Annotated in this window: 125 protein-coding genes (2 of these 125 cut by a window edge); 63 read left to right on the plus strand and 62 right to left on the minus strand. The window is 68.3% G+C overall.

From position 1 onward, the window contains the following. From flgK to IB242_RS06470, 11 genes are all read right to left on the minus strand, one after another. Positions 1 to 1,479 carry the 5' portion of a flagellar hook-associated protein FlgK gene (flgK, locus tag IB242_RS06420; protein WP_192277135.1) on the minus strand. 405 nt of this gene lie to the left of the window's left edge, so the window shows 1,479 of its 1,884 coding nt (coding positions 1-1,479); it begins with the start codon at positions 1,477 to 1,479; its stop codon lies beyond the left edge, outside the window. 6 nt (positions 1,480 to 1,485) lie between these two features. Beyond that, entirely contained in the window at positions 1,486 to 2,592 is a 1,107-nt protein-coding gene (gene flgJ / locus IB242_RS06425) for a flagellar assembly peptidoglycan hydrolase FlgJ (protein WP_192277137.1), read from the minus strand. Continuing rightward, on the minus strand, positions 2,592 to 3,749 hold the full coding sequence (locus tag IB242_RS06430) for a flagellar basal body P-ring protein FlgI (RefSeq protein ID WP_192277140.1): 1,158 nt from the start codon (positions 3,747 to 3,749) through the stop codon (positions 2,592 to 2,594). The genes flgJ and IB242_RS06430 overlap by 1 nt, the downstream gene beginning before the upstream one ends. Positions 3,750 to 3,757: 8 nt before the next feature. Then, positions 3,758 to 4,444: a flagellar basal body L-ring protein FlgH gene (gene flgH / locus IB242_RS06435; RefSeq protein WP_192277143.1), complete on the minus strand. Its 687-nt coding sequence runs from the start codon at positions 4,442 to 4,444 to the stop codon at positions 3,758 to 3,760. Positions 4,445 to 4,472: 28 nt separating this feature from the next. After that, positions 4,473 to 5,258, minus strand: coding sequence for a flagellar basal-body rod protein FlgG (gene flgG / locus IB242_RS06440; RefSeq protein ID WP_192277146.1), 786 nt, complete (start codon positions 5,256 to 5,258; stop codon positions 4,473 to 4,475). A gap of 248 nt (positions 5,259 to 5,506) precedes the next feature. Next, positions 5,507 to 6,256 carry a flagellar basal body rod protein FlgF gene (locus IB242_RS06445; protein WP_192277149.1) on the minus strand — a complete coding sequence of 250 codons (750 nt, stop codon included), beginning with the start codon at positions 6,254 to 6,256 and terminating at the stop codon, positions 5,507 to 5,509. Positions 6,257 to 6,321: 65 nt separating this feature from the next. Continuing rightward, positions 6,322 to 7,545 carry a flagellar hook protein FlgE gene (gene flgE, locus IB242_RS06450; protein WP_192277152.1) on the minus strand — a complete coding sequence of 408 codons (1,224 nt, stop codon included), beginning with the start codon at positions 7,543 to 7,545 and terminating at the stop codon, positions 6,322 to 6,324. Positions 7,546 to 7,582: 37 nt separating this feature from the next. Continuing rightward, positions 7,583 to 8,251, minus strand: coding sequence for a flagellar hook capping FlgD N-terminal domain-containing protein (locus IB242_RS06455; RefSeq protein WP_192277156.1), 669 nt, complete (start codon positions 8,249 to 8,251; stop codon positions 7,583 to 7,585). Positions 8,252 to 8,262: 11 nt separating this feature from the next. Further along, entirely contained in the window at positions 8,263 to 8,670 is a 408-nt protein-coding gene (gene flgC / locus IB242_RS06460; protein WP_192277159.1) for a flagellar basal body rod protein FlgC, read from the minus strand. A 3-nt stretch (positions 8,671 to 8,673) separates the two neighbouring features. Next, a complete protein-coding gene (gene flgB, locus IB242_RS06465; RefSeq protein ID WP_192277162.1) occupies positions 8,674 to 9,069 on the minus strand; it encodes a flagellar basal body rod protein FlgB in 396 nt (131 codons plus the stop codon). A 79-nt stretch (positions 9,070 to 9,148) separates the two neighbouring features. Beyond that, positions 9,149 to 10,102 (minus strand): chemotaxis protein, encoded by a 954-nt coding sequence (locus IB242_RS06470; RefSeq protein ID WP_192277166.1) that lies wholly within the window; start codon positions 10,100 to 10,102, stop codon positions 9,149 to 9,151. A 112-nt stretch (positions 10,103 to 10,214) separates the two neighbouring features. Here IB242_RS06470 and flgA point away from each other — a divergent pair, with 112 nt between their 5' ends. The 4 genes from flgA (at position 10,215) to IB242_RS06490 (ending at position 12,869) form a co-directional block, all read left to right on the plus strand. Continuing rightward, positions 10,215 to 10,838, plus strand: a complete 624-nt coding sequence (gene flgA, locus IB242_RS06475) for a flagellar basal body P-ring formation chaperone FlgA (RefSeq protein WP_255523455.1) — start codon at positions 10,215 to 10,217, stop codon at positions 10,836 to 10,838. A 93-nt stretch (positions 10,839 to 10,931) separates the two neighbouring features. Continuing rightward, entirely contained in the window at positions 10,932 to 11,240 is a 309-nt protein-coding gene (gene flgM / locus IB242_RS06480) for a flagellar biosynthesis anti-sigma factor FlgM (RefSeq protein WP_192277170.1), read from the plus strand. 2 nt (positions 11,241 to 11,242) lie between these two features. Continuing rightward, the gene (locus tag IB242_RS06485) at positions 11,243 to 11,587 is read left to right on the plus strand and encodes a flagellar protein FlgN (protein ID WP_192277172.1); all 345 of its coding nucleotides are present in this window, start codon (positions 11,243 to 11,245) and stop codon (positions 11,585 to 11,587) included. 100 nt (positions 11,588 to 11,687) lie between these two features. Continuing rightward, on the plus strand, positions 11,688 to 12,869 hold the full coding sequence (locus IB242_RS06490; RefSeq protein WP_343237106.1) for an ATP-binding protein: 1,182 nt from the start codon (positions 11,688 to 11,690) through the stop codon (positions 12,867 to 12,869). Positions 12,870 to 12,968: 99 nt separating this feature from the next. On the opposite strand, the gene IB242_RS06495 is transcribed toward IB242_RS06490, so the two are convergent. Both IB242_RS06495 and IB242_RS06500 read right to left on the minus strand, forming a co-directional pair. Then, positions 12,969 to 14,681 (minus strand): EAL domain-containing protein, encoded by a 1,713-nt coding sequence (locus IB242_RS06495; RefSeq protein WP_192277174.1) that lies wholly within the window; start codon positions 14,679 to 14,681, stop codon positions 12,969 to 12,971. Then, positions 14,678 to 16,774: a PAS domain S-box protein gene (locus tag IB242_RS06500; RefSeq protein WP_192277176.1), complete on the minus strand. Its 2,097-nt coding sequence runs from the start codon at positions 16,772 to 16,774 to the stop codon at positions 14,678 to 14,680. Before IB242_RS06500 ends, IB242_RS06495 begins: the two co-directional genes overlap by 4 nt. 121 nt (positions 16,775 to 16,895) lie before the next feature. Here IB242_RS06500 and IB242_RS06505 point away from each other — a divergent pair, with 121 nt between their 5' ends. After that, on the plus strand, positions 16,896 to 19,682 hold the full coding sequence (locus IB242_RS06505) for an EAL domain-containing protein (RefSeq protein ID WP_192277178.1): 2,787 nt from the start codon (positions 16,896 to 16,898) through the stop codon (positions 19,680 to 19,682). Between the two features lie 787 nt (positions 19,683 to 20,469). On the opposite strand, the gene IB242_RS06510 is transcribed toward IB242_RS06505, so the two are convergent. The 6 genes from IB242_RS06510 to IB242_RS06535 all read right to left on the minus strand — a co-directional run bounded on the left by IB242_RS06510 (position 20,470) and on the right by IB242_RS06535 (position 24,790). Next, positions 20,470 to 20,787, minus strand: a complete 318-nt coding sequence (locus tag IB242_RS06510; protein ID WP_192277180.1) for a hypothetical protein — start codon at positions 20,785 to 20,787, stop codon at positions 20,470 to 20,472. Positions 20,788 to 20,815: 28 nt separating this feature from the next. Continuing rightward, positions 20,816 to 22,006, minus strand: coding sequence for a methyl-accepting chemotaxis protein (locus IB242_RS06515; protein ID WP_192277182.1), 1,191 nt, complete (start codon positions 22,004 to 22,006; stop codon positions 20,816 to 20,818). An 85-nt stretch (positions 22,007 to 22,091) separates the two neighbouring features. Further along, positions 22,092 to 22,700 (minus strand): high frequency lysogenization protein HflD, encoded by a 609-nt coding sequence (gene hflD, locus IB242_RS06520; protein WP_192277184.1) that lies wholly within the window; start codon positions 22,698 to 22,700, stop codon positions 22,092 to 22,094. 50 nt (positions 22,701 to 22,750) lie between these two features. After that, complete coding sequence (gene mnmA / locus IB242_RS06525; RefSeq protein ID WP_192277186.1) at positions 22,751 to 23,851, minus strand: tRNA 2-thiouridine(34) synthase MnmA; 1,101 nt, start codon at positions 23,849 to 23,851, stop codon at positions 22,751 to 22,753. Continuing rightward, entirely contained in the window at positions 23,848 to 24,312 is a 465-nt protein-coding gene (locus tag IB242_RS06530; protein WP_192277188.1) for an NUDIX hydrolase, read from the minus strand. Before IB242_RS06530 ends, mnmA begins: the two co-directional genes overlap by 4 nt. A gap of 4 nt (positions 24,313 to 24,316) precedes the next feature. Continuing rightward, entirely contained in the window at positions 24,317 to 24,790 is a 474-nt protein-coding gene (locus IB242_RS06535; protein ID WP_192277191.1) for a YbjN domain-containing protein, read from the minus strand. A gap of 79 nt (positions 24,791 to 24,869) precedes the next feature. On the opposite strand from IB242_RS06535, the gene clpS reads away from it, so the two are divergent. The 3 genes from clpS (at position 24,870) to IB242_RS06550 (ending at position 28,183) form a co-directional block, all read left to right on the plus strand. Then, a complete protein-coding gene (gene clpS / locus IB242_RS06540; RefSeq protein ID WP_192277193.1) occupies positions 24,870 to 25,190 on the plus strand; it encodes an ATP-dependent Clp protease adapter ClpS in 321 nt (106 codons plus the stop codon). 120 nt (positions 25,191 to 25,310) lie between these two features. Beyond that, on the plus strand, positions 25,311 to 27,599 hold the full coding sequence (clpA, locus tag IB242_RS06545; protein ID WP_192277195.1) for an ATP-dependent Clp protease ATP-binding subunit ClpA: 2,289 nt from the start codon (positions 25,311 to 25,313) through the stop codon (positions 27,597 to 27,599). 215 nt (positions 27,600 to 27,814) lie between these two features. Then, complete coding sequence (locus tag IB242_RS06550) at positions 27,815 to 28,183, plus strand: hypothetical protein (RefSeq protein WP_192277197.1); 369 nt, start codon at positions 27,815 to 27,817, stop codon at positions 28,181 to 28,183. A gap of 102 nt (positions 28,184 to 28,285) precedes the next feature. On the opposite strand, the gene infA is transcribed toward IB242_RS06550, so the two are convergent. The 4 genes from infA to trxB all read right to left on the minus strand — a co-directional run bounded on the left by infA (position 28,286) and on the right by trxB (position 31,523). Further along, positions 28,286 to 28,504 carry a translation initiation factor IF-1 gene (infA, locus tag IB242_RS06555; RefSeq protein WP_192277199.1) on the minus strand — a complete coding sequence of 73 codons (219 nt, stop codon included), beginning with the start codon at positions 28,502 to 28,504 and terminating at the stop codon, positions 28,286 to 28,288. 75 nt (positions 28,505 to 28,579) lie between these two features. Continuing rightward, positions 28,580 to 29,317 (minus strand): leucyl/phenylalanyl-tRNA--protein transferase, encoded by a 738-nt coding sequence (gene aat, locus IB242_RS06560; RefSeq protein WP_192277201.1) that lies wholly within the window; start codon positions 29,315 to 29,317, stop codon positions 28,580 to 28,582. Then, entirely contained in the window at positions 29,314 to 30,459 is a 1,146-nt protein-coding gene (locus IB242_RS06565; protein ID WP_192277203.1) for a GNAT family N-acetyltransferase, read from the minus strand. The genes aat and IB242_RS06565 overlap by 4 nt, the downstream gene beginning before the upstream one ends. A 107-nt stretch (positions 30,460 to 30,566) precedes the next feature. Continuing rightward, positions 30,567 to 31,523: a thioredoxin-disulfide reductase gene (gene trxB / locus IB242_RS06570; protein ID WP_192277205.1), complete on the minus strand. Its 957-nt coding sequence runs from the start codon at positions 31,521 to 31,523 to the stop codon at positions 30,567 to 30,569. A gap of 222 nt (positions 31,524 to 31,745) precedes the next feature. Here trxB and IB242_RS06575 point away from each other — a divergent pair, with 222 nt between their 5' ends. The 7 genes from IB242_RS06575 (at position 31,746) to mqo (ending at position 41,029) form a co-directional block, all read left to right on the plus strand. Further along, positions 31,746 to 34,094 (plus strand): DNA translocase FtsK, encoded by a 2,349-nt coding sequence (locus IB242_RS06575; RefSeq protein WP_225540266.1) that lies wholly within the window; start codon positions 31,746 to 31,748, stop codon positions 34,092 to 34,094. A gap of 492 nt (positions 34,095 to 34,586) precedes the next feature. Beyond that, positions 34,587 to 35,219, plus strand: coding sequence for an outer membrane lipoprotein chaperone LolA (gene lolA, locus IB242_RS06580; RefSeq protein WP_192277209.1), 633 nt, complete (start codon positions 34,587 to 34,589; stop codon positions 35,217 to 35,219). Positions 35,220 to 35,336: 117 nt separating this feature from the next. After that, on the plus strand, positions 35,337 to 36,632 hold the full coding sequence (locus IB242_RS06585; RefSeq protein WP_192277780.1) for a replication-associated recombination protein A: 1,296 nt from the start codon (positions 35,337 to 35,339) through the stop codon (positions 36,630 to 36,632). A gap of 10 nt (positions 36,633 to 36,642) precedes the next feature. Beyond that, positions 36,643 to 37,041: a fluoride efflux transporter CrcB gene (crcB, locus tag IB242_RS06590; protein ID WP_192277211.1), complete on the plus strand. Its 399-nt coding sequence runs from the start codon at positions 36,643 to 36,645 to the stop codon at positions 37,039 to 37,041. A gap of 90 nt (positions 37,042 to 37,131) precedes the next feature. After that, a complete protein-coding gene (locus tag IB242_RS06595) occupies positions 37,132 to 37,947 on the plus strand; it encodes an AraC family transcriptional regulator (RefSeq protein WP_192277213.1) in 816 nt (271 codons plus the stop codon). An 18-nt stretch (positions 37,948 to 37,965) separates the two neighbouring features. After that, entirely contained in the window at positions 37,966 to 39,069 is a 1,104-nt protein-coding gene (locus tag IB242_RS06600) for a hypothetical protein (RefSeq protein ID WP_225540060.1), read from the plus strand. A gap of 241 nt (positions 39,070 to 39,310) precedes the next feature. Then, positions 39,311 to 41,029, plus strand: coding sequence for a malate dehydrogenase (quinone) (mqo, locus tag IB242_RS06605; RefSeq protein ID WP_192277215.1), 1,719 nt, complete (start codon positions 39,311 to 39,313; stop codon positions 41,027 to 41,029). 117 nt (positions 41,030 to 41,146) lie between these two features. Here mqo and IB242_RS06610 read toward each other — a convergent pair whose 3' ends face one another. Then, the gene (locus IB242_RS06610; protein WP_192277217.1) at positions 41,147 to 41,509 is read right to left on the minus strand and encodes a DUF3693 domain-containing protein; all 363 of its coding nucleotides are present in this window, start codon (positions 41,507 to 41,509) and stop codon (positions 41,147 to 41,149) included. A 157-nt stretch (positions 41,510 to 41,666) separates the two neighbouring features. On the opposite strand from IB242_RS06610, the gene IB242_RS20630 reads away from it, so the two are divergent. From IB242_RS20630 to IB242_RS06665, 13 genes are all read left to right on the plus strand, one after another. After that, complete coding sequence (locus IB242_RS20630; RefSeq protein WP_255523445.1) at positions 41,667 to 41,789, plus strand: hypothetical protein; 123 nt, start codon at positions 41,667 to 41,669, stop codon at positions 41,787 to 41,789. Then, complete coding sequence (locus IB242_RS06615; RefSeq protein ID WP_192277219.1) at positions 41,786 to 41,995, plus strand: hypothetical protein; 210 nt, start codon at positions 41,786 to 41,788, stop codon at positions 41,993 to 41,995. Before IB242_RS20630 ends, IB242_RS06615 begins: the two co-directional genes overlap by 4 nt. Beyond that, on the plus strand, positions 41,992 to 42,123 hold the full coding sequence (locus tag IB242_RS20635) for a hypothetical protein (RefSeq protein WP_255523446.1): 132 nt from the start codon (positions 41,992 to 41,994) through the stop codon (positions 42,121 to 42,123). Before IB242_RS06615 ends, IB242_RS20635 begins: the two co-directional genes overlap by 4 nt. A gap of 142 nt (positions 42,124 to 42,265) precedes the next feature. Beyond that, positions 42,266 to 42,478, plus strand: coding sequence for a hypothetical protein (locus tag IB242_RS06620; protein WP_192277221.1), 213 nt, complete (start codon positions 42,266 to 42,268; stop codon positions 42,476 to 42,478). Beyond that, complete coding sequence (locus IB242_RS06625) at positions 42,447 to 43,268, plus strand: hypothetical protein (RefSeq protein WP_192277223.1); 822 nt, start codon at positions 42,447 to 42,449, stop codon at positions 43,266 to 43,268. The genes IB242_RS06620 and IB242_RS06625 overlap by 32 nt, the downstream gene beginning before the upstream one ends. Next, positions 43,259 to 43,561, plus strand: coding sequence for a hypothetical protein (locus IB242_RS06630; RefSeq protein ID WP_192277225.1), 303 nt, complete (start codon positions 43,259 to 43,261; stop codon positions 43,559 to 43,561). The genes IB242_RS06625 and IB242_RS06630 overlap by 10 nt, the downstream gene beginning before the upstream one ends. Positions 43,562 to 43,564: 3 nt before the next feature. Further along, a complete protein-coding gene (locus IB242_RS06635; RefSeq protein ID WP_192277227.1) occupies positions 43,565 to 43,768 on the plus strand; it encodes a hypothetical protein in 204 nt (67 codons plus the stop codon). Then, entirely contained in the window at positions 43,765 to 44,004 is a 240-nt protein-coding gene (locus IB242_RS06640; protein ID WP_192277229.1) for a hypothetical protein, read from the plus strand. Before IB242_RS06635 ends, IB242_RS06640 begins: the two co-directional genes overlap by 4 nt. Before the next feature lie 113 nt (positions 44,005 to 44,117). Next, on the plus strand, positions 44,118 to 45,578 hold the full coding sequence (locus IB242_RS06645) for an A coat protein (protein WP_192277231.1): 1,461 nt from the start codon (positions 44,118 to 44,120) through the stop codon (positions 45,576 to 45,578). Beyond that, positions 45,578 to 45,895, plus strand: a complete 318-nt coding sequence (locus tag IB242_RS06650; RefSeq protein WP_192277233.1) for a DUF2523 family protein — start codon at positions 45,578 to 45,580, stop codon at positions 45,893 to 45,895. Before IB242_RS06645 ends, IB242_RS06650 begins: the two co-directional genes overlap by 1 nt. After that, entirely contained in the window at positions 45,892 to 47,043 is a 1,152-nt protein-coding gene (locus IB242_RS06655; protein ID WP_192277235.1) for a zonular occludens toxin domain-containing protein, read from the plus strand. The genes IB242_RS06650 and IB242_RS06655 overlap by 4 nt, the downstream gene beginning before the upstream one ends. 30 nt (positions 47,044 to 47,073) lie before the next feature. Further along, positions 47,074 to 47,481 (plus strand): DUF4124 domain-containing protein, encoded by a 408-nt coding sequence (locus tag IB242_RS06660; RefSeq protein WP_192277237.1) that lies wholly within the window; start codon positions 47,074 to 47,076, stop codon positions 47,479 to 47,481. Positions 47,482 to 47,525: 44 nt separating this feature from the next. Then, the gene (locus IB242_RS06665; protein WP_192277239.1) at positions 47,526 to 47,984 is read left to right on the plus strand and encodes a hypothetical protein; all 459 of its coding nucleotides are present in this window, start codon (positions 47,526 to 47,528) and stop codon (positions 47,982 to 47,984) included. 209 nt (positions 47,985 to 48,193) lie between these two features. Here the strand turns inward: IB242_RS06665 and IB242_RS06670 are convergent, their stop codons facing one another. Genes IB242_RS06670 through IB242_RS06675 form a run of 3 tightly spaced genes read right to left on the minus strand, consistent with a single transcriptional unit; the run spans position 48,194 to position 48,968 of the window. Further along, the gene (locus IB242_RS06670; protein WP_192277241.1) at positions 48,194 to 48,472 is read right to left on the minus strand and encodes a DUF3653 domain-containing protein; all 279 of its coding nucleotides are present in this window, start codon (positions 48,470 to 48,472) and stop codon (positions 48,194 to 48,196) included. Continuing rightward, entirely contained in the window at positions 48,457 to 48,585 is a 129-nt protein-coding gene (locus IB242_RS20640) for a hypothetical protein (protein ID WP_255523447.1), read from the minus strand. Before IB242_RS20640 ends, IB242_RS06670 begins: the two co-directional genes overlap by 16 nt. After that, entirely contained in the window at positions 48,576 to 48,968 is a 393-nt protein-coding gene (locus tag IB242_RS06675; RefSeq protein WP_192277243.1) for a hypothetical protein, read from the minus strand. The genes IB242_RS20640 and IB242_RS06675 overlap by 10 nt, the downstream gene beginning before the upstream one ends. A gap of 132 nt (positions 48,969 to 49,100) precedes the next feature. Here IB242_RS06675 and IB242_RS06680 point away from each other — a divergent pair, with 132 nt between their 5' ends. The 10 genes from IB242_RS06680 (at position 49,101) to IB242_RS06725 (ending at position 54,841) form a co-directional block, all read left to right on the plus strand. Next, the gene (locus IB242_RS06680) at positions 49,101 to 49,298 is read left to right on the plus strand and encodes a hypothetical protein (protein ID WP_192277245.1); all 198 of its coding nucleotides are present in this window, start codon (positions 49,101 to 49,103) and stop codon (positions 49,296 to 49,298) included. Beyond that, positions 49,295 to 49,483: a hypothetical protein gene (locus IB242_RS06685; protein WP_192277247.1), complete on the plus strand. Its 189-nt coding sequence runs from the start codon at positions 49,295 to 49,297 to the stop codon at positions 49,481 to 49,483. The genes IB242_RS06680 and IB242_RS06685 overlap by 4 nt, the downstream gene beginning before the upstream one ends. Beyond that, positions 49,480 to 50,616, plus strand: a complete 1,137-nt coding sequence (locus tag IB242_RS06690) for a replication initiation factor domain-containing protein (RefSeq protein ID WP_192277250.1) — start codon at positions 49,480 to 49,482, stop codon at positions 50,614 to 50,616. Before IB242_RS06685 ends, IB242_RS06690 begins: the two co-directional genes overlap by 4 nt. Then, complete coding sequence (locus tag IB242_RS06695) at positions 50,604 to 50,930, plus strand: single-stranded DNA-binding protein (RefSeq protein ID WP_192277252.1); 327 nt, start codon at positions 50,604 to 50,606, stop codon at positions 50,928 to 50,930. The genes IB242_RS06690 and IB242_RS06695 overlap by 13 nt, the downstream gene beginning before the upstream one ends. Positions 50,931 to 50,933: 3 nt before the next feature. Then, positions 50,934 to 51,191: a hypothetical protein gene (locus tag IB242_RS06700; RefSeq protein WP_192277254.1), complete on the plus strand. Its 258-nt coding sequence runs from the start codon at positions 50,934 to 50,936 to the stop codon at positions 51,189 to 51,191. A gap of 45 nt (positions 51,192 to 51,236) precedes the next feature. Next, positions 51,237 to 51,371 carry a capsid protein gene (locus IB242_RS06705; RefSeq protein ID WP_192277257.1) on the plus strand — a complete coding sequence of 45 codons (135 nt, stop codon included), beginning with the start codon at positions 51,237 to 51,239 and terminating at the stop codon, positions 51,369 to 51,371. A 140-nt stretch (positions 51,372 to 51,511) separates the two neighbouring features. Next, the gene (locus tag IB242_RS06710) at positions 51,512 to 52,756 is read left to right on the plus strand and encodes a hypothetical protein (RefSeq protein ID WP_192277259.1); all 1,245 of its coding nucleotides are present in this window, start codon (positions 51,512 to 51,514) and stop codon (positions 52,754 to 52,756) included. Between the two features lie 9 nt (positions 52,757 to 52,765). Then, positions 52,766 to 53,080, plus strand: coding sequence for a phage coat protein (locus IB242_RS06715; protein ID WP_192277261.1), 315 nt, complete (start codon positions 52,766 to 52,768; stop codon positions 53,078 to 53,080). 4 nt (positions 53,081 to 53,084) lie between these two features. Next, complete coding sequence (locus IB242_RS06720; protein WP_192277263.1) at positions 53,085 to 54,383, plus strand: zonular occludens toxin domain-containing protein; 1,299 nt, start codon at positions 53,085 to 53,087, stop codon at positions 54,381 to 54,383. A gap of 62 nt (positions 54,384 to 54,445) precedes the next feature. Further along, positions 54,446 to 54,841, plus strand: a complete 396-nt coding sequence (locus tag IB242_RS06725; RefSeq protein ID WP_192277265.1) for a DUF4124 domain-containing protein — start codon at positions 54,446 to 54,448, stop codon at positions 54,839 to 54,841. Positions 54,842 to 54,989: 148 nt separating this feature from the next. On the opposite strand, the gene IB242_RS06730 is transcribed toward IB242_RS06725, so the two are convergent. Then, positions 54,990 to 55,268: a DUF3653 domain-containing protein gene (locus tag IB242_RS06730; protein WP_192277267.1), complete on the minus strand. Its 279-nt coding sequence runs from the start codon at positions 55,266 to 55,268 to the stop codon at positions 54,990 to 54,992. Positions 55,269 to 55,497: 229 nt separating this feature from the next. Between IB242_RS06730 and IB242_RS06735 the strand changes: the two genes are divergently transcribed. Together IB242_RS06735 and IB242_RS06740 are read left to right on the plus strand one after the other, a co-directional pair. After that, positions 55,498 to 55,842, plus strand: a complete 345-nt coding sequence (locus IB242_RS06735) for a DUF3653 domain-containing protein (RefSeq protein ID WP_192277269.1) — start codon at positions 55,498 to 55,500, stop codon at positions 55,840 to 55,842. A 163-nt stretch (positions 55,843 to 56,005) separates the two neighbouring features. Then, positions 56,006 to 56,413: a hypothetical protein gene (locus IB242_RS06740; RefSeq protein WP_192277271.1), complete on the plus strand. Its 408-nt coding sequence runs from the start codon at positions 56,006 to 56,008 to the stop codon at positions 56,411 to 56,413. Here the strand turns inward: IB242_RS06740 and IB242_RS06745 are convergent, their stop codons facing one another. From IB242_RS06745 to IB242_RS06775, 7 genes are all read right to left on the minus strand, one after another. Then, a complete protein-coding gene (locus tag IB242_RS06745; protein WP_192277273.1) occupies positions 56,414 to 57,559 on the minus strand; it encodes a zonular occludens toxin domain-containing protein in 1,146 nt (381 codons plus the stop codon). A 2-nt stretch (positions 57,560 to 57,561) separates the two neighbouring features. Next, positions 57,562 to 57,852 carry a DUF2523 family protein gene (locus tag IB242_RS06750; RefSeq protein ID WP_192277276.1) on the minus strand — a complete coding sequence of 97 codons (291 nt, stop codon included), beginning with the start codon at positions 57,850 to 57,852 and terminating at the stop codon, positions 57,562 to 57,564. Between the two features lie 11 nt (positions 57,853 to 57,863). After that, the gene (locus IB242_RS06755) at positions 57,864 to 59,294 is read right to left on the minus strand and encodes a hypothetical protein (RefSeq protein WP_192277278.1); all 1,431 of its coding nucleotides are present in this window, start codon (positions 59,292 to 59,294) and stop codon (positions 57,864 to 57,866) included. A gap of 151 nt (positions 59,295 to 59,445) precedes the next feature. Continuing rightward, positions 59,446 to 59,694 (minus strand): hypothetical protein, encoded by a 249-nt coding sequence (locus tag IB242_RS06760; RefSeq protein WP_192277280.1) that lies wholly within the window; start codon positions 59,692 to 59,694, stop codon positions 59,446 to 59,448. A gap of 10 nt (positions 59,695 to 59,704) precedes the next feature. Then, positions 59,705 to 59,896: a hypothetical protein gene (locus tag IB242_RS06765; protein WP_192277282.1), complete on the minus strand. Its 192-nt coding sequence runs from the start codon at positions 59,894 to 59,896 to the stop codon at positions 59,705 to 59,707. Positions 59,897 to 60,022: 126 nt separating this feature from the next. Beyond that, on the minus strand, positions 60,023 to 60,328 hold the full coding sequence (locus IB242_RS06770) for a single-stranded DNA-binding protein (protein WP_192277284.1): 306 nt from the start codon (positions 60,326 to 60,328) through the stop codon (positions 60,023 to 60,025). A gap of 4 nt (positions 60,329 to 60,332) precedes the next feature. Beyond that, positions 60,333 to 61,361 carry a replication initiation factor domain-containing protein gene (locus tag IB242_RS06775; protein WP_192277286.1) on the minus strand — a complete coding sequence of 343 codons (1,029 nt, stop codon included), beginning with the start codon at positions 61,359 to 61,361 and terminating at the stop codon, positions 60,333 to 60,335. A gap of 117 nt (positions 61,362 to 61,478) precedes the next feature. Here IB242_RS06775 and IB242_RS06780 point away from each other — a divergent pair, with 117 nt between their 5' ends. After that, positions 61,479 to 61,754 (plus strand): hypothetical protein, encoded by a 276-nt coding sequence (locus IB242_RS06780; RefSeq protein WP_192277288.1) that lies wholly within the window; start codon positions 61,479 to 61,481, stop codon positions 61,752 to 61,754. An 8-nt stretch (positions 61,755 to 61,762) separates the two neighbouring features. Here the strand turns inward: IB242_RS06780 and IB242_RS06785 are convergent, their stop codons facing one another. The 5 genes from IB242_RS06785 to IB242_RS06805 are packed head-to-tail and all read right to left on the minus strand — an operon-like array spanning position 61,763 to position 62,832. After that, the gene (locus tag IB242_RS06785; RefSeq protein WP_192277290.1) at positions 61,763 to 62,077 is read right to left on the minus strand and encodes a hypothetical protein; all 315 of its coding nucleotides are present in this window, start codon (positions 62,075 to 62,077) and stop codon (positions 61,763 to 61,765) included. Continuing rightward, positions 62,074 to 62,253, minus strand: coding sequence for a hypothetical protein (locus IB242_RS06790; RefSeq protein WP_192277292.1), 180 nt, complete (start codon positions 62,251 to 62,253; stop codon positions 62,074 to 62,076). The genes IB242_RS06785 and IB242_RS06790 overlap by 4 nt, the downstream gene beginning before the upstream one ends. Next, the gene (locus IB242_RS06795) at positions 62,250 to 62,486 is read right to left on the minus strand and encodes a hypothetical protein (protein ID WP_192277294.1); all 237 of its coding nucleotides are present in this window, start codon (positions 62,484 to 62,486) and stop codon (positions 62,250 to 62,252) included. The genes IB242_RS06790 and IB242_RS06795 overlap by 4 nt, the downstream gene beginning before the upstream one ends. Continuing rightward, positions 62,483 to 62,662: a hypothetical protein gene (locus IB242_RS06800; protein WP_192277295.1), complete on the minus strand. Its 180-nt coding sequence runs from the start codon at positions 62,660 to 62,662 to the stop codon at positions 62,483 to 62,485. The genes IB242_RS06795 and IB242_RS06800 overlap by 4 nt, the downstream gene beginning before the upstream one ends. Continuing rightward, positions 62,659 to 62,832 carry a hypothetical protein gene (locus IB242_RS06805; RefSeq protein WP_192277298.1) on the minus strand — a complete coding sequence of 58 codons (174 nt, stop codon included), beginning with the start codon at positions 62,830 to 62,832 and terminating at the stop codon, positions 62,659 to 62,661. The genes IB242_RS06800 and IB242_RS06805 overlap by 4 nt, the downstream gene beginning before the upstream one ends. Before the next feature lie 153 nt (positions 62,833 to 62,985). Here IB242_RS06805 and IB242_RS06810 point away from each other — a divergent pair, with 153 nt between their 5' ends. Continuing rightward, positions 62,986 to 63,351 (plus strand): helix-turn-helix domain-containing protein, encoded by a 366-nt coding sequence (locus tag IB242_RS06810; protein ID WP_192277299.1) that lies wholly within the window; start codon positions 62,986 to 62,988, stop codon positions 63,349 to 63,351. A 125-nt stretch (positions 63,352 to 63,476) separates the two neighbouring features. Then, positions 63,477 to 63,788, plus strand: a complete 312-nt coding sequence (locus IB242_RS06815) for a DUF3653 domain-containing protein (RefSeq protein ID WP_192277301.1) — start codon at positions 63,477 to 63,479, stop codon at positions 63,786 to 63,788. Between the two features lie 181 nt (positions 63,789 to 63,969). Here IB242_RS06815 and arsH read toward each other — a convergent pair whose 3' ends face one another. Next, positions 63,970 to 64,701: an arsenical resistance protein ArsH gene (arsH, locus tag IB242_RS06820; RefSeq protein ID WP_192277304.1), complete on the minus strand. Its 732-nt coding sequence runs from the start codon at positions 64,699 to 64,701 to the stop codon at positions 63,970 to 63,972. A 17-nt stretch (positions 64,702 to 64,718) separates the two neighbouring features. Between arsH and IB242_RS06825 the strand changes: the two genes are divergently transcribed. Genes IB242_RS06825 through arsB form a run of 3 tightly spaced genes read left to right on the plus strand, consistent with a single transcriptional unit; the run spans position 64,719 to position 66,662 of the window. Continuing rightward, positions 64,719 to 65,051, plus strand: coding sequence for a metalloregulator ArsR/SmtB family transcription factor (locus IB242_RS06825; RefSeq protein WP_192277306.1), 333 nt, complete (start codon positions 64,719 to 64,721; stop codon positions 65,049 to 65,051). Positions 65,052 to 65,098: 47 nt separating this feature from the next. Continuing rightward, positions 65,099 to 65,611 (plus strand): arsenate reductase ArsC, encoded by a 513-nt coding sequence (locus IB242_RS06830; protein ID WP_192277784.1) that lies wholly within the window; start codon positions 65,099 to 65,101, stop codon positions 65,609 to 65,611. Between the two features lie 13 nt (positions 65,612 to 65,624). Then, a complete protein-coding gene (gene arsB / locus IB242_RS06835) occupies positions 65,625 to 66,662 on the plus strand; it encodes an ACR3 family arsenite efflux transporter (RefSeq protein WP_192277309.1) in 1,038 nt (345 codons plus the stop codon). Here arsB and IB242_RS06840 read toward each other — a convergent pair. Then, on the minus strand, positions 66,644 to 67,657 hold the full coding sequence (locus IB242_RS06840; RefSeq protein WP_225540062.1) for a hypothetical protein: 1,014 nt from the start codon (positions 67,655 to 67,657) through the stop codon (positions 66,644 to 66,646). The genes arsB and IB242_RS06840 overlap by 19 nt on opposite strands. A gap of 145 nt (positions 67,658 to 67,802) precedes the next feature. Here IB242_RS06840 and IB242_RS06845 point away from each other — a divergent pair, with 145 nt between their 5' ends. The 6 genes from IB242_RS06845 to IB242_RS06870 all read left to right on the plus strand — a co-directional run bounded on the left by IB242_RS06845 (position 67,803) and on the right by IB242_RS06870 (position 73,287). Continuing rightward, positions 67,803 to 68,087 (plus strand): hypothetical protein, encoded by a 285-nt coding sequence (locus IB242_RS06845; protein WP_192277311.1) that lies wholly within the window; start codon positions 67,803 to 67,805, stop codon positions 68,085 to 68,087. A 261-nt stretch (positions 68,088 to 68,348) separates the two neighbouring features. Then, the gene (istA, locus tag IB242_RS06850) at positions 68,349 to 69,884 is read left to right on the plus strand and encodes an IS21 family transposase (protein ID WP_192277318.1); all 1,536 of its coding nucleotides are present in this window, start codon (positions 68,349 to 68,351) and stop codon (positions 69,882 to 69,884) included. A gap of 11 nt (positions 69,885 to 69,895) precedes the next feature. Continuing rightward, entirely contained in the window at positions 69,896 to 70,633 is a 738-nt protein-coding gene (gene istB / locus IB242_RS06855) for an IS21-like element helper ATPase IstB (RefSeq protein WP_192277319.1), read from the plus strand. A 199-nt stretch (positions 70,634 to 70,832) separates the two neighbouring features. Continuing rightward, positions 70,833 to 71,222: a hypothetical protein gene (locus IB242_RS06860; RefSeq protein WP_192277320.1), complete on the plus strand. Its 390-nt coding sequence runs from the start codon at positions 70,833 to 70,835 to the stop codon at positions 71,220 to 71,222. A 237-nt stretch (positions 71,223 to 71,459) separates the two neighbouring features. Then, on the plus strand, positions 71,460 to 72,017 hold the full coding sequence (locus tag IB242_RS06865) for a TetR/AcrR family transcriptional regulator (RefSeq protein ID WP_192277321.1): 558 nt from the start codon (positions 71,460 to 71,462) through the stop codon (positions 72,015 to 72,017). Between the two features lie 25 nt (positions 72,018 to 72,042). Continuing rightward, complete coding sequence (locus IB242_RS06870; RefSeq protein ID WP_192277322.1) at positions 72,043 to 73,287, plus strand: DUF418 domain-containing protein; 1,245 nt, start codon at positions 72,043 to 72,045, stop codon at positions 73,285 to 73,287. Positions 73,288 to 73,584: 297 nt separating this feature from the next. Here IB242_RS06870 and IB242_RS06875 read toward each other — a convergent pair whose 3' ends face one another. The 7 genes from IB242_RS06875 to IB242_RS20645 all read right to left on the minus strand — a co-directional run bounded on the left by IB242_RS06875 (position 73,585) and on the right by IB242_RS20645 (position 82,144). After that, positions 73,585 to 74,007 carry a hypothetical protein gene (locus tag IB242_RS06875; protein WP_192277323.1) on the minus strand — a complete coding sequence of 141 codons (423 nt, stop codon included), beginning with the start codon at positions 74,005 to 74,007 and terminating at the stop codon, positions 73,585 to 73,587. 166 nt (positions 74,008 to 74,173) lie between these two features. Next, positions 74,174 to 74,899, minus strand: a complete 726-nt coding sequence (locus IB242_RS06880) for a response regulator transcription factor (protein WP_192277324.1) — start codon at positions 74,897 to 74,899, stop codon at positions 74,174 to 74,176. Between the two features lie 13 nt (positions 74,900 to 74,912). Continuing rightward, on the minus strand, positions 74,913 to 77,546 hold the full coding sequence (locus IB242_RS06885) for a sensor histidine kinase KdpD (RefSeq protein ID WP_192277325.1): 2,634 nt from the start codon (positions 77,544 to 77,546) through the stop codon (positions 74,913 to 74,915). 9 nt (positions 77,547 to 77,555) lie between these two features. Continuing rightward, on the minus strand, positions 77,556 to 78,209 hold the full coding sequence (gene kdpC / locus IB242_RS06890; RefSeq protein WP_192277326.1) for a potassium-transporting ATPase subunit KdpC: 654 nt from the start codon (positions 78,207 to 78,209) through the stop codon (positions 77,556 to 77,558). A 10-nt stretch (positions 78,210 to 78,219) separates the two neighbouring features. Further along, a complete protein-coding gene (gene kdpB / locus IB242_RS06895) occupies positions 78,220 to 80,295 on the minus strand; it encodes a potassium-transporting ATPase subunit KdpB (protein WP_192277328.1) in 2,076 nt (691 codons plus the stop codon). A gap of 9 nt (positions 80,296 to 80,304) precedes the next feature. Next, positions 80,305 to 82,017, minus strand: coding sequence for a potassium-transporting ATPase subunit KdpA (gene kdpA / locus IB242_RS06900; protein ID WP_192277330.1), 1,713 nt, complete (start codon positions 82,015 to 82,017; stop codon positions 80,305 to 80,307). Next, positions 82,010 to 82,144, minus strand: coding sequence for a hypothetical protein (locus IB242_RS20645; protein ID WP_255523448.1), 135 nt, complete (start codon positions 82,142 to 82,144; stop codon positions 82,010 to 82,012). The genes kdpA and IB242_RS20645 overlap by 8 nt, the downstream gene beginning before the upstream one ends. A gap of 487 nt (positions 82,145 to 82,631) precedes the next feature. Between IB242_RS20645 and IB242_RS06905 the strand changes: the two genes are divergently transcribed. The 3 genes from IB242_RS06905 (at position 82,632) to IB242_RS06915 (ending at position 85,760) form a co-directional block, all read left to right on the plus strand. Then, positions 82,632 to 83,675 carry a helix-turn-helix domain-containing protein gene (locus tag IB242_RS06905; protein ID WP_192277332.1) on the plus strand — a complete coding sequence of 348 codons (1,044 nt, stop codon included), beginning with the start codon at positions 82,632 to 82,634 and terminating at the stop codon, positions 83,673 to 83,675. 133 nt (positions 83,676 to 83,808) lie between these two features. Then, the gene (locus tag IB242_RS06910) at positions 83,809 to 84,981 is read left to right on the plus strand and encodes a nuclear transport factor 2 family protein (RefSeq protein ID WP_192277334.1); all 1,173 of its coding nucleotides are present in this window, start codon (positions 83,809 to 83,811) and stop codon (positions 84,979 to 84,981) included. A gap of 335 nt (positions 84,982 to 85,316) precedes the next feature. Then, a complete protein-coding gene (locus tag IB242_RS06915; RefSeq protein ID WP_192277336.1) occupies positions 85,317 to 85,760 on the plus strand; it encodes a Rid family hydrolase in 444 nt (147 codons plus the stop codon). A 325-nt stretch (positions 85,761 to 86,085) separates the two neighbouring features. Here the strand turns inward: IB242_RS06915 and glgX are convergent, their stop codons facing one another. The 8 genes from glgX to IB242_RS06955 form a co-directional block, all read right to left on the minus strand. Then, a complete protein-coding gene (glgX, locus tag IB242_RS06920) occupies positions 86,086 to 88,194 on the minus strand; it encodes a glycogen debranching protein GlgX (RefSeq protein WP_192277338.1) in 2,109 nt (702 codons plus the stop codon). Continuing rightward, positions 88,181 to 88,375, minus strand: coding sequence for a DUF2934 domain-containing protein (locus tag IB242_RS06925; protein WP_192277340.1), 195 nt, complete (start codon positions 88,373 to 88,375; stop codon positions 88,181 to 88,183). The genes glgX and IB242_RS06925 overlap by 14 nt, the downstream gene beginning before the upstream one ends. Positions 88,376 to 88,385: 10 nt before the next feature. Next, positions 88,386 to 90,983: a malto-oligosyltrehalose synthase gene (gene treY, locus IB242_RS06930; protein WP_192277342.1), complete on the minus strand. Its 2,598-nt coding sequence runs from the start codon at positions 90,981 to 90,983 to the stop codon at positions 88,386 to 88,388. After that, entirely contained in the window at positions 90,980 to 92,893 is a 1,914-nt protein-coding gene (locus IB242_RS06935) for a 4-alpha-glucanotransferase (RefSeq protein ID WP_192277344.1), read from the minus strand. The genes treY and IB242_RS06935 overlap by 4 nt, the downstream gene beginning before the upstream one ends. Continuing rightward, positions 92,890 to 94,656, minus strand: coding sequence for a malto-oligosyltrehalose trehalohydrolase (treZ, locus tag IB242_RS06940; RefSeq protein WP_192277346.1), 1,767 nt, complete (start codon positions 94,654 to 94,656; stop codon positions 92,890 to 92,892). Before treZ ends, IB242_RS06935 begins: the two co-directional genes overlap by 4 nt. Further along, positions 94,653 to 96,893, minus strand: coding sequence for a 1,4-alpha-glucan branching protein GlgB (gene glgB, locus IB242_RS06945; protein WP_192277347.1), 2,241 nt, complete (start codon positions 96,891 to 96,893; stop codon positions 94,653 to 94,655). Before glgB ends, treZ begins: the two co-directional genes overlap by 4 nt. Further along, positions 96,890 to 98,428 (minus strand): glycogen synthase GlgA, encoded by a 1,539-nt coding sequence (glgA, locus tag IB242_RS06950; RefSeq protein ID WP_343237107.1) that lies wholly within the window; start codon positions 98,426 to 98,428, stop codon positions 96,890 to 96,892. The genes glgB and glgA overlap by 4 nt, the downstream gene beginning before the upstream one ends. A gap of 419 nt (positions 98,429 to 98,847) precedes the next feature. Beyond that, on the minus strand, positions 98,848 to 99,621 hold the full coding sequence (locus IB242_RS06955) for a response regulator transcription factor (RefSeq protein WP_192277349.1): 774 nt from the start codon (positions 99,619 to 99,621) through the stop codon (positions 98,848 to 98,850). A gap of 419 nt (positions 99,622 to 100,040) precedes the next feature. On the opposite strand from IB242_RS06955, the gene IB242_RS06960 reads away from it, so the two are divergent. Beyond that, positions 100,041 to 100,253, plus strand: a complete 213-nt coding sequence (locus IB242_RS06960; protein WP_192277350.1) for a hypothetical protein — start codon at positions 100,041 to 100,043, stop codon at positions 100,251 to 100,253. Between the two features lie 48 nt (positions 100,254 to 100,301). Here IB242_RS06960 and IB242_RS06965 read toward each other — a convergent pair whose 3' ends face one another. Beyond that, complete coding sequence (locus IB242_RS06965) at positions 100,302 to 100,580, minus strand: hypothetical protein (RefSeq protein ID WP_192277788.1); 279 nt, start codon at positions 100,578 to 100,580, stop codon at positions 100,302 to 100,304. Positions 100,581 to 101,007: 427 nt separating this feature from the next. Here IB242_RS06965 and IB242_RS06970 point away from each other — a divergent pair, with 427 nt between their 5' ends. From IB242_RS06970 to IB242_RS06980, 3 genes are all read left to right on the plus strand, one after another. Next, positions 101,008 to 101,811 carry an alpha/beta fold hydrolase gene (locus IB242_RS06970; protein WP_192277351.1) on the plus strand — a complete coding sequence of 268 codons (804 nt, stop codon included), beginning with the start codon at positions 101,008 to 101,010 and terminating at the stop codon, positions 101,809 to 101,811. Between the two features lie 120 nt (positions 101,812 to 101,931). Beyond that, positions 101,932 to 102,291, plus strand: coding sequence for a hypothetical protein (locus IB242_RS06975; RefSeq protein WP_192277812.1), 360 nt, complete (start codon positions 101,932 to 101,934; stop codon positions 102,289 to 102,291). Positions 102,292 to 102,304: 13 nt separating this feature from the next. Continuing rightward, positions 102,305 to 102,496 (plus strand): hypothetical protein, encoded by a 192-nt coding sequence (locus IB242_RS06980; RefSeq protein ID WP_192277352.1) that lies wholly within the window; start codon positions 102,305 to 102,307, stop codon positions 102,494 to 102,496. Positions 102,497 to 102,559: 63 nt separating this feature from the next. Here the strand turns inward: IB242_RS06980 and IB242_RS06985 are convergent, their stop codons facing one another. Beyond that, positions 102,560 to 103,060: a DUF892 family protein gene (locus IB242_RS06985; protein ID WP_192277353.1), complete on the minus strand. Its 501-nt coding sequence runs from the start codon at positions 103,058 to 103,060 to the stop codon at positions 102,560 to 102,562. A gap of 477 nt (positions 103,061 to 103,537) precedes the next feature. Further along, complete coding sequence (locus IB242_RS06990; protein WP_192277354.1) at positions 103,538 to 103,699, minus strand: hypothetical protein; 162 nt, start codon at positions 103,697 to 103,699, stop codon at positions 103,538 to 103,540. 135 nt (positions 103,700 to 103,834) lie between these two features. Here IB242_RS06990 and IB242_RS06995 point away from each other — a divergent pair, with 135 nt between their 5' ends. From IB242_RS06995 to IB242_RS07010, 4 genes are all read left to right on the plus strand, one after another. After that, entirely contained in the window at positions 103,835 to 104,440 is a 606-nt protein-coding gene (locus tag IB242_RS06995) for a cytochrome d ubiquinol oxidase subunit II (RefSeq protein WP_343237093.1), read from the plus strand. Further along, positions 104,440 to 104,574 (plus strand): DUF2474 family protein, encoded by a 135-nt coding sequence (locus tag IB242_RS07000; protein ID WP_192277356.1) that lies wholly within the window; start codon positions 104,440 to 104,442, stop codon positions 104,572 to 104,574. Before IB242_RS06995 ends, IB242_RS07000 begins: the two co-directional genes overlap by 1 nt. A 158-nt stretch (positions 104,575 to 104,732) precedes the next feature. Beyond that, the gene (locus IB242_RS07005) at positions 104,733 to 105,293 is read left to right on the plus strand and encodes an isochorismatase family cysteine hydrolase (protein ID WP_192277358.1); all 561 of its coding nucleotides are present in this window, start codon (positions 104,733 to 104,735) and stop codon (positions 105,291 to 105,293) included. Positions 105,294 to 105,422: 129 nt separating this feature from the next. Then, the gene (locus IB242_RS07010) at positions 105,423 to 105,794 is read left to right on the plus strand and encodes a response regulator (RefSeq protein ID WP_192277360.1); all 372 of its coding nucleotides are present in this window, start codon (positions 105,423 to 105,425) and stop codon (positions 105,792 to 105,794) included. Between the two features lie 16 nt (positions 105,795 to 105,810). On the opposite strand, the gene IB242_RS07015 is transcribed toward IB242_RS07010, so the two are convergent. Both IB242_RS07015 and IB242_RS07020 read right to left on the minus strand, forming a co-directional pair. After that, the gene (locus IB242_RS07015; RefSeq protein WP_192277362.1) at positions 105,811 to 106,191 is read right to left on the minus strand and encodes a response regulator; all 381 of its coding nucleotides are present in this window, start codon (positions 106,189 to 106,191) and stop codon (positions 105,811 to 105,813) included. Then, a protein-coding gene (locus IB242_RS07020; RefSeq protein ID WP_192277371.1) for a PAS domain-containing protein crosses the window boundary here: on the minus strand, positions 106,184 to 106,945 show its 3' portion. It continues 2,409 nt past the right edge of the window; only the last 762 of its 3,171 coding nucleotides appear in the window; its start codon lies beyond the right edge, outside the window — the gene reads right to left on this strand; its stop codon occupies positions 106,184 to 106,186. Before IB242_RS07020 ends, IB242_RS07015 begins: the two co-directional genes overlap by 8 nt.

Below are 106,945 nucleotides of genomic sequence, written 5' to 3' on the forward strand. Positions count from 1 at the left end.
GATGGCCTGCCCGGGCGTGTAGGCGAACGGACCGGCACCGTCGATGGTGTACTGGCCGGCATCGATGAACTCGATGCTGGACGGATCCAGCAGGTCGGCATGGGCCGGATCGGTGACCTTGAGCTCGCCGAGCTTGCCGGTGCCGATGTTGTCCACGTCGGCGCTGGCCTTGACCGGACGCGCGGCAGCCAGCCGCGACGGATCCTGGATGGCGACCGCGAAGCCGCCGGCGACCTGCGCGGTCGGCTGCAGCAGGAAGCGGTCGCCATCGGCGGGCGGCGGCGTGGTCCCGACCACCACGTCCACGCCATTGATGCGCAGCGGGTCGGCCGCGGTACCGGTGCCGGTGAGCGGCACGCTGGCGCCGGTATCGGCGCGCTGGGCGCTCCATGCGCCGCCGCTGAAGCGCAGCACCACGTTGCGCCCGTCCAGCGCGGAGACATCGCCGATGCTGGCCTGCAGGGTGGCGCCGCTGGTATTGCCCGCATGCGCGTTGACCGACGGCGAGGGCAGGGTGAACAGGTCGGTGCCCATCTGCCCGTACAGGTCCATGCCGCCGCGGTGAGCCTCGTTGAAGCTCACCGCCAGACCGGTGGCGATACGGCCGAGTTCGGCCATCGCCGGGTCGAGCACCTCGCTGCGGAACTGCAGCAGGCCGCCGATGCGCCCGCCCATCTGCTTGCCGTCGATCGGGGTGACACCGGCGTTCGTGCGCAGCGCCAGCTGCAGCTGCTGTGGCTGGTACGGGTCCGGCGCCAGATCCAGGCGCGAGGCCGTGGTCCCCACCACCAGCGCTTGGCCGGACGGGGTGAACACGTTGATGAAGCCGCCATCCTGCGCCACCGCGGTGGCGCCGGTGTACTCGGCCAGTCTGGAGATCAGCTGGTCGCGGCGGTCGAGCATGTCGGGCGCGGCGCGGCTGGCATCGTTGCCGATCTGGCCGTTGATGCGGGCGATCTCGGTGGCCAGGCGGTTGACCTCGTCGACCGCGCCGGTCAGGCCGGTGTTCACTTCCTGGTTCAGTCCGTCCAGCTGCCCGTCCATCTGGCGCAGGCGGGTGGCCAGCGCGTTGGCCTGGGCCAGGGTGTTCTCGCGGTCGGCGCTGGAGGCGGCGTTGGACGACAGCGCGCTGACCGAGTCGAAGAAGTTGGACCACATGCCGGACAGGTTGGTGGCGCTGTCGGAGAACAGCTTGTCCACCCGGCCGGACATCGCCGACATCTGCTGCAGCCGCGCCAGTTCGCCGCTGCTGTCGAGCAGGCGCGAGGTGGCGAGTTCATCGGCCACGCGCTGCACGTCGGCGATCTTGACGCCGCTGCCCACGTAGCCGAAGCCGTGGTCCATCGGCGTGCGTGTGGCGAACTCGACCCGCTGCCGGCTGTAGCCCTCGGTGTTGATGTTGGCCACGTTGTGGCTGACGGTCGACAGGGCGCGCTGGAACGCGATCAGGGCGCTGGTACTGGTGGAGAGGACGGACATCGCTGCTTATCTCCTGCTGACAGTGCCGAGCGCATCCGCGGCGTTGGCCACGGACTGGCCAGCGACGGTGCCGGCGCGGGCCGCGACCGCGCCGATCGCGGCCACCGCGCGGCCGATCGTCGGGCCGTTGGCGATGGCGGCGATCTTGGCCGCATAGGAAGGATCGGTCGCATAGCCCGCGTTCTGAAGGGCCTGGGCGAAGCGGCCGACATCGCCGCCGGATTGCAGGGCCTTCTGGTAGCGCGGGTTGTTCTTCAGCATCCGCACGTAGTCGGCGAAGCTCTCGGCGGGCGAGGCGTAGGCGCGGAAATCGGCGGTCTCGCGCACCTTGGTCCCGCCGACGTACTCATGGGTGCCGGTGGTCACGCGCTCGCCCTTCCAGCCGGTGGCCTTGATCCCGAACAGGTTGTTGGCGCTGGCGCCGTCGCCACGCTGGATCTGCCGGCGTCCCCAGCCGGTCTCCAGCGCGGCCTGCGCCACCAGCGCCTTGGCATCGACGCCGAGCTCGCGCGCGGCCGCCTGGGCGTGGTGCCAGATGCCGGCGACGAAGCGTTCCGGGCTGCGCGGTGCGAATTCCTCCGCGGCCGCAGCCGCGGTCGCGGCACTCGATGCTGAGGCGGCGGACACGTCCTGCACCGGTGCGATCGCCGCCGGCGCCATCAGCCGTTCGACCAGCCGGTCCAGCGGCGAGCTGGCCTGGCCGCCGCCGGGCTCGCGGCCGGCGATCAGGTCCAGCGCCTGCTCGTAGGCGGGCGAGGTTGCCGCCGCGCCGGCGGCGTCCATCGGCAGCGGCGCGCGCGCGCCGGCGTCCAGGCGGGTATCGAGCGGTGGGCCGTCCTCGCGCCCGCCGCTCTGGCGCGAGAGCTGGCGCGCGATCATCGGCGCCAGTCCCAGGCCCCTGCCGTCGGTCAGCGCCTTGGCGACCTGCTGGTCGTACATGTCGCGGAACATCTGGTTCTCGCCCGGAAACAGCGCGTCGCCGAAGCTGGCGTCGCGCATGCTCTTGACCAGCAGCTGGGCGAACTGGCCCTCGAGCTGGCGCGCGACATGGTCGATGCGCGTGGCATCGGCCTTCGGTGCGGTCAGTTCGAACGAGGGCGGTGCGATGCGCATCAGATCACTTCCAGCTCCGCGCGCAGGGCACCGGCCTGGCGCAGCGCCTCCAGGATCGCGATCAGGTCGCCGGGCGCGGCGCCGACCTCGTTGACCGCGCGCACGATCTCGTCGAGCGTGGTGCCGCCCTCGAACTTGAACATGCGGCTGCCCTCCTGCGAGGTGCTGACCGTGGACTGCGGCGCGACGACGGTGTTGCCGCCACCGAACGCGCCGGGCTGGCTGACCGTGGTCTGCTCGGCGATGGTGACCGTCAGCGAGCCGTGCGCGACCGCGGCCGGCATCACCCGCACCTGGGTACCGATCACCACGGTGCCGGTGCGCGAGTTGACGATGACCTTGGCGGGCGCGCTCCCGGGGGTCAGTTCCAGGTTTTCGACGCGGGCCAGGAAGCCGATCCGCGCGCCCGGGTCGGTCGGTGCGGCCACCGCCACGGTCACGCCGTCGACCGCGCGCGCCACGCCGGGGCCGAACGCGTTCTCCAGCGCCTCGACCATGCGCGACACGGTGGTGAAGTCGTTACGGTTGAGATTGAGGGTGATGTCGCCGCCGGCGCTGAACACGTCGGGCAGGGCACGTTCGACGGTGGCGCCGTTCGGGATCCGCCCGACGCTGGGCACGTTCACCGAGACCCGCGAGCCGTCGCTGCCCTGCGCACCGAATCCACCGACCACCAGGTTGCCCTGGGCGATCGCATAGACCTGGCCGTCGGCGCCCTTCAACGGCGCCATCAGCAGCGAGCCGCCGCGCAGCGAGACCGCGTTGCCGATCGAGGAGACGGTGATGTCGATGGTCTGGCCGGGCTTGGCGAACGGCGGCAGATCGGCATGGATGGCCACGGCCGCGACGTTCTTCAGCTGCGGATTGACGTTCGGCGGAACATTGACGCCCAGCTCGCCGAGCATGTTCTTCAGGCTCTGCACGGTGAACGGCGCCTGGCTGGTGCGGTCGCCGCTGTTGTCCAGGCCGACCACCAGGCCGTAGCCGACCAGTGCGTTGTTGCGCACGCCGCCGACCTGGGCAAGGTCCTTGATGCGCTCGGCATGCGCGGGCAGGGCGACGGCGCACAGCGCCAGCGTCGCCACGCAGCCCGCGCGGAGGAACGTCCGGGTGAATCGGCGCACGTCGGTGCGCGCGTGCTTGCGCAGGAGTCGCATACGGGGCCTCAGTACGGCATCAGCCGCGAGTTGAAGAAGCGGCCCAGCCAGCCCATCGCATTGGACTGCGCGACCGCGCCGCGACCGCCGTAGACGATGCGGGCCTCGCCGACCCGGCTGGACGGCACGCTGTTGTCGGTGCCGATGTCGGCCTGGCGCACGATGCCCTGGATCTGGACCAGTTCGTCGCCCTGGTTCAGGCGCAGGTTCTTCTGCCCCTGGACCACGAGATTGCCGTTGGGCAGCCGCTGGACCACGGTCACCGTCACGCTGCCCTGCAGGCGGTTGCTCTGCCGGCTCTGGCCCTGGCCGTCGAAGCTGCGCTCGCCGCTGACGGTGGCCGACAGGATGTCGCGGCCGCCGACGGTCACCGGTGCGCCGAGCAGGGTCGGGGCGGCCATGCCGATCTCGCTGTTCTTGGCCACGTTGGTGCTGGCCGAGGTCTGCGCGGTGGTCGACTCGACCAGGTTGATGGTCAGCATGTCGCCGACGTCGCGCGCGATGCGGTCGGTGTACAGCGACAGGCCCGGGCCGGTCTGGTAGATCGCGCCCGGCGTGGCCGGGGCGCTGGCGACCATGACCGGCACCACCGGCGCCATCGCCGGATACGGACGCACGTCGCCGGCGGCGACGCAGCCGGTCAGCAGCGCCGCGATGGCGGCGGTGGGGAGGAACATCGAGGGGCGGCTGCCCATGGCCGGAATCTCCATCGTCGTGCGCGGATCAGACGTTGTTGTTGAGGTAGCCCAGCATCTGGTCGGTGGTCGAGATCGCCTTGGCGTTCATCTCGTAGGCGCGCTGGGTCTCGATCATGCTGACCAGCTCCTCGACCACGTTCACGTTGCTGCCTTCCAGCGCGCCCTGTTCGACCAGGCCCAGGCCATTGAGGCCGGGCGTGCCGTTCTGGGCCGGGCCGCTGGCGGCGGTTTCCTGGTACAGGTTCTCGCCGCGTGCCTGCAGGCCGGCCGGATTGATGAAATCCGAGACGGTGAGCGCGCCGATCTCGACCAGATCGGCCTGGCCGGCGACCTTGACGCTGATCGTGCCGTCGGTGCCGATGGTCATCGACTCCACGCCCTCGGGAATCTGGATGCCAGGCTGCACGGGGTAGCCGCTGCTGGTGACCATCTCGCCCTGCGCGTTGCGCTGGAAGCTGCCGTCGCGCGTGTAGGCCGAGGTGCCATCGGGCATCAGCACTTCGAAGAAGCCGCGGCCGTTGATCATCACGTCCATCGCGCGGCCGGTCTGCTGCGGATTGCCCTGCTGGAAGTCCTTGGACGTGGAGACCACGCGCACGCCGGTACCGAGCTGGAGGCCGGAGGGCAGCTGGGTCTGCTGCGAGCTGGCGCCGCCGGGCTGGCGCAGCTGCTGGTACAGCAGGTCCTCGAAGTTGGCGCGGTCGCGCTTGAAACCGGTGGTGTTGGTGTTGGCCAGGTTGTTGGACACCACCGTCATGCGGGTCTGCTGCGCATCCAGCCCGGTCTTGGCGACCCAGAGAGCCTGATTCATGGCGCGGTACCTCGGAATTCTCGGAGTGACGTCAGGTGCAATGCATGCGGCGTGCCAGAACCGCGGGGGCGTCCTGCAATGGCGGGCTACCAGCCTGAATCCTGAACCGGCATCGGGCGGCGCCATACGCCGTGGCCGCAGCGACGGCCAGCCCGATGCCTGCGCCCCTCCCAGCCACGACCCGACCGCGCCCGACGCGGGGCGATCGACATGCGATGCGGTGATGTGGCGGCGCCGGCCGCCCGGACTCAACCGCCCAGGCGCAGCAGCGTGTTGGCGGACTGGGCGTTCTCGTCGCCGTGCTTGATGACCTTGACCTGCATTTCGAACTGGCGCTGCAGCTGGATCATCTGCACCAGCGCACCGGCGGCATCGACGTTGCTTTCCTCGAGCGCTCCGGACGTCAGCACGTTGCCCGGCGCCTGGGCCAGCGGCTGGTTCGGATCGACATTGCGCATCAACCCGTCCGCACCGCGGCCGAGCTGCTGCTGTCCGGCCTGGACCACGCGCAGGCGACCGATGATGGCCAGCGTCTGCGGGCCTTCGCCCAGCGGCACGATCGACAGTGTGCCGTCCTGGCCGATCTCCAGCGACTGGTGGGGGGGCAGGGCGATCGGATTGCCCTGTTCGTCGAGCAGTTGACGTCCGCCGGCGGTGACCAGCTGCCCGTTGGGCGTCAGCGACAGATTGCCGGCGCGGGTGTAGGCCTCGCTGCCGTCGGGGGCCTGGACCGCCAGCCAGCGGTCGGGGCGCAGCGACACGTCCAGCGTGTTGCCGGTCACCCGCAGCGCGCCGTCGCGGTTGTCGAAACCCTGGTCCACATGCAGCGCATCGATCCGCGAGCGGTGGCCGGGACCGTTGATCGGGAAGGCCTCGGTGTTGGACAGCACCGCCTTGAAGCCCGCGGTATCGGCGTTGGCCAGGTTGTGCGACACGCTGGCCTGGGCCTGCAGGGAGGCGCGGGCGCCGGTCATCGCGACGTAGAGGGCTTTGTCCATGCAGGTCGTCCTTCAGCGGCTCCGGCGGAGCGGGCGCGCTGGCGCGCCCGTCCGCGGCGGGCTCATCAGCGGATGTTGATCACCGTCTGGGTGGCCTGGTCCTGGGTGGAGATCATCTGCGCGTTGGCCTGGAAGTTGCGCTGCGCGACGATCATGTTCACCAGCTGCTCGGTCAGGTCGACCGTTGACGATTCCAGCGAACCGGCGGCGATCTGGCCGAAGTCCGAGCTGTCCGGCGCACCGGTGCGCGGCGTGCCGGAGGTGTAGGTGTGCGCCCACATGTTGTTGCCCTGCGGCTGCAGGCCCTGTGGATTGATGAAGGTGGTCAGCGCGATCTGTCCCAGGGCCTGGTCGTTGCCGTTGGAATAGCGCGCGTACACCACGCCGTCGCTGGCGATGCTGATCTCGTCCAGCTTGCCGCTGGCGAAGCCGTCCTGGTCGACGTTGCGCAGCGCGAAGCGTTCGCCGTACTGGGCCGTGCCGGTGATGTTCGCGGTCAGCGTCATCGGGCCCGCGCCGCTGGTCGGGGTGAACGGGTCGAGCGTGATCTGGCCGTTCGCCGGCTCCTCCAGCACGCCGGTGTCGGAGAAACGGACCGTGTCCGGGCCGCCGACCGAGGTGCCGTCGATGTAGCTGTACATCTGCCACTCGTTCGGGTTGGCCGTCTTGACGAAGTACGAGGTCTGCGTGTGGCTGACGCCCAGCGAGTCGTAGACGTTCAGGCCGCCGGTGGTGTGGTTGTAGCTGGTCGGGTCGGTTGGCGAGAAGGTGGTGGTGACCGGTACCGAAGCGTTGGCCGGCAGGGTCGATTCCAGCAGCACGTTGGCGCTGGCCTGCGGCGGGCTGTCGGTGGTGATCAGGCGCAGGTCGGTGAGCCGCCCGATGTCGAAGCCGTTGCCGGTGGCATTGGGCGCATAGACCTGCAGGCGTGCGCCGTCGGGCGTGCCGATGAAGCCCTGCTGGTCGCGCTGGAAGTTGCCGGCGCGGGTGTAGAACGTCGAGCCGTTCTTGGTCACGGTGAAGAAGCCTTCGCCGTCGATGGCGACGTCCAGGCTGCGGCCGGTCGGCTCGATGTTGCCCTGCGAGAACTGCTGGGCGACGTTGCTGACCTTGACGCCGGAGCCGACCGCGTTGCGCGCCAGGCCGTAGCTGGTCGAGGAGAACAGGGTGGCGAACTCCGCGCGCGACTCCTTGAAGCCGGTGGTGTTGGAGTTGGCGATGTTGTTGGCGGTGGCATTCAGGTCGGCATTGGCCGCGTTGATGCCGGACAGCGAGGTGTTGAAGCTCATTGCGGACTCCTGTGGACGTCGTGCGTGGGTCGGGGCATCAGCCGATGCGGAGGACGTACTCGAGCGGTGCGGTGCCCAGGCCGGGCAGGTTCAGGTACAGGCCATCCGAACCGATGGTCACGCTCTCCACCTTGCCCTTGACGTAGGTATCGAGCTGCTTGTTGGTCGTGCCCTGGCCGTTGTAGGTGGCGGTGATGGCATAGGCGCCGTCGGGCAGGCGGTTGCCGCTGTCGTCGGTGCCGTCCCAGCTGAAGGCGGCTTCGCCCGCGCGCTCGGTGGTGACCACCAGCTCGCGTACCTTCTGGCCGTTGGCGTCCTTGATCTCGAACACCACGCTGCCGGCGCCTGGCGCGGCGACCACGCCGCTGGCACCGCCTTCGCCGTCCAGCGAGACCTTGGGCGAGGGCACCAGCACGTTGTGCCCGACCAGGCTGGCGCCGCGCAGGAACTGGTCGGCATTGAGCGATTCGGAGAAGCCGGTGACCTGCTTGCTGAGGTCCTGGATGCCCTGCACGGTCGAGAACTGCGCAAGCTGTCCGAGGAACGCGCTGTTCTCCATCGGCTTGAGCGGATCCTGGTGCTGCAGCTGGGTGGTCATCAGGCGCAGGAAGTCGGCCTGGCCCAGCGCCTCCTCCTTCTTCGCGCTGGCCTGGCCGGACCCGTTCAGGCCCAGGCTGGTGTAGAGGTCGTTGCCGATCGTGCTCATACGGGTCTCCGTCAGCGGCCCATGGTCAGGGTGGCCATGGCCAGCTCCTTGGCCGTGTTGATGACCTCCACGCCAGCCTGGTAGCTGCGGGAGGCCGAGATCAGGTTGACCATCTGCGCCACCGGATCCACGTCGGGCGCGAACACGTAGCCGTCGCCGTCGGCCAGCGGATGGCCTGGCTCGTAGCGGCGGATCGGTGGCGCCTCGCTCTGGCTGACCTCGCGCACGCGCACGCCGGTGAGCGACGGATCGGTGCGGCTGGGCTGGGCCTGGAACAGCGGCTCGATGGGCTTGTAGACGGCCTCGGCCGAGCCGGCCACCGAATCGGCGTTGGCCAGGTTGCTGGCGATGGTGCTCATGCGCACCGACTGGGCCTGCAGGCCGGAGCCGGCGACATCGAAGATGGGAAGGTTGCTCATGGCTTACTGGCCCGTGATGGCGGTGAGCATGCTGCGCACCTTGGATTCGACGAAGCTCAGCGACGCGCGGTACTCCAGCGCGGCGCGGCCGTAGGCGGCGCGCTCCATGTCCGGATCGACGGTATTGCCGTCCAGGCTGGGCTGGGCGGCCTGGCGGGTGATCTCGAACGGGGCGGCACCGACGGCGATCGCATCGGACAGATGCCGCTCGTGGGTGGTCTGCATCGGCCCGGGCTTGCCGGAGGCGGCGTTCAGGGCCGCGTCGAAGTCCAGGTCGCGGGCCTGGTAGCCGGGGGTATCGACGTTCGCCAGGTTGCTGGCGATCAGCTTCATCCGCTGCTCGCGCAACGGCAGGGCATCGGCGTGGACGCCGAAATGCGACTTGATCGGATCGAACATGGCTGCCTCCGGACGGACCGTTGCCCGGACAGAGGCAAGCGGCGTGCCAGAACGGCCGCCACGGGGCGGGGATGCACCCTCAGGCGTAGCGCGAGGCGACCTCGCGCAGGCGCGCCAGCACGTGGTCGGCCAGCTCGTGCGGGCTGTACTTGGCCACGAAGGCGTTCGCGCCGACCCGCTCCACCATGGCGTTGTTGAACACGCCCGACAGCGAGGTATGCAGCAGCACGTACAGTCCGGACAGGCCCGGGTGGCGACGGATTTCCGTCGTCAGCGTGTAGCCGTCCATCGCCGGCATCTCGATGTCGGAGATGACCATCGCATAGCGCTCGGCCGGATCCTCGCCGCCGGCATGCACCTGCAAGAGGTGGTCCAGCGCCTGGCGGCCGTCCGAGAGCAGGGTGACGCCGACGCCGAGCTGGTCGAGCACGCTGCGGATCTGCTGGCGGGCCACCCGCGAGTCGTCGACCACCAGCACCTGCAGCGGCGGGGTATCGGTGGGCAACGCCATTTCCGGGGCCAGGGTCGCGTCCATCCGCGCCTGGGTGATGTCGGCCAGCACGCTCTCGACGTCGATCACCTGGATCAGCTCGCCCTGGAAGCGGGTCACCGCGGTCAGGTAGCTGGCCTGGGCGCCGAGGTCCGGCGGCGGGTGGATGTCCTCCACCGCGATGTTGACGATGCGTTCCACGTCGCTGACCAGGAAGCCCTGGACCGACCGGTTGAACTCGGTCACCACCAGATAGTCGGTGCCGTGGCCGTCGTCGTGGTCCGAGTCGCGCTCGGGGTGGCCGATCGCCACGCCGAGGTCGAGCACCGGCACCGAACGGCCGCGCACGTCGGCGGCACCGGCGAACTGCGAGGGCAGGCCGGGCAGCTGGAACAGCGGCGGACGGCGCAGCACTTCCTGCACCTTGAAGACGTTCACGCCAAAAAGCTGACGGCCGCCGAGCCGGAACAGCAGCAGGGCGAGACGGTTGTGGCCGGCGAGCCGGGTCCGCTGGTCGATGCGGTTGAGCAGGTTGTGCGACATGCAGCGTGTATCGGCGCCCGCGGCCGGCTCTTGAGGGCCGCCGACTGGCACGCCGCTTGCACATCCGCCAGCGAGTCCGCCCCGCGAGGCCGCCATGGCACGAATCCTCCTCATGTTCCTGTGTGCGCTGCCGCTGTCAGTGCAGGCGTCGACGTTCCAGCCGGTCGAGAGCATCCGCGCCGCGGCACTGGCGACGCTGCCGGCCGGCACCGACGCGGAGGCCACGCTCGATCCCGCCCTGCGGATGCCGATGTGCGCCACCGCGCTGGAGGCCAGGCAGAGCGCGGCGGCGACGGTCGAAGTGGCCTGTCCTTCGGGCTGGCGCCTGTTCGTTCCGGTCAAGGTCCGGCGCAGCCAGGAGGTGCTGGTGCTGACCCGCGGCATCCAGGCCGGCCAGCCGGTGACCAGCGACGCCCTGCGGGTGGAAACCCGCGACGCCGGGCGCATCGCCGGCGCCGCGCTGAGCTCGCCGGAGGAAGCCACCGGCCGTGTCGCCCGGCGTACACTGCTGGCCGGCGCGGTGCTGGGCGCCGGCGATCTGGCCGCCCCGAGGACGGTCCGGCGGGGCGACACGGTCGCCCTGGTGTCCCGGCGCGGCGGGGTCGAGGTCCGGGTTGCCGGCCGCGCCCTGGGCGATGCCGGCGAGGACGAACGGGTCTCGGTGGAGAACCTGTCCTCGCGGCGGGTCATGCAGGGCCGGGTCGGCAGCGGCGGCGAGGTCTGGGTGAGCCGCTAGCAGCACCGCATGAAATCTTTTTGACCCGCCCCCCTAAAGTTTCCCGGGACAGGCGCCGATAGTGTCAGCGTCCCAAGAAGGACTCATCAGACCATGAGCCAGAAAATCGAAGGCAACCAGCCCCCCGCCGTGCGTACCACCGGCCCCGTCGGCAACCGCGTCGCCCCCGCCGGCGGCGAGCGTTCGCGTCCGGTCGAGGCCAGCGCGGCCACCGACAGCGTCCGCCTGACCGGCGAGGCGACCAGCCTGCAGGCGATCCAGCGCGAGCTGGCCGCGGCCCCGGCCGTCGACGTCAAGCGCGTCGAAGCGGTCAAGCAGGCGCTCGAATCGGGCAGCTACCGGATCGATCCCGATCGGATCGCCGGGCGCATGCTCGAGATGGATCGCCAGCTGGGCGGCTGAACATGAACGGCCCGGTGCCCAGCGACGCCGTGCTCGACCGTCTGGCGGCGGCCCTCGCAGAAGAGCGCAGGGCGCTGCTGGACCACGACGTCGAACTGCTGGTCCGCTCGACCCAGGACAAGCTGGCCGCACTGCGTGCGCTGGAGGCCGAAGTGCCCGGCGACCAGCAGACGCGGCTGGCCGAACTGGCCGAGGCCAACCGCAGCAATGGCGCCCTGCTGGCGCGCCGCCGCCGCGAGGTCAACTGGGCGCTGCGCCACCTCGGCCGCAGCGAAAGCGCGCCGGCCTACGATGCGCAGGGCCAGTCGCAGCAGTTGCGCGCGCGTCGCGATATCGCCGTCGCCTGAGTGTGGCGGCGTGCCCCGGCCAGCGTGCCGCGCGGGCTAGAATGCGGCCGGTGAACACTTTCCCGGTCCCAGGTTGAACACTCCGCCCCCCTGCGCCGGCATTCCGGCCCTGCCCGCCCTGCAGGCGTTCGCACCGCGGCTGCTCGAAGGCGTGCTGCTGTTCGCCGAGGACGGCCTGCTGCTGTACGCCAATCCGGCCGCGCACACGCTGTGCGCCGAATGCTATCCACGCAGCCTCGAGCAGGGCCTGGACCTGGACCGGCTGCTGCCACGCGATGCGCTGCCGCAGGCGCTGGCCGGCGGCCACTGGCGCGGACAGCTGTCCTTCGATGGCGGGCGCATGCTGCAGGTCCACCTGCACCACGATGCCGGCGATGGCCGCAGCCTGGTGCTGATGCAGGACATGCGGCTGGTCCGCACCGACGAGCAGGAACTGCTGCGCCGCCACGCCGAACTGAACGTGCGCCTGACCGCCGCCCAGGAAAAGCTGCTGCAGGCCGAGAAGCTGGCCTCGATCGGCCAGCTCGCCGCCGGCGTCGCGCACGAGATCAACAATCCGATCGGCTACGTGCACTCGAACCTGGGCAGCCTGCAGGAGTACCTGCACAGCCTGTTCGCGCTGATCGACGTCTACGAGCGGGCGCTGCGCCTGCCCGATCCGCGTGCCCTGCTGCCGGAGATCGACGAGACCCGTTCGCGCCTGGACATCGATTTCATCAGCCGCGACCTGCCGCAGCTGCTGAACGAATCGCGCGAGGGCATCGAACGGGTGACCCGCATCGTGCGCGACCTGAAGGACTTCTCGCGCGCCGATCGCGACCAGTCCTGGAAGCTGGTCGACCTGCATGCCGGCCTGGAATCCACCCTCAACATCATCTGGAACGAGCTCAAGTACAACACGACGCTGGAGAAGGAATACGCCAGCCTGCCACTGGTGGAATGCCTGCCGTCGGAGATCAACCAGGTGTTCATGAACATCCTGCTCAACGCCGGCCAGGCGATCGGCGAGCGCGGCACGATCCGGCTCGCCAGCGGACAGGATGGCGACCATGTCTGGATCGAGGTCGCCGACAGCGGCAACGGCATCGCGCCGGACGCGCTGCAGCGCATCTTCGATCCGTTCTTCACCACCAAGCCGGTGGGCAAGGGCACCGGGCTGGGCCTGTCGATCTCCTACGGCATCGTGGCCAAGCACCATGGCCGCATCGATGTCGACAGCGAGCTGGGCACGGGCTCGCGCTTCCGGATCGTGCTGCCGATCCGGCAGCTCAAGGCGGCCTGAGCCGCGGACACGGCGGCGGGGCAGGGGCCGCCAGCAGCCGACCGCATACGCGACCGGCGCATCGCGCCCCGGCGGCGCAGCCTTGTCGCGCGTCCGCCGTCAGCGCGGCGGATGCTGTTCCTGGTGGGTCCGGAACGCCTGCCGGATGTGCTCGCGCAGTTCGTCGTCGTTCCACGGCTTGGTCAGGAACCGGTAGATCGCGCCGCGGTTGATCGCGTCGGTCACCGTCGCCAGATCGGTGTAGCCCGACAGCACCATCCGCACCGTCGCCGGGTACAGCATCTTCACCCGACCCAGGAACTCGGTCCCGCTCATGTCCGACATGCGCTGGTCGGACAGGATCACCTGCACGTCGTTGGTCGCCAGCAGGTCGAAGGCGTCGCGCACGTTGCCCGCCGCGAGGATGCGGTAACCGTCGCGGCGGAACAGGCGCACCAGCGAGCGCAGCACGTTCTCCTCGTCGTCCAGCAGCAGCAGGGTGCGGTCCTCCTTGCTGGCCGCGAACAGCTCGGGGCGCAGATAGCGCCGGCGCAGGGTCATGCCGGCGGTGTCGGCCGGGACCGGTTCGCCGAACAGATAGCCCTGGAACACGTCGCAGTCGCTGCGCCGCAGGTAACCGAGCTGGGCTTCGCTTTCCACGCCGTTGGCGATCACTTTCATGTTCAGCTGGTGGCCCATCGCGATGATCGCGCGCACGATCGCGCTCTCGCGCTCGCCGGCCGGCGCGCTGCGGATGAAACTGCGGTCGATCTTGAGCATGTCGACCGGATAGCGCACCAGCGCGCTCAGGCTGGAGTCGCCGGTGCCGAAGTTGTCCAGCGCCAGCCCGACGCCCTCCCGGCGCAGGATGACCAGGCCCTCGTAGACCGGCGCGAAGTTGGCCGCCAGCGCGCTCTCGTTGATCTCCAGCACCAGGCTTTCGGGGGGCACGTTGGCGTCGCGCAGCATGCCGAGCAGCTCGTCGGGGAAGCCCGGCCGCAGCAGTTGCAGCGTGGAGACGTTGACCGCGACGAACAGGTCGTCGAAGCCCTGCTCGCGCCACAGGCGCATCTGCGCGATCGCGTGCTCCAGTACCCAGGCGCCGATCTGCACGATCACGCCCAGGCGCTCGGCGATCGGCATGAACCGCTCGGGCACCAGCATGCCCAGCGTCGGCGACTGCCAGCGCAGCAGCGCCTCCATGCCGACCACGCGGCCATCGCGGGCGCTGATTTCCGGCTGGAAGCGCAGACGCAGCTCACCATTGGGGATCGCATCGACGATCTGCCGCGCGATCACGCTCTCGCTGTGGACGTTGTCCAAGGTCCGGCTGCCATAGAGCTGGATCCGGTCGTCGCTGTGGCCGGCCTGCCGCGATGCGATCTCGGCCAGGTGGAGCAGGGTGTCGATGTCCGACCCGTGCTGCGGGCACACGCTGATGCCGACCTTGGCCGACAGGAACAGGGTGTAGGGCAGCACGCCGAGCGGCAGTTCGACCTCGCGCTGCAGCTCGGCGGCCAGCGCCTCGGGGTCGAGTTCGCCCTCGACCGGGCCGACGACCGCGACGAACTCGTCGCTGCCATGCCGCCAGACCCGGCCGCGCCCGGCCAGACGCGCCTCCAGCCTCCGCGCCAGCAGTTCCAGCGCCATGTCGCCGACGGCCACGCTCATGTTCTCGTTGACCGAGGCGAAGTGGTCCACATCCACGTGCAGCACCACCAGCGATGCGTTCGCGGCCAGCGCCGCGGCCGCCATCTCCGCCAGCGCCGGATGGCCCGCGCCCAGGCGCGCCGGCGCCGGTGCATCCGGCGAGGACGACACGATGGCCATCATGCCGGAGCCCCCTTGCCGTCGAGCGCGGGAGCCCGGTGCGGCAGGCGCACCAGCAACCGCGTGCCGGCCTGCGGCCCGGTCTCGATCTGCAGCCCGCCACCGGCGCCGAGTGCGCGCTCGCGCATGATCGCCAGACCCAGCCCACGTGCGGCGGCCGGATCGAAGCCGCGGCCATCGTCGGACACGCTCAGCTCCAGTCCATCGTGCCCGTCCTCGCGCAGCGCCAGCCGCACCCGGGTGGCGCCGGCGTGGCGCAGCACGTTGGTCAGCGCCTCCTGCGCGATCCGGAAGCAGGCCTGTTCGATGACCCGGTCCGGACGCGCATCCAGGCGCTCGATCGCCAGGTCCAGCTCGACCTCGACGCTGCGGAACACCACGCCCGCGTGCCAGCGCAGTGCCGCCTCCAACCCGAGCGCGTCCAGCTGCGGCGGCCGCAGTAGCATCGACAGGTTGCGCAGCTTCTCCAGGGTGGTGTCGGCGGTGGCGGCGATGTCGGCCAGATCGGCCACACGCAGGGCGGCGTCGTCCTCCGACAGCGCGGCGTGGGCGGCGAGCTTGATCGCGGTGATCGCCTGGCCCACGTCGTCGTGCAGCTCGCGCGAGATCGCACGACGCTCGTCCTCCTGGGCGGAGAACAGCCGCTGGGCCATCGCCTGCAGTTCGCGGTTGCCGGCGGCCAGCGCGTCGCGCATGCGCTCGGGCTCGGTCAGGTCGCGGACCACCAGCAGCTTGCAGTCCTGGCCACCATAGCGGGCATCGCTGACCGACAGCGCAGCGCGGAAGCGGCTGTCGTCCTCGCGGCGCATCCACGGCGAAGCGTCCTGCTCGATACCGTCCCCCGCCAGGGCGCGTTGCAGCGCCGGCTGCGATGCGGGCTCGACCAGGTCGGCCAGCGCGTCGCCCAGCAGCGCCTCGGGACGACGCCCGAACATCGCCCCGCAGGCAGGATTGGCGTAGAAGATGCGGCCCTCGGAGACGATCATCACGCCGTCAGGCAGGATCCGCATCAGCTCCTTGAACTGCTGCTCGCGCTCGTCCAGCAGACGCCGGGTCTGCTCCTCCTCGGTCACGTCCTGGGCGGTGCCGCGCAGCACCGGCAGGTTGCCGTCGCCGGCCTGCAGCTGGGCCCGCAACCGCAGCAGGCGCTCGTTGCCGCGCAGGTCGATGAAGGGCAGCAGCACGTCGATCCGCTGCAGCAGGCCCGCGCCCAGATCGTCCAGCAACTGGTCCAGGCGCTGCTGGCTCACGCTGTCGGCGGCGACCAGCATCTCCTGCAGCGGCTGCGACCGCTCGTCATGGGCCGCGTGTCCCAGCAGCGACTGGAAGATCTCGCAGAACCGGCCGCGACGGGTACGCAGGTCCAGCTCCCACGAGCCGAGGCTGGCGATCCGCTGCGCCTCCTGCAGACGCGCGGTGATCTGTTCGCGGGCGCGCTGGGCGCGCAGCTCGGCGGTGCGGTCGGCCAGCACCACCAGCCGGTGCGGCCCATCGCCGCGGGCCAGGTCCGAACTGCGCATTTCCACGTCGCGGGTGCTCCCATCGCTGGTCCGCAGACGCTCCAGCCAGCGGTAGGTCTGCCCGGGCGCGCGCCGCACCGCCTCGACGTGCCCCTGGAAGATGCCCACGTCCTCCGGCGGCCACAGCATCGCCGCTTCCATGCCCAGCAGCTCGCCGCGCGGCCAGCCCAGGAACGCGCTGGCCTCGGCGTTGGCGTCGACGATCCGCAGGGTTTCCAGGTCGTAGACCAGCATCGGGCTGGGATTGCCCTCGAAGAGCTCGCGATAGCGGTTCTCCGATTCCAGCAGCCGCTGCTGGGAGGAGAGCAGGCGGCCGATCATCGGCTTCAGCAGCAGATGCAGCAGGGCAGCGGTGGCCAGGACGTAGAACGCGCCCTTGAAGGTCTGCACCCGGGTCAGGATCGCCGGATCGTCGATCAGCATCCCCAGGGCGCGGTCGCTGAAGACGATCCAGACCACGCCGAGGATCAGGTAGAGCAGCGGGATGCGCCAGCTGCTGGCACGCTCGATACGGTGCGCGGCGGCGTCCCGCTGCCCATCCCGGCGGTCCGGTCCGGTCTGGCCTGGCTGATGCATCGTGACCCCGTCCTGCGACAAGGCCCCAGCATAGCCTGCGGCACCGCCCTCAACATCCGCCGTGAGCGGCCGCTAACCCCGTGACGCCCCTCGTGGGCATCGGTGTCATGGAGCGCAACGCGTGGATCCGGGTGCAATCGCCAGCCTGCTGCAACACCCGATCAACAGTGCGCTGCTGGTCCTGGATGCGGACGGTCATGCCCTGGCGGCCAATCCGGCCGCACAGGCGCTGGCGCTGCCGCAGGCCGTGGCGCTCTATGCGCCGCTGCTGCAGGACCTGCGCCGCGGCCTGGACAGCGAAGCGCGCAACGCGGTGGCCTGCAGCCTGCCCGGCCCCGGGCGGCGCCTGGACGGCTGGCTGCGTGCGGTGCGCGCACCGGACGGAGGCGTGCTGGCCTACACCCTGAGCGTGCCCGATCCGGAAGGCGCCAGCCGCTGGCAGGTGGCGCTGGACAGCGCCGGCCACGGTCTGTGGGACTGGGACATCGCCAGCAACCGGATCTTCCGCTCGGAGACCTGGCTGGCCATGCTCGGCCACACCGCCGACACGGTGTCCGAGTACGGGCTGGAAGCGGCCCTGGCTCTGGTCCATCCCGACGACGTGGTCCGGGTCCGCGACAGCATCCGGCTGCATCTGGAAGGGCGCACCGATTCCTACGCCTGCGAACACCGGCTGCGTCACCGGGACGGCAGCTGGCGCTGGGTCCGCGACAGCGGCCGGGTGGTGGCCTGGTCGGCCGATGGACGGCCGCTGCGGATGGTCGGCACCCACACCGGGATCGACGAGCAGAAGCAGCTGGAAACCCGCCTGCGCGAACAGCAGGCGCTGCTGGAGGAGATCCAGCGGCTGGCCGGCATGGCGCCGTTTTCCTGGGACCCCTACGAAGACAGCGGCTGGTGGTCGCGCGACCTGTACCGGATGACCGGACATGCGCCGCGCAACCGCGACTCGGCGCGCGCCTGGCTGCGGCGCCTGCCGCGCAGCGCGGTGGCCGAGCTGCGCAAGTCGTGGCGCCGCATGCGCAGCGACGGGCAACCGCTGCGCTTCGAGGTCGGCATCCACGACCACCGCGGCGACCCGCTGCAGCTGCAGGTCTGGGCGCGCCCGCAGCTGGACGACGGCGGCCGCATCGTCCGCGTGCTGGGCCAGGTCCAGGACGTCACCGCCCAGCGCCGCGCCGACGCGCTGCTGAGCTGGCGCAACGAACTGCTCAACCGGATCTCGGCGCTGGGCCACATCGGCGGCTGCGAGATCGAGCCGGGCACCCGGCGCATGCAGTGGACCGAAGAGTGCTACCGGATCCATGGCCTGCCGCCCGGGCCGGTCACCCTCGACGAGGCCCTGGCGCTGTACACGCGCGAATCGCGCGAGGCGTTCGAGCAGGCGCTGGCGCGGCTGGCCGAAGGGGCGACGCCCGAACAGCTGGAACTGTGCTTCTACCGGCGCAGCGGACAGCGGGTCTGGGTCCAGGTCCTGATCGAGCTGGACACGCGGGTCGGCCTGCCGGCACGCATCGTCGCGCTGTACCGCGACATCACCCACGAGCGCGAGACCAGCGAGCGGATCGAACTGCTCTCGCACTACGACCTGCTCACCGGCCTGCCGAACCGCTTCCTGCTGCGCGAGCAGGCCGAGCAGGCGATCGAAGGCAGCGCCTCCGGCGAGGAGATCGCCCTGCTGCTGGTGGACCTGGACGGCTTCAAGACGATCAACGACACCTACGGCCATGCCGCCGGCGACGCGATCCTCAAGGCGGTCGCCGGTCGCCTGCACCACAGCCTCGGGGTGAACGACCTGTTCGGCCGGCTCGGCGGCGACGAGTTCATGGTGATGCTGCGTGGCCCGATGTCGCCCGGCGTCGCCGCCGACAGCGCCCGGCGCCTGGTCGAAGCGCTGACCGAGCCGCTGCAGTTCGGCAACGAGACCCTGCGGGTGGGCGCCAGCGTCGGCATCGCGATGCTGGCCAGCGACGGCCCCGGCTTCGACGACCTGCTGCGCGCGGCCCATGCCGCGTTGCGGGCCGCGCGCGAGCTCGGGCGCAACACCGTCCAGCTGCACAACGAGGAGATCCGGCGGCATACGCGGCGCCGGCTCGAGATCGAGCATGCGCTGCGTGGCGCGCTCGAGCGCGAGGAGTTCTCGCTGGTCTACCAGCCGCAGATCGCGATCCGCGACGACCATCCACCCGGCATCGAGGCGCTGGTGCGCTGGCAGCACCCCGGCCTGGGCGCCTGCCATCCCGGCGAATTCGTGCCCATCGCCGAACATTGCGGCGAGATCGTGCGCCTCGGCGAGTGGGTCATCGCCGAAGCGTGCCGGCAGGCCGTGGCCTGGCATGCGGCCGGCCTGGAGTTCGGCCGCATCGCGATCAACGTGTCCGGCGTGCAGCTGCGCGATCGCGGCTTCGCCGAGCGCGTGGTCTCGCTGTGCCAGCGTGCCGGCTGGCCGCCCAGCCGGCTGGAACTGGAGCTGACCGAATCGGCGCTGATCCTGGACAGCGACAACCTGCGCCACTGCTTCCAGGTGTTCGAACGACACGGCGTACAGCTGGCCGTGGATGACTTCGGCACCGGCTTCTCGAACCTGCACTATCTGAACCGCTTCCCGGTGCAGCGGCTCAAGATCGACCGCAGCTTCGTGGTCGACATGCTGCGCGACACCTGCGCCGGCGAGGTCACCCAGGCCATCATCCACCTCGGCCATGCGCTGGGGATGCGGGTGGTGGCCGAAGGCGTGGAAACCTCGGCCGAACACGCCCAGCTCAAGCTCTGGGGATGCGACGAGGTCCAGGGCTACGTGCACACCCGGCCGCTGCCCCCGCGCGAACTGGCGCAGTGGCTGCGCGCCCGCGACGACCGCCCTGCCGTGCGCACGCCGCAGATCCGCGACGCGCGGCGCACGCCCTGAGCGGCGCCTGCCGGTTCCATCGCCGGCGACGGGGAACACACGCAATCGAATCGACCTGGCCCCCCACGTCCTGCCATCAAGGCGCAGGGCAGGGGAGCACCGTGATCGCTGAACGCACTGGCAGGGATGCCACCGGCGGCGGCATCGTGAGCATGGGTCGATCGCGTCGCCGAGGGTCCCGGTGGCCTGGCCTGTCCCGCCCAGAAACCCGACAGGTCGTGTCGCTGCCGGGCTGCAGCGAGCCACGCGCAGCATAGGGATGCCGCATGCCTGCTGGCGGGACCTGCCTGGCAGCGGGCACGGTCGGTACGGGTCCATCTGCCGCAGCGATGGCGCCGACGGCCGGGCAGGCCAGGTGCCGGAGCCCGGCACCCGCGCCGATGCCCCACCATCCGCCGAAGCACGGTGCCGCGACTCCGCTGCCCGCGGGTCGCCCGACCCGGGACGCACCTGGCAGTGGCATCGCCGGCGATGGAGGGCTGCGGGCACCGCTGGCGCTGTCAGCCTGGAAGCTCAAGCCGTCAGGAGCCGGCACGCCACGCGCCGCCGAGGGCATCGGTCGGCAAGATCCGCCTGTCGTGGGCCGGCGGGGAATGACGGCGCCGCGAATCGACGGCACTGGCAGCGGGTCGCGCAGGGTTCCCCCGTCCTGCAGAGCATCCGAGGCACGGGCTGCGTCACCGGGGCCGCGCGACGAAGGCAGGATCACGCGATGGCGGACATCACGCGCGATGCGCGTCGGTCGCCGGGCGCATCGGCCGCTGCAGATGGACGGATGAACTGGCGCTCAGGCTTCGTGCGTCGTGCCGTCGGCGGCTGCAGGATCTCCGCCGGACAGCGGTTCGCCGGATTGCGCCAGGTCCCAGCCCAGACAGATCTCGAGCAGATCGCGTTGGTCGGGGACGGTCACCGCGGTCAGCGCGGCCAGTTCTTCGCGTGCCAGCTGTTCGAGCCGGGTCAACGCGGGATGCTCGACCCGGGCGGGCGGAGATGGAGGACCCACATCGTAGGACGCCTCGAAGGCATCGCGCTCCGGATCGCCGGAGACGCAGGCCCCGGCCATGGGCCGGGGCACGATGAGGTCGGTCAACAGGGACTTGGGCATGCAGCCGGACGCGTCGGGCCGTGCAGGATCAGAACAGCTCGACCGTGCCGGCGCCCATGTTCTGCTGGCTGACCGGCTTGTGCGGCGGGGTTTCCCACTCGCTGCGCAGGTCGCGGATGCGCTGGCCCAGGCGCTGCAGGGCACGGATCATCTCTTCGTCGTAGACGCCGTTGCTCCGGTGCACCAGTTCCTGCAGCGAGACCGCTTCGCGGTTGATCGCGTCCAGGCGGTCCAGATGGACATGGGCGCCGCCCAGGGCCTGGGTGGCGATGTCCTCGAACTGCAGGGCGCGCACCGCCTCGGCCACGCTGCCGTCGATCGCGCGGCCGCACTCGGAGATCTCGCGCATGCCGTCGCCGAGCGAGCTGTTGATCGCCGCGACGTTCTGCAGCATCGCCGCCGCCTCGGCACGCGCTTCCCGCGAGCGGTCCATGTCGCGCGAGGCCATCTGGGTGACCGTCTCGCGGACCTTGGCGATGGCGTCCTTGGAGCTGTGCGCCAGCTTGCGGATCTGCTCGTTGAAGGTCGTGGAGCGCTCGGACAGGTTGCGCACCTCGTCGGCGACCACCGCGAAGCCGCGACCCGCCTCGCCGGCACGAGCCGCTTCGATGGCCGCGTTCAGCGCCAGCAGGTTGGTCTGGTCGGCGATCGACTTCACGTCCTCGAGCAGCGCGAAGATGCCGTCCAGGTGCTGTGCCATCTGGTCGATGTGGTGCACGGTCGTGGTGCTCTGGCCGCTGACCTGCTCCAGCGCCTCGACCAGCTGTTCCATCCGCTGGCTGGCGTGCTGGGCGAAGCGCGCGACGTCGACGCCGCCACCGCCATCCTGGTCGGCGATGATCCGGGCCATCGCGCCGCTCTGCTGGCGCGACTTGCGGTTCATCGCCTCGAAGCTGGCACCGAGGCCGGACACGGCCTGGCGGATCAGGTCGCGGGCACGCTCGACTTCATGCCGCGAGCCGTCGATTTCCTTGCCGACGAAGCTGCGCAGCTCGGTCAGCAATTGATCCTGCTCGCGCAGGACCTTGACGTGCTCGGCCGAGTGGGCCGACGCGGCCGGCCGCAGCAACAGCCAGGCGGCGAAGCCGAACCAGCTGAGCATCATCGTGATCAGGACCGCCCAGCGCACAGCGGCGGGCCAGTCCAGCCCGACGGCCAGGGGAGTGAGGAGGGTCAGCACCAAAGGTGCAGCCATGCGGAAGAACAAGCGGGAGTCCATGGGCGATCTCTGCGTAACCACGAACGTGGTATCGGCCGCCCTGGTCCCTCCTTTAACGCTTTTCGCGAACTTGTCCGCCGCCGTCTCAGCCCAGCTGGCGGGCGATCGCGTCGACCATCTGCCGGCGCGCGAACAGGAACTGCCACGGGCTGCCGCCCAGCTGCCGCCACAGCAGCGCCGAACGGACCGCCGCCAGCAGCAGGGCCCGGATCTCCGACACCACGCCGGCCTGGCCGAGGTAGTGCGGATTGCCCTGGACCATGATCCGCGGACGCAGGTGGCTGATGGTGTCCGCGTAGAGGCCGCCCAGCGCCGACAGCACGTCGGGATGGGTGCTGCCGAGCTCGGCCGCGCGCGGGGCGAGCTCCTCCAGACCGTTGGCGACGGCCTGGACCGTGTTGCCGTCGCCACTGAAGCGGCGCTCGAGCTGGATCGTCGCCAGTCCCAGCTTGGGCAGCAGCGGATCGGCCTGGTTGCCGAAGTAGTCGCGCAGCAGGCGCAGGCCGGGCGCCAGCGACGCACTGCCGCCATAGACGGCCTGCGCGGAGGCGGCATCGATGCGGAACACCGCGTCGAGCACCGGCGCGGCGCTGGCGGTTTCGGACTGTCCGCTCTCGGCGATGCGGCGGACCTGCTGCAGGGACTGGGCGATGCCGGCCAGGGCCAGCACGCGATCATCGTAGGAATGGCTCATCGCGGCATTCTACCCGCTGCGCCGGGCCTGCCGGACCGTCCGCGCCGGTCTCAGCCGCCGGGCGGCGGCGCATCGGTGGCCGCGATCACCGCACCACCCAGGCAGGCGTCGCCGTCGTAGAGCACCAGCGACTGGCCCGGCGTCGCCGCCCGCTGGTGCTGGTCGAACAGCACCAGCAGGGTGCCGTCGTCGCGGACCTCGACCCGGCACGGCGTGTCCTGCTGGCGGTAGCGGATCTGCGCGGTGCAGACGAACGTGCGGGCCGGCGGGCCGCCATCGACCCAGTGCATGGCCTCGGTGTCGACCCGCCGCGACAACAGGTGCGGGCTGTCGCGGTCCTGGTCGACGTAGAGGATATTGCCGGCCACGTCCTTGCCGACCACGTACCACGGTGCGGCCGCGCGGCCGCGCACGCCGCCGATGTTGAGCCCTTCGCGCTGGCCGAGGGTGAAGTAGAAGACGCCCGGGTGCGCGCCGATGCGGACGCCGTCCGGGTCGCGGATCTCGCCGGCGCGGGCCGGCAGATAGCGGCCGAGGAAGTCGCGGAAGTCGCGCTCGCCGATGAAGCAGATCCCGGTCGAGTCCTTCTTCGCATGGGTCGGCAGGCCGGCCTCGCGGGCCAGGCGCCGGACCTCGGGCTTGGGCAGGTCGCCGATCGGAAACAGCGTGGCCGCCAGCTGCTCCTGACCAAGCTGGTGCAGGAAGTAGCTCTGGTCCTTGTCGCGGTCGGCGCCGCGCAGCAGCTGCCAGCGGCCGGCCCGCTGGCCGATACGCGCGTAGTGGCCGGTGGCGATGCGCTCGGCCCCCAGAGCGCGTGCGGCGTCGAGGAAGTGCTTGAACTTGACCTCGCGGTTGCACAGCACGTCCGGATTGGGCGTACGCCCGGCCGCATACTCGGCCAGGAAATGCTCGAAGACGCCCTTCCAGTACTCGCCGGCGAAATCGCGGAAGTGGAACGGGATGCCGAGCCGGCCGCAGACCGCCACCGCGTCGCGGCGGTCGTCCTCGGCGCGGCAGTCGCCGCTGCCGTCGTCGTCCCAGTTCTGCATGAACAGGCCGGCGACCGATTCGCCGGCCTGCACCAGCCGCCAGGCGGCGACCGAGGAGTCGACGCCGCCGGAGACGCCGACGACGATGCGCGGCGCGCTCATGCCAGCCGTTCCACCAGGCCGAGCGGATGCCGCCGGCCGGCCAGGAAATCGGCGGCCACGCGCCAGACCAGCGGACTGCGCAGGCGCGGGCCGGCGCCGGCCAGCTCGCCCGGAGTCAGCCACAGCGCCCGTTCGATGCCGGTGTCCAGCGGCTGCGCCGGATCGTGCGACAGCGGCTCGGCGGCGAATGCGAAGCGCAGGAACTGCTGCCCGCCGGGGGCGTCCCACTGGTAGATGCCGACCAGGGCGGTCGGGCGGACCTCCCAGCCGGTTTCCTCGCGGGTTTCGCGCACCGCCGCCTCGATCAGCGACTCGTCCGGCTCCAGGTGTCCGGCGGGCTGGTTGAGCACCAGGCGCCCGTCGATCCGCTCTTCCACGACCAGCAGGCGGCCGTCGCGCACGACCACCGTGGCCACGGTCACGGCCGGATGCCAGGCGCGGCCGGCGGCGGCGGACGCCATCTGCTCAGTACTCGTCGCTGGCGGGATCCTCGGCCAGCTCGCGTTCCATCTCGTCGGCGCTGGTGACCGCGGCGGTGATCGCCTCGTCCAGGGTCTTGGCGTCGGCCGAGGCCGGGATCTTCACCACCAGCACCGCGTGCTGGTCCTGCTTGACCCAGGCGCCGAGCTTGAGCTGGTTGGAGGCGTCGAGCAGCCGGTTGGCCACCACCGCCGGGAACGAGGCCGTCGGCGACTTGTAGGCCGGCGACCAGACCTCGCGCACCCGCTGCTGGCCATAGCTCTCGACCGGCGAGCGCACGAACACCAGCTGCGTCCGGCCCTCGTCCAGCGCCATCACCAGCTTGTAGTCGCCATCCTCGTCGACCTCGTACTCGTAGCCCAGTCCGTCCAGCAGCTTGCCGATCTTGTGGTCGGGTTCGGCGGCCATGGCGAGGCCGGGCAGGGCGAGCAGGAGGGCGCAGGCGAGGCGGGCGATCATCGTGGTTCCAGGTCCGTGGCATTCGATCCGCGCATTGTCCGGCAAGCGGTCCGGGGGCGTCCATCCGTATAATCGGCGCATGCCCCGCAAATCACAGCACGAACACGATCATGGCCTCCTGGTCGAGGCCGGCCGGCCCGAAGTCGCGCCGCCGCCGATGTACCAGGTGGTCCTGCTCAACGACGACTACACGCCGATGGACTTCGTGGTCGAGGTCCTGCAGCAGTTCTTTTCCCTGGACATGGAGCGCGCCACCCAGGTGATGCTGCACGTCCATACCCGTGGCCGCGGGGTCTGCGGGGTGTTCACCCGCGAGGTGGCCGAGTCCAAGGTGGCCCAGGTCAACGAGTTCTCGCGGATGAACCAGCATCCGTTGCTGTGCACCATGGAAAAGGCCTGAGCCTCCAACCCGCCGCACGACTTGGGCGCCTTTCCACGGCCTGAACGCTCCGATCCGTTGGTCTTGTGGAAATCCTCACGACTGGCCGCATATTGTTGGCAACAGCTGCCGGAGCCCCCCATGTTCAGCAAAGACCTCGAACAGACCATCGGCCAGTGCTACAAGCGCGCCCGCGAAGCCCGTCATGAGTTCATGACGGTCGAGCACCTGCTGCTGGCCCTGCTCGACAACCCCTCGGCCCAGGCCGTGCTCAAGGCCTGCGGCGCCGATGCGCTGCGCCTGCGCAGCGACCTGGAGCAGGCCATCGACGCCTCGGTGTCGCGCCTGGCCGAAGACGACGGTCGCGATACCCAGCCGACCCTCGGCTTCCAGCGCGTGCTGCAGCGCGCCGTCTACCACGTGCAGTCTTCCGGCAAGAAGGAAGTCACCGGCGCCAACGTGCTGGTGGCGATCTTCGGCGAGAAGGACTCGCACGCGGTCTACTTCCTGACCCAGCAGGACGTCACCCGCCTGGACGTGGTCAATTACCTCTCGCACGGCATCGCCAAGCTCGGCGACGACCAGGAGGGGGCAGCGCCGTCGCAGGACGGCGAGGGCAAGGCCGAGGGTGGCGAAGGCGAGGCCAAGTCCACCGACGCGCTGGCCGAGTACGCCAGCAACCTCAACGAGCAGGCCCGCAATGGCCGGATCGACCCGCTGGTCGGTCGTGGCGACGAGATCGAGCGCACCATCCAGGTCCTGTGCCGCCGGCGCAAGAACAACCCGCTGTACGTCGGCGAGGCCGGCGTGGGCAAGACCGCGATCGCCGAGGGCCTGGCCAAGCGCATCGTCGACGGCGAGGTGCCCGAGGTGCTGGCCGAGGCGGTGATCTACTCGCTCGACCTGGGCGCTCTGGTGGCCGGCACCAAGTACCGCGGCGATTTCGAGAAGCGCTTGAAGGCGGTGCTGACCGCGATCCGCAAGCATCCGGGCGCGATCCTGTTCATCGACGAGATCCACACCATCATCGGCGCCGGCTCGGCTTCGGGCGGCACGATGGACGCGTCCAACCTGATCAAGCCGGCGCTGGCCTCGGGCGACCTGCGCTGCATCGGCTCGACCACGTTCCAGGAGTACCGCGGCATCTTCGAGAAGGACCGTGCGCTGGCGCGGCGCTTCCAGAAGATCGACATCGTCGAGCCGACCGTGGGCGAGACCTACGAGATCCTGCAGGGCCTCAAGCCCAAGTACGAGGCCCATCACGGCGTGACCTACGCAGACGAGGCGCTGCAGGCGGCCGTGGACCTGTCGGTCAAGCACATCGCCGACCGGCTGCTGCCCGACAAGGCGATCGACGTGATCGACGAGGCGGGCGCGCGCCAGCGCCTGCTGCCCGAAGACCAGCGCAAGGAACTGATCGACATCGAGGAAATCGAGACGATCATCGCCAAGATGGCGCGTATTCCGGCCAAGCAGGTCAGCGCCACCGACAAGGACGTGCTCCAGCATCTGGAGCGCAACCTGAAGATGGTGATCTTCGGCCAGAATCCAGCCATCGAGACGCTGGCGTCGGCGATCAAGCTGGCCCGCAGCGGCCTGGCCAACCCGGACAAGCCGATCGGCAACTTCCTGTTCGCCGGCCCGACCGGCGTCGGCAAGACCGAAGTCACCCGGCAGCTCGCGCTGCAGCTGGGCATCGAACTGGTCCGCTTCGACATGTCCGAGTACATGGAGCCGCACTCGGTGTCGCGCCTGATCGGCGCACCTCCTGGCTACGTCGGCTTCGACCAGGGCGGCCTGCTGACCGAGAAGATCGTCAAGACGCCGCACTGCGTGCTGCTGCTGGACGAGGTCGAGAAGGCGCACCCGGACATCTTCAACATCCTGCTGCAGGTCATGGACCGCGGCGTGCTGACCGACACCAACGGGCGCGAGGCCAACTTCAAGAACGTGGTGATCGTGATGACCACCAATGCCGGCGCGGCCCAGGCCTCGCGGCGCTCGATCGGTTTCACCCGCCAGGACCACTCCACCGATGCGATGGAAGTGATCCGCAAGAGCTTCACCCCGGAGTTCCGCAACCGCCTGGATGCGGTGGTGCAGTTCCAGCCGCTGGGCTTCGATCACATCCTGCGCGTGGTCGACAAGTTCCTGATCGAACTGGAGATGCTGCTCAACGAGAAGCACGTCGCGCTCACCGCGTCGCCGACCGCGCGCGACTGGCTGGCCCAGCACGGCTTCGATCCGCTGATGGGTGCACGCCCCATGGCGCGCCTGATCCAGGACAGGATCAAGCGTCCGCTTGCCGACGAGCTGCTGTTCGGCAAGCTGGTCGACGGCGGCCGGGTCAATGTCGACGTGGTCGACGGCGAGCTTTTCGTCGAGACCCAGGCCGAGCCGGAGCGGCTGCTGCCGGCGACGGTGGAGTAAGGCCGGGTCTGGCCACGGTACGAGAAGACCGAAGGGCGCCGAAGGGCGCCCTTCGCATGTGCGCGGCAGAAACGGCGCCGGCAGCGGACAGCCGGAGGGCAGGGTGACCGTCGGCAGGGTGCGGGTGGTCATGGGCACCACAGGCAGGTCCGCCCATGGAACGGCGCCGCTAGTGTGGATGCCGGTCCGATCCGGACCGACACGCCACCACGCTCATGAACATCCTGCGCCTCTGCTCCGCCACCGCCCTGCTCGCATCCGCCTTCGCGGCGAATGCCGCATCACCCGCTTCCTCGCTCGAAGGCTGCGTGGACCTGGCGGCAGGCCACGAAATCGTGCGCGCGGGGAGCACCCAGAGCTTCCTGCTGCGCGATGGTGACGATCACTACCGGGTCCTGCTGCGCAACGAATGCGGCTCGCTGCCGAGCGCATCGCGGGTGACCATCCTGAGCGACGGCACCGCCGGCCGCCTCTGTGCGAGCGGGGCACGGATCAAGACCGATCGCGATACGTGCATGGTGCGCGGGGTCGAAACCATCGGCGCAGAGGAGTTCGCCAGCGCGAAGCGGCGCGCGCGGCGCTGAGCCGGGCGACCAGGAGCCGATACGGCCGCGCGCCGGTCACCGCCGACGCGTGCAAACGAAAAAGGCAGCCCTGGGCTGCCCTTTTTCGCGATCGCCGAAGTCTTACTTCATGCGATAGGTGATACGACCCTTGGTCAGGTCGTACGGGGTCATCTCGACCTTGACGCGGTCGCCGGTCAGGATGCGGATGTAGTTCTTCCGCATGCGCCCGGAGATGTGCGCGATGATTTCATGGCCGTTTTCGAGACGGACACGGAAGGTGGTGTTCGGCAAGGTCTCGGCGACAGTGCCTTCGAATTCGATGGAATCGTCTTTCGACATGCGATCTCAGATATGCGCCGGAGCGGTTAAAGGCGGCAATTCTACGCGATTCCTTCCGGCATTGCAAAAAATGTGTTAATGGCCCGGCTGAACGGCCAGGGACGCCGCGGACATCCGGCCAAACCGCTCCGTCCATGGACCTGCCGACGCAGGTGCGTCCACCAGGGCACCGACCAGGCCGAGGAACCGGGCCCGCGGCCACTGCTCGGCGCCCAGCGACAACAGGTGCGGGTTCTCGACCTGGGCATCGATCAGTGGCCAGCCCCAGCCGTGCAGGGTCCTGGCCAGCGCGGCCAGCGCGACCTTCGATCCGCCCGAGGCGGCGCTGAACATGCTCTCGCCGAAGAAGGCCCGGCCGACCGCAACGCCGTAGATGCCACCGACCAGGCGATCCCCGTCGAACACCTCCACCGAGTGGGCGTGGCCGAGCCGGTGCAGGTAGCGGTAGGCCCCGATCATCTCCTCGGTGATCCAGGTCCCGCCCTGGCCGGGACGCGGGCTGCGGGCGCAGGCCAGGATCACCTGGTCGAACGCGGTATCGGCGCGGACCTGCCAGTTGCAACGCTTCAGCCCGCGCCGGAAGCGCGAGGACAGGCGCACGCCGTCGGTGCGGAACACGATGCGCGGATCCGGAGACCACCACAGGATCGGCTGGTTGTCGCCGAACCACGGAAAGATGCCACCGCGATAGGCGTTGAGCAGCCGGCCGGGGTGCAGGTCGCCGCCGACCGCAAGCAGGCCGTCGGTATCGGCCAGTGCCGCGGACGGGAACGGCTCGGCCGGATCGGGCGTGAGCAGGGTGGGGCGCTTCATGGCGGCGGATCACGAAAGGGGGAGCGCATGGCCAGGATGCGCGCATGCTGCTGCGTTATGGCGACCTCCTCGGCGCACCACTGCGTCAGCGCCTCGCGGAAGGCGGGAGCCGCGACCCAGTGACGGCTGCGGACCAGGGTGGGCAGGAAGCCGCGTGCGATCTTGTGCTCGCCCTGGGCGCCGGGCTCGAAGCGCGCCAGACCCTGCTCCAGGCAGTACTCGATGCCCTGGTAGTAGCAGGTCTCGAAATGCAGGCCGGGCAGGGCGACGCTGGCACCCCAGTAGCGGCCGTAGAGCGTGTCGCCGCCACGCAGGCACAGGGCGCCGGCGACCGGCTGGTCCTGGTGGCAGGCCAGGATGATCAGCACCTGCCGCGGCATCGTGCGCGCCAGGTGATGGATGAAGGCCAGGCTCAGCGCCGGCGCATTGCCGTATTCCAGAAAGGTCTGCAGGTAGAAGCCATGGATGGCCGCCAGCTCCGCGTCTCCGGCCTCGTCGCCGTGCAGGCGGCGGAAGCTGATGCCTCCCCGCGCCACCCTGGCCCGCTCCTGGCGGATGTTCTTGCGATGCCGATGGTCCATCGCGCCCAGGTAGTCGTCGAAGTTCCGCCAGTGGCCGGGGTTGCGCCAGTGGTACTGGACGTCGCGACGTGGCATCCACGCCTCGTCGAAGGCGAGGTCCTCGTCTTCCTCATGGAAGTTGACGTGGGCCGACGAGACCCCGGCCGCCGCGGCTCCGGCGACGATGGCAGACAGCAGTTGCCGGCGCGCGTGCATGTCGCGGGCCAGCAGCCTGGGTCCGGTCACCGGCGAGTAGGGCACCGCCCCCAGCCATTTGGGGAAGTAGTCCAGTCCATGCCTGGCATAGGCATTGGCCCATGCATGGTCGAACACGAACTCGCCGTGCGAATTGGTCTTCAGGTAACCCGGCGCCGCCGCGATCAGCCGGCCGCCTTCCCACAGCGTTGGATGGTGCGGGGTCCAGCCCCAGTCCGGCCGCAGGCAGCCGTGCTGCTCGAGCCCGGCCAGGAAGGCATGGGCGACGAACGGGTTGGCCCCGTCGTGCAGGGCGTCCCAGGCCGCAGCCGGCACCTCGTCCAGTCCCTGCAGCCAGCGGACGTCGGCGGTCGGATTGCCCGTCATCGCGGCAGCGCCCCTACCAGCGGACGACGAGGAACGCCGCCAGCCGGCTGCCGCGGAACAGGCATTGCGTGATCGGCAGCGTGTCCACGGCAGGCGACCGGAAGAGCTCAGCCGCCCTGCTTGTCGAGGAAGCGCTCGGCGTCCAGCGCGGCCATGCAGCCGAAGCCGGCCGAGGTGATCGCCTGGCGGTAATGCTGGTCGGCGACGTCGCCGGCGGCGAACACGCCCTCGACCGAGGTCTGGGTCGCATCGCCGCCGAGTCCCGAGCGGATTTCCAGGTAGCCGTTGTTCATCGCCAGCTGCCCATCGAACAGGGACGTGTTCGGGTGGTGGCCGATCGCCACGAAGAAGCCCGGCGCCTCGATGTCGCGGGTGCTGCCATCGAGGGTGGACTTCACCCGCACGCCGGTCACGCCCATGTCGTTGCCCAGGACCTCGTCCACCTCGTGGCGCCAGACCGTCTCGATCTTGCCGGCGGCGACCTTGGCGAACAGTTTGTCCTGCATGATCTTCTCCGCGCGCAGGGTGTCGCGGCGGTGGACCAGATAGACCTTGCGGGCCAGGTTGGACAGGTACAGCGCCTCTTCCACCGCGGTGTTGCCGCCACCGACCACGACCACGTCCTGGTCCTTGTAGAAGAAGCCGTCGCAGGTGGCGCACGCGGACACGCCGCGGCCCTTGAACAGGTCCTCGGACGGGATGCCCAGGTACTTTGCGGTCGCACCGGTGGCGATGATCAGCGCATCGCAGGTGTACTCGGCGCTGTCGCCGCTCAGCCGGAACGGACGCTGCGACAGGTCGGCGGTATGGATGTGGTCGAAGATGACCTCGGTTTCGAAACGCTCGGCATGGGCCTGCATCCGGGTCATCAGGTCCGGGCCCATCAGGCCGTGCGCATCGCCGGGCCAGTTGTCGACTTCGGTGGTGGTCATCAGCTGGCCACCCTGCTGCAGGCCGGTGATCACGACCGGCTTGAGGTTGGCCCGCGCCGCGTAGACGGCAGCGGTCCAGCCGGCGGGGCCGGAGCCGAGGATCAACAGGCGCGAGTGCTTGGTGGCGGTCATGTATAGTCGTTCGCAGGGGAAAGGCAGCGTGCCGTGAGCCGCATAGAGTGGCGGCCATGCACGGGTGAATCAACCCGGGCGTGCCGGCCGGCAGGCCCGCACGCGATGCACCCGACCACTACCGGCCACGCTAGGCGACGCGTGAGCGAGTCGTTTAATATCAACGCGTAACATCGCATTCCTGCGAAAGATTCCAGATCCGGGTAGACGGTGGCCAAGGCACTGACGGAACGCTCCAAGTCCACGCGTGGTGGCGGCAAGGACCGCCCCGAAAAAGGCGCGCCCAGTCCGGGGCGGCAACGCCTGTGGCGCGACCTGTCGCTGATCGTGGTGGCGCCGCTGCTGCTGTATCTGCTGGCCTGCCTGTTCACCTATTCGGTACAGGATCCGGGCTGGTCGCACAGCGGCAGCGTGGTCGCGCCGATCGAGAACCTCGGTGGCAAGGCGGGCGCATGGATCGCCGACGTGCTGCGCCAGCTGTTCGGCTACAGCGCGTTCCTGCTGCCGCTGATCCTCGGCGCGGTCGCCTGGATCGCGCTGTTCGGCCTGGCCGAGGAGGACGAGCTGGGCCCGGCGCTGCGGCTGACCGGCATCGTCGGCTTCCTGATTGCCAGTACCGGCTTCCTGCACGTGCGCCTGCTCGGCAGCACCGGTGCGCGCGACGTGACCGACGCCGGCGGTGTGATCGGCCAGCTGGTCGGCAAATCCCTGACCAGCGGCTTCGGCGACCTGGGCGCCAACCTGTTCCTGGTGGTGCTGCTGCTGATCTCGGTGACGCTGGCCACCGGCCTGTCGTGGTTCAAGGTCATGGAGCAGATCGGCGCGGGCATCCTCAAACTGCCCGACCTGCTGCGCCGCAAGACCCAGCAGGCCGAGGACTGGAAGCGCGCGCGCGACATGCGCGAAGAGCGCGTGGAAGTGCGCAAGACCGAAGCCGTGCAGCGCGCCAAGCGCGAGCCGGTGAAGATCGAGCCACCGCCGGCGCCGGTGGTGGAGAAGAGCGAGCGGGCCAAGCGCGAGCAGCAGATCCCGATGTTCGCCGGCGTCGATGCCGAAGGCACCGGCCTGCCGTCGCTGTCGCTGCTCGATCCGCCCAAGCCGCAGCCCAAGGGCTACGACGAGCAGACGCTGGAAACGCTGTCGCGGCAGATCGAGTTCAAGCTCAAGGACTTCCGGATCGACGTCGAGGTCAAGGAAGCCCAGCCGGGCCCGGTGATCACCCGCTTCGAGATGGAGCCGGCGCCGGGCGTGAAGGTCAGCCAGATCAGCTCGCTGGACAAGGACATCGCCCGCGGCCTGTCGGTGAAGTCGGTGCGCGTGGTCGACGTGATCCCGGGCAAGTCGGTGATCGGCATCGAGATCCCGAACACCCGCCGGGAAATGATCTACCTGACCGAACTGCTGGACTCCAAGGAGTACGACAAGTCCGCCAGCCCGCTGACCTTGGCCTTGGGCAAGGGTATCAGCGGCCAGCCGGTGGTGGCCGACCTGGCGCGCATGCCGCATCTGCTGGTCGCCGGCACCACCGGTTCGGGCAAGTCGGTCGCGGTCAACGCGATGGTGCTGAGCCTGCTGTTCAAGGCCACACCGCAGGACCTGCGGATGCTGATGATCGACCCGAAGATGCTCGAGCTGAGCGTCTACGAGGGCATCCCGCACCTGCTGGCGCCGGTGGTCACCGACATGAAGGAGGCCGCCAACGGCCTGCGCTGGTGCGTGGCCGAGATGGAGCGCCGCTACAAGTTGATGAGCGCGGTCGGCGTGCGCAACCTGGCCGGCTTCAACAAGAAGGTGCGCGACGCGGCCGAGTCCGGCCAGCCGCTGATGGACCCGCTGTTCAAGCCGAACCCGGAACTGGGCGAGGCGCCGCGCGAGCTCGAACCGCTGCCGTACATCGTCATCTTCATCGACGAATTCGCCGACATGATGATGATCGTCGGCAAGAAGGTCGAGGAGCTGATCGCACGTCTGGCGCAGAAGGCCCGTGCCGCCGGCATCCACCTGATCCTGGCCACGCAGCGCCCGTCGGTGGACGTGATCACCGGTCTGATCAAGGCCAACATCCCGACCCGCATCGCGTTCCAGGTCAGCTCCAAGATCGACTCGCGCACCATCCTGGACCAGTCCGGCGCCGAGACGCTGCTGGGCCACGGCGACATGCTGTACCTGCCGCCCGGCACCGCCATGCCCGAGCGCGTGCACGGTGCCTTCGTCTCCGACGAGGAAGTCCATCGCGTAGTCGAGCATCTCAAGGCCAGCGGCCGGGCCGAGTACATCGAGGGCGTGCTGGACGAGGTGCAGACCATGGGCGACGGCACCGTCGTCGGCGCCACCGGCCTGCCCGAGTCGAGCGCCAGCGGCGGCGACGAGTCCGACCCGCTGTACGACGAGGCCGTGCGCATCGTCACCGAGACCCGGCGTGCATCGATCTCCGGCGTGCAGCGCCGGTTGAAGATCGGCTACAACCGCGCCGCGCGCCTGATCGAGGCGATGGAGGCCGCCGGCGTGGTGACCCCGCCCGAGCACAACGGCGACCGCAGCGTGCTTGCACCGCCGCCACCGCGCGACTGAGGGGGTATCCGGCGCACCGGGCGCGCCACCTTCACGTGCCGCGCGCCCCCGTCGGGACGGGGAGCCCCCGCAGCAACGTTACCTGCTGCGGAGCGCAGTGCAGGCATGTCGGACGCAGCGGGCTCGACGCGTCGCTGCGCCGGTCTCCCATACAGCCGAGCAGCGGCCGTCCACGATCCTCCCTCCAGGCGTCGACCGTCGCCGTCCCTGCCTGACCGCAATCGCGTCTCTCCACCGGGCACGCGCGGCTGCACGTGTGTCGGCGATGCGGGCGGATGGGCGAGGCATCGTGCGTTCCTGCTGGCAATGCATTGGCCGGCCCCGGCGCCAACGCCATCTCGTGCCGACATGGCGCGCAGTGACCGCCAGCTGCGCGGCCGATGGCTGAACGGGCAGTGCCATCGCCCCCATGGTTCATGCTGCAGGGCTCGCCTGTTCAGCTTCGTCGCGGCACACTGCGCGCATCCGAACACCGCATCCGAAGAGCCGCCCATGCATCGTTCCTTCCGTATCGCCCGCATCGCTGTCCTCGGACTCGGCCTGGTCGCCGGCACCGCGTTCGCTGGTGCGCGCGACGAACTGGTCAAGTTCACCACCGGCCTGAAGGGCCTGGAGGGGCAGTTCACCCAGCAGGTGGTCGATGCCCATGGCCGCACCAAGGAGAACAGTGCAGGCAAGGTCGCCGTGTCTGCGCCACGCCTGTTCCGCTGGGAATACACGAAGCCGTTCGCCCAGCTGATCGTTGCCGATGGCAGCAAGGTGTGGATCTACGAGCCCGACCTGCAGCAGGCCACGGTCAAGCCGCAGGGCGAGGAAGAGCGCAACAGCCCGCTGGTGGCGCTGTTCGATCCGGCACGGCTGGAAAAGCAGTTCGATGTCAGTCAGGAAGCGACCGCCAGTGACGGCCTGCAGTGGCTGACCCTGTCGCCGAAGGTCGATGCCGAGACCAACTTCCAGATGGCGCGTCTGGGCTTCGGCGCGCAGGGCCTGGCCCGCATGGAAGTGCTGGACCTGGTCGGGCAGAAGACCCTGATCAGTTTCGAAGGCTGGCGCCGCAATCCCAGCTTCGCTGCCGATACCTTCCGCTTCACCCCGGGCAAGGATGTCGACGTCGTCGGCGAGTAAGACCACAGCGGGCGAGGGCACCGGCAGTACAATGCGCAGGTGCCCAGACCCCGCTCCACTCCGTCGCCCCGATCCGATGACCTGCTGAGCGCCGGCATCGCCGCGCAGCGTGATGCGATGCGTCCGCTTGCCGAGCGCATGCGCCCGCGCACCCTGGACGAGATGGTCGGCCAGCGCCGGTTGCTGGCGCCGGGTTCGGCGCTGCGGCGTGCGGTCGAGGGCGGGCGCATCCATTCGATGGTGCTGTGGGGGCCGCCGGGCTGCGGCAAGACCACGCTGGCGCTGCTGCTGGCCCAGTACGCCGACGCCGAGTTCCGTGCGATCTCCGCGGTGCTGTCCGGCCTGCCCGATGTGCGCCAGGTATTGGCCGAGGCCGGCCAGCGTTTCGATACCGGCCGCCGCACCGTGCTGTTCGTCGACGAGGTGCACCGCTTCAACAAGGCGCAGCAGGATGCGTTCCTGCCGCACATCGAACGCGGCAGCATCATCTTCGTCGGTGCCACGACCGAAAATCCTTCGTTCGAACTGAACTCGGCACTGCTGTCGCGCTGCCGCGTGCACGTGATGGAAGGGGTGTCGGCTGACGACGTGATGGTGGCCCTTCATCGCGCACTGGACGACACCGAACGCGGGCTGGGCGGGCAGGGCATCGACGCGCCCGAGCACCTGCTGCGCGAGATCGCCGGCGCCGCCGATGGCGACGTGCGCCGCGCCCTGACCCTGCTCGAGATCGCCGCCGAACTGGCCGCGGACGAGGAGGGCAGGATCACCGAACAGACCCTGCTGCAGGTGCTGGCCGACCGCACGCGTCGCTTCGACAAGGGCGGCGAGCAGTTCTACGACCAGATCTCGGCGCTGCACAAGTCGGTGCGTAGCTCGAATCCCGACTCGGCCGTGTACTGGCTGACGCGGATGCTCGACGGCGGATGCGATCCGGTCTATCTGGCGCGCCGGCTGACCCGGATGGCGGTCGAGGACATCGGCCTGGCCGACCCGCGTGCGCTGCAGATGGCGGTCGATGCCTGGGATACCTACGAACGCCTCGGCAGCCCCGAGGGCGATCTTGCCCTGGCCCAGGTCGCGATCTATCTGGCCAGCACGGCCAAGTCGAATGCCGCCTACAAGGCGTTCAACCAGGCCAAGGCCGACGTGCGCCAGTACGGCACCCAGGAGGTGCCGCTGCATCTGCGCAACGCGCCGACCAGGCTGATGAAACAACTCGGCTACGGCAAGGATTACCAGTACGACCACGATGCCGATGGCGGCATCGCGCTGGACCAGACCGGCTTTCCCGATGCGATGGGTGAGCGCGTCTATTACGAACCGGTCGAGCGTGGCCTGGAGATCAAACTGAAGGACAAGCTCGACCGCCTGCGCGATGCCCGCCGCCGCGCCCGCGGCGACGCCGACTGAGGAACGCACGATGGGCCAGCTGTTCGGATCGTTCCTGGCGGTGGGCACCGGTGCCGCGATCGGCGCGTGGCTGCGCTGGGGGCTGGGCCTGTGGCTCAACTCGCCGCGCCACGGCGCGATTCCGCTGGGAACCCTGGCCGCCAACCTGATCGGCGGCTATGCGATCGGCGTGGTCATGGCCTGGTTCGTCGCACGCCCGGATCTGCCGCCGGAATGGCGCCTGTTCATCGTGACCGGCCTGCTCGGCGGCCTGACCACGTTCTCCTCGTTCTCGGCCGAGGTGGTGCAGATGCTGCTGCGCCAGCAGTACGGCACCGCGCTGACGACAACGCTGCTGCACCTGGGCGGCTCGCTGACGATGACCGCGCTGGGCGTGTGGACCCACCGCACCGTGGCCGGTGCCGGCTGACCCACGCCGCAGCGCAAGAACTGCGAAGCGCGCGTGCCATCGCAGCCGCTACGCTTCGGATCGGTTCGGACAGCGATCGATGGCAACGGCATGAACGCGGCACGCAGGGCACTGTGGTACATCGAGAGCCACTTCGCAGAAGACATCGCGCTGCCGGACGTCGCCGCGGCGGTCGGCGTGTCGCCCTTCCATCTTTCGCGCCTGTTCCAGGCGGCTACCGGCACACCGCTGGTCAGGTACCTTCGCGGCCGCCGCCTGACCGAGGCGGCGCGTCGGCTGGCCGATGGTACCGACAGCATCCTCGCGCTCGCACTGGCGGCCGGTTATGCCTCGCATGGCAGTTTCACCCGCGCGTTCGGCGAGCAGTTCGGCCGTACGCCGGGAGAAGTCCGCCAGCATGGGCTGAAGGGGCTCGCCTTGGTCGAGGCGATCGCGCTGGACGCCGTCACCACGCCATGCACGCATCCGCCGCGCATCGCCGACGCCGGTCCGCTGCTGGTCGCCGGAGTCGGTGCCCGCCACCGCGGCGCCTCGGTCGCCGCCATCCCGTCGCAGTGGCAGCTGCTGCTGGCACAGACGCCGCGCCCGCAGGGCATCGCCTACGGCGTGTGCTGCAACGACGACGAGGATGGCAGCTTCGACTACATCGCCGGCATCGAGGTCGCCTCGTTCGCGCGGCTTCCATCGCACTGGCAGGCGATCCGCGTTCCCGCCAGGCGCTACGTGGTCGGGCACCACGCGGGCCACGTTTCCGGGATCCGCGCGACCTGGCTCTGGCTGCTCGACGACTACCTGCCCGCGGCCGGCCTCGTCCTGGCCGACGCGCCCGAGTTCGAGCGCTACGACGCGCGCTTCGACGACACCACCGGCCTTGGCGGCGTCGACATCTGGCTGCCGCTGGCCTGACCTCCCACAAGGAACACCATGAATCGATCGATGATCCGCTGGTTCGCCGCGGTACTGTGCCTGTCCGCGATGCCGCAACCCCTGCTGGCACAGACGCACGCGGTGGGCGAACGCCACGGGGTGGCCCGCCATGAGCCTGCCGCGGTGCGCGATGCGCAGCACCGTGCCGAGGTGCGGTACACGGTGTGGTATCCGGCCCCCCCGGGACTCGTGGAACGGGACCTGACGATCGGGCTACCGGAATCGCCGCTGTTCGTCGGCGGTCGTGCCGCCGCGGACGCGCCGGTCGCTCCCGGCCGCTTCCCGACCATCCTGCTGTCGCACGGCAACGGCGGAAGCGCACGGATGATGGCCTGGTTCGGTACCGGTCTGGCACGCTTGGGCCATGTGGTCATCGCCGTGGACCATCCCGGCAACACGGCGCTGGACCCACTCACGGCCGCCGGCGCCGCCTTGCCCTGGGAACGTGCGGGCGACCTCGGCGCCGCACTCCGGGCCGTCCGCGACGACCACGCACTGGCGCCGCATCTGGACATGGATCGGCTGGCGACGGCCGGGTTCTCCGCCGGTGGGTTCACCGCCCTGGTGGCGGCTGGCGCACGGGTCGACCTGCCGCGGCTGGAACGGTTCTGCGCCGCCAATCCGGCCGATGGTGTCTGCCTGCCGCAGGTGGAAACACCGCACATCAGCGCACGGGACAGGCAGGAGGCGGCCACCTCGCCGGCGCTGGCGCCCTTCATGCGCCGCGCCGCCGGCGATCACGCGCTCGTGGGCGTGCGGGCGGTGTTCGTGATGGCGCCTGCGCTGGTGCAGGCGCTGGACCAGGAGGCGTTGGGCAGGCTGCAACAGCCGCTGCGGATCATGCAGGGCGATGCGGATACGGTGGCCCCGGCCGCCACCAATGCACGCGTGCTGGCCGGTCTGGTTCCGGCTGCGGTCCTGAGCGAACACGCCGGGGCAGGGCATTACGACTTCCTGGCGGCCTGCACGGAGCTGGGGCGGCAGCGGCTTGCAACGCTGTGCGGCAACGCTGCATCGCAGGCCGCCACCCACGCCCAAGCGATCGCACTGGCGCATGCGTTCCTGTCGCGCGCACTGCCGGCGTCTGATCCGGAAGGCTGATCCAGGCCCTGCACACCACACGACATGCTCAGGCCGTGACTGCACGCGCCCTGCATCTTCCGCGTGCCACAGTGCGGCGTCCACCCGATGCGCCGACGCACGCAGGACACCTGCGGCTGGCGCGCGCCTTGCGGCTGAACACGGACTCCGCCCGATTTTTCCGCTGATGGCACGGCGTTTGGCCGGCCCGCAGCGCGAAGCGGACGAGCGGGGCAGAGCACCGTCGCCAACGGAGTGAGCCATGAAACGCTTCCTGAAGTACGTCGCCACCCTGGTGCTGGCGCTGGTCGCCGCTGCGGTGCTTTTCCTGTACTGGCCGCTGTACCGGCCCGCGCCACCGGATGCCGAAAACGCGCAGCCGGTGGATGTGGTCCTGGTGGGCGGCGGCATCATGAGCGTCACCCTGGCCACGCTGCTGCAAGAGCTGGAGCCAGGCTGGACGATGCATCTGTACGAACGTCTGGACGACGTCGCGCTGGAGAGCTCGAACGGGTGGAACAACGCCGGCACTGGTCATTCGGCGTTCGCCGAGCTCAACTACACGCCGGAACTGCCGGATGGGACGATCGAAACCACGCGTGCGGTCGGCATCGCCGAGCAGTTCGAGGTCTCGCGCCAGTTCTGGGCCCATCAGGTCGCAACCGGGCGCCTCGGCGAGCCGGGCGACTTCATCAATGCAACGCCGCACATGAGTTTCGTCTGGGGCGAAGACCGCATCGACTACCTGCGTCGGCGCCATGCCGCGCTGGTCAGGAACCCGCTGTTCTACGGGATGGAATTCACCACCGACCGCGCCCGGATCGAGGCGTGGGCGCCGCTGGTCATGGAGGGAAGGGATCCGCATCAGCAGGTCGCCGCGACCTACATGCCGCTGGGCACCGATGTGAACTTCGGCGTCATCACCACCCAGCTGACCCACGCGCTGCAGCGCCAGCCCGGTTTCCAACTGCATCTGCAGCACGAAGTCCGGGCCCTGAACCAGAACGAGGACAGGACCTGGAACGTCACCGTCCGCGACCTGGCCAGCGGCGAGGACCGCACGATCAAGTCGCGGTTCGTGTTCATTGGCGCAGGTGGTGCCGCGCTTCCGCTGCTGCAGGCCTCGGGCATTCCAGAAGCACGCAACTATGGCGGCTTTCCGGTGGGCGGACAGTTCCTCGCGTTCCGCTCGCCGGAGATCGCCAACCGGCATCGCGTGAAGGTATACGGGATGGCCGACACCGGCTCGCCGCCGATGTCCGTGCCACACATCGACGCACGCCGGCTGGACGGCGAGCCGGTGGTGCTGTTCGGCCCGTTCGCGCTGTACAGCACGCGTTTCCTGAAGGAAGGCTCCTGGTTCGACCTGTATTCGTCGGTCAACCAGCACAACGTCGCCGGCATGGTGTCGGTCGGCCGGGAGAACCTCGACCTGGTCAGCTACCTCCTGCAGCAGGCGCGGCTGGACGACGAGGGCCGCCAGGCCGAGCTGCTCAAGTACTTCCCCAACGCCCGACGTGGCGACTGGGAGCTGGTGACCGCGGGCCAGCGCGTCCAGATCATCAAGCGCAATCCGGAAACCGGCACGACCAGCCTGGAGTTCGGCACGGAAATCGTCGCCGACCAGCACCACACGATCGCCGCACTGCTGGGCGCATCGCCGGGCGCATCCACCTCGCCGCCGATCATGCTCAGCCTGCTCGCCAAGGCGTTCCCCGAACAGATGGACGCGGGCTGGCAGGAGCGGCTGAAAGACATCATCCCCAGCTATGGCCAGGCCATCAACGAAAGCCCACAGCTGACGAACCGCATCCGCCGCATGACCAGCGAACGCCTGCGCCTGCCATACGTGGACGTTCCGGAAGGCCCGGGCACCGGCCTGCAACCAGCGCCCGTCGCCGAACCCGATGTCCAGCAGCAACCCGAGCTGATGCCCGAGGAGCAGCGCCAGCGGGGTGATCGGGAACTGCAGTCACTCTAGTGCACGTGTGCAACAACGGCCGCAGGCGCAGCGCTGGATCGAGAACGGCTTGGAGCTGGTCATGGCAGCGGCGCCGTAGCGATTGAGAAAGACCGAACCGAACAGCCAACCAGACAATTACATAATATACAGACCGCTGGAATTGGCCTGAGAGCCAACCACCACCGAAGCCTTATTTTGCTGGGCTTTTGCACCCATCGGCAGACTGATTCCGATTGCGCATAGTGCAATCAAAGCCGTCGTCGCCAGCTTCCGCCAGACGGCTTTTTCTTCGCGGCTCACTGCTCGCGCTTCTCCAACGATTCCGAGCACCTTGGCCAGCGGCTCGCCGGTCAAACCCGCGAGGGTGGCGCACATCACTGTGTCTGGCAGCGAGTAGCCAGATTTCCAGTTCGCAATGGTGCCGCGTGACACCCCGAGCTGCCTTGCGAACTCGGCATCACTCGTCACACCAAGGGCCTTCCTGGCCGTGTCGATCAAGTCCGTGACCGTTTGCATCGTTCAACCCCGTTGACAGTCGCGTTCAACCCCTTTATACAGTGCCCTGTGCTCAACGGCGTTGAGCACACCCGCCCCCCGGTGCCCTAGCCGGGGCGCGCGGGTCTAGGGCGCTAGGGCAGGGGATAGGGGACAACCAATGAAACTCTGGCAGCTGATCGAGGCGCGCAAGGTCGCGCTCTCCTGGGGCGCAATGCGTGAGGTCGCACGCTGGGATGCAGCCATTGAGGCCCGTATCGCGCTCATCGGGGCGCGGCCATGATCGCGCTCGCATCCATCGACCCGAACTGGGCGCTTCCGTTCGCTGGCGGCCTCCTATTCGTCATGGCCGGCGTCTTCCTTGGTGCCGTGCTTACCTACGCCGGTGATCGCGCAGACCAGCGTCTGGCATCGGAGCGTCGTCGCGTCCAGCTGCTCTCCGACGCGTACCACTTCCTCGAAGCTCACCGCGCGCAGGTCACCGCATGAACTGGCTCGTTTTCATTGCGGCGGTGGTCGTCTTGTTCGTCTTCTACCCGCCCGTCGCATTCGCGCTGCTTGTGCTGGCTCTGATCTTCGCGCCGTTCGCCCTCCCGTACCTGCGGAGGTTCCGGTGAGCCGCGTGTGCCACGACCTGCCGCCGCTCTGCTGTTACGAGTGCGAATCCCGCGTCTGGTGGCTGGCGCCCGATAGCCGTTGTGTCGAATGCACGCGGCTCACTCCCGCACAGCTGACAGGCGTTGATGCGGAGTGCGAGGAATGAGCCGCATCACCGACGCCGAGCGAGGCGCACGCATCGCCCTGGAACACGCAGAGGCTGTGCTCTCCCTGCACACCTCCACTGACCTGTTCCCGGTTCGCCTCTCGCGCTCCAAGCGCCAGTTCTGGGGCTTTATCCGCGATGCCGCGCTGTACGAGCTGGCCGAGTGCCACGCGCTGAATGCTGCGATTCGGCAAGGCGAGGCGCCGTGACGTGTCGGATGGCCACCGCGAACTGCCGGACCAACCCGAGCTCTACGGCACGCGGGACACAACGGTCGCAAGCGCCTGGGCACAGCTGCTATCGCGCTATCCCGCGCACGTCTTCGGCACCTTCACTTTTCGCCCCACAAAGCGGTTCACCGACAAGCACACCGGACAGCTGCGCGAAGTCGCGCGCACGGCAGCAAGCGGTGGGATGCACCCGGAAGCCGCACAGAAAGGCTTCCGCTTCTTCGTGTCGAGCATCAACCGCGAGCTATACGGCAACAGCTGGGGCAAGCGATGGCATTCCGGCCTGCAATGGGCGCTCGGCCAAGAGTTCCACAAGGACGGTCGCCTGCACTTCCACGCGCTCATCAGCGCGCCGACCGGCGACCTCTGGGACCTCATACGCGTGTCGTCCTGGCATCGCTGGTGGCTACAGGAATTCGGGTTCAACCGCATCGAACGCCCGCGCTCGCAGGCAGACGTCGCGGACTACGTAAGCAAGTACGTCACGAAAGACGGAGAGGTCGATTTCTCCGCGAATTTCGGGCGATGGGTACCACCGCTACCGGGCTACACGCGGGTAGCGCAGCAAGGGCAGCTGGCGGGCTGCGACACCAGAAAACCGCCACCTCCGGACAGTTTGCAAGCAGACGCGGCAGGGAAGGGAACCACGGAAGGCGAGCGCGGAAACGGGCTCTCCATTCTTGACCCTATACCTGCGTCCGGAGTGCACGAACCAACCGACCGCCTACGGGCTAACCACGAAGAGAAGAGAGAAGAACCATGGAAATGATCAACGCACCGACCATCACGATCACCGGCGCCGTCGAATCCCGCTACGTCACGATGAAGGCTGGTGGTCAGCGTCAGGTGTTCGCGCAGCCGGCGACGATGAGCAAGCCCGGCATGATGCTGCCTACTGAAATCGAGGTAGACAGCCCGAACGATGGTTTCCCGGTCGGCTCAACGCTGGTCTGGGACGTCACCGCCGACGTGGTTCCGGGCCAGTACGGCCGCCTCGAGCTGTCCCGCAAGCGCACCTTGCGCCCTGCCGAGCCGACCAAGCCGGCCGCCAAGGCGTCCTGATCCATGTCCCGCGTCCTTACCTGCATCGATCCCGTGCCGGCTGAGGACGGGTCATGCGTGCAAACCGCCTGGCTGGAATTGCCCAGCTGGGTGGACGTACTGCCCACGGTGGAACAGGCCAACACCGTGGGTCCTGCAATCGCTGGTGGCCTGATCCTGCTCGCAGCCATGCGGCTGCTCATCCCCAAGAACCGAGAAGACGAATGAAGACCAACCTCCGCACCAAGCTGTTCCACATCGGTACCCGCGCCCGCGCCGCCATCTTCGGTGGCTCGGTGGCCGCCGCCTCCCTGCCGGCGTTCGCTGGCACGACCGTCAGCTTCGATCCCGCGACGATCCTCGCTGCGATCGCCGCGCTGCTGGCCGCGGGCATCCTGATCTACACCGCGTTCATCGCGGGCAAGTGGACCCTCAAGGCGTTCGGCCTGCTCGGTGGCAAGTAAGCCACCATCAACAAGGGGAGGGCGGGGAAACCCGCCCTTTTTTACGACATGACCGGACTTGTTCTGTTGATTTGGTGGACCCTCGGCGGCTACATCATCGCGGATGGGCTGCGGTGATCGCTCGTCTCTGCATCGCGCTGATCATGCTGGCCTGCTGGCTGGTGCCATTTCGCACCAGCTACGCCGCGACCGATGGATGCCCCGACAAGGCGCCTTACTGTGATCAGGGTGAGGCCATGATGTCGTGCCAGGGGAGGCTGGCCGCCGTAGTACCTCCGACGCCGCCGTGGGAATGGAAGGATCAACCCGAATGCGTGCATCTGACGTCCAGCAGGCGATATCACTGCAAGGCGAGTATCCGGCATCCGAATACCGGCAACATCGTGGACAGATTCTGCGGCTATCACTACTACGCGGACGACTGCACCAAGCGGAACGCGACCTATCCCCCCGGCGACATGCAGCCAGGGCTCGCACAACCGCCCAGTGAGTGCTACGGCGGCTGCCGGCTCGTCGGTCGGCAAGTCACTGCGCAGACGGGCGGAATCACCATCTACGGCGTCGTTGATCGCTCATACACGGGTGAAGTGTGTTCCGTGCGCAATGACTCGAATGCGCCGATCGATGCCAACCGCGACAAGAAGAAGGAGACCGAGCCCAAGACCCCGGAGTGCACAGCCTTGGGCAGTGGTCAGACTGCATGCATGAGGCCAGACGGCAACTACTGCGCAACGGCCAGCACGGGCAAAACGTTCTGTTGGGCGCCGGATGAAGAGGGCGCCAAGACCGACGGCGAGCATGCTCAACGCAAGTCAGAGAAGGACCGTCCTGTTCTTCCGCCTGACGTGAAGATTCCGGATAAGGACTGGCAACGCACCGAAGGCCATCAGGTGACGCATTGCACGCACAGCGGCTGCAAGACCAGCAACGTCACCAACTACACGACGGTCGCCGCTGGAACATCGAAGAATTCGACAGGCAATAACAAGGCCGATGGCTCAGGCAACAGCAGCGGGAACGGTACTGGAACCGGCGCCGGCGGCAAGGCGGGGGAAGAGGGCAAGGATTCCGCCACCGAAAGCGGCAACTGTGAGACGCCGCCGGTCTGCACGGGTGACACGTTGAAGTGCCTACAGCTCAAGATCACTTGGCGCATCGACTGCAACACCAAAGGCAACGAAATCACCGATAGCGAATCGTGCGGGGCAGGGGACGTGCCCGTGTGCGCTGGCAAGTCATGCAAGGCTGAGGAGTACTCGCTGTTGCTGCGCGACTGGCGTCGTCGCTGCGAACTGAAAGCTGATGCCCAGGCAGGTGCCAACGGCGGCCAGGGCGATGACGAAGCGGGCGTAATCGGCGGTCTGTGGGCCAGCGACGGAGCACCGACGCCGAGCTTCGATACCGGCAAGCTGAGCATCGGTGGCGGCGGCGACCTGATTCCGTCGGTCGAGATCTTCGAGGGCGGTCAGACGTTCCAGGTCCCGCAGAGCTGGTACAGCGTTCTCTCGGTCATCAAGACCATCGTGATCGCATCGGCCATGGTGGCCGCGTTCTGGATCCTCGCGAGGTTGTAATGAGCATCTTTCCTTCATTCGACAGTCCGTTGTTGGGCGCCCTTGCTGGCATGCTCAACACGGTGATGAAAGCGCGCTTGGCGCTGTGGGTCGGCAAGTGCCTGAGTGCGCTCGGCCTCGGATTCGCAGCAAAGGCATTCGTCTACGACCCGCTGATCGATCAGGCCGTCAATGCCTGGAACATGGTGCCGGCGGTGGCCGCCAACTGGGTGCATGCGCTTGGCTTGGACACAGCTATCTCGATCATTCTGAGCGCTTACGGCATCCAAGGCGTGCAGCGCGTGTTCTTGTCCCGCAAGTACGAGCCGCCGCTGTGATCGGTGATACCGCTTCAATTTCCCTGCTGACTGGCCTGCCCGGCTCCGGCAAGTCGTTGCGCATGACGCAGCGCATTGTGGAGCTGGTAGAGAAGGGCGAACACGTCTACACCTGCAATATCAACGGCATCAGCGTGCCCGGCATCACGCCGTGGGAAGACCCGACCAAGTGGCGGGACCTACCTGCCGGTGCGGTGCTGTTCGTTGACGAAGCCCAGCAGTATTTCCGCGCACGGCGCGCAGGTGAGGTGCCCGAGTACATCAGCGCCATGGAGACGATCCGCCACAGCGGCGTGCGCCTCGTGCTGGCCACACAGCAGCCGAACTACCTGGACACGCACCTGCGCGGCCTCGTTGGCTTCCATGAGCATCTGCTGCGGCAGTCCGGCAAGAACCAGACCTTCATCTTCCGCAACCATCAGGTGATGGATGAGGTCCGCATGGGCCTCAAGCGGGTGAAAGGACTTTATGACCACGAAAAGTGGTCGCTTCCCGAGAAGTACTTCAAGTTCTACAAGAGCGCCGAGCTGCACACGGTCAAGTACCGGATGCCGGCCCTGCTCAAAAAGGTGCTGATCGTCGGCCCGTTGGCGCTGATGCTGTTCCTGGGCGTGTTCGGCATGCTGTTCTGGAAAGCCTACATGCAGTCGAACGAGGCCGAGGGCATGAGCAAGACGCCGCCTGCGGCGGCGTCAGCGAAGCCCACGGCCTCGGCGTCGGCAGGGGGCTCACCTAGGGCAGCGGTCCGGACAGGCGAGGAATATGTAGAGGCAATCACACCACTGGTCGCCGATGTGCCGTGGTCGGCACCTGGCTACATCGGCCGGGACTTCAAGTCCGATCCGCACATGTACTGCATGAGCACAGAGAACAGCTGTCGGTGCGTCACCGAGCAAAACACCCGCGTCGTTGTCCGTGATGACGTGTGCCGCGACGTAGCGCGCTGGGGCGAGCCCTACAATCCGTTCAAGGCTCCGCGTCAGGAAGTCGAGCGGGAGCCAGCACAAGAGCGCCAGCAGACCGCCCCAGCGGTCGCACAGCGGCCGCGGGAGGACCATGGGGCAGGGGTGCTGCTCGGCAGTCAGGATCGCGCGCAGGGCACGTTCCCCGAGGTCGCATCGTCCACCACCCGCGTCGGCGCTCTCTAGCGCTATGATTCGCCCCACAGGGGGTGAATCATGGACGTTCGACACTGGGCGCTGGTGCTGGCCCTAATCCCGGCCGGTGCGCAGGCGCAGCAGGTCTACAAGTGCGTCAAGGGCAAAGAAGTGGCCTATCAGTCCGAGCCGTGCGCCAGTGGCCAGGAGCCTGCCAAGACATGGCAGCACGGCACGTACACGCCGCCGCCCAACTCGGAGCGCTGGCGCGTCTACAACTCGATTCAAGCCACGAATCAGCGCGACGCTGAGCTGAGGGCTGCGAACAATGCCGCAGCCGCTGCATCGGTAGGTTCGTCGGTAGGGCGCTGCGACGCTGCCAAGCAGACTCGCGATCGCAACATGGCAGCTACTCGCCCGACGCGTGGTAGCCATTCAATCGAGACACGCCGCAGCTGGGACGAGTACGTGGCCTCCAATTGCCGATGACTCGTGGCGCTGATTTTGCTTCTTGCTACTTGGAGGATCGAGCGATGGCAGATGAAGACCCCGTCCGTGATGAGCGTGCGAGACAGTTTTTCGAGCGATATGCCGAGGAAAACCCTTACGCTTCTTTGCTCTTGAAGCAGCATCTAATGATCGAAGAACTTCTCGACGAGATAGTTCTTTCCGTTTGCAAGAAGCCAGAAATAGCTCGGAGGGCTCGTCTTTCGTTTACGCAGAAGTACCATCTTGCGCGCGCTATTGACGGCCATGAAACGCACTTATGGAGTGGCGTCGAGAAGCTCAATGAGGCTAGAAATGCGCTCGCACATCGAAGCGACTTGGCCGTCTTGGAAGGAAAGATTGATTCCTTCATACAAACGATGCTCGCGAACTATCCCCGATTGCGCGGCAGCATGAATGGCGAGCGGATCACGGACCTAAGTGCGGCCGGTGCCGGATTGTGCGGAGGTATGGCGCGCGTAGCTGTCGAGCACGTGGGCGCGTAGCCGTCGGGTGCAGGGGGAACCCCTGCGGATAACGCCACACCCGCGCCTGTAGCAGGTCCGCTCCATTGCAGATCGGACCACCGATGCCGGCCCCAGCTCGGGGCCGCCATCCACCACCGAAAACCGCTCGAACGTTTTTTCTCGCCCATAGGACAATCGGTCCGCCGGCGTCGCAGATTTGTCGCACCGATAGAACGCTCGATCGAGCATCAGCCAGCGCGGCCGAAGTGCCGTTCGCGCCAGTCGTCAAGTTCGACCACCACGACCTTGACCTTTGCGCCGTACTGGCGGCCACGGGTGCCGGCTTCGGCCTTGCGCCTGGACGCGAAGCCTGCACGGCGCAGCTCCATCTGGTCGCGCCATAGCAGGCCGCTGAGACGTTCGGCGGTCATCTGTTCGCCGGCAGGACTGACCAGATACCGGCCGCTTTCGGTGAAGCGCCAGCCCGCGAATGTGTGGTTTCCGGTGCCGCTCACAGCATCTGACATGCGTCGATCGCTCCTCGGTCCTTGGGGAGCTTGCTGGGTGGCAAGAGACGTTCCAGCAGCAGGCGCAGGATGCCGGCGTAGTAGCCCAGCGTGGCCGCCAGCCTCAATGACATAATATACAGACGCCCGAATGGCCAACCGCGCCGACACGCGCTAAGCCGTTGATTTCCGAGGATTTCGCCGGGGTCGCGAACCCGATCCCGATTGCGCATAACAGCACCGCCGTGGCGGTGCCCAGCCTCTGGGCGAGAGCTGCCCAGACCTTGCCAGCGCGGCCGTCCGTTCGGACCGCCTTGATCGCCAGTAGCCATTCCCCGGGGTCGTCCCCGGCCATCTCTGCGAGCGCGCAAATCAGGTCTTCGTCCGGGTAACTCTTGCCCGCGCGCCACTCGCTGACCACCGCCCTTGACCGGCCCAGCCGTTCGGCTAAGGCCATGTCTGTCGGTACTCCGCGCCGGGTTCGTGCTTTGTCCAGCAGCGTCGCAACGATGCTCATGTTCGGAACTTCCTTGACATTGATGTTCGGTGTCAGGTTAACTCCGAACTGTTCGGGTTGTTCCGAACACCCCCGCCCCCCGGTGCCCTAGCCGGGGCGTGCGGGTCTAGGGCGCTAGGGCAGGGGACAACCATGATCATCACCGGCACCGATCTACCGATCGCACTGCTCATCGGCTGCGCCTTTCTCATCTTCTTCGGCGTCGTCGGCGTTGATGATGCGCTCTCCACGATCAAGCACCGCCGCATCCGCCGGGACCATCGCGCCTTGGTGATGCTCTCCGACGCGTACCGCTTCCTTGCGGCGCCTCGCGCCCAGGTGCAGCCATGAGCCGCACGACCGACACCGAACGCGGCGCGCATATCGCGTTGGAAACCGCGATCCATCGCCTTGTGCAGCCGGACCTGTTCGACGCCGGCCTGCCGCCGTCGTGGTGGCACGCGGTCGAAATGGCCGCACACGATCAGCTGGATGAATGCGCCGCGCTTCGCATCGCGCAGCAGGTGTGCGCGTGACTGCCCGCGACTTCGCCGACATCAAGTCCAGGCGCATGCACGTCGCGCTGAGCGAGCGCGAAGCGTCGTTCTGGTCGGGGCGTGCTGCTGGCGTAGCACACCCCTTTTCCGCGGGCGAAGCGGGGAAGGGTGGGGCGGTTGGCCCGGTGAGTAACACGGGCCAAAAGTCTCAGATGGCCGCTACCCATGGTGCCATCGTGGACTTTTTGACCGTGGTGATCCCGCGCGCTCGGCTCATCGATCATGGCGTGACGCGGGTGAGCCTGCTTCTCTACAACGTCTTTGGCCTTTCGCCTTCTGACGTTCGCATCGCTGAGGTCCAGGTCAAGCGCTGGCAGTTCTATCGCGAATCCGCCTACATCGTGGATGCGCAAGGCGAAGTGGTCGGCCGCTACGGCGAGGGCGGCAACGGCGACACCATCTGCATCAGCCTGTCCGGCGCTGCCTGCCGGTTCGTCAAGAACTGGTGGACCGTCACCAAAAAGCTCGAGCTTCACCACGGCCGGATCAGTCGCTGCGATCTCGCATACGACGATTACGAGGGTGTTTTCGGCGATGTGCGCGTGCATGAGCGTGCCGCGCTGAATGGCGCGTTCCGTGGCAACGGTGCCCCGCCCACCACGAAGTTCCTTGACGACCACGGCTCGGGCAAGGGCTGCACGCTCTACGTCGGCCAGAAGGGCCACAAGCAGTGCTGCATCTACGAGAAGGGCAAGCAGCTGGGCGTCGCTGAATCGCCGTGGGTGCGCTTTGAAGCGCGGCTCTATGGCAAGCATCAGCAGGTGCCGCGCGAGGCGCTCATCAACCCGATGAAGTACCTGCGCGGCGCGTACGGCTACCTGACAACGCTCCTGGCATCGGTCGCTCACGGCGCCGCCTGCCGCATCGAGCTTGCGAAACGCACCGTCGAGGCGACCGGCCACGCGATGAAGCGTTGGGCACGTCGCCAGATCGGTCCGACCCTCCACGTGTTGTGGCAGGCGTTCGGTGAGAAAACCCCGGAATTTCTCCGGGAACACGTGTCGCGCGAAGGGCTGCCCGCGCGATTCAAGCGTGCATGCACGGCAGCGCAATTGCCCGCGTATATCCGGGAAACCATGTGGCCTGAGGAGGCTCAACCATGTCTTTCGTGAGGATCAAGAGTGAATCCATCATCGAGCGTCGCATCAACGGCAAGAACGGTCCGCAGATCATCCGCGAGCAGCGCGCATGCATTCTGCTCGGCGACGGCTACGAAACCACCTTCAACGTCGGACTCGGCGATGGCCTCTGCTATTCGGTGGGCGATTATCTCATCCACCCCGACAGCTACGGCCAGAACAACTACGGCGAGCCCGCGTTGAAGCGCGTGAAGCTGTGGCCGCTGTCGGTCGCAGTGAAGTCCACGGGCGTTGCCCTGGCGCCGCCGGTTCCGGCCGCGTCCGGTCGCGCTGCAGCGGCGGCCTGATCCATGGCCCTGTGCGTAGCCCTGCAAGCAGACGGCACCGTGATCCCGACCGGACAGGCGCCCTCCGAGTGCGCGGGCTACGTGCTGGTGTCCGCAACCGAACACGCGCAGATGGCGTTCCTCTCGGACCTGTTCCAGTGGCCTGAGGCGGGCGTCGCTGCATCGTGGCTGATCGGTGCTTTCGGCTTCGTCATCGTCTGCAACGTCGTCGGCTCCCAAGTCGGCTCCGTGGTGAAGATGCTGAGCACCGACCGGCATTAACCGCGCATACCGCGCACATCCCAACCTGAGCAAAGGAGCAACACCATGGACTTTTCCGAAATCCTCACCGGTCTGGCCACCGCTGGCGCGGTCGCTGCCATCGTCGGTGCTGGTGCGCTGAAGGCTGCACCCGGCTTCGCCCGCTGGGCGACCAACAAGGTGGCGACGTTCTTCCGTTGATCGACGGGCGGACGGGGCGGGCGGGGGAAACCCCGCCCTCTTTATTCCAGGAGGGCGCACATGCTCATCTGCATTTTTCTCGGACTGCTCGGCGCGCTGGCGGCGCACGCTGCGTCCCTCGGCTATAACGAGGCCAGCCAATGAAGTGGCTATCTCGGGTGTTCGTCAGCGCGATCGCGCGCCGTCTCGCTTTCGTCGTGGTGGCCCTTGTACTCGGCGCGCTCGGTATCGGCAGCGCCCGCGCGAACATTGAAAACTGCACCAACGTCGCGCCCTATTGCGATCAAGGGCAGGCCTTCGCTAGGTGCCAAGCCTCCCTTAGCGCGGTTCCGCAGACGGCCGGTTACACCTACACCGGATTCACCTGTGACCACCTGGCATCAACGAAGCGCTATCACGGCAAGTACACCCGCACGCGCATCCGCGACGGCTATGTGGAAAACGGATTCGCCGGTTACTTCTACTATTCGAACACCTGTCAGCAGCGCACGGGGGACGGCGATGGACCGCCAGGCGCAAACAGCGCCGCGATCTACGTCGGCTCCGGCTCGACCTGCTACAACGGCTGCTCGTACGGCCGCGCGGCCAACGGCGAAGTGCGCCGCTGGTCGTTCTCTGGCGGTCAGACCGTCAGCTACACACCGGGCGGTGCATGGCTGCCTGACGGCGCTGTGTGCTCTGCCGACGACGGCACCACGCCGCCGGAGGGCGACTACTGCGCCCGGGAAGACTCGATGACGCAGTGCTTGCAGCGCGATGGTCGGCACTGTGCGGTGTCCAGCTCCGGCAAGCGCTTTTGCTGGACGGCGAAGGAGACCGGCACGAAGACCAGCGGCAATGAGGCCATGACGAAGTCGCCTGAGGGCGCCGGCATCAATCCGCCGCGCACGCCCCCGCCCAACAATGGCGATTGGCAGCAGACGGGGCAGGGCACCGCGTCGACCACCGCCGGTGGGGTGACCAACAACTACAACATCACCAACCACACCTCGAACTACGGCAGCGAGGGCGGCGGTGGCGGTGCCGAGGGTGATCCCGGCGGGGGTGGTGAGGGTGACGGCGAGGGCGAAGATGACGGGGTGGGGGAGCCGACTGGCGAGGGCATCGGCGATATCTACAAGCCGACCGAAAAGACGATGGAAAGCATCGTCCAAACGTGGTGGCAGGCGGTGCAGGGCGCACCGATCTTCGCGCAGATCAACAACTTCTTCGGCAACTGCTCCTACAGCGGTAGCTGTCCCACGATTGCATGGGAAAGCGACTGGACCGGCGCAGTGTCGTTCACCCAGCTATGCGACGGCACCATCGCCGACACCCTGTTTTTCGCGGGTTTCGTGGTCATGGCGATGGGTGCGTTCGCTGCATATCGCATCGCGATCTACTGAGGGCTGCACATGGGATGGCTCAACGATTTCACCGCGTGGCTGCTCAAGCAGCTGAAAGACCTGTGGGAGAACGGCGTCGAGTTCTTCGAGGATCTGCTGTTGCAGGGCTTCGAGAACTGGCTCGCGATGGTCTACCTGCAATGGTCGCTGATTCCGGCGCCGGACTTCCTCAACGGCTTCACCCTGTGCACGCTGCTGACGCAGGCCGGGCCGACTGTCGGTTGGGCGCTCAACACGTTCCGCGTTGGCGAGGCCTTGGGCTTCATCGCGGCCGGCTACAGCTTCCGCATGCTGCGCAAGCTGGCGACGCTGTTCCAGTGGTGACGGCATGCTGATCCTCCTGGAAGGGCCGCCGCGCGCCGGCAAGTCGTACAGCGCGCTCAAAGACCACATCCTGCCGGCGTTGAGGGCGGGCCGCACTGTGTATGCCCGCCTCAATGGGCTGGATCACGAGAAGATCGCCGCGCACCTCCAGCTGCCGCAGGACCGGGTTCGTGAGCTGCTGGTGGTGGTCAAGCAAGAGGAAGTGGTCGCGCTGCTGACGGTGTTCGGTGACGATCCGCCGCGGTTCCAGGTCAAGCCAGATAGCTTGATCGTGATCGATGAGGTTCAGGACTACTACGCCAGCAGCCGGCAGCCGTTGCCGAAGGAGCAGGGGGCGTTTTTCGCGAAGCACGGCCACATCGGCTTGGACGTGGTCATCATGTCTCAGGCTGTGGGGGCCATTCATAGCTCGATCCGGCAGCGCGTCGAGCGTAAAAACGTGTATGCCAAGCTCAACGCCCTGGGCAAGGCCGATCGCTACGTCGTCCGCTTCTACAGCGTCGGCGACACCATGGGTAAGTTCGAAAAGATCGGGTCGGAGACGCACGATTACGATCCGCATATTTTCCCGCTCTATCACGGGTTTCAGCCCGGCGTCGAGAACACCGATGCGTACACCGAGGGGTCGCGAACGGTGTGGCAGGTCATCAAGTGGCCGGCCATCGGTGTGAGCATCGCGACGCTCGTCGGCGTGTTCTTCCTCGTGCGGTTCTTCTTCGTGAGCCCGATCAAGGAAGGTCACGATGTGATCGAGTCGCAGAAGGCGTCGGCTCCGGCTATGCCGGCCAAGGATGTGTCGGCGGTCAGCTCCGGTAGCTCACCCATCGCCCAGGCGGCGGCACCGTCGCGCAAGAAGCTTTCGCCGGGCGTGCGCTACATCGTGGACCTGACACTGACCGCGCGGCCGCGCTATCTCGGCGAGTATCAGGCCGCCGATCACATGCGCTATCTGGTGGAGTTTCGCGCGACGCAGGGGGCTACGCTGGAGCGCCTGGACAGCATCCAGTTGCAGGGGCTGGGCTTCCACGTCGAGCGCACGGATTACGGTTTGGTGGCCGAGGCTGAGGGCGAAACCATCGTCTTCACCCCGTGGCCTATCGACCTTATGTTCACCCAATCGTCTGCGCAAACCGCGCGCATCAGCGCGGCGAGCGGCGGATCGCCTGCGGCGGCGCAGCCGACGCAGCCGACCGCCGGCGCCGGCGCGTCCACCGCACAGGCCGTTCTCATCTCGTCCGGTGGTCTGAATGTCGATACCGCCCTGATGGATGACGGGGGTGGGGCGGCGAGCCTGCTCAACTAGCCCTGCGGGCGCTATGATCCGCCCGACAGGGGGTGTTGATCATGGACGTTCGACGTTGGGCGATGCTGCTCGCCCTCATGCCGGCTAGTGTGTCGGCGCAGCAGATTTTTAAGTGCGTGAAGGGCGGGCAGGTCGAGTACACGTCGATCCCATGCGCGCCAGGGGAAGCCGTCGAAAAGGTGTGGGCCGGCAGCACCTATCCCACCTACGCGCCGCCGCCGGCTGCCGATGTGGCTCGGAATCAGCAGGTGCAGATGCAGACCGAGCATCGAGACCAGCAGCTACGCCAGAACCCGAGCCGCGCTGTCGCTGAGGGCGCGGCGATCCCGATCCGGGCTGGGGCCTGCGAGGAAGCCAAGCAAGCTCGCGACCGCAAGCTTTACGCGCTCGGCGCTGGCGTCTCGATCCAGGTGCGGCGGATGTTTGATGAGGAAGTGCGTCGCGCCTGTCGATGGTGACGCGTCACGAAAATGGCGAGTCGGGGTGCAGGGGGAACCCCTGCGGATAACGCCTCACCCGCGCCCGTGGCAGGTCCGCTCCATTGCAGATCGGACCACCGATGCCGGCCCCAGCTCGGGGCCGCCATCCACCACCGGAAAACCGCTCTTATCCGGCTCGGCCGAAGTGCCGGTCCCGCCAGTCGTCTAGCTCCACGATCACGACCTTGACCTGCGCGCCGTACTGCTTGCTGCGGGTGCCGGCCTCGGCCTTGCGCCTGGACGCGAAGCCGGCGCGTCGCAGCTCCATGGCATCGCGCCACAGCAGACCTTTGAGGCGTTCGGCTGTCATGCGGTCGCCGTCGGGGCTGACCAGTTCGCGGCCGCTTTCCGTGAAGCGCCAGCCGGCGAAGGTGTCGTTTCCGTGCCCGGTTACAGTGCCTGACATGCGTCGATCGCTCCTCGATCCTTGGGGAGCTTGCCGGGTGGCAAGAGGCGTTCCAGCAGCAGCCGCAGGATGCCGGCGTAGTAGCCCAGCGACGCCACCGCTTTTTTACATAATATACATTATGCGAAATTGCGAAGACGGCCCGGTACGTGGCCGGCGTGCTCTGGACGTGGCTGGCACACAAGCTGCACCGCCCCAAGCCCTCGCCTGACTGCATGGAAGCTCGCACATGGATCTGACCGCATTCGGAGGCCGGCCGCCGTGTTGGCCTGCTGACGCCGCTTGCCCGAACGACTGCGCCGCCCAGGTGCGTGACCAGCTCACCCGGAACCATGTGCGCCTGCATGGACCGTGGGCCGGATGGCGGCTTGCCGGCCGCGATCTGGTCAGCCCGGACGGTGATCGCCTGTCGCCCGAGCGGCTGCGCGGTTTGGCCTGGCGCCAGACCGCTGAGGCACGCCGGGACGCGGCCAAGGCGCGGAACGCGAACAGCGGCCATCGTGGTGTGGTGACCGTACTTCGGATACCGGTGCGCGACTGGCACGTCGAGCGCTTCGGATCGCGCGCCGGATAAGAGCGGTTTTCCAGTGGTGGATGGCGGCCCCGAGCTGGGGCCGGCATCGGTGGTCCGATCTGCAATGGAGCGGACCTGCCACGGGCGCGGGTGAGGCGTTATCCGCAGGGGTTCCCCCTGCACCCCGGGATGGCTACGCTGCCGCCTGGACAAGGGGGATCACATGGAACGCGAAGAACCGCGCATCAGCGCACCCGATCTATCGGACCTGGACTTCCGAAGGGGCGAAAGCCGAATCGTCGCGACGCCGGTACAGCCGGCGCTCTGGCCGCAGATCGCGGCGGGCGTGTTCCTTGCGCTGCTGGCGCACAGCATCGTGACCGGCCTGTACGTGCGCTGGGAAGCGAAACGCGTGACGGACGAACTGAACGCGCAGATGGCCAAGGAGACGGCAGCCCTGGAGCGGCAGTTGCGGGACATCGAGGTGCAGATACCGTCGCCGCAGGCAGTTCGCCAGCGAGAGCGGCCGATTCCGCCGGCACCGCTGCAGGACGGCGAACGCTGCATCAAAGGACAGCGATTCCAGCGCGTCGAGAACGGCTGGGTTCACGTGCCGCGCCTGCCCTGCTGATCAGAGAGCGCCGACGCGTGTGGTGGACGAAGCGACCTCTGGGAAGGTGCCCTGCGCCCTATTCTGCCGCGCAACGACGCTGCCGCCGGACTGGTCAGGCGGCGGGATCACTTCGAGCCCAGGTGACGCGCTGGCGATCGGCATCATCGGCTGCTGGTAAGCGTTGTAGGGCATGCCGTGCCGGGCGACCGTGCGGCATTCGGGCTGGCTGAGTTCGTAGCGCGTGCCCTGCTCTGTCAGGCACGTGCAGCTGAACTCGCCGCGGCTGCCATCGGCGCGGGTGCCCTCGCCGCTCGACATGCAGTAGAGGGCCGGCTGGGACACGACGGCGCGCTCATCGAACACGGGGGCAGTCCAGGGCATCGTGCCGAAGCGCGGGACGTGCGCCTTGGCGTAGTCCGTGAGAGTTGGGTACCTGGGCGCGGCTGGCTGGCCGGCGCCGCCGACCGGCACCGGGCCGGCTATCGCCGTCACGGCGCCGGCCGCCGCCTTGGCTTCATCGGCCGACGTGTGGTCCCGCACCTTCCACGTCACTGCGCCGAAGATCGCAGCGGCCAGCACGAACAGCACGATCGCGCGCTTGTACTTGCTCTTGATGGTGCGCTTGACGGTGTGCACCTCGGCCGACTTGTAGAGCGGATAGCAGTCCTTCGGGAAGGCCCACTTCTCGTGATCCTCCGCCACGAGCGCCTTGTCGCTGCGCACGTTGTCGATGACGCGATTGCGGCGGTAGACGGTCGCGGACTCGGCGCCGTCCTCGCGCACCAGGTGCTCATGCAGGCCGACAAGGGCGCGGATGTTGGCGTGGATCAGCGCGGGGCTCTGGGTGATCAGGATCAACCGGATGCCGCTATGGCGGATGGTCTCCATCGCCTGGATGTAGGCAGGCACGTTGCCGGCCTGTGCGCGGAAGAAGCGCTGCGCCTCATCGACCACGAGGATGGCGCCGGCCGGCAACTCTTCCCACTTGGTGGGATCGGCGAAGTCGTTGAAGCCGTCGATGGTCAGGCCATTGAGGTTGCAGACGAACACCTCTTCGCCGGCCTCGATTGCCTGTTTGATGTACCAGACAGTGCGCAGCGTCTTGCCGTTGCCGGGCACGCCGGTAATGAGGGTGATGGATGCAGTCTTGGCGATGGCGCTCATGATCAGCCCTTGGCGAAGAACACTTTCTTGGCGGAAATCAGCGTCAGCGCGCTGACCATGATGCCGGCGGCCTTGGTGATGCCGAACAGGCCGAACCAGCATTGCCACTGCGCCGGGATGGTGTTCCAGGCGCTGACGGCGTGGTCGATGAGGGGCTGGACCGCGAACTCATTAGTGGCGATCACCAGCCCGAGGCGGCCGAGAAAGCCGGCTACCATGATCACGGCCTTGGCCGCGAAGAACCGCATGATCCACGGGCCGAGCGCGGCGAGGATCGGGCCCAGCAGGGCCATCACAGCAGGCATCATTCACCCCCGATTTTGACTGCGACCCAGATGTAGGCCGATGCAACGACGAGCCAGCCGATCATGCTGGCGAGCGTCCAGAACTCGCCCGGTAGCTCGATGGGCTTGCCCATGAGCTGAAGCGTGGTGGAGAAGCTGCACATGCCGCCGGACTGGCCGCCGAACATGTTGGGATTGAAGCCGTCGCCCTCGGCGGCGAGGTCTTTGAAGATGGTGTCCTCGCTGACGCCATCGTGGCCGTCGCCCTCGCCTGCGATGGCGTCCGCAGCGGCCTTTTCGGCGGCGCGGGTGGCGGCGAGATACTCGGCGGTTCCGGTGTCGCCGCCCTCGCCTACCTTCAAGCGCTCCAGGGCACATGCGGCCTTCCACTGCTGGATGAGGGAGGCGTACTCCATCGCATCGCACTTGTCGCCAGTGCACACCGGCATCGCGTTGCATGCGCCGCCGCTGACGTTGCGGTTCTTGCGCGTGTTGCAGTCGATTCGCCATTGAATCTTGACCTGCATGCACGCGATGGCGCTGCCAGAACACGACGGCGGCGTGTCGCAATTGTCGCCACCGGATGCCTTGTCGTTCTTCTTGTCGGGGTCATCCTCGCCGTCTTCGGCATCGTCGTCGGCAACGCCATCGCCATCCGAATCCTTGCCGCAGGTGCCGTTTTCGCGGCGCGCTTCACCCTGGGCGCACTGCCCTTCGCCGGGCAGACAACCGCCGGAGGGCGACTTGACGTTGCCGGCGGGACACTCGCTCTTTTCGTTGGTGCAGGTGTTGTCCGGCGCGAGGATCATGCCCTTTGGGCACGACTCCTGGCCGCACTCACCGCGACCGTTCGGCTTCTCGCCGTTCGGGCACTCGGGCGTGGTCGGTTCGCATGCGTTGAGCAACGGATTCCAATACTGCGTATCCGGGTCGCACTGCTGCGGCATGTCCTCGCCGGTACAAACCGAGCCGTTCGGCGTGCCCTGACTGGTGCTGTCCGAGTTGCGAGCCCAGCGAATTTGACAGCCGGCATTGCACGAAATCGAACCGGATTTCGGGTAGTAGGTAGACGTGATTTCGGACCGCTGCGCGCACGTCTGGTCGTAGTACTGATAGCCGCAGAAGCGGCTAAGCGTGTTGCCGGTCTTGGGGTTCCACACGCTGCCGTTGCAGTAGTAGCGCTTGGTGGAAACGAGGTTGGTGCACGTCGGATGCTCCTTCCATTCCCAGCCCGCAGCGGGCCCAGGAACAGCCGCCAATTTCGACTGACACACCATGTTCGCCTCACCCTGCGTGCATGCCGTGCGGCCGTTGATGGCCGTGTTGCAGTCGGGATTGTTGGCCGGCGCAGCACGAGCGCCGTCGATGCCGAGCGCAGCGAACAGCAGCGCCACCAGCACGAACGCGACGCGGCGTGCGATGGCGTTGGCGAAGATGCGGCCGAGGTTCATTCGTCCCAGCCCTGCGAGGCGATCACGCCGGCGCACATCCACCACAGGAGGCAGATGAGGCCATAGAAGTCTTCGAACGATCCGGTCATGTCATTCCCCATAAAAAGGGGCAGGTGGTTGCCCGCCCTGCCCCACTGCACACACCGTCGGCTTACTTGGGCTTCAGCAGGCTGGCGCCGCGGATGGCCCACAGCACGACCGCGAACGCGATCACCAGACCGACCACGGCGACCTTGTAGACATCGAGCTCGGCCTCGACAGCGGACAGATCGGGGGCCTGCGCCATGGCGGTGCCGATGGTGGCGCCGACCAGGGCGGTACCGGTGGCGATCTTGCCGCCCAGGCTCTTGACGGTGGCGGCGGCGCGGTGACGCAGGGACTGCGGGTTGTTGCGGTTCATGGTGACTCTCCTAGCGGGTTGGCTTGAAAGACCGCACGGCGGCGGCGATGAGGAACAGGCTGGAAAAGAACGCAAACCCGATGGCGTTGGCCTGCGCAACGGTCGGGAGGTAGTCGGCCACCTGCGCCTGCTCGACCCACACCATGGCGGTGCACTGGCCTTCGACAGGTGCGGGGTCATCGAGACAGACGAGGTAGCGCATGGGTTACCGCCTACGCTGGGTCGCGAAGGCGACCTGGACGAGGACGCCGCACGTCACCACGCCGGCACAGAAGCCGAGCAGCAGGAGCATTTGCGGCGATGCGGTGGCGAGGGCGTACGGCATGGCTTAGGCGGCCTTGACCGGCGGCGGCTGGGTCTTCGCGGCAGCGTTCAGCGCCCAGTGCTTGGCGCGGGTACTGATCGACAGCGCGCCGAAGTCGCCGACCCAGTAGGCGGAATCCTTGGGCACGTAGTCGCCCACCGGCAGCGCGGCATCGCCGTCTTCGTGCTGGAGGGTGATGCGGCGACGCTCGCCGTTGGGCAGGGTCACGAACGCTTCCTGCTCGCTGATCGTGTACGGCCGACCGGTCTTGCGGCTGGTGCCGGTCTTCACGTTGATCTTCTGTTCGCGGACGCTGATGCTGATGCTCATTGCATTACTCCTGGCCTTTCTGGCCGTCGATATGCCCCACCGGGGCGAAAAGGATTGCCGTCAGCAGCTGGGCGGCGTCTTCCGGACGCTTGCACCACGGCGGCAGCGAATTGCGGGCAGTGCCGACCACCAGCCGGGACAACGTGGCTTCGTCGCCACCAGCGGCGTGCAGCAGCGCGTTGACCATTGGGCCGTACTGGCGGCGGAAGTTCGCGACGGCGCGCACGCAGTTGGCGAGCAGCTTTTCCGTGGCGATGCGCAGGCGTTCGCCGATGCCTCCCACGAAGTCCAGGACCGGGTACGCGCCGACCAGATACGGGGCCGGGTCGAGCAGCATGTCCAGCGGCAGTTCGCGCCGATTGCTGGCGTGGAATTCGCCTTCATAGCGCACCCATTCCGATGCAGGATCGCCCTGCTCCCTGCCCTTCTCGTAGACGCGCAGCTGCTGTTCCGACTTGCGGCTGCCAACGTAGAACGTCTTGCCGGTGCGGTTGCCCATGTCATCGATCAGGCGCGCTTTCGGACGCTGACCGCGACGGTCGAACGAGCCTTCGTTGTAGCGGTCGATGGCCCACTGGACCGGGTATTGCCCGGTGAAATCGTCTGCCGCGATATCGACGCGGGTAAGGCGCGCGTCGAGAGCGCCCAGCAACGAAGCGAGCAACGACCACCGCTGCGCATGGTCGCTGCCGTTGCTGGCCTCATACAGGCGGCAGCCATCGCCAGTGAGTTCCAGGCGGGCGGTGTAGGTGCCGTCCTGGCGGATGGTGTTGATGCCGCCGAACTCAAGCAGGCCGACATGCTCGCCAGCCGCACGCAGTGCGACGCGCCAGTTGTAGAAGCGGCCGCGCGAGGGTTCGCCCAGATCGAACAGGTCGGGGAAGAAGTGATCGGCGAGCGCTGCGGCCACGGTGGAGGCGCATGCGCCGACGGTGCCGTTCAAGTCGTCCAGGATCGCGAGTACGTCATCGGCCAGACCACGAGCCTGCAACAGCGAGAGCAGATCGAAGGAAGCAGCGAGCCAGTCGATCACCACCCCGATCCGTTCAGTTTCACTGACTCCCCTGTTAGACGAGGGGAGTCCAGAAGCGCCGGCCATCATGCGTGCGCCTCCGCTACGATGAGGCCGCCAACCACCAGGAGAACGCACATGGCGAAGCCACCAGTGATCGACGCAGACCAGATGGGCGCGGTGATCGATGCAGTAACCACGACGAACGCAGCGCTGTTCACGCTTCTCGCCTCCCGAGAGGAAAGCGATGCCGCGCTTCAATTACTTGACCGGCTGGTCGAGCAGTTCGACAAGAAGGCCGATCCGCTGAACATGCTTCGCCAGCATGTGATAGAGGCGACGGCGAACTCGATCCGAGGAGTGCAAGCAATTCGCGAAGGCAAACCCCCTGCTGACGCCGTATGGGGGCAATAGGCCCGAAATCACTCATGGCCGGCTCCCTCCCCAAACACCACGGCGAGGGACTGGCCGAGCACCGAAACCACGCGGTACGAGCGGCGACCGCGCAGGAGACGGTTCCACCACTTCGCGCGAGCGACAGCAAATTCAACGTCTTGGCCGTAGCGGCATTTCAGCTGCCAATCGCCATCGCCGATGCGCTGCTGAATCCAGTACTCGGCGACCGGCAGCACGCGCACGGATGCCACGTCGGCCTCCAGCGGCGACACGCCCAAAACCGGGCGGCGGAAGCGCTTGGCGATATCGCCAGCGCTGACGAACAGGCGGGCGCGGTTCATCGGAACGCCGCCTTGTAGGCCATGACCTCATCCAGCTGGTCATGCGCCGCCATTTCGATTGCATGCCAGAACGACGGCGGCAGGCCGGCGTCGAAGAGGTCCGGCTGCACCAGTGCGCACACCGCAGTTTCCAGCGCGATATGCGCGCCGCGCTCGGTGTCGGTGGTGCGGCTCACAGGAGACCACCGCGAGCCGGGTAATCGACCTCATACATACGGCAAGCGCGGTCGTTGCCCGCGACGCACTGAGCACGCAGCGCATCGCGCTGGTCCTTGTTCACCACGGCAGCGTCATAGGTGCTGACGGAAACCCAGAAGGCAAAAACCGCGCCGAAGCCAGCGAAGATGAGGCCAGTAATGGCGCCGACGAAGTGCCACGGAACGCGGCGATCACAGCGTGGGCAGTTCATGCGGCCACCTGTGCGCGGTGGCGGGCGAGGAAGCGGCCGGCTTCGGACAGCATCACGTGCGCGGCCATGTCCTGGCGGGCACGCTGCTCGCGCCACAGGCCCAGCGACTCATCCGCGCTCGCGATGCCGGAGACGATCAGCACCACGCAGATCAGCAGGATGGCGGCAGGGATCATGCAGCACCCGCTGCGATGCGAAGCGCGATGGCCGCGTTCCAATCAGCATCAGCCCGGCGCGCAGCAGCAGCCACGGCGTTTCCACTGCGGTCGAAGTGAGCGGCCAGACGGAGTTCATGCTCCACGTCGGCGGCCAAGCGGCAGATATGTGCGCGCTGCTGTGCGGTCATCACGTTTCCCCTGCCCGGTGCCCGGTTGACCCCTCCCCTGCCGGCACCGGGCGGGGCCGGAGGGAGGGCAGCGGTAAGGGGGCTTACCGCTGGAAAGGGAACTTACCGGTGCGTCCTGTAGGCTGTCAAGCGCACTTACCACCGGCCTGGACTATGGACGCGAAGGAACTCACCGAACTGGCGCTTGCAAAGAGCGGGGAAACAAGCATCCGCAGCTTCGCAACGCGCGTTGGCGTGTCGCACGTGGCAGTGAGCTACTGGCTTGCAGGCACATCGGTGCCCACGTTTGAACAGGCCGCCGAGCTGGCTGCCCTCGCAGGGCTGCCGATCATCAAGACGGCTTCCGAGGTTCGGATGCACTCGCCGCAGGGAGCGAAGCACAAGGCGATTTTGAAGCGACTCGCCGCTACCGCCACGCTCCTACTGGTGGGTGTGCTGGGGGCTCAGCCAGCACGCGCTCAGGCGCCACTACAGGGCCTCGAGGGCGTCACCCACTATACATTATGCGAAATTCTCTAGGTCGGTCCGTTACGTGGCCGGCGTGCTCTGGACGTGGCTGGCACACAAGCTGCACCGCCCCAAGCCCTCGCCCGATTGCATGGACGCTCGCACATGGATCTGACCGCATCCGGAGGCCGGCCGCCGTGCTGGCCAGCAGACGCCGCCTGCCCGAACGACTGCGCCGCCCAGTGCGCGACCAGCTCACCCGGAACCATGTTCGACTGCATGGACCGTGGGCCGGATGGCGGCTGGCCGGCCGCGATCTGGTCAGCCCGGATGGCAACCGGCTCTCACCGGAGCGGCTGCGCGGTTTGGCCTGGCGCCAGACCGCCGAGGCGCGCCGGGATGCGGCCAAGGCGCGGAACGCGAACAGCGGTCATCGTGGTGTGGTGACCGTGCTTCGGATACCAGTGCGCGACTGGCGCGCCGAGCGCTTCGGATCGCGCGCCGGATAAGAGCGGTTCTCCGGTGGTGGATGGTGGCCCCGAGCTGGGGCCGGCGTCGGTGGTCCGATCTGCAATGGAACGGACCTGCCACGGGCGCGGGTACAAACAGCCAGCCAACTGGACACCGCCGCCAAATGAGCTGGACACCGCCGCCAGCAAATTGGACACCTAGATGGGTCTGATTCCGGGATTACTCAGCGACCCCGGCAGCTGCTGAGACACGACGCGCCTCCTCGGCGCCCTTTCGCTCGCTGTATCGATCGACCAGGTAGTCGCTGCGCTCGCGGACCATCAGGGTGAACTTCATCAGCTCCTCCATCACGTCCACGACGCGGTCGTAGTAGGACGAGGGCCTCATGCGGCCGCTGTCATCAAATTCCTGCCAAGCCTTGGCCACCGACGACTGGTTCGGGATGGTGACCATCCGCATCCAGCGCCCCAGTACGCGCAGCGTGTTGACCACGTTGAACGACTGCGACCCACCGCAAACCTGCATCACCGCGAGTGTTCTGCCCTGCGTCGGGCGAACGCTGCCGTCTTCCAATGGCAGCCAGTCGATCTGGTTCTTGAACACGCCGGTGATGGTGCCGTGTCGCTCGGGCGACACCCACACTTGGCCTTCCGACCATTGGGACCATTCGCGAAGCTGCTGGACCTTGGGGTGGCTCTTGTCGACGCTGTCGAGCATCGGCAGGTCGTGCGGATCGAACACCCGCGTTTCGGCGCCGAGGTGGCGCAGGATGCGCTCTGCCTCCAGCGCAAGCTTGCGGCTGAACGACTGCGGCCGCAGCGAGCCGTACAGAAGCAGGATCCGTGGCGGGTGCATGCCGCCGGCGCCCAGCACCTCGTGCTGGGGCGTCGGGAGCAAGTCAGCGTCCAGGTGGGCGGGAAGGTCGAAGGGGGATTGTTCGGGCTTATTCATTCGACTATTCTAGAAATATGGAAACGAAAGATGCAATCACCTCCCTGACCGCCCTGGGCCACGCAACCCGGCTGGCCGCCTTCCGCTTGCTGGTTGAGGCGGGTCCCGCCGGGCGCATGGCAGGCGACATCGGTGAAGCATTGGGCGTCCCCGGCGCGACGCTGTCCTTCCATCTGAAGGAGCTCGTGCATGCCGGCCTGGTGGAGAGTGAGAGCCAAGGTCGCTACGTCTGCTACCGCGCGAACTTTCAGGCCATGAATGGTCTGGTCGAGTACCTCACCCACAACTGTTGCGCCGGTTCGACCAGCGCCGAATGCGCGCCGACCACCGATCCGGCCTGCGGCTGCTGATCCAGCGGCTGCCCTCCTGCACGCCCTCCACCCACGAAGCCATCGCCATGACCCACAACGTCCTTTTCCTGTGCACCGGCAACAGTGCTCGCAGCGTCCTGGCCGAAGCCACGCTGCGCGCGTGGGCCGGCAACCGCTTCAAGGTGTTCAGCGCCGGCAGCCAGCCCACCGGTACGGTGAACCCATTCGCCTTGGCTCAGCTGCAGGCCGAGGGCATCTCCACGGCCGGGCTTCGGAGCAAGTCGTGGGACGAGTTCACAACCGCGGATGCTCCGCGCATGGACCTGGTCGTGACCGTCTGCGATTCAGCAGCTGCCGAAACCTGCCCGGTCGTGTTCGGAGATTTCCTGCGGACACATTGGGGATTGCCTGACCCCGCAGCGGCCGAAGGCAGCGATGCCGACCGAGCAGAGGCGTTCCGGCAAGCCCATCGGACTATCCAGGCGCGCTTGATGGCCTTCCTCGCACTGCCAGCTGCAGCGTGGGAGGATCGGGGGCAACTCAAGGCGGCCTTGGACAAGATTGGCTTCGTCGATGCCGAGGATGCCGACAGTGAATGAGGCTGTCCCGCGCATGGGGCTCTTCGAGCGGTACCTGACCTTGTGGGTCACGCTGTGCATCGTGGCGGGCACCACCCTGGGCCACCAGTTCCCGACAGCGTTTGCTCAACTGGGCAGCATCGAGTGGGCCCAGGTCAATCTTCCAGTCGCGCTGCTGATCTGGGTGATGATCGTGCCGATGCTGATGAAGATCGACTTCGGCGCTTTGCGCCAGGTCGGCCAGCACTGGCGTGGCATCGGGACCACGCTGTTCATCAACTGGGCGGTGAAACCCTTCTCGATGGCGCTGCTTGGCTGGTTCTTCCTGCGCCATGTCTTCGCGCCGTGGCTGCCGGCGGATCAGGTCGACTCCTACATTGCAGGCCTGATCCTGCTGGCTGCGGCCCCGTGCACGGCGATGGTCTTCGTCTGGAGCAACCTGTGCCGCGGCGATGCGGCCTTCACGTTGAGCCAGGTGGCACTGAACGACGCGATCATGGTCGTCGCCTTCGCGCCGCTGGTTGCACTCTTGCTGGGCATCTCGTCCATCACTGTGCCATGGGCCACACTGGCGATCTCGGTCGGACTGTACATCGTGGTCCCCGTCGTCATTGCCACGCTGCTGCGCGCTTGGCTGATGCGTAGCGGCGGTCAAGCACGACTGGGTGTCTGGCTGGCCAAGCTCGGGCCGCTCTCGCTGGCAGCACTGTTGCTGATGCTGGTGCTGCTGTTCGGCTTCCAAGGTGAGCAGATCCTGACGCAGCCCCTGATCATCGCCATGCTGGCGGTACCCATCCTCATCCAGGTCTACTTCAATTCGGGCCTGGCCTACCTGCTCAATCGCCAGCTCCGTGTCGCCCACAGTGTGGCCGGCCCATCTGCCCTGATCGGGGCAAGCAACTTCTTCGAACTGGCCGTGGCCACCGCGGTCAGCGTGTTTGGCGTCCATTCCGGTGCGACGCTCGCGACGATCGTCGGCGTGCTGATCGAGGTGCCTGTGATGCTATCGGTGGTCCACATCGTCAACCGAAGCCGAGGCTGGTATGAGCGGCCTCAAGTCGGCGGCGTCTGAGACTTCTCTCGCCGCCTCGCTGATGTCTGAGCGTCGAGGACATGATCCGGCATCAGCCGTTCACGCCTGAGATTACTCAGCACGCTTGTCCCCCATGCCCAACCGATGTTGTGCGTTGCCGCATACGCTCGCGCCTCGAAGCTCGCGCACTCGGCGGGAACGCACAGCTTCAGGCGGGGACCTAATCCATAGAAGAGGTCGAAGCCGTAGTTGACCTGCAGAATCTGGCGAAGGTGGCGGGTCGGCCCGCCAGGAGCATCGCGATACAGGCCGGCATCCTCAAGCTGCATCACGATCCGATCCAGCCAGTAGCTCTGGGTGAGAAGCACGTCGCGATCGAGGTCCATCGCCACCTCATCATCGGCTGCGATTGGGAAGATCCACCTGATGAAGAAATCGAACAGCTCCAAATTGATGTGACGCAATTTGGTCGCTATGGCTGCCATCAGCAGCGTCCGATGCAAAGAGCGTCCGATCTCAAATGCCCGAGACCTGTTCCCGCATTCGTGTGCCTCGCGGAGCAGCACGGCCAGTGCGGCAAGCGCATGCAAGCCAGCCTGTCCTTCAAGACGTCGGAGAGGCTGAGTAGGGGCACGCCGCCGCACATAGCGGCCCATGTCCAGCTCACGCGCCTCATAGATCGCGCTCTGAATGCTCGGACGCAGTTGCCGCAGCAGCGCATCTCCTCCGTCCCCTAAAGAGCGGTCGACATCCAAGGCGGCCCAGGCGACATCACCGAGCAGGCTACTGGAACCGGGAAGGGCCGCTTCGCAGACACGGACGGTGTCAGAGCCAGGCACGTGCTTCCCGCCTGCGTACTTGGCCCAGAGGTTGTTGTGGTGGAGCCCAGGCTGGTAGGTCTGCGGCTGAAGACGCTGCCCGAGGCCATAGGCCGTCGGGTGCCCTGTACGGCCGCGCAACTCCTCGAACCATACCCCTGTCCTCAGGACGTTCAGCGCCTTCCCAGCGCAATTCGGTTTTTCGCTCTCGAACAAACGGGCGAGCGCTTTTAGGCGCGCGTCGTGGTAGGACCGTATTGATTTCAGTGACTTAACCCCGTCGCAGATCGAGCAAATAGAGTAACGGATTGTCGGAGCGTTCCTTCTGGGCCTGATTCCGCTCAATCGTTACGCTGTCGATATGACAAGCCGTGACGAGACTCCTGACCCGCTAGCCCATGTTCTGGAGCAGGATCTGCTTCAACGGTATGGGCCGGTCATTGGGCAGGACGATCTACGGCAGGCGCTGGGCTACACCACGCTCGATGCGTTCCGCCAAGCCCTGTCACGTGGCCTGCTGCCCGTACCTGTGTTCCCCATCCCGCACCGCAGGGGCAAGTACGCCTTAGCCAAAGACATCGCCACTTGGCTTGCCCAGTTGCGGCTTCAGGCTCTCCAGTCCGCCGACGCGAAGGAAGCGCCATGAGCGAGCGGATGCGCATCGTTGGAGGGCCCCAGATGACCTGACGCCTTTCCTTTCCAGAGCCACTAACGGAAATGCAAAAGCCCCCAGGCGTTAGAGCGCCTGAGGGCTTGGATGCAGCACACCAATTACTGCCTGCATTCTCGGCATCTCTCCTTCCTCCGTCAAGCCTCGCTCGCCGCCGTTTCACGGCCGGCACGGGCTGCTATTGCCGCACGACAGCAGACCGCGAACGGTCCCGATACGCGTGCCGCAAGGAGAGCCATGAGTACATTGAAAGAGCTTTGTCGGTACCTGCTACGCACCGACCTGTCCAACCGCAAGATAGCCCAGCAGGTAAGGCTGGCGCCCTCGACGGTCGTTCGCTACCGGCAACGCCTTCGCGCGTTGAATGCTCAGTGGGAGCATGTCCAAGCACTGGATGAAGCTGCCCTTGATCAGTGGCTGAATCCGAAGAGGGGTGCCCACAAGAGGCGCTTCGTAGAGCCAGACTGGGACTATGTCCATAGCGAACTCAGAAAGCGCGGGGTGACCATCGCGTTGTTGCACGAGGAGTACGCCCAGGACCTCGAATCGGGCGTGATGTCTGAGACGGAGTTCCGACGCCGATATCATCGCTACGCACGCAGTCGTGGCCTCGTGATGAGGCAAGCTCGTGTTCCTGGCCAAGATCTGTTCCTGGACTTCTCCGGAGGGCGTCCCACGCTGACCGACCAGGAGACCGGGCAGACGACGCCGGTCGAACTGTTCGTGGCCGTGATGGGGGCAAGCCGCAAAACCTTCGCCCATGCGGTAGCCAGCCAGAAGTCCGTTGACTGGATCGCATGCAATGCGAAAGCGCTGGAGTTCTATGGCGGCGTGCCCACCTACCTCGTGCCGGACAACCTCAAAGCTGCGGTGACCAAGGTGACACGGGGTGAGGGCGCGCTTTTGAACATGACCTACGCAGAGTTCGCGGCCCACTATGAAGCCATGGTCTTGCCCGCGCGTCCGAGGAAGCCCAAGGACAAGGCACCAGTGGAGATCGGTGTGCTGCTGGCGCAGCGCTGGATCTTGGCTCGTCTGCGGAATCGCGTCTTCTTCTCGCTCCCTGAGCTGAACACTGCGATCGCAGAACTTGTCGATCGGATGAATGAGCGTCCGATGCGTGGCTGCGGCGGCAAGAGTAGGCAGCAGTTGTTTGAGGAGCTCGATGCCCCTGCGTTGGCTCCTCTGCCCATCGAGCCGTACGAGTACGCCGAGTGGAAGCTTAAGGTTCCCGTCGGGCAGGACTATCACGTTCCGTGGGAGGGCCACTTCTACTCGGTTCCCCACAACCTGGTTGGTAGCAAGGTCAACCTCAAAGCCACACGCGAAACGGTGATGGCATTCCATCGTGACAGGCGGGTCTCGCTTCATCCCCGCAACTCTCAGGTCGGTGGCTGCAGCACGCTCCCGGAGCATCAACCGCCTGCTCACCGGGCGTACTCACAAGACACGGTGGCCCACCTGCTGGCATGGGCAAAGCAGCACGACGGTCCGCTCTACGCGTTCGTGCAGCGGCACAGCGAGGCACATCGCCGCCCGACGCTCACGCTCCAAGCATGTCGCGGGCTGAAACGCCTGGAACGTGAGTACGGCATCGAGCGACTGCAGGCCGCATGCGAGCGTGCACTGAACGTGCATGCGAACAGCGTCACCTCCGTGCGCTCCATCCTGGTACGACAGCTCGATCGCGTTGGGTCCCCGGAGCGCGAATCCGCCAACGATGACGCTTTGCCCGCGCACGAGAACGTGCGTGGCGCCGACTACTACAACTAACTGGAATTCTGATGTCCATTGAACACACCATCGAGCAACTCCGTCACCTGAAGCTGACCGGCATGATCGCCGGCCTCACCCACCAGCAGTCCCAATCGAGCTATAGCAAGCTCGGCTTTGACCAGCGGCTTGGGCACTTGGTGGACACCGAGGTTAGCCAGCGTGAAAGCCAGCGCTTCAAGCGACTGATCGCCAACGCCAAACTCAAGATCTATGCGGAGCCGGAATCGATCGACTACCGCAGCGGTCGCGGCATTGATCGCTCTCTCATCAGCGACCTGCTCACCTGCGGCTGGGTGGAGCGACAGCAGAACGTCCTGATCACGGGCCAGACCGGCACCGGCAAGACGTGGCTCGCATGTGCTCTTGCTGTGCAAGCTGCGCGACACGGAATCCCTGTCAGCTACCGGCGCGTTGGCCGCCTGTTGGAGGAAATGGAGATCGCGCACGCAGACGGCTCACTCTCCAAGGTGCGAGGGCACTTGGCGAAGGCCAAGTTGCTCATCTTGGATGACTTCGGCCTGACCCCTCTCAGCGGTCGTGGCCGTGCAGACCTCTTGGAGCTTCTGGATGACCGGGTGGGCAGTGGCGCCACGATCGTCGCAGGGCAGATGCCGATCCAGAACTGGCATGCCTTTATCCATGATCCTGCGTTGGCAGATGCGATCCTGGATCGCTTGATCCACAGCAGCCACAAGCTGGAGCTGAAAGGCGAGTCGATGCGGAAGAGGAAGGCTCGGGGAGGCTAGTCTCAGGGTGTCCAGCGACGCTGGCGGCGGTGTCCAACTAATTTGGCGCCGCTGTCCAGTTCATCTGGCGCTAGCGTTCGACAATTCTGGCGGTGAGTGTCCAATTACTTGGCGTTTCGTACGCGGGTGAGGCGTTGTCCGCAGGGGTTCCCCCGCCCCCCCCGGATGGCTACCCTTCGGCCAGGACACGGGGGATCACATGGAACGCGAACGACCGCCATACCTGGGCAACCTGCCGCGCGACCGCCGCGGCAACTGGGCGCTGTACCTCCTGGCGGCGCTGCTGCTGGCGGCGCTGGTGGGCGGCTGGAAGGTCTACACGAACACCGTGGCCGGCTGGCACGTGCGCTTTAACGGGGCCCCGGCAGAGCGACCGATGCCCGGCCGGCTGGTCGAAGGCCGCACGTGCGAAGAACAGGCCGAATACTTGCGCCAAGAGGCCGAACGCGAGCGGCACATGGAGGCGCGGCAGCGCGAGCTCGACGCGGCTTGGGAGAAGGAGCGCGCGAGCTGGCGCTGCGTACGCGGGACGCCGTTCCGGCAGATAGCCGGCGGCGGCTGGGAGAACGTACCGGGTCAGCGCTGCTGATCACAACGCACCAACGCGCGTGGTAGACGAAGCGACCTCAGGGAACGTGCCCTGCGCCCTACTCTGCCGGGCAACAACGCTGCCGCCAGCACGGCACCCGCCTGAGTTCAGGCGCAGGGCCAGCCCATCCAAACGCGATTCCACCCCGGCTCCCGGCGCTCTCGCGGGCCTGCGCTCGACTTGAAATGATACCGATCGGTCTATATCATCACTAGCAGACCCACAGCCGGGGTGATCATGAGCAAGGTTCGCGAGCGCATCCTGGATGTCGCCACCAATCTCTTCTATCAGCAGGGGATTCAGGCGGTCGGCGTGGACGCCATCATCAGCACCGCGGAAGTCGCCCGCATGAGCTTCTATCGGCACTTTCAGTCGAAGGAGGGTCTGGCGTTGGCAGTGCTGGAGCGGCGCGACGAACGACTCTGCGCCTGGTTCGAGCAGGAGGTCGAGCGCTTGGCGCCCGATTCAAATCTGCGGCCGCTGGCAGTGTTCGACGCCTTGGCGATGCGCTTGGCCAGCCCCGACTACCGCGGTTGCGCCTTCCTCAACACCATCGCCGAGACGCCGCCGCCCAGCCACGCACTGCATCGGGCTGCGGCTGCGCACAAGCACCGCTTCGAGTCCTACTTCGCCCGTCTGTTGCGAGCGGCCGGGCTGGACGAAAGCTCGGCCGGCGATCTCATGCTGCTATTCGACGGGGCCGTGGTCACCGCGGTTCGCGAAGGAAATCCGACCTCCGCCACACGGGCAAAAAACATGGCGGCGCGAGTGCTCGGCATCGCGCCGGTGAACTGAGTCAGTGTCTTACTGAAGAGTAGTTATGTCTGCGAAAGTTGTGTCGCAAGACCCGGTGGCTCCCGGCGAACGGTTGTTGCAGTTGGATGTACTGCGCGGTCTGGCCTTGTTCGGCGTGCTGCTGGTCAATATCGGTTACTTCTGCGGTGCCGATTTGGCGCGGCAAGCCGAGGTCGCCTATCCGCTTGGAGACTTCGGCGGCTTGGCCGGCGACCTCGTTAGGGTGCTGTTGGAGAACAAGGCGGCGGCGCTGCTGTCGATCTTGTTCGGTGCCGGGCTCGCCATCCAGGCCGATCGTGCGTCCGACAAGGGTCAGTCGCCCTGGCCGTTTGCGCTTCGTCGCAGCGCGGTGCTCGCCCTGCTGGGCAGCGCGCACACGTTCTTGCTGTGGAACGTCGACATCCTGCTCGACTACGCACTGATCAGCTTGATGGTTCTGCCCTTCCTGCGGCTGCCCGCCGGCCGGGTGCTTTGGGCGATCCCGGTGGTGCTGATCGTCTCGGCGGTGATTGCCGGGCCGATGCTGGCGCTTGCAACGGATCTGCCGCCGGCGCAAACCTACGCCCTCGGTCTCCAGCACTACGGGCAAGGTGGGTGGCTCGACGCCCTGCAATACCGATGGTGGGAAACGCTACATGTGATCGGCCCGATGCGTATCGCCGATCGCTTCGTCATCCTGGCGCCGTTCTTCATCGTCGGCGTTGCGGCCTGGAAGGGCGGATGGCTTTCGGCGCCGGACGCGCATCGGCGGCGGCTGCGGCAGGTCTTCGCGCTCTGCTTCTGCTTCGGGCTGGTGGCCAACGCGGTGCCACAGGAGGCGCTACATGCCTGGGTGAATCAGCTTGCACTGCAGCCGCTGCGGGTCTTGATCAAGGCGACATTCTTCCTCGCCAAGTTCGCGCTGACTCTGGGCTATGCGGCCGGCATCCTATTGCTGCTGCAGCGGTCGCGCTGGCGCGTGTGGCTGGGTGCGTTCGCGCCGCTCGGTCGCATGGCGCTGACCCAATACCTGCTGCAGTCGCTAGTCTGCACATGGATCTTCTACGGCTTCGGTCTGGGCCAGTACGGGCGGATGCCGCTCGACCTGGCGCTGGCGCTGGGCGTGCTGCTGTTCGCTATGCAGGTGATCAGCAGCCGCTGGTGGTTGGCGCGCTTCAGCATCGGCCCGGTGGAGTGGCTCTGGCGGCGATTGAGCTACGGCGGCATTCGCCAGCGCCCGCCGGTGATCGCAGCGGCCGTGGCGGAGGCTGAACAGGCCCAAAGCCGGTAGCAGGGGTGATGCCGCGCCGCGGCATTAGCGCCGTGTTTTTGCGCCTGTCAGCGTGGTGGTGTGCAGGCGGATCTAGCGCCATGAGCGCGTCGCTGCGGCCGCCGGCATCAAAAAAACCCCGGGATACTGGGATGCCGTCAATCTACCTCACAGCCGCGCCGGCTACGCAGCTCTCTTTTCCGGTGGTGGTGGCCCCGAGCTGGCACCGGCGTCGGTGGTCCGATTTTTTGCAATGGAGCGGACCTGCCACGGGCGCGGGTGAGTGGTTATCCGCAGGGGTTCCCCCCTGCACCCCCATCAGCCGCCGCGGCACCGCTGCCAGCCGCCGCCGGCAGCCATGACCTGCTCCCATCCGTTTTGCAGCTTCCGAAGTGCTTGGCCGTTGACGCACGCGACGCCGAGCTCGCGTGCCTCGGGCGTACCGAGACCGGGAAGCGACAGCACACCAGTAGACGGCACGGGCCGCCCCTGACGGCGTGCTTCGTTCTGAAGACTCATCACCTCCATTCCCTCGCAGAATCCGAGCATGCCCGGATGCGGATGCCGACGGTACTGCTCGCAATTGAAGGGCGTCGAGCTCGTCCTCATCGAGTTGTACGGCTGTTGCGGCTTGTGCTGATGCGGCGCCTGGACACCTTGAGGTCCGACCGCCCGGACCGTCTGCGCCTGGACCGATCCAGCGGCCAGAGCAGCAACTACGACCACCCATCGAACGTCCATGATTCCCCCCCTGTGGGCGAATCATAGCGCCACGCCGAACCAGCGTAGCAGCCACGCTGCCCCGTCCTCCATCAATGCGGTAGCGACGTTCAGGCCACCAAACGAGATGAAAGAGACCTGTACCGTGGACACGCCGGCGGTCGCTCGGCGCGCTGATGTGCGCAGACTAGATCGAGGGAATGAACCGCAGCCCCACGCCGGGTTCGGTCGCGATGTAGCGCGGTGACGTCGCGTCGTCGCCGAGCTTCTGCCGCAGCTTGCCCACCAGGATGCGCAGGTAATGGGTGTCTTCCTGATGGTCGGGGCCCCAGACCTCGCGCAGCAGGTGCGGCTGGGTGACCACGCGGCCCGGATGGCGCATCAGCGCGGCCAGCAGTGCGAACTCCTTGCGGCCCAACGTCACCGGCGCGCCATCCACGCGCACGTCGCGGCGCTGGAGATCCACGTGCAGGTGGCCGTCATCGAACACGGGCAGCGCGATGCCGGGCGGCGCGGCATGGGTGCGCAGCAGGCCGCGGATGCGCGCCATCAGCTCCTCGATGCCGAACGGCTTGGTCACGTAATCGTTGGCGCCGCCGTCGAGCGCGGCCACCTTCTCGTGTTCGCCGCTGCGCACGCTGAGCATGATCACCGGTGCCTGCGACCATTGCCGGAGCTGACGCAGCACCTCGTGGCCGTCGATGTCCGGCAGGCCGATATCCAGCACGACCAGGTCCGCGCCATGGGCGGCCAGCTCCGCCAGCCCGGCGTGCCCGTTGACCGCAAGCGCCACCTGGTACCCCTGGCTGCGCAGGCTGATGTCGAGGAAGCGACGGATCTGCGGCTCGTCGTCGATGACGAGGATGCGCGCGGCCGATGCATTGCCGGCATGTGCAGGACGGGCGGAAGACATGGCGGCGCGACAGTCAGGTCGTGGGAGTCATGAGGGGCAGCGTCATCCGGATCAGCGTGCCGCGCCCGCCCCGGCCTGGCAATGCCTGCACGTCGCCGCCATGCGCGCCGACCATGCCCTGGCAGATGGTCAGACCCAGGCCCGTTCCCTGCCTGCCTCGATCACCGCGCTCCACGCTGTAGAACATGTCGAAGATGCGGCTGCGCTCCTCGTCCGGGATGCCGGGCCCACAATCGCGCACGTCGATGCGCAGCGCCCCTTCGACCATCCGTGCGTCGACCTCCACCGGCTCGCCTGCCGGCGAGAACTTCGCCGCGTTCTCCAGCACGTTGAAGACGGCCTGCTCGAGCAGCGCCGGATGCACCCAGATGGGCGCCAGATCGTCGGCGATGGTGGTCAGGACGCCTGCCTCCGGCTGGTAGCGCTGCAGGCGGGCCACCGCCGAACCGATCAGTTCGTCCACACCGATCCAGTCGCGGTTGAGGGTCAGGCCGGTGTGGCCGAGCCGGGTCATGTCGAGCAGGTTCTGGATGTAGCGGTCCAGGCGCTCGCCTTCCTGCCGGATGGTGTCCAGCAGGCTCCGCCGGTCGTCCTCGCCCATCGATGTGCCATAGCTGGCCAGGCTGCTGGCCGAGCCGATCATCGACGCCAGCGGCGAACGCAGGTCGTGCGATACCGACGACAACAGCGCCGAGCGCAGGCGTTCGGTCTCGCCGCTGACGCGCGCGGTTTCCAGGTCCGCGACCAGGCGCACCCGCGACACCGCCTGGGCGATGTCTTCGACCATGGCTTCGGCGAGTCGGCGCTGCTCGAGCGGAAGACTGCGCTGCTCGATGCCGAAACGCAGCGCGGCGATACCGGCAACGCGCTCGGCATCGCGCAGCGGCAGGTACCACCAGGCCGTGCCGGACAGCGTCTCGGTGTAGCGCCCGGCCGGCTGTCCATGGGTGCGCACCCAGTCGACCGCGCCGGCATCGATGCCATCGGGCGACGCCGACGGAACACCCGCCTCCCCCACCTGCAGCCAGGCCTCCGCGCCCGGATGGCGGGCCAGCGCCTCGCGGCCGGCCTCCAGGACCTGGCCGAGGTCGGTCGCAGCACCGAGACGACGGCCGAGCGCCTGCAGCACGGTGGCGTGCGCATTGGCCGCACGCAACGCCAGCACCTGCATCCGCAGCTTCGACGCCAGGCGCCCGGCGATCAGCGCCGCGGCCAGGAACAGCACGGCGGTGACCACGCTGCGATGGGCGCTGATGAGCAAGGTGAAGCGCGGTGCGAGAAAGAAGAAGTTGTAGGCGAGGAAGCACAGGGCGGCGGCCAGCGCGGCAGCGGCGAGCCGGGTGCGCGAGGCGACCAGCACCACGGCCAGGATGAAGATCATCGACAGGTCGTCCAGGCCGACCCAGCGTTCGCTGACCCATGCCAGCGCGACCGCGGCGGCGGTGGCGGCCAGGGTCAAGGCGGCCTCGTGCCGATCCAGCACACCGCCATGCGTGTCCACGCCGCGGCGCGCACGGGCGCGCGCGCCCGGCGAGCTGATGATGACCAGCTCGTAGTGCGCGCCACGCCGCAGCAGCTGCTGGGTCAGGGTGCGGTTGAACATGCGCGCCAGCGGCCGCTCGCGGGTGCGGCCGACCACCAGGGTGGAAGCGCCATCGCGTTCGGCATGCTCCAGCAGCGCGTCGGCGATGCGGGCGCCGTGCAGCACCGCCGTCTCGGCGCCCAGGCCGCGCGCCAGCGCGAATGCGCGATCCAGCTCAGCCTGTCGCCGGGCATCCAGCGTGCCGCCGGGCTGCACGCTCACCACGCTCCATGGCGCGTCGCGGCGCTCGGCGATCCGCCGCCCGGCCCGGACCAGGTACTCGGAACTGCCCTGCCCGTCGACGGCCACCAGCACGCGGCGGCGCAGCGGCACGCCGGGCAGCCCACGCGCGGCCTGCGCCTGACGCGCGTCGCCGTCGATGTGATCGCTCGCGGTCTGCAGTGCCAGCTCGCGCAATGCGGCCAGGTTCGCAGGCGAGAAGAACGCCTGCAGCGCCCGCTCGGCCTGCGCCGGCAGATAGACCTTGCCCTGCTGCAGGCGTTCGATCAGTTCACGTGGCGGCAGGTCGACCAGGCGGATGTCGCGCATCCGGTCCAGCAGCGCATCGGGCACGGTTTCCGACACGCGCACGCCGGTGATGCGGTGGACGATGTCGTTGAGACTCTCCAGGTGCTGGATGTTGAGCGTGGTGTAGACGTCGATGCCGGCATCGAGCAGGTCGACCACGTCCTGCCAGCGGCGCTCGTGACGGCTGCCGGGCGCATTGCGGTGCGCCAGTTCGTCCACCAGCACCACGCGCGGCCGCCGCGCGAGGGTCGCATCGACGTCCAGCGCGTCGAGCATCCGCCCCTCATAGGCGATCTGGAGGCGCGGCAGGACCTCCAGCCCCTCGAGCAGCGCGGCGGTCTCGTCCCGGCCATGCGTTTCGACGAGACCGGCCAGCACCTCGATGCCCTGCCCCTGCAGTTCACGCGCGCGCGCCAGCATGGCGTAGGTCTTGCCGACCCCGGGGGCGGCGCCGAGGAACACGGTCAGCCGGCCCGGCGCCTGGCGGCGCAGTGCGTCGGCCAGAGCGTCGGCCACGGCGTCTCGGGGTGCGTTCATGGGCGCAGTCTAGTGCTGGGTCCCGGGCGTGTCGCTGCCTCCCTGCCCCATCGGCGCGGCTGCATCGAGCGCGAGGTTGAGCGCCAGCACGTTGATCCGATGCCGTCCGAACACGCCAAGCTGGGGCGGCTCGGTGTGGATGCGGACCATGGCCTCCACCGCCTGTGGCGTCAGTCCACGTACATGTGCCACGCGCCGCACCTGGATGGCGGCGCCTTCAGGCGACAGATGCGGATCGATCGCGCTGCCCGAGCGGGTGACGAGCTCGTCCGGCACGGTGGCGCGCGATATGCCTTCGCGTGCAGCCACGTCCGCCGTCGCTGCATCGATGTAGGCGCGCAGCCCGGGATTGGTGCGGGCCTGGTTGCTGCCGGCCAGGGTCATCGGGTCGTAGCCGGCGGCGGATGGCCGCGGCTGGAAGTAGCCCTTGCCGGCGAACGGCTGCGCGACCAGCAGCGACCCGACGATGCGGCCGTCGCGTTCGACCAGGCTGCCGGATGCCGCCTGCGGGAACAGCAGCCCGCCCAGGCCGGCGCCGAGCAGCGAGTAGACCAGGCCGAACCCCAGCAGGGCGACCAGGGCCAGGCCGAGCGCGCCGCGCAGCGGATGCCCGTCGCGACGCTGCGGCCGGACGCGGGTTGCGGTTGGGTCGTCGATGTTCATGTGGTCCTCCTCAGGCGCCGAACGTGGCGGCCAGCGCCATGTCGATGAGCTTGATCGCCGCGAACGGCAGCAGCAGGCCGCCGACGCCGTAGACCAGCATGTTCCGGCGCAGCAGCGCGGTCGCGCTGCCCGGACGGAAACGCACCCCGCGCAGGGCCAGCGGAATCAGCAGTGGGATGATGACCGCGTTGAACACCAGCGCGGCAAGCACGGCATTGGTCGGGCTGGACAGGTGCATGACGTCAAGCTCGGCCAGCGAGGGAATCGCCGCGGCGAACAGTGCCGGCAGGATCGCGAAGTACTTGGACACGTCGTTGGCCAGCGAGAAGGTGGTCAACGCGCCGCGGGTGATCAGCTGCTGCTTGCCGACCCGCACCACCTCCAGCAGCTTGGCCGGGTCGGAGTCCAGGTCGACCATGTTGCCGGCCTCCCTGGCGGCCTGCGTGCCGGAATTCATCGCCAGGCCGACGTCGGCCTGGGCCAGGGCCGGGGCGTCGTTGGTGCCGTCGCCGACCATCGCCACCAGCCGCCCACCCGCCTGCTCCTGGCGGATCCGCGCGAGCTTGTCTTCCGGCCGCGCCTGCGCGATGTAGTCGTCCACGCCGGCCTCGGCGGCGATGGCCGCAGCCGTCAGCGGGTTGTCGCCGGTGATCATCACCGTGCGGATTCCCATCGCGCGCATCTGTGCGAATTTCTCGCGGATGCCGTGCTTGACCACGTCCGACAACGCGATCACGCCCAGCAGGTGGCGGCCATCGGCGACCACCAGCGGCGTGGCGCCACCGCGCGCCACCTGTTCGACCCGGCCCGCGAGCTCGGCCGGCACTTCGCCGCCGAGCCCGCGTACGTGCGCGACGATGGCGTCCATCGCTCCCTTGCGGACCATGCGGATCTCGCCGCCGTTTCCCGGCAGGTCCACACCGGACATGCGCGTCTGCGCGGTGAAGGCGACGAAGCCGGCGCCGGCCGGTGGCTCGAGCGGCGCCGCGGGCAGCCGCGCCAGGCGCACGATCGACTTGCCCTCGGGCGTGGGGTCGGCCAGCGAAGCGAGCAACGCCGCCTGCTGCAGCTGCTCCATGTCCACGCCGGCCAGCGGATGGAACGCGGTGGCCTGACGGTCGCCGTGGGTGATCGTGCCGGTCTTGTCCAGCAACAGCACGTCGACATCGCCGGCCACCTCCACCGCCTTGCCGGACCTGGCCAGCACGTTGGACTGCAGCGCACGGTTCATTCCGGCGATGCCGATGGCCGGCAGCAGCCCGCTGATCGTGGTGGGGATCAGGCACACCAGCAGCGCGACCAGCAGCAGCGGATCGAGCTCGGCGCCGACGAAGCCGGCGATGAACGGCAGGCTGGCCACCACGACCAGGAAGGTCGCGGTCATCGTGCCCAGCAGCAGTCCCAGTGCAATCTCGTTCGGCGTCTTCTGCCGGTTGGCGCCTTCGACCAGCGCGATCATCCGGTCGAGGAAGCTCTGCCCGGGCTGGGCGGTGATGCGCACGATGATCTCGTCCGACAGGACCTGGGTGCCGCCGATCACGCCGGAACGGTCGGTGCCGGCCTCGCGCAGCACCGGTGCCGATTCGCCGGTCACCGCCGATTCGTTGATCGTCGCCAGCCCGCGCACGATCTCGCCATCGGCCGGTACCTGCTCGCCAGCCGAAACCACGACGTGATCGCCGACACGCAGCTCGGCGGCCGGAATGCGCTGTTCCGCATCGCTCGACACGGCCTGCAGGCGCCGCGCGACCAGGTCGCTGCGCGCCCGCCGCAGCGAGGCCGCCTGGCCGCGGCCACGTGCCTCGGCCACGGCTTCGGCGAAATTGGCGAACAGCACGGTCAGCAGCAGCAGCGTGGTGACCGACCAGCCCAGCGTCGGTGAACTGGCATGGCCGGACAGCGTCAGCCCGGCGGTCAGCAGCGTGCCGAGCCAGACCACCGCCATCACCGGATTGGCGACGACCTGAGCGGGGGCGAGCTTGCGGAACGAGGCGACGATCGCCTGACGCAGGCCGGCCGCGTCGAGCATGGCGATCCGCGGCGCGCGGTGTGCAGGTACCGCATCTTTCGGAAGTGTGTCGCTCATGTGGAGATCTCAGAAAGCGCCCGGCGCAAGGTGGTCGGCCAGCGCGCCGAGCACCAGCACGGGCAGGAACTGCAGCAGGGTCAGGATCACGACGATCGCAACCAGGGTCAGGGCGAAGGTCGGCGTCTCCACCTGGAGCGTGCCGGGACCTTCCGGTGCGGCACGCCTGGCACCGAGGCGCGCGGCGATGACCAGCGGCAGGATCAGCGCGGGGTAACGGCCCAGCGCCAGCGCCACCACGCAGCTCAGGTTCCACCACGCGCTCGCGTCGCCCAGACCCTCGAAGCCCGAGCCGTTGTTGGCGAAGGCCGAGGCGTACTCGTAGAACACCTGGCTGATGCCATGGAACGAGGGGTTGGAGGTGCCGGCAACCGACGGGAGCGCCAGCGTCGCGGCGGTGAACCCCAGCACGACCAGCGGTTGCAGCAGCACCAGCACGGCCAGCAGCTTCACTTCGCCGGCCTCGATCTTGCGGCCGAACAGTTCGGGCGTGCGCCCGGTCATCAACCCGGCCAGGAACACCGCCAGCAGCAGATACACCAGGAACTGCTGCAGTCCGCAGCCGACGCCGCCCCAGATCGCGTTGACCAGCATGTTGGCCATCGCGACCAGGCCGGTCAGCGGCGCGGCCGAGTCGTGCATCATGTTGACCGACCCGTTGTTGACCGAGGTGGTCAGCGCGGCCCACAGCGCGGACGACTCGGCACCGAAGCGCACCTCCTTGCCTTCCATCAGTGCGCTGTCCTGCGCGTCCGGCGACCAGGCTTCGGACCACATCGCCGCGGCCGTGGTCGCCAGCGACATCGCCAGCATGGTGCCGACCACCAGCGCGCTGAACTTCCGGCGGCCGGTGAACGGGCCGACCATGAAGGCCACTGCGACCGGAATCAGCACGATCGCCAGCATCTGGATCACGTTCGACAACGGCGTGGGATTCTCCAGCGGGACCGCGCTGTTGGGGCCGTACCAGCCGCCGCCGTTGCTGCCCAGCTGCTTGATCGCCACCATCGGCGCGACCGGGCCCAGCGGGATCTTCTGTGCCGCCATGCCCGTCTGCGCATCCACCGGCGTGGCCACCGGCCCGCCCTGCAGCGTGGCGGGCACGCCCTGCCAGGTCAGCAGCAGGGAGAACAGCAGGCACAGCGGCATCAGCAAGCGCACGGTGGGACGCAGGACGTCGGCCCAGTAGTTGCCGACGTCGATGCCGGCACCGTCGGGCTGGCCCGAGGTACCGCCAGCCGCCGGCATGCGTCCACCGAACAGGCCGCGCAGCGTCGCCGCCACCAGCGCCAGGCCCATCATCGGCGTGATCACCTGCAGGCCGACGATGCCGGTCATGTGCGACAGGAAGGACAGCTGCGCCTGGCCGGAGTAATGCTGCTGGTTGGTGTTGGTCAGGAAGGACACCATCGTGTGCAGCGCCAGGTCCCAGCGCATGTTCGGCGCACCGTTGGGATTGAGCGGCAGCCACGCCTGGGTCATCAGCACGGTCCAGACCAGCAGGCCGATGACCAGGTTGCTGAGCAGGAACGCGGCCACGTAGGTCTTCCAGCCCATGCCACGGGCCGGGTCGGTGCCGAGCAGGCGATAGAGCGGACGTTCGATCCAGCCGAACAGCCGGTCGCTCCGCATCGGCGCACCACGCATGATTGCCGCCAGGTAATGGCCCAGTGGCCAGCCGATCGCGATCGCCAGGCAGAAGACGACAAGGGCCTCAGCCATGGCGTCCTCCTTGAGTCTCGCCCACCGCACGGGCCTGGGCGTGTCGGGTCAGCAGCAGGAAGAGGACACCGGCACCGGCGAAGAGCCCCGCCAGCGTCAGCACAAGAAGAAGGAAGTCGATGGTCATGTGCGTGATCGTGGCGGACCCACTCCGCCGGTCACGCAAGTCTGGAAGCAGCCGCCGTAAAGGCTCCATCGGAACCGGCGGCCGGCGCGTAAACTCCGCGTAATCTGATGCTTGGGGACGTGCGGCAGTCAGGGCAGACTCCGGAGGCGTATCGGGTCGAGGTTCCGACGACGTGGACGCGCCCCCACCGTCAGTCGGTGTTCTCGGGCGCACCGCGCTGTCAGCGACCCGACGCTGCCCGCTGCCGCGGAAGGCGGCGCGCCGAGGCGCGAGCCCATGCTTTCTCCGCGACACCTGCTGACGCGACCGTGGCCGAGCGCCTTTGGTGAGGGCCAGCTAGCTGACGGGACGCTGTGCGTGGAGCCGTGGCGGCTCGCCACGTTCCCGCTGCCCCGCTGCCCCGCTGCCAGCGATGATCCGAAGCGGGCATACTGCCGAGCGCTGGCGCCAGCCAGAACTCCGATTCCCTGAGGGTGCCCACGCCCATATGCTCGGGTCCTATCTGCTGTTCTTCTTCGCCGGTCTGGGCGCCTTCAATGGCATCGCACTGTCCGTCTATCTGCTGACGCGACGGCCCCTCCGGCCGGCGCAGGCATGGCTGGCCGTCCTGGTGCTGATGCTGAGCCTGCGCACCGGGAAGTCGGTCCTGTTCTACTTCTGGCCCGACATTTCCAAGCTGGTGCTCCAGATCGGCCTGACCGCCTGCTTCTTCATCGGGGTCTGCCTGGTCGGTTTCGTCCGGGCCTGGGGCGATCCCGAGCGCCGGAAGACCCGGTACGACGCGATCGTCGCGCTGGGGCTGTTCGTGCTTGCGACCGCGTTCGGCCTGGCCTACCCCTATGCCGATCATGTCCGCCTGTGGGCCGGACCGGTCTGGGGCTTCATCCAGCTGGGATGGCTGGCGTGCCTGCTGGCGGCGACCGCGCTGTTCCTGCGCGCACCCGCGCAGGCGCGCGCCGACCGGGCCGCCGGCGCGCTGGCCGGCTCCCATGTCGCATCGGTGATCGCCGGCGTGGCGGTGATCTGGCTGGCATACGCCACGGCCGGGCTGACCTCGTACATCGTCGGCGCGCTGTCGTTCTCGATGGTCCTGTACCTGAGCATCAGCGTGGCGCTCGCCCGACGCAGGTCCCGCCCCGTCGCCGAGCCTTACCACGACCGGAAGATCGCCCAGGCGGACGCCGAGGCGCCGTTGCGCGCCCTGCGTGCGCTGATGGTCGACGAGTGCCTGTACAAGGACGCCGGCCTGACCCTGGCCAAGCTGGCGAGGCGCCTCAACATGCCTCCCGCACGGCTGTCGCAGCTGCTCAACGACAACCACAGGACGGCGTTCAAGCCGTATCTGGCAGGGATCCGGATCGAGGCGGCCAAACAACTGCTGCGCACCCAGGCCGCCGCCTCGATGGAGCAGGTCGCGGAGGCGTCCGGCTTCCTGTCCACCTCCACGTTCTACCGAAGCTTCAGCAAGGTCGAAGGAACCACGCCCGCCGCATGGCGGCAGGCCCAGCTGCGCGCGGCTGCCGGCTCCTGAAACGCGTTCCGCGAGTCGCAGAACACGCTTCACGCGATTGATCCACAAAGGAATTCCGCAGACTCCATGGCACCCATCCACTGGAATCCCCTTCGTGCCGAAACCGCTTTCCAGGCTCTCAACCGCGCGCCCCATGCCGCTGCGCGCACGTCTCATCGGATGGTTCGTCATCGCCTGCTCCGCCCTCCTGTCCGTCGCACCTGCGCAGGCCGCCCCCGCGGCCGATGGGCGCGCGATCGCCACGGTCATCCAGGACTATCTGGAGGGCAGTTCCTACAACCGGAACGACCAGCTCAGGCGCGCCTTCCATCCCGACGCGCGCCTGTACCTGAGCCAGGGGGCGGACGGCATGCGCGAGGTGGGCATCGCCGAGTACGCCGGCTGGTTCGGCAGGAACCCGGGGCAGCTCAACGGGCGTATCGGCCGCCTGCTCGGCATCCAGGTCGAAGGCAACATCGCCACCGCGAAAGCGGAGATCCTGGTGGCGCGGGACCAGGCGCGCTACGTCGACCTGTTCCTGCTGAAGAAGCTGGACGGACGCTGGCTGATCATCAGCAAGACCGCCACCCGCGAGACGGCGCCGACCCACGGCCGCCAGGTGCTGCTGGTGGTGTCCAGCGTGGACACGATGCCCGGCACCCGCCTCGCCGCCGGCAACAGCTTTTCCGAGCTGATCCATGCCTATGCCGGGTTCCGCGAGGCCGGCTACGGCGTGCAGTTCGTCAGTCCCGACGGCGGCGCCGTGCCGCTGGCCTACATCGACACCAGCAACCGCGAACACAAGGACAAGGTCTACGACGCCGACTTCATGTGGGCGCTGGCCAACACGCGCCGGCCCGACGAGGTGGACCCCGCCGGCTACGCCGCATTGATGTACATCGGCGGCAGCGCGGCGATGTACGGCGTTGCCGAACACACCGGCCTGCAGTCGCTGGCGGTGCGCATCTACGAGCAGCAGGGCGGCATCGTCTCGGCGGTCTGCCACGGCAGCGCGGGACTGGTGAACCTGACCCTGTCGGACGGCTCGGCGCTATTCGCCGGAAAGCGCGTCACCGGTTATCCCGACGCCTTCGAGGACATGAGCGCGGCCTACTACAGCACCTTCCCGTTCTCGATCGAACAACGCCTGCGTGAACGCGCGGGCCGGTTCAGCCATGGCGCCCGCGGCACATCGCACGTGGAAGCGGACGGCCGGCTCATTACCGGGATGAACTGGGAATCCACGCGCGGCGTGGTGGCCGCGATCATCCAGCGGCTGGACGCCGGCACCGGTGCGGATCGACACGCTCCAGGGTCCGGTGGCTGAACGGCCAGGACAACGCGGTTCGACCGCGTGGTGCGCGCCCTGACCCGTCCAGGCAGGGCCGCGCCGACGATCGCACCCGGCATCCGATGCCGCTGCTTTCCAGCGGGCCGCACCGGGTCATGCGCCCGGTGCGCGGCTTCACGCCGGCCCCGCCGGACGATCGAGCAACCGATCCGGCGCAGTTGCATCCATCACTACGCTCCGTGCGTTTGCGCCACCACAGGTACATGCGGCACTCCCGGCAACATGGCGGCGCGGCGCTGCTCCCTCTAACGGGGAATGCCAGCCGATGCCAGTGGCAGCAGAATTGCCGGGCACACAGGGAGCGCAACGTCATGAGTCAAGCAGAACGCCGCACCGCCAGCTTCGGCGTGCCGTGGGAGAGCGCCTACGGGTACGTCCAGGCTGTCAGGATCGACAACACGATCGTCGTGTCCGGGCAGCTGTCCCACACACCGGACGGCCATCTCGTCGCCCCTGCCCGGCTCGGCCCCGATGGAAAGCCGGCAGACTTTTCGACGATGGAGGCCCAGATGCAACGCACGTACGAGAACGCGCGGATCGTGCTGGCCGAACTGGGCGCGAGTCTCGCCGATGTCGTCGAGGAAACACTGTTCACCATCGACGTGCCGGCCGCGTTCGCAGCCAGTGGCAAGGTCCGGCCGGCCGTCTATGGACAGGCCATCCCGCAGGTGGCCAGCAATCTGATTGGCGTGTCGGCGCTGGCATTCCCGGAACAGCTGATCGAGATCACGTTCAGGGCAGAAGTGCGCAGTTGATCGACGCACCATCGCCGACCTCGACCGGATCGCCGTCGCAGCACCGCGCGTGTCCAGCGTCTGGGTATGCGTCGCCGCAAGCGCGTGCAGTCCACGGGCCGTTCGCCGACATCCCCACGGGGCGCCGACCGCCATTCCGGGTTCCGCCGGACAACACCCGGGGTGGCGGCGGTCCGCCGTCGCGCGGCGCGCAGCGCGGCTGGTCGCGCATGCAGCGTTCGAGGCTGCTCGACCGGGCCGGCACTGCGGCCTTGCGCAGCGCTCGCCCGCTCTTCCTGCAGGGCGAGGGCCTGTCCGCGACCGGCGGTCGAGCGCCCGCGACGGGCTAGCCGGCGAGCACCACCAGGCTCTTGGGCTGCAGGATCCAGCGGCCATCCTCATCCGCGCTCGGCTCCCCGTCCATCGTGCTCAGCAGCAGGCGCCGTGCGTCGGCCAGCTCCGCAGGCAGCTGGAAGACTTCCTCGCCATTGCCGGCATTGAGCAGCACGACCAGGCCGACGCCGCCTGCCGACTGGCGCAGGCCGCTGGTGGGCGCATGGCCGTCCAGGGTGATCATCAGGGCACGGCGCTGTGGATCGTGCCAGTCCTCCGGCTGCATGTCCGCGCCATCGGCACGCCGCCAGGTGATGTCGCGCAGGCCGCGCGCGCGGTCGTACTCGCCCTGGAAGAAGCGTTGCCGGCGCAACTGCGGGTAGCGCCGCCGCAGCTTGAGCAGCCGCCGCACGAACGACGACTGCCGCTGCGCCGGTGCGTCGCCGGCCTTTTCCCAGTCCAGCCAGGTCAGTTCGTTGTCCTGGCAGTAGGTGTTGTTGTTGCCCTGCTGGCTGTGGCCGAACTCGTCGCCGGCCAGCAGCATCGGCGTGCCCTGCGACAGCAGCAGCGTGGCCAGCAGGTTGCGCATCTGCCGCTGGCGCAGCGCGATGATGCCGGCATCGTCGGTCTCGCCTTCGGCGCCATGGTTGTAGGAGATGTTGTTGTCGCTGCCGTCGCGCCCGTCCTCGCCATTGGCCAGGTTGTGCTTGCCGTCGTAGCTGACCAGGTCGTGCAGGGTGAAGCCGTCGTGCGCGGTGATGAAGTTCACCGAGGCATGCGGCTTGCGGCCGTGGTGGTCGAACAGGTCGGCCGATCCGGTGAAACGGGTGGCGAACTCCGGCAGCTGCCCGTCGTCGCCGCGCCAGAGCGCACGCACGTTGTCGCGGTACTTGTCGTTCCACTCCGCCCAGCCGGGTGCGAAGTTGCCCAGCTGGTAGCCGCCCGGACCGATGTCCCACGGCTCGGCGATCAGCTTGACCTGGCTCAGCAGCGGGTCCTGCCGGACCGCGTCGAGAAAGCTGCAGGACGGATCGAATCCGTGCAGTTCGCGGCCGAGGATCGTCGCCAGGTCGAAGCGGAAGCCGTCGACCCGCATCGCGCGCACCCAGTAGCGCAGCGAGTCCATCACCATGCGCAGCGCGCCGGCGTTGGTCAGGTCGAAGGTGTTGCCGGTGCCGGTGTCGTTGATGTAATAGCGCCGGTTTTCGGCAAGGCGGTAGTAGCTGGCGTTGTCGATGCCCTTGAACGACAGCGTCGGCCCCAGTTCGTTGCCTTCGGCGGTGTGGTTGTAGACCACGTCCAGCAGCACTTCCAGCCCGGCGTCGTGCATCCGCGCGACCATCTGCTTGAACTCGGCCACCGTGTCCAGCGACAGGTAGCGCGACTGCGGCGCGAAGAAGCCGATGGTGTTGTAGCCCCAGTAGTTGCGCAGGCCCTTCTCCAGCAGGTGCTGGTCGTCGACGTAGGCATGCACCGGCAGCAGCTCGATCGCGGTCACGCCCAGGCACTTGAGGTGGCCGACGATGGCGTCGTGCTTGAGCGCGGAGAACGTGCCGCGCTGGGCCTCGGGGATCTGCGGGTGGCGCATGGTCAGGCCACGCACGTGGGCCTCGTAGATCACCGTGCGGTCCCATGGCGTGGCCGGCGCGCGCTCCTCGCCCCAGGTGAAGGCCGGGTCGATCACCGCGCACTTGGGCATGTACGGCGCGCTGTCGCGCCGGTCGAAGCTCAGGTCGGCATCGCGGTGGCCGATGGTGTAGCCGAACAGGTGCGGCGCCCACTTGAGCTGGCCGACGATCTGCTTGGCGTACGGATCGAGCAGCAGCTTGTTCGGGTTGAACCGGTGGCCGGCATCGGGCGCGTACGGACCATGCACGCGGTAGCCGTAGCGCTGGCCGGGACGCGCGTCGGGCAGGTAGCCGTGCCAGATCTCGTCGGTGTACTCGGGCAGCGCGATGCGCTCGACCTCGCGGCCGCGCTCGTCGAACAGGCACAGCTCCACCCTGGTGGCATGCCGGGAGTACAGGGCGAAGTTGACGCCCAGTCCATCCCAGGTCGCACCGAGCGGATACGGACGGCCTTCGCTGATCCGCGACTGCTGGCTCCACTTACGGCTGGCCATGCGCCGCCTCCGTGCCCGGTGCGGGGCGTCCGTCGTTCAACGCCGCCGAGGCGATTTCCGCATCGACCAGGCGCTCGGCCATGCCCCAGTGACGCAGTTCCTGGCCGTCCGGCCGTCCTTCCGCTTCCCAGATCTGCCGCGCCAGTTCGCGCGTCCGTGCCTGCCGTTCACTGTGTTCCATGGTGTCTCGCTCAGAGGGTGGCCCATACCGCGATGGGGGATCGTGCAAACAGGGTCGAGGTCGCCACGCGGCGGCCGCCGGTCAACGGAGGCACGCTGTCGTTGAGCAGGTTGCGCCACGTGCCGCGCGGCAGCGGGACCTCATGGCCCTCGCCATCGCCCAGCGGCAGCAGCAGGCCATCGCCGTGGGCGTCGGGCAGCGGCGCGTCCAGCAGAGCGCCCACCCACAGCTGCGCGTCGCCTCCGCTGCGGCGGAACGACAGCAACGGTCCGGACACGGTCCGGAGCGCATCCACCGGCAGGTAGTCGCCGGCGAACAGCGCCGGGTGCTTCGCGCGGACGGCGAGCAGGCGCGCGATCAGCCGCGTCTTGACGGCGCCGTCCTGCCACTGCCGCAGCAGATCGTCCCAGCCACGCGCGTCGTCCAGCCAGGCGCGTCGCCGCCGGTAGTCGACCGGCCGCCGGTTGTCCGGGTCGACCAGGCTCAGGTCCCAGCCTTCGCTGCCCTGGTAGAGGTCGGGCACGCCCGGGCAGGTGAGCTTCAACAGCGTCTGGACCAGGCCGTTGCGGGCGCCGGAGACGCCCAGCTCGGCCGCCGCATCGGCCAGCGCGGCGCGCAGCGCGCCGGCCTCGCCGGTGGCCAGCGCGACCAGCGCATCGCTGCCCTGCTCCACCCGGGTATCGGGGTCGGTCCAGCTGCTGGCCTGCTTGCCTTCGCGCAGTGCCTTGGTGGCCCACTGGCGCATGCGATCGTCATGGGCGTCATCGGCCGCGCCGCCCTGCAGGGGCCAGGCGGCGACCAGGCTCTGCCACAGCATCGCGCGGAACCACGCCGGCACCGCCTCGCCCAGCGGCGCCGGGACGTGACGTTCGAAGCGCTCGACCTGGGCCGCCCACCAGTCCGGTCGGCGCGACAGCACGGCCATCCGCGCCCGCGTGTCCTCGCCACGCTTGTGGTCGTGGGTGGCGGTGGCCAGCAGCGCCAGCGGATGCCGCTCCGCACGTTCCAGACAGGCACGGTGGAAACCGTCGCCATCCAGCGCGAAGTGCGCCGGATGGCTGCCGACCTCGTTGCGCGACAGCAGCACGCCGTGGCGGTAGAACGTGGTGTCCTCCACCGCCTTGGCATTGAGCGGGGCGGTGAGCTGTTCGACGCTGGTGCGGAAGCGCTGCGGCGCGTCGCGTCCCGGCTTCGATGCGATGGCGGTATCGCCGGAGAGCCAGCCACCGATCGCCTGCAGCGCCAGCCGCTCGCCCGGGCCCAGCGTGGCCAGCGCCGCAGCACAGGCCTGATCGAGCCGGTGGCGGTCAGCGGGATCGAGCCCGGCGGCGGTGGCATAGGTCCGATAGACCGGGAAGTGCATGCACAGCGCGAACAGGGCCCGTGCCCACATCTGCACGCTGAGGTCGGCGGTGGCTGGCGCGGCGGCCGCGAGTGGCAGCAGCCGGCGCAGGCTGCGGTCGAATTCGGCCTGCAGCGCGCCGCGCAGGATGTCGGCGCGGGCCTCGCGCTCGATGCGCCCGGCATCGGCCTCACCTCCCGCCCGCGTCCACAGCGACGCGAGTGGTGCTTCGCCGGCCGGATCGTGCAGCAGCGCGCCGACCTGGTCCATGAAGTCGTAGCCGGTGGTGCCATGGCATGGCCACCGTGCCGGCAGGGTCTCGTCCGGTGCGAGGATCTTCTCCACGTACAGCAGCGCCTCGCCCGCGGCCAGTCCACGCCGGGCACCGGCCGCATCCAGCGCCCGGCGCAGGCGCTGCACGTAGCCGGACGGATCGGTGAGGCCATCGACATGGTCCACGCGCACGCCGTCGATCACGCCTTCGGCCAGCAGCCGCAGCGGCAGCGCGTGCACCGCGCGGAACACATCGGCCCGCTCGCAGCGCAACGCGACCAGCGAGGTGATGTCGAAGAAGCGCCGGTAGTTGCAGCGGTCGTTGCCGGCCCGCCACCAGATCAGCCGGTAATGCTGGCGCTCGAGCAGTGCCTGCAGCGCGCCGTCTCCGCGACGGGTGCCGGCGTTGATCGCCGCCGCCCACGACTGCGCACCCGCGCCGCGCGGGGCGCGCACGCTGCCGGGCGCCAGTGGAAACACCTGATCGTGATGACGCATCATCCAGCCGCCGGCGTCATCACCCTCCAGCCGCAGCAGCCCGTCGGCGATGGCCTGTTCCAGCGGCCGGTCCAGCACCGGCAGCAGCAGCCTGCCGCCGGCACCGGGGGCGTCCCAGTCGACATCGAACCACGCGCCATGCCGGCCGTCGCGGCCGTGCCGCAGCAGGTCCATCCACCACGCGTTGCCGGGATGGGCGGCCATGTGGTTCGGCACGATGTCCAGCAGCAGGCCCAGCCCGTGCGCACGTGCCGCATCGGACAGCGCACGCAGTGCCGTTTCGCCGCCCAGCTCGGGGTTCACCCGGGTCGGGTCGATGTTGTCGTACCCATGGGTCGAACCCGGCACCGCGCAGCCGACCGGCGAGAGGTACAGGTGGCTGACACCCAGCCGCGCGTGGTAGTCGACCTGCAGCGCCGCATCGTCCAGGGTGAATCCTGCGTGCAACTGCAGGCGTGCGGTGGCGCGTGGCGCGATGCGTGCTGCCGTGCTCATGCGCGCGCGCCCGGACGGCCATCAGCGAACGCCAGCAGCGCGGCATCCAGCGGCGCCTCCGGCAACGGCTGCGGCAGTCGACGCCGCCAGTTGGGATGGCCGTCGACGGTGCCCGGCAGGTTCGGCTGTTCGCGCAGGCCCAGCGCATCCTCGGCCGGCAACAACGCCAGCCGCGCCGGCGAGGCCGAGGTGAAGCGCAGCGCGTCCTGCTGCGTATCGCCGCTGTCGACGCCGGCCGCGGCCATCGCCTCCTTCAGGCGGGCGATGTCACGCGCACGCCGGCTGTCGGCCGCGGGCTCGGCGGTCTTCAGGCATTCGCGCCAGGCCAGGTCGCGGCCATCGAGCCAGCCATGCGTGGTCGGCAGGTCGTGGGTGGTGGTGGTGGCCACCGCGTGCCCGCGCCAGCGCTGCGGCGGCAGGAACGCGCCGTGCTCGTCGCGGGTGAACTGCAGCACGTCGATGCCCAGCACGCCGCGCTCGGCCAGCTGCGCGCGGATGCCCGGCGGCACCACCCCGAGGTCCTCGCCGATGACGATGCAGCGGTGCCGCCACGACTCCAGCGCCAGCAGGTTGAGCAGATCCTCCAGCGGGTAGCGCAGGTACACGCCCTGCCCTGCGCCTGCGCCCTGCGGCAGCACCCACAGCCGCTGCAGGCCGAGGATGTGGTCGATCCGGACCCCGCCGCGGTCCTGCATCACCGCGCGCAGCAGCGCGATGAACGGCGCGAAGCCCGTGGCGCGCAGGCCGGCCGGCGAATAGCCGCCGATGCCCCAGGCCTGGCCCTTGGCGTTGAACGCATCCGGCGGCGCGCCCAGTTCCAGGCCGCGCAGCACGGCCTGCGGCCAGGCAGCCGCCTCTGCGCCCTGCGGATCGAAACCGACCGCCAGATCGGCGATCAGGCCGATGCGCATGCCCTGCGCGTGCGCCTGCTGCTGGCAATGCCGCCAGCAGCGCCGCGCCAGCCACTGGCCGAACAGCTGCAGCGCATCGCCTTCGGGTGTGTCGCGGCCGGCGAAGGCGGCGAAATCGCGCAGCGTGTCCGGCGCCTCGGCGGCGAAGCGCAGGTAGTCGTCGTGCAGCTCGGCCGACAGCGCCGGCAACGCCATCCGCAGGCGGTCTATCCAGGCCCACTTGGCCGGACGCGCGCGCGTCCAGTCGACCAGGTCCATCGCCTGCAGGCGCGCCAGCTCCAGTTCCAGTTCCGGCGCGCTCGCCAGCACCTGGCGCGCAGCGTCGCCGAACAGCTGCACCGGCGACGCCTGCAGCGGATCGAGAAAACGCCGGTCGCTGGGCGAGTACGGGCTGAAATGGCGCATGCCCTCGATCGTGGCGTGCACCGGACTCAACGCCAGCGCCTGCCCACCACGCGCGGCGGTGCGCTGCAGCCAGTGCGTCACCCCCTGCGTGTCGCCGATGCCGCCGTCGCCATCGCCGCGCGCCGAATACACCTGCAGCGAAGTGCCCCAGGTGCGCGCATCGGCATCGTCGAGCGCATCGGCCACGCCGAAGCAGTGCCGGGGAGCGACTGCGACCTGCCAGCTGCGCCCCTGCGCATGCAGGCGCCAGTAGCCCGGAAGCACGGGCGCGCGCAGATGGCCGTCCGGGTCATGCAGGCCCCCGGTCTCCTGGCCGTCCTCGCGCTCCCAGCGGCATCCGCCGGCTGGCAGGGACAGGGTGAGCGTCGCACCGGCCTGCACCGTCAGCAACGCCGGTGCGCTGTCCAGCGACGCCAGCCGCTGCAGGCTGTCGCTGCACTGCGCCGGGGTCGCCGCGGGCAGGTCCATCGCGTCGAGCACCGCCAGCAGGGTGTCGTCGGCGACGCGCTGGGCGCGCGAGGCCACATCGGTCCAGTGCCGGGACAGGCCCGCGGCCTCGGCCACGGTGTCGAGCGACGCAGGCGGCAGGCTCATGCGTGGCCGACCCAGCGCACCCGCAGGCTGTCCGGCGCCAGGCTGTCGGCGTGGCCGTCGTCGCCGACCGCGAACAGGTCCGGTGCCGGTGGCAGGCCATGCGCGACGGCACCGTCGCCCAGGTTGAACGCCAGCCACCACTCGCCATCGGCCATGCGCCACCCTGCGCGGATCGCCTTGTCGCCGATGGCCTGCGCGCCCAGAGGCAGCGCCGAGCCGAGCCGCGGCACCAGCATGCGCGTACGCAGCGTCAGCAGCCGCCCGAACCACTGCAGCCAGGCCTGCGCCTCGGCATCGTCGATGTCCGGCCACGGTGCATGCGAGGCCTCGAAGGTGGCCGTCGCGTTCGGGTCGGGAATGCTCACGCGCGCCTGCGGATCGGCGAAGGCGGCGAACTGGGCGAACTCGCGGCGTCGCCCTTCCCGCACGGCCTCGTCCAGCGGCGGGCCGAAATCGGTGAAGAACAGGAACGGTTCACGCGCGGCCCATGGCTCGCCCATGAAGAACAGCGGCACCATCGGCGTCAGCGCGGTCAGCGCGGTGGCCACGCGCAGGCGCGCATCGGAGACCAGCACCGACAGGCGCTCGCCGCGGGCGCGGTTGCCGATCTGGTCGTGGTTCTGCGCGAACACCACGAAGCGCTCGGGTGGCAGGTCCGCGCTCGGCTCGCCGCGGGCGCGGCCGCGCGGCGTGGTCTCGCCCTGCCAGGCGAAGCCCTGGCCCAGCACCCGGGCCAGGTGCGCGGTGGCCTGCGGTGCGTAGTCGCCGTAGTAGGCCTCGTCCTCGCCGGTCAGCAACACGTGCAGCGCGTTGTGGAAATCGTCGTTCCACTGTGCGGTGAACCCCTGGCGCAGCAGCGAGGCCTGGTTGTGCTCGTTCTCCAGGACAAGATGCACCTGCCGGCCAGGCGGCATCGCCGCGGCGATCGCCTCATGCAGCTGGCGCAGGAACGCGGCCGGCTGGATCGCGTGCACCGCATCCAGGCGCAGCCCGTCGAAGCGGTAGTCGCGCAGCCACATCAGCGCGTTGTCGATGAAGTAGCGCTGCACCGCCGGCTGCTCGAAGTCGATCGCGTCGCCCCAGGGCGTCGGCGTTCCGGTCCGGAAGAACGGCGACGCATAACGCCCCAGATGATTTCCATCCGGCCCGAAGTGGTTGTAGACCACGTCCAGCAGGACCATCAGGCCGAGGCCATGCGCATCGTCGACCAGCGCCTTCAGGTCGTCCGGCGTGCCGTAGGCCTGCGCCGGCGCATACGGCAGCGCGCCGTCGTAGCCCCAGTTGCGGCTGCCGGGAAACTGGGCCAGCGGCATCAGTTCCACCGCGGTGAAGCCCAGTTCCGCCAGCCGCGGCAGCAGCGCACGCACGCCCGCATACCCCCCGCAGGCACCCACATGCAGTTCGTAGATCACCGCTTCGTGCCAGGGCCGGCCCTGCCAGTGCGTGTGCCGCCAGGCATGGCCATCGTCCGCGACCAGCGCGCTGGGACCATGCAGGCCATCGGGCTGCCAGCGCGACGCCGGGTCCGGCACCATGACCTCGCCGTCGATCCGGTAGCGGTAGCAGGCGCCGGCCTGCGCGGTGGTGTCCACGCTGTGGAAGCCGTCGCCTTCGGGCGCCATCGGCAGCACGCGGTGGTCGGCGTCGCGGTCGTCCAGCACCAGTTCGACGCGGGTCGCATCAGGCGCCCACAGGCGGAACCGCCAGCGCCCGTCCCCGCTTTCCCATGCGCCCAGGGCCCGCGTCGCCGGCATCGTGCTCATGGGTCGATCTGCAGATAGAGCGTGGCCAGCGGCGGCAGGGTCAGCGCCAGCGACTGCGCATGGCCGTGCATCGGCTGCGCCTGGGTCAGCAGGATGCCGGCATTGCCGATGTCGCTGCCGCCGTAGTGGCGGCTGTCGGTGTTGAGCAGCTCGCGCCAGCGCCCGGCCAGCGGCACGCCGACGCGGTAGCCGTGGCGCGGCAACGGCGTCAGGTTGGTCACCGCCAGCAGCGACGGCGTCGCCCCGGTGGGGTCGTGGCGGAGGAAGGCCAGCACGCTGTTGTGCGCATCGTCGGCCACGCTCCAGTCGAAGCTGCGCTCGTCGCGCTCGCCGCGATGCAGCGCAGGCTGCGCGCGCAGCATCCGGTTGAGGTCGCCGACCAGCCGCGCCAGGCCGTCGTTGCGCGGCTGCCGGGCCTGCTCCCAGTCCAGCGCCGCGTCGTGGTTCCACTCGCCGGACTGGCCGAACTCGCCGCCCATGAACAGCAGTTTGCTGCCCGGGTGCGCCCACATCAGAGCCAGGTAGGCACGCAGGTTGGCGAAGCGCTGCCACTCGTCGCCCGGCATCTTCCCCAGCAGCGAGCGCTTGCCGTGCACCACCTCGTCGTGCGACAGCGGCAGCACGAACTGTTCGGCGAAGGCGTACACCAGGCCGAACGTCATCTCGCTGTGGTGGAAGCCGCGATGCACCGGGTCGCGCTGCATGTGCTGCAGCGTGTCGTGCATCCAGCCCATGTTCCATTTGTGGGTGAAGCCCAGGCCGCCCTCCTCCACCGGCGCGGTCACGCCCGGCCAGGCGGTGGATTCCTCGGCGATCAGCATCACGTCGGGGAAGCGCTGGCGGATCTGCCCGTTCATCCGGCGCAGGAAGGCGATCGCCTGCAGGTTCTCGCGTCCGCCGTGCTCGTTGGGGATCCACTCGCCTTCGGCGCGGCTGTAGTCGCGGTAGAGCATCGAGGCGACCGCATCCACGCGCAGGCCATCGATGTGGAAGCGCTCGATCCACTCCAGCGCGCTGCCGATCAGGAACCCGGCCACCTCGTTGCGGCCGTAGTTGTAGATCGCGGTGTGCCAGTCGCGATGAAAGCCTTCGCGCGGATCTTCGTGCTCGTACAGCGCGGTGCCGTCGAAGCGCAGCAGACCGTGCGCGTCGGTCGGGAAATGCGCGCTGACCCAGTCCAGGATCACGCCGATGCCGGCCTGGTGGCAGCGGTCGACGAAGCGTGCGAACGCCTCGGGCGATCCATGCCGCGCGGTCGGCGCGTAGATGCCCAGTGGCTGGTAGCCCCACGAACCGCCGAACGGATATTCGCTGATCGGCAGCAGTTCGATGTGGGTGAAGCCCAGCGCGGCCACGTGCGGGATCAGCTGATCGGCCAGTTCGTCCCAGTCCAGCGAACGCCCGTCCGGATGCCGGCGCCACGAACCGGCATGGACCTCGTAGATCGACAGCGGCCGCGCTTCCTGCGTCGCCCGCTGCGCGATCCAGGCCGCGTCGTGCCAGGCGAAGGGCGTGTCGTCGGCCACGCGCGAGGCGGTGGACGGCGGGTGCTCGCACTGGCGCGCGTACGGATCGGCCTTGTGGGGCTGACGGCTGCCGTCGGCCGCGGTGATCTCGAACTTGTACAGCGCGCCCGCATGCAGCCGCGGCAGGAACAGCTCCCAGACGCCGGCGTCGTGACGCAGCCGCATCGGATGGCGACGGCCATCCCAGCCATTGAAGTCGCCGACCACCGCGACGCGGCGCGCGTTCGGCGCCCACACCGCGAAGCGCACGCCGTCCACGCCTTCGACCCGGCAGCGATGCGCACCGAGCGCATGGCGGCAGGCCTCGCCGTCGCCGGCCGCGATCGCGTGCAGGGTAGCGGCATCGAGCACGGGCCCGAAGCCGTAGGCGTCCTCGACCTCCTCCACCGCGCCGTTGCGGTCGATGCGCAGCTGGTGCGCGCCGGCGCCGTCGACCTCGGCCTCGAACACGCCGGGCGCGCCGGCCGGCCGCATCGGCTGCCAGGCGCGGTCCACGGACGCACGCCAGCGCACGGCATGCGCATCCGGCAGCAGTACCCGCAGGCGCCAGCGTCCGTCGAGGCCGCGGTGCGGCCCGAGCCACGCGAACGCGTCGCCCGGCTGGCCGTCGGCCAGCGCCTGCAGGGCGGCATCGGATCCGGTGTCGCTCACCTGGCCGGCGGGCGGGCCGGTGTCCCCGTCATGCGGCAGCACCACGGCTCCCTCGGTCATGCCTCCACTCCCTGCGCCTGCCGGTACAGGTCCAGGTACTGCCCGCCCGCGGCCTCCCAGCCGCTGGGGCGCAGCATCGCCGCGCGCCGCATCGCGTCCAGCAGCGCCGGCATGCGGAAGGTGCGGATCGCGCGCTGCAGGCAGCGGCGCATCGCGTCGGCGTCGGCACCGTGGAACAGGAAGCCGGTCACGCCGTCGTCGACGGTGTCGATCAGGCCGCCGGTCGCATGCGCGATCGGCAGGCAGCCGAAGCGTTGCGCGTACATCTGGCTCAGCCCGCAGGGCTCGAAACGCGACGGCATCAGCAGGAAGTCGGCGCCGGCGAACATCCGCCGCGCCAGCGCCTCCTCGAAGCCGATGTAGGCACCGACCGCACCGGGGTAACGCCGCTTCAGCGCGGCCACCTGCGCCTCCACCTGCGGCTCGCCGCCGCCGATGATCACGATCTGGCCGCCGGCGGCCACGATCTGCGGTGCGACCTCGCAGGTGATGTCCAGGCCCTTCTGGTGGACCAGCCGCGACACCACTGCGAACAGCGGACCGCCGTTGTCGGGAAGGCCGAACGCGCGGCGCACATGGGCCGCGTTGGCGCGCTTGCCCTCCTGGCGGTTGACGCTGAAATGCGCCGGCAGGTAGCGGTCGGAACCCGGGTCCCAGCTGGCGTCGATGCCGTTGACGATGCCGCTCAGGTGCCCGCGTGCGGCGCGCGCGGCCAGCAGCTGGTCCAGCCCGCAGCCGTCTTCCGGCGCGGTGATCTGCATCGCATAGCTGACACTGACCGTATTGATCCGCGTGGCATGCAGGATGCCCGCCTTCAGGAACGACAGGCGCCCGTGGAAATCCAGCTCGCGCCGGTGCGCCTCTGGCACGCCGATCGCCGCCGCCATCCCCATCGGAAACAGGCCCTGGTAGGCGAGGTTGTGGATGGTCAGCAGGCTGGGCGTGCGCACGCCGTGCCAGTGCAGGTAGGCGGCGGCCAGCGATCCGGGCCAGTCGTTGAGGTGCAGCAGCCGCGGCGTCCAGTCCAGGCCGCACTCGTCGGCGGCGATGCGCGCGGCGGCATGGGCCAGCGTGGCGAAGCGCAGGCCGTTGTCCTCCCACTCGGTGCCGCTGCCATCGACGTAAGGCGAACCGGCGCGCTCGAACAGCGCCGGCGAAAGCAGCACGTACACCGGCAGGCCATCCTCCAGGTGGGTCAGGCCGATCCGGCAGGCCGGCATCCGCGCATGCGCGGCGACCTCGCCGACGATGCTCATGCGCTTCACCCGGGACAGCACCTCGCGGTAGCCGGGGATCAGCACCCGCACGTCGCAGCGCTGGCGCAGCGCCCGCGGCAGCGCCGCGGCGACGTCCCCCAGGCCGCCCGCCTTCACGTAATCGGCCATCTCCGACACCACGAACAGCACCCGGCCGGTATCCGCGTGCGTGTACGGACGCGGCGGCTGCATCGGCCGGCGGATGAAGCGGCCGCGCGCATCGCGCGCCGGCGGTGGCACGCGCAGGTCGCGGGCGGTGTGGAGGTGGATCGATCCCAGCTCGGCAGGAACGGCAGACATCGTGGACGCCCGTTTTCTCTAGGGTGAAGGACACCGTCGCCGCAGCGCCCGGTGGGGCGCTGCGACACTGGTGAGAAAGGAGGTCGACGCAGATCGTGGGGGACTTGCGTGGCTTCGGATGGAATCTACAACGCAGTCAAATAAATGATGCGTGAATTATCCAAGTCGATTTGGCGTCATCCCTCGAAGCGTGCGCGGCGGCCGTTCCGTGCAGCGCGCCAACGGCCTTTCCGGACGGGCGAGGACTGCATATTGAATGGTTCAGATGCAGCAACGGGCGCCACGTGGGCGCCCGTTGCGGACAGCGCGATGGGAGGGGAATCCCACGGCCCTCGCGCCGATCGCGTTCGCCCGCATCGGTATCGATGCGGGCATCGCTCTCAGCGCCAGTCCCGCACTCAGGCCGGTGCCAGAGCCTCGCTGTCGCGCGTCGACGCGCTGGAACCGCCGCCCTGCTCCAGGCTCAGCGGGGCGCTCATGTCGGCGATGCGATAGCCCGCGGCCTGCACGGTGTGCAGCAGCGGCTGGTCGAAGTCGCGGTCGATGGTCTTGCGCAGGTTGTACAGGTGGCTGCGCAGGGTGTCCGAGTCCGGCAGGCTGTTGCCCCAGATCTCGCGCTCGATCTCCTGCCGGCTGACCACCCGCGGCGACTCGCGCATCAGGATGTGCAGCAGCTTCATGCCGATCGGCGACGGCTGCACTTCCTTGCCGCCGCGGGTCACGCGCAGGCTGGCCGGGTCGAAGGCCAGGTCGGCGATCTGCAGGATCTCCGCACCGACCTCGCGCCGCTCGCGGCGGATCAGGGCGCGCAGGCGGGCTTCCAGCTCCTGTGGGGCGAACGGCTTGGTCAGGTAGTCGTCGGCGCCGGCTTCCAGGCCGGCGAGCTTGTCGTCCAGCGTGTCGCGGGCGGTCAGCAGGATCACCGGGGTGGAATTGCGCGCGTCGGTCCGCAACCGGCGGCAGACTTCGAACCCGTCCTGCCGCGGCAGCATGCCGTCGAGCACGATGGCGTCGTATCCCGACTCGGTCGCCAGGCGGTAGCCTTCGAGCCCGTCGCCGGCATAGTCGACCTCGAACCCGCGGCTTTCCAGATACGCGCCCAGCCCTTCGGCGATCGCCCGGTTGTCCTCGACGATCAGCACCAGCCCCGACGTCTGCTTGCCCTGCCTCATGACACGCTCTCCTGTGATGGATCAAACCCGCGCAGTGTCGCCAACGACGGCGTGCGCGATGCGTGAACGCCGCAGGCGACGCCTGTGCCGGGCGCACGGGCCTGCGCGATGCATGACGCCGCGCACACAACCACCCCACGCGCCACGGATCCGCCTCCGCGGTCGTGCTCTGCGTCGGATGATGAGGTGGCGGCCGGTACCGCATGCGTTCCGCCGCGTCACGGTGCGTATGCGGTCGGCACCGGCGCGTCACGCAAGACCGCGCACCGCATCACGTCATCAGGCGATGTAGGAAACCACCTACCGCCCCGCCGGCAGATGTCCGATGCAGACCGGCGCCGGACGGCAGCATGATCGACCGCGGGCGCCGCGGACATGACGTCCAGGTGCGCCCGCCATCCACTTCAGGAGAGACAATGATGAAGGGAACCCTGCTTGGCGTCGCGCTGGCGCTGGGATCGCTGCTGATGCTTCCCGCTGGCGCCGCCTCGGCCTCGCCGCCCGGGCCGTGTGTCGAGGGCGATTACCTGCAGATCAGCACGGGCATGTACGGCTACATCGCCTACGGCTGCTCCGCAAACGAATGGTTTTACCTGTATACCTGCAACGAGTCCGGCTACTGCTACATCTGACCACCCATCGGACACCGGACAAGACCCCTCCGCGGAGGGGTCTTCGCATTACCGGGGTCCGCGTTTCGACGCACGACGCCGGTGCCGTGCGGTCACCACCTGGCCGACGATGGCCGTGACCAGGATGCAGCTGTTGGTCACGATGAACACCCAGTCGCCGACGAGCGCGCTGTAGGCCACGAAACCCGTCGATGCCGCGATCTGGCCGATGAACAGCCAGCGCGAGACGCCCTTTGCCGTCGCATCCTTCGCCTGGGTCGCGATCTGGCGGATCAGCGTCGCCAGCAGGATGGCCGAGGCGGCCCAGCCCAGTACCTCAGGAGGCATGGCCGGCTCCGGCACGGTTCGACCGTCCCATCCGCGCGAGCGACGCCAACCGACCGGACATGCGGGCGCGCGCGTCTGCCGCGTTGGCCGGCGACGAAGACAGTGAAGCCAAGCCCGCCCCGACACCACCATCGAAGAGGACAGCGCCCGTCAGTGCACCGGCACGCGACAGCCGCGTTGGCGACGTCATGCACGCAGCCACGCCGGCCGCGCGCGCCATCGATGGCCGGATCCGCCCGGCGTACCGCACCTCCCTGCATCCCCGCCCGATCTCCATCTGTCTTCCGCTCCACCAGAACCCGGGCCGAGCATCTGCACCGCCAGGTGAAGCCATCGCGATATGCGGGCGCGATTCCGCACGCATGACGGCATCCGCGACGCGCGTGCGTTCACGCCGGCATGCAGGGCTGCATGGGATCCCTCCAGCATGGACGATCACCTGCCCCCTCACTTCTCGACCTGCAGCATCGGCGACACTGCGTTGCAGGCCGACATGCTGCAACCGCCGCGCCCGGGCGCGCTGTTCCTGCATGGCTGGGACGGCGCGCGCAGCGACATGCACGGCCCCATGTGCGAGGCCGCCGCGCGTGGTTTCAGGTGCGTGGCGCCCGATCTGCGCGGGCACGGCCGCAGCCGCGCCCAGCGCCCGGAGGTGACGCTACGCCAGATGCTCGACGACACCGTCGAGGCTCATGACCTGCTGTTGGCCGCGGCCGGGGTGGAGTCGGACGCGCTGGCCGTGATCGGGACCAGCGTCGGCGGATGGCTGGCGGCGGTGTTGTCCGGCATGCGTCCGGTGCGCTGGCTGGCGCTGCGTGTGCCGGCCCTGTACCCGGATGCCTGGTGGGACATCCCGAAGGACGCCTTCGACCGCGACGCGTTGACCGCCTATCGCGAACGCGGCCCGGTCGCCACCACCGACCGCGCACTCCACGCCTGCGCCCGTTTCGAGGGCGACGTGCTGCTGGTCTGGTCGGGGCGCGACGGGGTGCTGCCGCGCTGCGTGGCCGACAGCTATCAGCTGGCGTTTCCCCGCGCCGCATCGCTGGTCATCCGCGAGCTGCCCGAGGCGGACCATGCGCTGAGCGATCCGCTGCAGCAGGAGCGGTACCGCCGGCTGCTGGGCGATTGGCTCGGCGAGGGACTGTTGCACCGGATGGAGGCACGCGCCACCGGGACGCATCCGGGCGGACGAAACGACGCGACATGTCCACGCTCGCGTGGCGGATGAATGGAATCGAAGGGTGGGCCGCATCCGGCGTCGGGCACGACAGCCGCGGCGCGTTTATTGATGCCCGGCTGACGCGGCGCGCCCCATTGTCGGAACTCCCCACAGATGGAGACGCCGGACATGGAACAGGACCGCAAGGATCCCCCGATCAACCCTCGACACCGGGACGAACGCCGCAGGGACGCCCCTCCCGCCAGTGCCGACCGGCTGGCACGCAACCACGACGAAGCGCTGGAGGAAACCTTCCCGGCCAGCGACCCCATCTCACCGTTCGTGCCGGCACGCGCCCCGGACGATGATGAGGCCGGCGCTGCCGGTCGCACCGATGCCCAGAACACCGGCTACAACCAGCATGGACACGGCAAGGGCGGGAAAGCCGGCCTGGGTGAGCCCGACGGCGTGCCCGAGCGCGACGGCAGCACCCAACCCAACTTCGGCCAGGCAGGATCCCATGGCAAGGATCCGGATGCCGGCCGCTGACGAGGAGACGACCATGGGACGCGGCACATTGCCCTTCAACCCGACCGCCGACGTGGACGACCAGTCCAAGGCGCACACGCCAGACAAGCTGCGCAACGACAAGGCGCACTGGAAGGAAAAGGACATGCCGGACGATGATTCCGACGTGCATCCGGACGACTACGAGCGGCCGCCCAATCCGGGCGGCCGCGGCGGCACGAAATGACGTCCTGACGCGTGGGGATGGCCGGCCACGGCGCCGTGGCCGGCCATCGCCGCATCGGCGCGATCAGGCGGCCTGTGCGGCCGCTTCTTCGTTGCCGCCCTGCTCGGCCAGCTGGGTCAGCTTGCCGTCGGTGGCCTTCTCCTCTTCCAGCGTTTCCAGGATCAGCGGCAGCGCGTCGGTGTAGTTCAGCTGCTTGGCCAGGGCAGCGAGCGTGCCGTACGCGGCGATCTCGTAATGCTCGACCTTCTGCGCGCCGCCGATCAGCGCAGCGTCGCGCAGCGGACCCTCGGCGATGGAGTCGATGATTTCCTTGCCCTCCTCGACCAGGCCTTCCATCGCCGCGCACTTGATGCGCTTGAGCTTGATGCCCAGCACCTCGACGATCTGGTCGATCCGCTCGATCTGGCCGTTGGTTTCCTCGAGGTGGGCGGTGAACGCCTCCGACAGCATCGGATTGGCCGCGGCGCGGGCCAGCCGCGGCAACGCCTTGGTCAGCTGCTTCTCGGCGCTGTAGATGTCGGACAGCTCGTGCACGAACAGGTCTTCGATGGTCTTGATTGCCACGGTGTTCTCCTGCTTCCAAGAATGGGGTTGAACGGGACGGGCGGCGCGTCGACGACGCGTTTCCGCACCTTCACCAGTAGTACGTCCGCGCCGGTGATCCGTGCGTTGAAAAACGCCCGTGCGTTGCGATGCACGCGGGTCGGTCGGGGCAGTTCAGCATTCGTTCGCGACCGCAACGCGCGGCGGCAGCGGGACGCATCTGGCCGGCATGCGTTCCAGCGGGGCCGGTCGGCGCGACCTCAGCACGCCGGCCACTCCAGCGGTCTGTGGAAACAGTCGCCGTGTGGATGTGGTTCGATCGGGTCGACGCCGATGCCGTGTCGGCATGGTTGAGCGTCGCAGCGCCATCCGCCGGCTCGGGTCTGCAGCGTGGACGGGGTGGCATGGCGATGCGGGTGATCGCCGGGCGACACGTCCCGCGTCGATTCCAATGAAAAGGGGCCTCGCCGAGGCCCCTGTCCAATGCATGCAGACCACTCAGCGCTGCTGGCGATCCTGTTCCTTCTGTTCGTTCTGGGGGTTCCTCTGCTCCTGGTCCTGCTGGTTCTGCTGGTTCTGCTTACGGCTGTTCTGGTTCTCGTTGTCGCGCTCGTTCTGATTGTTCTGGGTGGGGCTCTGGTTTTCGTTCTGGTTGGCCATGTCCGTGATCTCCTGGATCCAGCGACGCAGGTGCCGCTGGTGGATCGACAGTGCACGCCGTCCCGTTAGCAACGAACGCTGTTTGCGCGTGAAACCTGATTTACGCGGTTTAGCAAGCTGAGCGCGCCGCGCCTGGTGTCTCACGAACGCCGACCACGGTGCATCGCACGCGCTGCCCAGCGGGCGTGGCACGGGCCGCGCACTGATGTAACGCCACGGTCACGCCGCAGCCGCGCATGCGCGCCCAGTGCGACGCTCGGCGCGTGCTGGCTGATCTGGAAGACCGACGGCATCACCCAGCAGCACGCCTTCCGGCTGGCGCGCGGGGCCGGTGCCTTGCTGCTGCTCGGCATCGTCGCGGTCAGCCTGGCCACGCTGGGACTGGATTACGACTACCACCAGCGCTGGCTCACCTACCCGGCGGTGCTGGTGACCGCACAGGTGCCGCTGCTGACGCTACTGATCGCCTGGGCGTTCTTCCGCTGCCTGCGCCGGCGCCGCGAGGGCTGGCCGTTCCTGCTGGCGCTGGCGCTGTTCCTGCTGACCTTCATCGGCCTGGCGGTATCGGTGTTCCCGTACGTGGTGCCCGAGGCGCTGACGATCTGGGATGCGGCCGCACCGGAACGCAGCCAGGGCTTCATGCTGGTCGGCGCGGTCGTGCTGGTGCCGGTCATCCTGGCCTACACCGGCTGGTCGTACTGGGTGTTCCGCGGCAAGGTCGCGCACGAGGGGTACCACTGATGCGCGTTGACGAGACACGCGCAGCCGGTCCGTTCTGGCGCAGGCTGCTGTGGCTGGTCGCGCTGTGGCTGGCCGGCGTGGGCACGGTCGGGGTGGTGGCGCTGCTGATCCGCACCTGGCTGCTCGGCGGGTGACGCGCCGGGCCCCTTGGTGCACGCATCCAGGTGCCGGGCAGATAACGGCGCCTGGTCGACACCGCGTGGATCGGCGCCGACGTAGCCTGCGCTCCGTGCTTCCGGCACGGCCCCCTGCCAGCCGATGCGCGCCCCGCCACCGCCCCGAGCGAGCCGCCATGACCCGCCACGCCCAGGCCCTGTTGATCGTCGACATGATCAATCTGTTCGACTACGCCGACGGCGGCCGGCTCGCGCGCCGCACCGCTCCGATCATCGAGCCCATACAGGCCCTGCGCGAGCGCTACGACGCGGCCGGCGCGCCGGTGGTCTACGTCAACGACAACTTCTCGCAGTGGCAGGGCGATTTCGCCGACCTGGTGGCGCGCTGCGCGCGCGCCGGAGGCGTGCCCGCAAGGATCGCGGCCGCGCTGGCGCCGAAGCGGTCGCACTACCACATCCTCAAGCCCAAGCACTCCGGCTTCCTGTGCACCGCGCTCCCGGTCCTGCTGGCCAAGCTCGGCACCCGGCAGCTGGCGGTCACCGGGATCGCGGCCGATTCCTGCGTGCTGGCCACCGCGCAGGACGCGAACATGCGCGAGTTCGGGCTCTGGGTGCCGGCCGACTGTGTGGCATCACGCACCGATGCAGGCACCACCGCGGCGCTGTCGCTGGTACGGGGCGCGCTGGGCGGCGCGACGACGCGCACGGTCCGCTGCAGCGGCCTGTTCCCGGGCTGAGACGGCTCCATCGTCGTCCGTGGACCCTGCTGGGTCAGGTCCACAGCCAGCAGCGCGCCGCGATTTCGCCTGCCATTAACGGATCCTTCATTAGATTGCGACGTTCGACCCAGTGTCCACGGAGGCGACATGACGACACCGCTGGCAGGCAAGCGTGTCCTGATCGTGGAAGATCATTTCCTGCTGGCCGAGGCGCTGGCCGACTGCATCGCCGATGCGGGCGCCGAGGTGGTGGGCCCCTGCCCCAGCGTGGAGGCCGCGCTGGCCTCGCTCGACCAGGCCGGCCGGGTGGATGTGGCGATCCTGGACGTCATGCTCGACCGGCAGACCTCCGAACCGGTGGCCGACCGGCTGCGGGCGATGGGCAGCCCGGTGCTGCTGATGACAGGCTACGACGATCTGTCGATGTCGCAGCGGCTGCGCGGCCTGCCCCGCTGCTTCAAACCGTTCGAGCGCGGCAGCCTGCTGCGGAAGCTCGGCGAGCTGGTGGTCCCCAACTGACGCGCGTCCGCAGCGGTCATCGCGGCGAGGCGGCCAGCAGCCGCGCCAGCGCACGCTTCAGCGCCCGGAAACTGATCGGCTTCTCGCAACGCGGCACGTCCCTGAAACCGATGGGAATCGCCGAGGCGTCGTAGCCGGTCGAGAACACGAACGGGACCCCGCGCGCCTCCAGCGCCGCCGCGAGCGGAATCACCGAGACGCCGGCCAGGTTCATGTCCAGCACCGCGACATCGACCGGGTGGCTGGCCGCGAGCGACATCGCCGCCTCCAGCGTGCCCACCGGCCCGACCACGCTGGCACCGGCTTCGCGCAGGCAGGCACCGAGCTCCTCGGCGATCATGTATTCGTCCTCGACCACCAGGACATGGCGGCCGCGCAGGGCGGCGTCTTCACTCATGGTCCATCTCCCCGCGTGTGCTCCGCGAAACCGGGATCGAGATCGTACAGTGCACGCCGTTCGGTCCGAGCACGTAGGTGGTTTGCGCACCCAGCTGGTAGGGCAGCGCCCGCTCGATCAGCTCCCGGCCCTGGCCGGTGCCCTGCGGCAGCGCATCCGGGTCCGGCATCCGCACGCCCGATTCGCGCCAGTCGATGTGCAGCCACGGCGGTGCGCCGCCCCCTTTCGACTCGAGCCGCCAGCCGATGTCGAGCCGACCGGACGGCTGTCCCAGCGCGCCGTACTTGATCGCGTTGGTCGCCAGCTCGTGCAGGGCCATCGCCAGCGTCTGCACCGTCGACGAGCGCAGGCGCACGCCGCCGGGACCGTCGAACACCACGTTGCCGCTGCCCTCGATGGCGGCGAACTCGGCGCCGACCAGCTCGTCGAAGGTGACCCGGTCGTGGTCGCCCAGGCGCGACAGCAGCCCCTGCACGCGTGCCAGCGCGTCCAGCCGGTCACTGAAGCGCTCCTGGAACTCGGCCAGGCTGCCGGTCGAACGCAGCGTCCTGTCACCGATCGACCGGACCACACCGATGAGGTTGCGGGTGCGGTGCTGCAGCTCGGCCAGCAGCACGCCTTGGTGCTCCTGCAGGTTGCGCAGCTCGTGGATGTCGGTGGACGTGCCCAGCCACTCGACGATGTCGCCGGCATCGTCTCGCACCGGCGTGGCCCGGGTCTGGAACCAGCGATGGCTGCGGTCGGCCCGGCAGAA

It is taken from the genome of Xanthomonas sp. XNM01, assembly GCF_014851915.1.
GTDB lineage: Bacteria > Pseudomonadota > Gammaproteobacteria > Xanthomonadales > Xanthomonadaceae > Pseudoxanthomonas.

Excerpts from the sequence above, each read along its gene's own strand:
- flgJ (WP_192277137.1), bottom strand. The coding sequence starts at position 2,592 with ATGCGCATCGCACCGCCCTCGTTCGAACTGACCGCACCGAAGGCCGAT.
- IB242_RS06430 (WP_192277140.1), bottom strand. The coding sequence starts at position 3,749 with ATGCGACTCCTGCGCAAGCACGCGCGCACCGACGTGCGCCGATTCACC.
- flgH (WP_192277143.1), bottom strand. The coding sequence starts at position 4,444 with ATGGGCAGCCGCCCCTCGATGTTCCTCCCCACCGCCGCCATCGCGGCG.
- flgG (WP_192277146.1), bottom strand. The coding sequence starts at position 5,258 with ATGAATCAGGCTCTCTGGGTCGCCAAGACCGGGCTGGATGCGCAGCAG.
- IB242_RS06445 (WP_192277149.1), bottom strand. The coding sequence starts at position 6,256 with ATGGACAAAGCCCTCTACGTCGCGATGACCGGCGCCCGCGCCTCCCTG.
- flgE (WP_192277152.1), bottom strand. The coding sequence starts at position 7,545 with ATGAGCTTCAACACCTCGCTGTCCGGCATCAACGCGGCCAATGCCGAC.
- IB242_RS06455 (WP_192277156.1), bottom strand. The coding sequence starts at position 8,251 with ATGAGCACGATCGGCAACGACCTCTACACCAGCCTGGGCCTGAACGGG.
- flgC (WP_192277159.1), bottom strand. The coding sequence starts at position 8,670 with ATGAGCAACCTTCCCATCTTCGATGTCGCCGGCTCCGGCCTGCAGGCC.
- flgB (WP_192277162.1), bottom strand. The coding sequence starts at position 9,069 with ATGTTCGATCCGATCAAGTCGCATTTCGGCGTCCACGCCGATGCCCTG.
- IB242_RS06470 (WP_192277166.1), bottom strand. The coding sequence starts at position 10,102 with ATGTCGCACAACCTGCTCAACCGCATCGACCAGCGGACCCGGCTCGCC.
- flgA (WP_255523455.1), top strand. The coding sequence starts at position 10,215 with ATGTTCCTGTGTGCGCTGCCGCTGTCAGTGCAGGCGTCGACGTTCCAG.
- flgM (WP_192277170.1), top strand. The coding sequence starts at position 10,932 with ATGAGCCAGAAAATCGAAGGCAACCAGCCCCCCGCCGTGCGTACCACC.
- IB242_RS06485 (WP_192277172.1), top strand. The coding sequence starts at position 11,243 with ATGAACGGCCCGGTGCCCAGCGACGCCGTGCTCGACCGTCTGGCGGCG.
- IB242_RS06495 (WP_192277174.1), bottom strand. The coding sequence starts at position 14,681 with ATGATGGCCATCGTGTCGTCCTCGCCGGATGCACCGGCGCCGGCGCGC.
- IB242_RS06500 (WP_192277176.1), bottom strand. The coding sequence starts at position 16,774 with ATGCATCAGCCAGGCCAGACCGGACCGGACCGCCGGGATGGGCAGCGG.
- IB242_RS06510 (WP_192277180.1), bottom strand. The coding sequence starts at position 20,787 with ATGCCCAAGTCCCTGTTGACCGACCTCATCGTGCCCCGGCCCATGGCC.
- IB242_RS06515 (WP_192277182.1), bottom strand. The coding sequence starts at position 22,006 with ATGGACTCCCGCTTGTTCTTCCGCATGGCTGCACCTTTGGTGCTGACC.
- hflD (WP_192277184.1), bottom strand. The coding sequence starts at position 22,700 with ATGAGCCATTCCTACGATGATCGCGTGCTGGCCCTGGCCGGCATCGCC.
- mnmA (WP_192277186.1), bottom strand. The coding sequence starts at position 23,851 with ATGAGCGCGCCGCGCATCGTCGTCGGCGTCTCCGGCGGCGTCGACTCC.
- IB242_RS06530 (WP_192277188.1), bottom strand. The coding sequence starts at position 24,312 with ATGGCGTCCGCCGCCGCCGGCCGCGCCTGGCATCCGGCCGTGACCGTG.
- IB242_RS06535 (WP_192277191.1), bottom strand. The coding sequence starts at position 24,790 with ATGATCGCCCGCCTCGCCTGCGCCCTCCTGCTCGCCCTGCCCGGCCTC.
- clpS (WP_192277193.1), top strand. The coding sequence starts at position 24,870 with ATGCCCCGCAAATCACAGCACGAACACGATCATGGCCTCCTGGTCGAG.
- clpA (WP_192277195.1), top strand. The coding sequence starts at position 25,311 with ATGTTCAGCAAAGACCTCGAACAGACCATCGGCCAGTGCTACAAGCGC.
- IB242_RS06550 (WP_192277197.1), top strand. The coding sequence starts at position 27,815 with ATGAACATCCTGCGCCTCTGCTCCGCCACCGCCCTGCTCGCATCCGCC.
- infA (WP_192277199.1), bottom strand. The coding sequence starts at position 28,504 with ATGTCGAAAGACGATTCCATCGAATTCGAAGGCACTGTCGCCGAGACC.
- aat (WP_192277201.1), bottom strand. The coding sequence starts at position 29,317 with ATGAAGCGCCCCACCCTGCTCACGCCCGATCCGGCCGAGCCGTTCCCG.
- IB242_RS06565 (WP_192277203.1), bottom strand. The coding sequence starts at position 30,459 with ATGACGGGCAATCCGACCGCCGACGTCCGCTGGCTGCAGGGACTGGAC.
- trxB (WP_192277205.1), bottom strand. The coding sequence starts at position 31,523 with ATGACCGCCACCAAGCACTCGCGCCTGTTGATCCTCGGCTCCGGCCCC.
- lolA (WP_192277209.1), top strand. The coding sequence starts at position 34,587 with ATGCATCGTTCCTTCCGTATCGCCCGCATCGCTGTCCTCGGACTCGGC.
- IB242_RS06585 (WP_192277780.1), top strand. The coding sequence starts at position 35,337 with ATGCGTCCGCTTGCCGAGCGCATGCGCCCGCGCACCCTGGACGAGATG.
- crcB (WP_192277211.1), top strand. The coding sequence starts at position 36,643 with ATGGGCCAGCTGTTCGGATCGTTCCTGGCGGTGGGCACCGGTGCCGCG.
- IB242_RS06595 (WP_192277213.1), top strand. The coding sequence starts at position 37,132 with ATGAACGCGGCACGCAGGGCACTGTGGTACATCGAGAGCCACTTCGCA.
- IB242_RS06600 (WP_225540060.1), top strand. The coding sequence starts at position 37,966 with ATGAATCGATCGATGATCCGCTGGTTCGCCGCGGTACTGTGCCTGTCC.
- mqo (WP_192277215.1), top strand. The coding sequence starts at position 39,311 with ATGAAACGCTTCCTGAAGTACGTCGCCACCCTGGTGCTGGCGCTGGTC.
- IB242_RS20630 (WP_255523445.1), top strand. The coding sequence starts at position 41,667 with ATGAAACTCTGGCAGCTGATCGAGGCGCGCAAGGTCGCGCTCTCCTGG.
- IB242_RS06615 (WP_192277219.1), top strand. The coding sequence starts at position 41,786 with ATGATCGCGCTCGCATCCATCGACCCGAACTGGGCGCTTCCGTTCGCT.
- IB242_RS20635 (WP_255523446.1), top strand. The coding sequence starts at position 41,992 with ATGAACTGGCTCGTTTTCATTGCGGCGGTGGTCGTCTTGTTCGTCTTC.
- IB242_RS06620 (WP_192277221.1), top strand. The coding sequence starts at position 42,266 with ATGAGCCGCATCACCGACGCCGAGCGAGGCGCACGCATCGCCCTGGAA.
- IB242_RS06625 (WP_192277223.1), top strand. The coding sequence starts at position 42,447 with ATGCTGCGATTCGGCAAGGCGAGGCGCCGTGACGTGTCGGATGGCCAC.
- IB242_RS06630 (WP_192277225.1), top strand. The coding sequence starts at position 43,259 with ATGGAAATGATCAACGCACCGACCATCACGATCACCGGCGCCGTCGAA.
- IB242_RS06635 (WP_192277227.1), top strand. The coding sequence starts at position 43,565 with ATGTCCCGCGTCCTTACCTGCATCGATCCCGTGCCGGCTGAGGACGGG.
- IB242_RS06640 (WP_192277229.1), top strand. The coding sequence starts at position 43,765 with ATGAAGACCAACCTCCGCACCAAGCTGTTCCACATCGGTACCCGCGCC.
- IB242_RS06650 (WP_192277233.1), top strand. The coding sequence starts at position 45,578 with ATGAGCATCTTTCCTTCATTCGACAGTCCGTTGTTGGGCGCCCTTGCT.
- IB242_RS06660 (WP_192277237.1), top strand. The coding sequence starts at position 47,074 with ATGGACGTTCGACACTGGGCGCTGGTGCTGGCCCTAATCCCGGCCGGT.
- IB242_RS06665 (WP_192277239.1), top strand. The coding sequence starts at position 47,526 with ATGGCAGATGAAGACCCCGTCCGTGATGAGCGTGCGAGACAGTTTTTC.
- IB242_RS06670 (WP_192277241.1), bottom strand. The coding sequence starts at position 48,472 with ATGTCAGATGCTGTGAGCGGCACCGGAAACCACACATTCGCGGGCTGG.
- IB242_RS20640 (WP_255523447.1), bottom strand. The coding sequence starts at position 48,585 with ATGTCATTGAGGCTGGCGGCCACGCTGGGCTACTACGCCGGCATCCTG.
- IB242_RS06675 (WP_192277243.1), bottom strand. The coding sequence starts at position 48,968 with ATGAGCATCGTTGCGACGCTGCTGGACAAAGCACGAACCCGGCGCGGA.
- IB242_RS06680 (WP_192277245.1), top strand. The coding sequence starts at position 49,101 with ATGATCATCACCGGCACCGATCTACCGATCGCACTGCTCATCGGCTGC.
- IB242_RS06685 (WP_192277247.1), top strand. The coding sequence starts at position 49,295 with ATGAGCCGCACGACCGACACCGAACGCGGCGCGCATATCGCGTTGGAA.
- IB242_RS06695 (WP_192277252.1), top strand. The coding sequence starts at position 50,604 with ATGTCTTTCGTGAGGATCAAGAGTGAATCCATCATCGAGCGTCGCATC.
- IB242_RS06700 (WP_192277254.1), top strand. The coding sequence starts at position 50,934 with ATGGCCCTGTGCGTAGCCCTGCAAGCAGACGGCACCGTGATCCCGACC.
- IB242_RS06705 (WP_192277257.1), top strand. The coding sequence starts at position 51,237 with ATGGACTTTTCCGAAATCCTCACCGGTCTGGCCACCGCTGGCGCGGTC.
- IB242_RS06710 (WP_192277259.1), top strand. The coding sequence starts at position 51,512 with ATGAAGTGGCTATCTCGGGTGTTCGTCAGCGCGATCGCGCGCCGTCTC.
- IB242_RS06715 (WP_192277261.1), top strand. The coding sequence starts at position 52,766 with ATGGGATGGCTCAACGATTTCACCGCGTGGCTGCTCAAGCAGCTGAAA.
- IB242_RS06720 (WP_192277263.1), top strand. The coding sequence starts at position 53,085 with ATGCTGATCCTCCTGGAAGGGCCGCCGCGCGCCGGCAAGTCGTACAGC.
- IB242_RS06725 (WP_192277265.1), top strand. The coding sequence starts at position 54,446 with ATGCTGCTCGCCCTCATGCCGGCTAGTGTGTCGGCGCAGCAGATTTTT.
- IB242_RS06730 (WP_192277267.1), bottom strand. The coding sequence starts at position 55,268 with ATGTCAGGCACTGTAACCGGGCACGGAAACGACACCTTCGCCGGCTGG.
- IB242_RS06735 (WP_192277269.1), top strand. The coding sequence starts at position 55,498 with ATGGATCTGACCGCATTCGGAGGCCGGCCGCCGTGTTGGCCTGCTGAC.
- IB242_RS06740 (WP_192277271.1), top strand. The coding sequence starts at position 56,006 with ATGGAACGCGAAGAACCGCGCATCAGCGCACCCGATCTATCGGACCTG.
- IB242_RS06745 (WP_192277273.1), bottom strand. The coding sequence starts at position 57,559 with ATGAGCGCCATCGCCAAGACTGCATCCATCACCCTCATTACCGGCGTG.
- IB242_RS06750 (WP_192277276.1), bottom strand. The coding sequence starts at position 57,852 with ATGGCCCTGCTGGGCCCGATCCTCGCCGCGCTCGGCCCGTGGATCATG.
- IB242_RS06755 (WP_192277278.1), bottom strand. The coding sequence starts at position 59,294 with ATGAACCTCGGCCGCATCTTCGCCAACGCCATCGCACGCCGCGTCGCG.
- IB242_RS06760 (WP_192277280.1), bottom strand. The coding sequence starts at position 59,694 with ATGAACCGCAACAACCCGCAGTCCCTGCGTCACCGCGCCGCCGCCACC.
- IB242_RS06765 (WP_192277282.1), bottom strand. The coding sequence starts at position 59,896 with ATGCGCTACCTCGTCTGTCTCGATGACCCCGCACCTGTCGAAGGCCAG.
- IB242_RS06770 (WP_192277284.1), bottom strand. The coding sequence starts at position 60,328 with ATGAGCATCAGCATCAGCGTCCGCGAACAGAAGATCAACGTGAAGACC.
- IB242_RS06780 (WP_192277288.1), top strand. The coding sequence starts at position 61,479 with ATGGCGAAGCCACCAGTGATCGACGCAGACCAGATGGGCGCGGTGATC.
- IB242_RS06785 (WP_192277290.1), bottom strand. The coding sequence starts at position 62,077 with ATGAACCGCGCCCGCCTGTTCGTCAGCGCTGGCGATATCGCCAAGCGC.
- IB242_RS06795 (WP_192277294.1), bottom strand. The coding sequence starts at position 62,486 with ATGAACTGCCCACGCTGTGATCGCCGCGTTCCGTGGCACTTCGTCGGC.
- IB242_RS06800 (WP_192277295.1), bottom strand. The coding sequence starts at position 62,662 with ATGATCCCTGCCGCCATCCTGCTGATCTGCGTGGTGCTGATCGTCTCC.
- IB242_RS06805 (WP_192277298.1), bottom strand. The coding sequence starts at position 62,832 with ATGACCGCACAGCAGCGCGCACATATCTGCCGCTTGGCCGCCGACGTG.
- IB242_RS06810 (WP_192277299.1), top strand. The coding sequence starts at position 62,986 with ATGGACGCGAAGGAACTCACCGAACTGGCGCTTGCAAAGAGCGGGGAA.
- arsH (WP_192277304.1), bottom strand. The coding sequence starts at position 64,701 with ATGAATAAGCCCGAACAATCCCCCTTCGACCTTCCCGCCCACCTGGAC.
- IB242_RS06825 (WP_192277306.1), top strand. The coding sequence starts at position 64,719 with ATGGAAACGAAAGATGCAATCACCTCCCTGACCGCCCTGGGCCACGCA.
- IB242_RS06830 (WP_192277784.1), top strand. The coding sequence starts at position 65,099 with ATGACCCACAACGTCCTTTTCCTGTGCACCGGCAACAGTGCTCGCAGC.
- arsB (WP_192277309.1), top strand. The coding sequence starts at position 65,625 with ATGGGGCTCTTCGAGCGGTACCTGACCTTGTGGGTCACGCTGTGCATC.
- IB242_RS06845 (WP_192277311.1), top strand. The coding sequence starts at position 67,803 with ATGACAAGCCGTGACGAGACTCCTGACCCGCTAGCCCATGTTCTGGAG.
- istA (WP_192277318.1), top strand. The coding sequence starts at position 68,349 with ATGAGTACATTGAAAGAGCTTTGTCGGTACCTGCTACGCACCGACCTG.
- istB (WP_192277319.1), top strand. The coding sequence starts at position 69,896 with ATGTCCATTGAACACACCATCGAGCAACTCCGTCACCTGAAGCTGACC.
- IB242_RS06860 (WP_192277320.1), top strand. The coding sequence starts at position 70,833 with ATGGAACGCGAACGACCGCCATACCTGGGCAACCTGCCGCGCGACCGC.
- IB242_RS06865 (WP_192277321.1), top strand. The coding sequence starts at position 71,460 with ATGAGCAAGGTTCGCGAGCGCATCCTGGATGTCGCCACCAATCTCTTC.
- IB242_RS06870 (WP_192277322.1), top strand. The coding sequence starts at position 72,043 with ATGTCTGCGAAAGTTGTGTCGCAAGACCCGGTGGCTCCCGGCGAACGG.
- IB242_RS06875 (WP_192277323.1), bottom strand. The coding sequence starts at position 74,007 with ATGGACGTTCGATGGGTGGTCGTAGTTGCTGCTCTGGCCGCTGGATCG.
- IB242_RS06880 (WP_192277324.1), bottom strand. The coding sequence starts at position 74,899 with ATGTCTTCCGCCCGTCCTGCACATGCCGGCAATGCATCGGCCGCGCGC.
- IB242_RS06885 (WP_192277325.1), bottom strand. The coding sequence starts at position 77,546 with ATGAACGCACCCCGAGACGCCGTGGCCGACGCTCTGGCCGACGCACTG.
- kdpC (WP_192277326.1), bottom strand. The coding sequence starts at position 78,209 with ATGAACATCGACGACCCAACCGCAACCCGCGTCCGGCCGCAGCGTCGC.
- kdpB (WP_192277328.1), bottom strand. The coding sequence starts at position 80,295 with ATGAGCGACACACTTCCGAAAGATGCGGTACCTGCACACCGCGCGCCG.
- kdpA (WP_192277330.1), bottom strand. The coding sequence starts at position 82,017 with ATGGCTGAGGCCCTTGTCGTCTTCTGCCTGGCGATCGCGATCGGCTGG.
- IB242_RS20645 (WP_255523448.1), bottom strand. The coding sequence starts at position 82,144 with ATGACCATCGACTTCCTTCTTCTTGTGCTGACGCTGGCGGGGCTCTTC.
- IB242_RS06905 (WP_192277332.1), top strand. The coding sequence starts at position 82,632 with ATGCTCGGGTCCTATCTGCTGTTCTTCTTCGCCGGTCTGGGCGCCTTC.
- IB242_RS06910 (WP_192277334.1), top strand. The coding sequence starts at position 83,809 with ATGCCGCTGCGCGCACGTCTCATCGGATGGTTCGTCATCGCCTGCTCC.
- IB242_RS06915 (WP_192277336.1), top strand. The coding sequence starts at position 85,317 with ATGAGTCAAGCAGAACGCCGCACCGCCAGCTTCGGCGTGCCGTGGGAG.
- glgX (WP_192277338.1), bottom strand. The coding sequence starts at position 88,194 with ATGGCCAGCCGTAAGTGGAGCCAGCAGTCGCGGATCAGCGAAGGCCGT.
- IB242_RS06925 (WP_192277340.1), bottom strand. The coding sequence starts at position 88,375 with ATGGAACACAGTGAACGGCAGGCACGGACGCGCGAACTGGCGCGGCAG.
- treY (WP_192277342.1), bottom strand. The coding sequence starts at position 90,983 with ATGAGCACGGCAGCACGCATCGCGCCACGCGCCACCGCACGCCTGCAG.
- IB242_RS06935 (WP_192277344.1), bottom strand. The coding sequence starts at position 92,893 with ATGAGCCTGCCGCCTGCGTCGCTCGACACCGTGGCCGAGGCCGCGGGC.
- treZ (WP_192277346.1), bottom strand. The coding sequence starts at position 94,656 with ATGAGCACGATGCCGGCGACGCGGGCCCTGGGCGCATGGGAAAGCGGG.
- glgB (WP_192277347.1), bottom strand. The coding sequence starts at position 96,893 with ATGACCGAGGGAGCCGTGGTGCTGCCGCATGACGGGGACACCGGCCCG.
- IB242_RS06955 (WP_192277349.1), bottom strand. The coding sequence starts at position 99,621 with ATGAGGCAGGGCAAGCAGACGTCGGGGCTGGTGCTGATCGTCGAGGAC.
- IB242_RS06960 (WP_192277350.1), top strand. The coding sequence starts at position 100,041 with ATGAAGGGAACCCTGCTTGGCGTCGCGCTGGCGCTGGGATCGCTGCTG.
- IB242_RS06965 (WP_192277788.1), bottom strand. The coding sequence starts at position 100,580 with ATGCCTCCTGAGGTACTGGGCTGGGCCGCCTCGGCCATCCTGCTGGCG.
- IB242_RS06970 (WP_192277351.1), top strand. The coding sequence starts at position 101,008 with ATGGACGATCACCTGCCCCCTCACTTCTCGACCTGCAGCATCGGCGAC.
- IB242_RS06975 (WP_192277812.1), top strand. The coding sequence starts at position 101,932 with ATGGAACAGGACCGCAAGGATCCCCCGATCAACCCTCGACACCGGGAC.
- IB242_RS06980 (WP_192277352.1), top strand. The coding sequence starts at position 102,305 with ATGGGACGCGGCACATTGCCCTTCAACCCGACCGCCGACGTGGACGAC.
- IB242_RS06990 (WP_192277354.1), bottom strand. The coding sequence starts at position 103,699 with ATGGCCAACCAGAACGAAAACCAGAGCCCCACCCAGAACAATCAGAAC.
- IB242_RS07000 (WP_192277356.1), top strand. The coding sequence starts at position 104,440 with ATGCGCGTTGACGAGACACGCGCAGCCGGTCCGTTCTGGCGCAGGCTG.
- IB242_RS07005 (WP_192277358.1), top strand. The coding sequence starts at position 104,733 with ATGACCCGCCACGCCCAGGCCCTGTTGATCGTCGACATGATCAATCTG.
- IB242_RS07010 (WP_192277360.1), top strand. The coding sequence starts at position 105,423 with ATGACGACACCGCTGGCAGGCAAGCGTGTCCTGATCGTGGAAGATCAT.
- IB242_RS07015 (WP_192277362.1), bottom strand. The coding sequence starts at position 106,191 with ATGAGTGAAGACGCCGCCCTGCGCGGCCGCCATGTCCTGGTGGTCGAG.